At 61.7% G+C, this 115,343-nt stretch carries 44 protein-coding genes and 1 pseudogene (2 of these 45 only partly in view); 27 read left to right on the top strand and 18 right to left on the bottom strand.

Annotated elements, in window-relative coordinates; all coding sequences use genetic code 11:
• The 6 genes and pseudogenes from LOY70_RS15855 to LOY70_RS15835 all read left to right on the top strand — a co-directional run.
• On the top strand, positions 1–25,924 hold the 3' portion of the coding sequence (locus tag LOY70_RS15855; protein WP_265028374.1) for a non-ribosomal peptide synthase/polyketide synthase. The gene continues 3,107 nt to the left of window position 1, outside the view; only the last 25,924 of its 29,031 coding nucleotides appear in the window; its start codon lies off the left edge, out of view; its stop codon occupies positions 25,922–25,924.
• Complete coding sequence (locus LOY70_RS15850; RefSeq protein WP_265028373.1) at positions 25,921–39,096, top strand: non-ribosomal peptide synthetase; 13,176 nt, start codon at positions 25,921–25,923, stop codon at positions 39,094–39,096. Before LOY70_RS15855 ends, LOY70_RS15850 begins: the two co-directional genes overlap by 4 nt.
• A gap of 331 nt (positions 39,097–39,427) precedes the next feature.
• Positions 39,428–55,777: pseudogene (locus LOY70_RS30185) on the top strand (amino acid adenylation domain-containing protein); the annotation flags it as partial.
• Positions 55,754–70,363 carry a non-ribosomal peptide synthase/polyketide synthase gene (locus tag LOY70_RS30180; RefSeq protein ID WP_413776652.1) on the top strand — a complete coding sequence of 4,870 codons (14,610 nt, stop codon included), beginning with the start codon at positions 55,754–55,756 and terminating at the stop codon, positions 70,361–70,363. The pseudogene LOY70_RS30185 and the gene LOY70_RS30180, both read left to right, overlap by 24 nt.
• 78 nt (positions 70,364–70,441) lie before the next feature.
• On the top strand, positions 70,442–71,593 hold the full coding sequence (macA, locus tag LOY70_RS15840; RefSeq protein WP_123344316.1) for a macrolide transporter subunit MacA: 1,152 nt from the start codon (positions 70,442–70,444) through the stop codon (positions 71,591–71,593).
• A 2-nt stretch (positions 71,594–71,595) separates the two neighbouring features.
• Positions 71,596–73,554 (top strand): MacB family efflux pump subunit, encoded by a 1,959-nt coding sequence (locus LOY70_RS15835; RefSeq protein WP_265028371.1) that lies wholly within the window; start codon positions 71,596–71,598, stop codon positions 73,552–73,554.
• A 68-nt stretch (positions 73,555–73,622) separates the two neighbouring features.
• Here the strand turns inward: LOY70_RS15835 and LOY70_RS15830 are convergent, their stop codons facing one another.
• On the bottom strand, positions 73,623–74,963 hold the full coding sequence (locus tag LOY70_RS15830) for a diaminobutyrate--2-oxoglutarate transaminase family protein (RefSeq protein ID WP_265028370.1): 1,341 nt from the start codon (positions 74,961–74,963) through the stop codon (positions 73,623–73,625).
• 291 nt (positions 74,964–75,254) lie between these two features.
• On the opposite strand from LOY70_RS15830, the gene LOY70_RS15825 reads away from it, so the two are divergent.
• From LOY70_RS15825 to LOY70_RS15815, 3 genes are read left to right on the top strand one after another with little or no spacing between them, the layout of a single operon-like run.
• On the top strand, positions 75,255–76,682 hold the full coding sequence (locus LOY70_RS15825; RefSeq protein WP_265028369.1) for an efflux transporter outer membrane subunit: 1,428 nt from the start codon (positions 75,255–75,257) through the stop codon (positions 76,680–76,682).
• Entirely contained in the window at positions 76,679–77,782 is a 1,104-nt protein-coding gene (locus LOY70_RS15820; protein WP_413776606.1) for an efflux RND transporter periplasmic adaptor subunit, read from the top strand. Before LOY70_RS15825 ends, LOY70_RS15820 begins: the two co-directional genes overlap by 4 nt.
• On the top strand, positions 77,779–80,865 hold the full coding sequence (locus LOY70_RS15815) for an efflux RND transporter permease subunit (protein WP_265028368.1): 3,087 nt from the start codon (positions 77,779–77,781) through the stop codon (positions 80,863–80,865). The genes LOY70_RS15820 and LOY70_RS15815 overlap by 4 nt, the downstream gene beginning before the upstream one ends.
• A 62-nt stretch (positions 80,866–80,927) precedes the next feature.
• On the opposite strand, the gene LOY70_RS15810 is transcribed toward LOY70_RS15815, so the two are convergent.
• Together LOY70_RS15810 and LOY70_RS15805 are read right to left on the bottom strand one after the other, a co-directional pair.
• The gene (locus LOY70_RS15810; RefSeq protein WP_265028367.1) at positions 80,928–81,791 is read right to left on the bottom strand and encodes a helix-turn-helix domain-containing protein; all 864 of its coding nucleotides are present in this window, start codon (positions 81,789–81,791) and stop codon (positions 80,928–80,930) included.
• Positions 81,792–81,822: 31 nt separating this feature from the next.
• Positions 81,823–82,596, bottom strand: a complete 774-nt coding sequence (locus tag LOY70_RS15805) for an acyl-homoserine-lactone synthase (RefSeq protein WP_265028366.1) — start codon at positions 82,594–82,596, stop codon at positions 81,823–81,825.
• Positions 82,597–83,195: 599 nt separating this feature from the next.
• Here LOY70_RS15805 and LOY70_RS15800 point away from each other — a divergent pair.
• Positions 83,196–83,795, top strand: a complete 600-nt coding sequence (locus LOY70_RS15800; RefSeq protein ID WP_265028365.1) for a LysE family translocator — start codon at positions 83,196–83,198, stop codon at positions 83,793–83,795.
• A 105-nt stretch (positions 83,796–83,900) separates the two neighbouring features.
• On the opposite strand, the gene LOY70_RS15795 is transcribed toward LOY70_RS15800, so the two are convergent.
• The 3 genes from LOY70_RS15795 to LOY70_RS15785 all read right to left on the bottom strand — a co-directional run bounded on the left by LOY70_RS15795 (position 83,901) and on the right by LOY70_RS15785 (position 87,669).
• Positions 83,901–84,020, bottom strand: coding sequence for a LuxR C-terminal-related transcriptional regulator (locus tag LOY70_RS15795; protein WP_413776605.1), 120 nt, complete (start codon positions 84,018–84,020; stop codon positions 83,901–83,903).
• A 10-nt stretch (positions 84,021–84,030) separates the two neighbouring features.
• Positions 84,031–84,630: an autoinducer binding domain-containing protein gene (locus LOY70_RS15790; RefSeq protein ID WP_265028363.1), complete on the bottom strand. Its 600-nt coding sequence runs from the start codon at positions 84,628–84,630 to the stop codon at positions 84,031–84,033.
• A gap of 387 nt (positions 84,631–85,017) precedes the next feature.
• Entirely contained in the window at positions 85,018–87,669 is a 2,652-nt protein-coding gene (locus tag LOY70_RS15785; RefSeq protein WP_265028362.1) for an excinuclease ABC subunit UvrA, read from the bottom strand.
• 193 nt (positions 87,670–87,862) lie between these two features.
• Between LOY70_RS15785 and LOY70_RS15780 the strand changes: the two genes are divergently transcribed.
• Positions 87,863–89,347 (top strand): hypothetical protein, encoded by a 1,485-nt coding sequence (locus LOY70_RS15780; RefSeq protein ID WP_265028361.1) that lies wholly within the window; start codon positions 87,863–87,865, stop codon positions 89,345–89,347.
• On the opposite strand, the gene LOY70_RS15775 is transcribed toward LOY70_RS15780, so the two are convergent.
• The 4 genes from LOY70_RS15775 to LOY70_RS15760 all read right to left on the bottom strand — a co-directional run bounded on the left by LOY70_RS15775 (position 89,332) and on the right by LOY70_RS15760 (position 93,004).
• The gene (locus LOY70_RS15775; protein ID WP_265028360.1) at positions 89,332–90,288 is read right to left on the bottom strand and encodes a phosphoribosyltransferase; all 957 of its coding nucleotides are present in this window, start codon (positions 90,286–90,288) and stop codon (positions 89,332–89,334) included. The genes LOY70_RS15780 and LOY70_RS15775 overlap by 16 nt on opposite strands.
• Positions 90,289–90,433: 145 nt before the next feature.
• Positions 90,434–91,498: a hypothetical protein gene (locus tag LOY70_RS15770; protein WP_265028359.1), complete on the bottom strand. Its 1,065-nt coding sequence runs from the start codon at positions 91,496–91,498 to the stop codon at positions 90,434–90,436.
• 403 nt (positions 91,499–91,901) lie between these two features.
• On the bottom strand, positions 91,902–92,678 hold the full coding sequence (locus LOY70_RS15765) for an SDR family oxidoreductase (protein WP_265028358.1): 777 nt from the start codon (positions 92,676–92,678) through the stop codon (positions 91,902–91,904).
• On the bottom strand, positions 92,675–93,004 hold the full coding sequence (locus tag LOY70_RS15760) for a nuclear transport factor 2 family protein (RefSeq protein ID WP_265028357.1): 330 nt from the start codon (positions 93,002–93,004) through the stop codon (positions 92,675–92,677). Before LOY70_RS15760 ends, LOY70_RS15765 begins: the two co-directional genes overlap by 4 nt.
• An 83-nt stretch (positions 93,005–93,087) precedes the next feature.
• Between LOY70_RS15760 and LOY70_RS15755 the strand changes: the two genes are divergently transcribed.
• Positions 93,088–94,044, top strand: a complete 957-nt coding sequence (locus tag LOY70_RS15755; RefSeq protein ID WP_265028356.1) for a LysR substrate-binding domain-containing protein — start codon at positions 93,088–93,090, stop codon at positions 94,042–94,044.
• 194 nt (positions 94,045–94,238) lie between these two features.
• Here the strand turns inward: LOY70_RS15755 and LOY70_RS15750 are convergent, their stop codons facing one another.
• The 3 genes from LOY70_RS15750 to LOY70_RS15740 form a co-directional block, all read right to left on the bottom strand.
• Positions 94,239–94,664: a DoxX family protein gene (locus tag LOY70_RS15750; protein ID WP_265028355.1), complete on the bottom strand. Its 426-nt coding sequence runs from the start codon at positions 94,662–94,664 to the stop codon at positions 94,239–94,241.
• A gap of 144 nt (positions 94,665–94,808) precedes the next feature.
• Positions 94,809–96,368, bottom strand: coding sequence for a GMC family oxidoreductase (locus LOY70_RS15745; RefSeq protein ID WP_265028354.1), 1,560 nt, complete (start codon positions 96,366–96,368; stop codon positions 94,809–94,811).
• Positions 96,369–96,738: 370 nt separating this feature from the next.
• On the bottom strand, positions 96,739–97,500 hold the full coding sequence (locus tag LOY70_RS15740) for an alpha/beta hydrolase (RefSeq protein WP_123417496.1): 762 nt from the start codon (positions 97,498–97,500) through the stop codon (positions 96,739–96,741).
• Between the two features lie 114 nt (positions 97,501–97,614).
• On the opposite strand from LOY70_RS15740, the gene LOY70_RS15735 reads away from it, so the two are divergent.
• The 3 genes from LOY70_RS15735 to LOY70_RS15725 all read left to right on the top strand — a co-directional run bounded on the left by LOY70_RS15735 (position 97,615) and on the right by LOY70_RS15725 (position 100,599).
• Positions 97,615–99,048, top strand: a complete 1,434-nt coding sequence (locus tag LOY70_RS15735) for an HD domain-containing phosphohydrolase (protein ID WP_265028353.1) — start codon at positions 97,615–97,617, stop codon at positions 99,046–99,048.
• Between the two features lie 335 nt (positions 99,049–99,383).
• Positions 99,384–99,935 carry a helix-turn-helix transcriptional regulator gene (locus LOY70_RS15730; RefSeq protein ID WP_265028352.1) on the top strand — a complete coding sequence of 184 codons (552 nt, stop codon included), beginning with the start codon at positions 99,384–99,386 and terminating at the stop codon, positions 99,933–99,935.
• Between the two features lie 199 nt (positions 99,936–100,134).
• Positions 100,135–100,599 (top strand): transketolase, encoded by a 465-nt coding sequence (locus LOY70_RS15725; protein ID WP_265028351.1) that lies wholly within the window; start codon positions 100,135–100,137, stop codon positions 100,597–100,599.
• A gap of 93 nt (positions 100,600–100,692) precedes the next feature.
• Here LOY70_RS15725 and LOY70_RS15720 read toward each other — a convergent pair whose 3' ends face one another.
• Together LOY70_RS15720 and LOY70_RS15715 are read right to left on the bottom strand one after the other, a co-directional pair.
• The gene (locus tag LOY70_RS15720) at positions 100,693–102,558 is read right to left on the bottom strand and encodes a hypothetical protein (RefSeq protein ID WP_265028350.1); all 1,866 of its coding nucleotides are present in this window, start codon (positions 102,556–102,558) and stop codon (positions 100,693–100,695) included.
• Positions 102,559–102,743: 185 nt separating this feature from the next.
• On the bottom strand, positions 102,744–103,187 hold the full coding sequence (locus tag LOY70_RS15715; RefSeq protein WP_265028349.1) for a CesT family type III secretion system chaperone: 444 nt from the start codon (positions 103,185–103,187) through the stop codon (positions 102,744–102,746).
• 597 nt (positions 103,188–103,784) lie between these two features.
• Here LOY70_RS15715 and LOY70_RS15710 point away from each other — a divergent pair.
• The 12 genes from LOY70_RS15710 (at position 103,785) to LOY70_RS15655 (ending at position 111,802) form a co-directional block, all read left to right on the top strand.
• Positions 103,785–104,762 (top strand): sigma 54-interacting transcriptional regulator, encoded by a 978-nt coding sequence (locus LOY70_RS15710; RefSeq protein ID WP_265028348.1) that lies wholly within the window; start codon positions 103,785–103,787, stop codon positions 104,760–104,762.
• A 31-nt stretch (positions 104,763–104,793) separates the two neighbouring features.
• The gene (locus tag LOY70_RS15705) at positions 104,794–105,147 is read left to right on the top strand and encodes a hypothetical protein (protein ID WP_265028347.1); all 354 of its coding nucleotides are present in this window, start codon (positions 104,794–104,796) and stop codon (positions 105,145–105,147) included.
• Positions 105,148–105,206: 59 nt separating this feature from the next.
• Positions 105,207–106,091, top strand: coding sequence for a harpin HrpZ family protein (locus LOY70_RS15700; protein ID WP_265028346.1), 885 nt, complete (start codon positions 105,207–105,209; stop codon positions 106,089–106,091).
• A 52-nt stretch (positions 106,092–106,143) separates the two neighbouring features.
• Complete coding sequence (gene sctI, locus LOY70_RS15695; RefSeq protein WP_265028345.1) at positions 106,144–106,500, top strand: type III secretion system inner rod subunit SctI; 357 nt, start codon at positions 106,144–106,146, stop codon at positions 106,498–106,500.
• Positions 106,501–106,507: 7 nt separating this feature from the next.
• Positions 106,508–107,311, top strand: coding sequence for a type III secretion system inner membrane ring lipoprotein SctJ (gene sctJ / locus LOY70_RS15690; protein ID WP_265028344.1), 804 nt, complete (start codon positions 106,508–106,510; stop codon positions 107,309–107,311).
• Positions 107,308–107,829, top strand: coding sequence for a type III secretion protein (locus tag LOY70_RS15685; protein WP_265028343.1), 522 nt, complete (start codon positions 107,308–107,310; stop codon positions 107,827–107,829). The genes sctJ and LOY70_RS15685 overlap by 4 nt, the downstream gene beginning before the upstream one ends.
• Positions 107,830–107,854: 25 nt before the next feature.
• Positions 107,855–108,430, top strand: coding sequence for a type III secretion system stator protein SctL (sctL, locus tag LOY70_RS15680; RefSeq protein ID WP_265028342.1), 576 nt, complete (start codon positions 107,855–107,857; stop codon positions 108,428–108,430).
• A 102-nt stretch (positions 108,431–108,532) separates the two neighbouring features.
• A complete protein-coding gene (locus LOY70_RS15675; RefSeq protein WP_025213878.1) occupies positions 108,533–108,757 on the top strand; it encodes a type III secretion protein in 225 nt (74 codons plus the stop codon).
• Complete coding sequence (locus LOY70_RS15670) at positions 108,744–109,169, top strand: type III secretion protein (RefSeq protein WP_265028341.1); 426 nt, start codon at positions 108,744–108,746, stop codon at positions 109,167–109,169. The genes LOY70_RS15675 and LOY70_RS15670 overlap by 14 nt, the downstream gene beginning before the upstream one ends.
• Before the next feature lies 1 nt (position 109,170).
• The gene (sctC, locus tag LOY70_RS15665) at positions 109,171–111,243 is read left to right on the top strand and encodes a type III secretion system outer membrane ring subunit SctC (protein ID WP_265028340.1); all 2,073 of its coding nucleotides are present in this window, start codon (positions 109,171–109,173) and stop codon (positions 111,241–111,243) included.
• Positions 111,240–111,449 (top strand): HrpT family type III secretion system protein, encoded by a 210-nt coding sequence (gene hrpT, locus LOY70_RS15660; RefSeq protein WP_185067229.1) that lies wholly within the window; start codon positions 111,240–111,242, stop codon positions 111,447–111,449. The genes sctC and hrpT overlap by 4 nt, the downstream gene beginning before the upstream one ends.
• 5 nt (positions 111,450–111,454) lie before the next feature.
• Positions 111,455–111,802 (top strand): type III secretion protein HrpV, encoded by a 348-nt coding sequence (locus LOY70_RS15655; RefSeq protein ID WP_123417480.1) that lies wholly within the window; start codon positions 111,455–111,457, stop codon positions 111,800–111,802.
• Between the two features lie 93 nt (positions 111,803–111,895).
• Here LOY70_RS15655 and LOY70_RS15650 read toward each other — a convergent pair whose 3' ends face one another.
• The 3 genes from LOY70_RS15650 to sctU all read right to left on the bottom strand — a co-directional run.
• On the bottom strand, positions 111,896–113,317 hold the full coding sequence (locus LOY70_RS15650; RefSeq protein ID WP_265028339.1) for a hypothetical protein: 1,422 nt from the start codon (positions 113,315–113,317) through the stop codon (positions 111,896–111,898).
• Entirely contained in the window at positions 113,305–114,183 is an 879-nt protein-coding gene (locus tag LOY70_RS15645; RefSeq protein WP_265028338.1) for a CesT family type III secretion system chaperone, read from the bottom strand. Before LOY70_RS15645 ends, LOY70_RS15650 begins: the two co-directional genes overlap by 13 nt.
• A 142-nt stretch (positions 114,184–114,325) precedes the next feature.
• Positions 114,326–115,343 carry the 3' portion of a type III secretion system export apparatus subunit SctU gene (gene sctU, locus LOY70_RS15640; RefSeq protein ID WP_265028337.1) on the bottom strand. 59 nt of this gene lie beyond the right edge of the window, so the window shows 1,018 of its 1,077 coding nt (coding positions 60–1,077); its start codon lies beyond the right edge, outside the window; it ends in the stop codon at positions 114,326–114,328.

Genomic DNA, 115,343 nt, shown 5'->3' with positions numbered 1-115,343 from the left:
TGTGGGGATTCTCTTCGGCCAGCCGACGTTGGCCTCGCTGGCCGCCGCCACGGGTGCCAGCAATGGCATCGTGGTACCGGACAACATGATTGCCCACGGGGTCGAACGCATCACCCCGGACATGCTGCCACTGGCAACGCTGACCCAGGACGAGATCGATCGAGTGGTCGCGGCAGTGCCGGGCGGCGTGGGCAATGTCCAGGATATCTACGGGCTCGTGCCGTTGCAGGAAGGCATCCTGTATCACCACCTGGCGACCGAGGAAGGCGATCCGTACCTGTTGCAGATTCTGTTGCGCATCGACAGTCGCGAACAGCTCGATGCTATCGTGCAGGCTCTGCAAGTGGCGATTGAACGCCATGACATTCTGCGTACCTCGGTGGCGTGGGAAGGCTTGGGCGAGCCGGTCCAGGTGGTCTGGCGCCAGGCACGGCTGATGGTCGAAGAACTCGGCCTGGATGCGGCTGAAGGCGATATCGCTGGCCAAATGCAGCGCCGTTTCGATCCGCGTCACACCCGCTTCGATCTGCGCCAGGCGCCAATGATGCGCCTTCATTTCACCGAAGATGTCGCCCACGGCACCTGGGTCGCGGTGTTGTTGTTCCATCACCTGATCGACGACGCCACCTCCTTGGGGATGCTGGGCAAGGAGATCGAGGCGCATCTGGAGGGCCGTTCGGCCGAACTGCCGGTATCGGTGCCTTACCGCAACTATGTGGCGCAGGTACGGCTGGCAGGCAATCACGAACACCATGAGGCGTTCTTCAGCGAGATGCTGGGGGACATAGACGAGCCGACATTACCATTCGGTCTGCGGGATGTGCAGGGCGACGGTGTCGGTGTCGAAGAGACGGTGTTGCCGCTGGCCGCCGATCTGGCCCAGCGGTTGCGTACCCAGGCACGGCGCCTGGGAGTGAGTACGGCCAGCCTGCATCACTTGGCCTGGGGTCAGGTGGTGGGGCGTTTGTCCGGTCGCCAGGAGGTGGTGTTCGGCACGGTACTGATGGGCCGCCTGCACAGTGGGCAGGAAGCCGGCCATGCCCTGGGCATGTTCGTCAACACACTGCCCTTGCGCGTCGAAGCGGGAGGCCAGGGGGTATTGGCCGCGCTGAAAGCGACCCACGCACGGTTGGCGACCTTGCTGAGGCATGAACACGCGCCATTGTCCTTGGCGCAGCGTTGCAGCGGCGTCGCCGCGCCGACCCCCTTGTTCAGCGCGCTGATGAATTACCGGCAGACAGCCGTGGCGGCGCAGGAGCCCAAGGCGGTCGGTGAAGGGCGGCGCTGGGCCGGAGCGCAAATTCTGAGTGGCGAGGAGCGCACCAACTATCCGCTGACGCTGTCCGTGGACGATCTCGGCGATGGCTTCAGCCTGACCGTTCAAGCGGTGGTCGAAATCGGCGCGCGGCGGATCGGCGCCTATATGGAGGCGGCGTTGACGAGCCTGGCGGCGGCGTTGGAGCGTGCGGTGGAATCGCCACTGGCGGATTTGACGATTTTGCCGGCCTTGGAGCGTGAACAACTGCTGGTGACATTCAACGCCACCGAGGCCGACTATCCGCAACAGCAGACGATTCATGGGTTGTTCGAAGAACAGGTCCAGCGTACGCCGGATGCCGTGGCGGTGATCCGTGGCGAGCAGCGCCTGAGCTACCGCGAGTTGAACGAGCGGGCTAACCGCCTGGCCCATTACTTGCGCAAGCAGGGGGTGAAGCCCGATTCGCGGGTGGCGATCTGCGTCGAACGCGGTATCGACATGGTCGTGGGGTTGCTGGCGATTCTCAAGGCCGGCGGCGGTTATGTACCGCTGGATCCGGCGTATCCGCTGGATCGCATCGCCTACATGCTGGAAGACAGTGCGCCGGCGGCGGTGTTGGCGCAGGACGCTACAGTCGGCTTGTTGAGCGATGCCTCGATGGCAGTGATCAATCTCGACAGCGGCTTGTGGCAGGGCGAATCCGTCCAGAATCCCGAGGTGGCTGAGCTGACGTCTTCGCACCTGGCCTATGTCATTTACACCTCGGGTTCGACCGGTCTGCCCAAAGGCGTGATGATCGAACACCGCAACACGGTGAACTTCCTGACCTGGGCCCATCGTTCGTTCGATTCGCAGACCTTGGCTAAAACCCTGTTCTCGACTTCGCTGAACTTCGACCTGGCGGTCTACGAGTGCTTCGCCCCGTTGACCTCGGGTGGCAGCATCGAAGTGGTCACTAATGTGCTGGAACTGAAGGAAGGCGAGCACGACATCACCTTGATCAACACCGTGCCGTCGGCGCTCAAGGCCTTGCTGGAATCCGGCGGATTGGGCGAGGGCGTCGATACGGTCAACGTCGCCGGTGAAGCCTTGAAGCGCAGCCTGGTGGAAACCTTGTTCGAACAGACCCAGGTCAAGCGCCTGTGCAACCTCTACGGTCCTTCGGAAACCACGACTTACTCAAGCTGGATATCGATGGCCCGCGAAGACGGGTTTGCCGCGCACATCGGCAAACCGGTGGCCAACACCCAGTTCTATCTGTTGGATGAACACGGGCAACCGGTGCCACTGGGCGTGCCGGGTGAAATCTACATCGGTGGTGCTGGGGTCGCTCGTGGTTATCTCAATCGCGATGACCTGACGGCTGAACGCTTCCTCAAGGACCCGTTCAGTACCTCTGTAAACGCCCGCATGTATCGCACGGGCGACTTGGGCCGCTACCTGCCGGACGGCAACATCGAATACCTGGGCCGCAATGACGACCAGGTCAAGATCCGTGGTTTCCGCATCGAACTGGGGGAGATCGAAGCCAAACTCGCCCAGGCGCCAAATATCAAGGAAACCGTAGTCCTGGCCCGTGAAGACGTGCCGGGGGACAAGCGCCTGGTGGCCTATTTCACCCAACATTCGCCGGACGAAGCAGTAGAGATCGAAACCCTGCGCACGCACCTGCAAGCGCAGCTGCCGGCCTACATGGTGCCCGTCGCCTACGTGCGCCTGGATGTCTTGCCACTGACCCCCAACGGTAAACTCGACCGCAAGGCCCTGCCGGCGCCGGACCTCGATGCGCTGGTGACTCGTGGCTACGAAGCCCCGCAAGGCGAGGTCGAAACCACCCTGGCGCAGATCTGGCAAGATTTGCTCAAGGTCGAACGCGTGGGCCGTCATGACCATTTCTTCGAACTGGGCGGGCACTCGCTACTGGCCGTCAGCCTGATCGAGCGCATGCGCCAGGCCGGCTTGAGCGCCGATGTGCGCATATTGTTCAATCAACCGACCTTGGCCGCGCTGGCCGCCGCAGTGGGCACCGGCAACGAGGTGACTGTCCCGGCAAACCTGATTCCTTTGGCTTGCGAACACATCACCCCAGCCATGCTGCCGCTGGCGAAGTTGAGTCAGGAGGCCATCGATCGCATCGTATCGACGGTGCCGGGCGGTGCGCGCAACGTGCAGGACATCTATCCGCTGGCGCCGCTGCAGGAAGGCATTCTTTACCATCACCTCGCCGCCGAACAAGGCGACCCTTACGTGCTGCAAGCGCAGTTCACCTTCGACAGCCGCGAACGCCTGGACGATTTCACCCAGGCCTTGCAGGGAGTAATCGACCGCCATGACATCTTGAGGTCATCCATGGCCTGGGAAGGGCTGGACGAGTCGGTGCAAGTGGTCTGGCGCAAGGCGGTCCTGGGTGTTGAGCACGTCATCCCGCACCATGAGGAGGGTGACATTCTCGCTCAGTTGAAGGCGAGCTTCGACGTCAGTCACCAGCGCCTGGATATCCGCCAGGCGCCGTTGATGCGCGTTCGGTTCGCCCAGGACGCCGCCAACCAGCGTTGGTTGGCGACCCTGCTGGTCCATCACATGGCGCTCGACCACACGGCGCTGGAAGTGATGCGCCACGAGATCCAGATGCACTTGCAGGGCCACGCCGGTCAGTTGGGTGATGCGGTGCCTTACCGCAACTATGTGGCCCAGGTCTGCCTGGGCGTGAGTCGTGAAGAGCACGAAGGGTTTTTCCGCGCGATGCTCGGCGACATCGACGAACCGACGCTGCCGTTCGGCTTGCAGGATGTCCGTGGCGATGGCAGCAGTATCGAGGAAGCCCAGCAGGCCATCTCGACGGAGCTGAGCCGCCGTCTGCGTCTGCAGGCGCGCCAATTGGGCGTGAGTGCCGCGAGCCTGTATCACCTGGCCTGGGCCCAGGTGCTGGGTCGGGTTTCGGGGCGCGAGGACGTGGTGTTCGGCACGGTGCTGATGGGGCGGATGCAGGGCGGCGAAGGGGCCGACCGGGCCTTGGGAATGTTCATCAATACCTTGCCGATCAGTGTGCAAGTCGGTGCACAAAGTGTGCGCGACGGCGTGCTGGCAACTCACGCGCGGCTGAGCGGGCTGTTGGGCCATGAGCATGCTTCCCTGGCGCTGGCCCAACGTTGCAGTGGCGTGGTTGCACCGACGCCCTTGTTCAGTGCATTGCTCAACTATCGTCATTCGGTCGCCGAACCTGATGCGTTACAAGCGTCGTCGACCTGGGAAGGGATCGAGGAACTGGGCGGTGAAGAACGCACCAACTATCCACTGGTGCTGTCCGTGGATGATCTCGGCGAAGGCTTCAGCCTGACCGTTCAGGCGGTGGCCGAAATCGGCGCACGGCGGATCGGCGCCTATATGGAAGCGGCATTGACGAGCCTGGTCGTGGCGTTGGAGGGTGCGGCTGGAACGTCATTGTCTGATTTGACGATCTTGCCAGCGCAGGAGCGTGATCGGGTGTTGGTGGGGTTCAACGCCACCGAGGCGGATTATCCGCAGCAGCAGACGATTCATGGGTTGTTCGAGGACCAGGTCCAGCGTACGCCGGATGCCGTGGCGGTGATCCGTGGCGAGCAGCGCCTGACTTATCACGAGTTGAACGAACGGGCCAACCGCCTGGCCCATTACCTGCGCAAACAGGGCGTGCAGCCCGATTCGCGGGTGGCGATCTGTGTCGAGCGTGGCATCGACATGGTCGTGGGGCTGCTGGCGATTCTCAAGGCTGGCGGCGGTTATGTGCCGTTGGATCCGGCGTATCCGCTGGATCGCATCGCCTACATGCTGGACGACAGTGCGCCGGCGGCGGTGTTGGCGCAGGACGCTACAGTCGGCTTGTTGAGCGATGCCTCGATGGCAGTGATCAATCTCGACAGTGGCTTGTGGCAGGGCGAATCGCCGCTGAATCCTGAAGTCACTGGCCTGACGTCCTGGCACTTGGCTTATGTCATCTACACCTCGGGCTCGACCGGTCTGCCCAAGGGCGTGATGATCGAACACCGCAACACGGTGAACTTCCTGACCTGGGCCCATCGCTCGTTTGACGCTCAAACCCTGTCGAAAACCCTGTTCTCGACGTCGCTGAACTTCGACCTGGCGGTCTACGAGTGCTTCGCGCCGCTGACCTCGGGTGGCAGCATCGAAGTGGTCACTAATGTGCTGGAACTGCAACAGGGCGAGCACGACATCACCTTGATCAACACCGTGCCGTCGGCGCTCAAAGCGTTGCTGGAGTCTGGCGGTGTAGGCGAGGGCGTCGATACGGTCAACGTCGCCGGTGAAGCCTTGAAGCGCAGCCTGGTGGAGACGTTGTTCGCGCAAACCCAGGTCAAGCGTTTGTGCAACCTTTATGGCCCGTCGGAAACCACGACTTACTCGAGCTGGGTATCGATGGCCCGCGAGGACGGGTTTGCCGCGCACATCGGCAAACCGGTGGCGAACACCCAGTTCTATCTGTTGGATGAACATAAACAACCCGTGCCACTGGGCGTGCCGGGCGAAATCTACATCGGTGGTGCCGGGGTGGCTCGCGGTTATCTCAATCGTGATGACTTGACGGCCGAGCGTTTCCTGAAAGATCCGTTCAGCACGGCTCCGAACGCCCGCATGTATCGCACTGGCGACTTGGGCCGCTACCTGCCGGACGGCAACATCGAATACCTGGGCCGTAATGACGACCAGGTGAAGATCCGTGGTTTCCGCATCGAGCTGGGGGAGATCGAAGCCAAGCTCGCGCAACACGATGCCTTGAACGAAACCGTAGTCCTGGCCCGTGAGGACGTACCGGGCGACAAGCGCCTGGTCGCCTATTTCACCCAGCATGCGCCAGACGAGTCGGTAGACATCGAAGCCTTGCGCGCCTACCTGCAGGCATTGTTGCCGACCTACATGGTGCCGGTGGCCTACGTGCGCCTGGATGCCTTGCCCCTGACGCCGAACGGCAAGCTCGACCGCAAGGCCCTGCCGGCACCAGACCTCGATGCCGTCATCACCCGTGGCTACGAAGCCCCGCAAGGCGAGGCTGAAACCACCTTGGCGCAAATCTGGCAGGATTTGCTGGGCCTGCAACAGGTCGGTCGCCATGATCACTTCTTCGAGCTGGGCGGGCATTCCCTATTGGCGGTCACGCTGATCGAGCGCATGCGCCAGGCCGGCTTGAGCGCCGACGTGCGCATATTGTTCGGCCAGCCAACCCTCGCGGCGTTGGCGGCGGCAGTGGGAGGCAGCAACGAAATCGTGGTGCCAGCCAACCGGATCGCGCTCGACTGCGAGCGGATCACGCCTGACATGCTGACGCTGGCAAGTCTCGACCAGGATGCCATCGACCGCATCGTGTCCACCGTGCCGGGTGGTGCGCGCAACGTGCAGGACATCTATCCGTTGGCGCCCCTGCAGGAAGGCATTCTTTACCATCACCTCGCCGCCGAACAAGGCGACCCTTACGTGCTGCAAACGCAGTTCGCCTTCGACAACCGCGAACGCCTCGACGCGTTCACCCAGGCCCTGCAAAGCGTCATTGACCGCCACGACATCTTGAGGTCGTCCATGGCCTGGGAAGGGCTGGACGAGCCGGTGCAAGTGGTCTGGCGCAAGGCGGTACTGGGTGTTGAGCAGGTCATCCCGCACGATGAAGAGGGTGACATTCTCGCGCAGTTGAAGGCGAGCTTCGACGTCAGTCACCAGCGCCTGGATATCCGCCAGGCGCCGTTGATGTGCGTCCGCTTCGCAGAGGACGCCGTCAACCAGCGTTGGCTGGCGACCTTGCTGTTCCATCACATGGCGCTCGACCATACGGCGCTGGAAGTGGTGCGTCACGAGATGCAGGCGTACCTGGCGGGCCAAGCCGGTCAGTTGGGTGATGCGGTGCCTTACCGCAACTATGTGGCCCAGGTCTGCCTGGGCGTGAGTCGTGAAGAGCACGAAGGGTTTTTCCGCGCGATGCTCGGCGACATCGACGAACCGACGCTGCCGTTCGGCTTGCAGGATGTCCGAGGCGATGGCAGCGGTATCGAAGAAGCCCGACAGGCTATCGCGACCGACTTGAGTCGACGCCTGCGGACCCAGGCCCGTCGCTTGGGGGTGAGTGCGGCAGCCTTGCATCACCTGGCCTGGGCCCAGGTGCTGGGCCGGGTTTCGGGGCGCGAAGACGTGGTGTTCGGCACCGTGCTGATGGGGCGGATGCAGGGCGGCGAAGGCGCCGACCGCGCCTTGGGAATGTTCATCAACACCTTGCCGATTGGCGTGCAGGTCGGTGCGCAAAGCGTGCGCGACGCTGTACGGGCGACCCATACGCGGTTGAGCGGCTTGTTGGGCCATGAACATGCTTCCCTGGCGTTGGCCCAACGTTGCAGTGGCGTGGTTGCACCGACGCCCTTGTTCAGTGCTTTGCTCAACTACCGTCATTCGGTCGCCGAGCCCATCGCGCTGCAAACCTCGTCAGCCTGGCAGGGTATCGAGATACTGGAGAGCGAAGAACGCACCAATTATCCGTTGACGATGAGCGTCGATGACCTGGGTGAAGACTTCAGCCTGACGGTGCTGGTCGAGTCCCGGGTCGGTGCCCAGCGCATCTGTGGCTATATGCAGGTGGCGCTGGAAAATCTGGTCGATGCGTTGGAACATGCGCCGCAGACGCCGATGCACAGCCTGGCAGTATTGCCGCTGGCCGAACGTAAGCAACTCCTTGAAAGCTGGAATGCGACAGCGACGATCTATGCCCATGACCCGCTGATCCATCGGCAGTTCGAGGCCCAGGCCGCGGCACATCCGCAAGCGGTGGCAGTGGTGCATGCAGGCCAGAGCCTGACTTACTGTGAACTCAACGCCCGGGCGAACCAGGTTGCACATCGCCTGTTGGCCCTGGGCGTCTGCCCGGACGATCGGGTGGCGATCTGTGTCGAGCGCAGCCTGGAAATGATCGTCGGCCTGTTGGGCGTGCTGAAGGCCGGCGCGGGCTATGTCCCCGTGGACCCGGCCTATCCAACGGAACGTATTGCCTACCTGTTGCAGGACAGCGCACCGGTCGCGGTGTTGGCGCAGGCCGTCACCCTGGATTTGCTGGCCGTTGGCGCGGTGCCGGTCATCGAGCTCGATAGCGCCGATTGGCAGGGCGAGTCCGTCTCCAACCCCGAGGTGCCGGGGCTCGAAGCCCGTCACCTGGCGTACGTGATCTACACGTCCGGCTCGACCGGTCTACCCAAGGGCGTGATGGTCGAGCATCGCAACCTCAGCAACCTGGTGGGCTGGCATTGCCAGGCCTTCGATGTGAAACGCGGCAGCCGCACCTCCAGTGTCGCCGGTTTCGGTTTCGATGCGGCGGCCTGGGAGATCTGGCCTTCGTTGTGCGCGGGGGCGACGTTGCTGTTGCCACCGGCCCATGCGGGTAGCGAAGACGTCGGTGCACTGCTCGACTGGTGGCAGGCCCAGGCGCTGGACGTGTGCTTCCTGCCCACGCCCATTGCCGAATATGCGTTTGGCCGCAACCTGGGGCACGATCAACTGCGCACCTTGCTGATTGGTGGCGACCGCCTGCGCAAGCTACCGGCCGATCTGCCCTTCGAACTGATCAACAACTACGGCCCCACGGAAACGACGGTGGTGGCCACCTCGGGGCGGATCGATGCCTCGCAAACGGTGTTGCATATCGGTAAGCCGGTGGCCAACACCCAGGTCTACCTGCTCGATGCCCACCTGCAGCCGGTTCCGGTCGGCGTGGCGGGTGAGCTGTACATTGGTGGCGCCGGGGTTGCCCGGGGTTATTTGAACCGTGGGCAATTGACCGCCGAGCGCTTTGTGAAGGACCCGTTCAGCGCCACGCAGGACGCGCGGATGTACCGCACCGGCGACCTGGGGCGCTACTTGCCCGACGGCAACATCGACTACCTGGGGCGCAACGACAGCCAACTGAAGATCCGCGGCTTGCGCATCGAACTGGGTGAAATAGAAGCCAGGCTCGGCGCTTGCGCCGGTGTGCGGGAGGCCGTTGTCGTCGCGGTGGGAGAGGCCCCGGATGACCAGCGCCTGGTGGCGTATTACACGGCGCACGACACCCTGGATCAAGCGCTGACCGCCGATAGCCTGCGCGAACAATTGCAGGTGCACCTGCCCAGCCACATGGTGCCGGCAGCCTACATGTGCCTGGACGCCTTGCCTTTGACCCCGAACGGTAAACTCGACCATCGGGCCTTGCCTGTCCCGGACAGCGAGGCCTATTCGGGGCGCGGCTACGAAGCCCCGCAAGGCGAAGTCGAAACGGCATTGGCACGGATCTGGTCCGAGCTGCTCAAGGTCGAGCAGGTGGGTCGTTACGACAATTTCTTTGAGCTGGGCGGGCATTCGCTCATGGCCGTCAGCCTGATCGAGCGGATGCGCCAGGCCGGCTTGAGTGCCGACGTGCGCGTGCTGTTCAGTCAACCGACCCTGGCCGCGCTGGCCGCCGCCGTCGGCAGTGGCAGCGAGGTCAGGGTCCCGGCGAACTTGATTCCCTTGGACTGTGAACACATCACCCCGGCGATGCTGCCGCTGGTCGCTCTGGACCCACACGCCATCGAGCGCGTCGTGTCGACAGTCCCGGGTGGTGCGCGCAATGTGCAGGACATCTATCCGCTGGCCCCGCTGCAGGAAGGCATTCTCTACCATCACCTCTCGGCCGAGCAGGGCGATCCCTACCTGCTCCAGACGCTGTTCGCTTTCGAGACCCAGGATCGTCTGGAAGACTTCGCGCGCGCGTTGCAACAGGTCATCGATCGTCACGACATTCTCAGGACATCGATACGTTGGGAAGGATTCGAGCAACCCTTGCAGATCGTCTGGCGCAAAGCCCTGCTGAGACGGCAAGAGGTCCCACTGGACCCGGTCGACGGCGATGCCGCGGCGCAACTGTATGAGCGTTTCGATTCCAGGCATCACCGTCTGGATATTACCCAGGCACCCATGTTGCGTCTTGTGCATGCCCACGACACGGAGAATGACCGCTGGCTGGCGATGCTGCTGTTCCACCACATGACGCTGGACCACACCGCGCTGGACGTGATGCAACACGAAATACAGGCCTGTCTCTCGGGACAGGCGGCGCAGTTGGGCGCCGCGATGCCGTATCGCAACTATGTGGCCCAGGCCCGCCTGGGTGTGAGTGGCGAAGCCCACGAACGTTTTTTCCGCGACATGCTTGGCGACGTCGACGAGCCGACGCTACCGTTCGGCTTACAGGATGTGCAAGGCGATGGCAGCGGCATCGAGGAGGTGCGCCAGGAGGTCGCGGCCGACCTGAGTCGCCGGTTGCGGGTCCAGGCGCGTCAGCTCGGGGTGAGCGCGGCGAGCGTGTATCACCTGGTTTGGGCACAAGTCCTGGGCCAGGTGTCGGGCAAGGACGATGTGGTGTTCGGCACGGTGCTGATGGGCCGGATGCAGGGCGGCGAGGGCGCCGATCGGGCGCTGGGCATGTTCATCAATACGCTGCCCTTGCGGGTGAGCGTGGCGCAGGCCGGCGTCCGTGCCGGCATCAAGGCGACCCATGCAAGTCTGACCGCGTTGCTGGGCCATGAACACGCTTCCTTGGCGTTGGCGCAACGTTGCAGTGGCGTGCAAGCGCCAACACCCTTGTTCAGTGCCTTGCTCAACTACCGTCATACCGGGGCGACAACCGCGATCGAGCTATTGCCGGCCTGGAACGGCATCCAGATACTCAGTAGCGAGGAGCGGACCAACTACCCGATGACGTTGTCGGTGGATGATCAGGGCGAGGCGTTCAGCTTTACCGTCATGACCCCGGCGCGCATTGGTGCGCAGCGGCTGTGCGGTTATGTGCAGCACACGCTGGAAAACCTGGTCGGCATGCTCGAACAGGCGCCGGACCGGCCATTGCAGCACCTGTCGATCCTGCCGGCCTCGGAACGTGAGCAACTGCTGGTGACGTTCAACGCCACCGAGGCGGATTATCCGCAGCAGCAGACGGTTCACGGGTTGTTCGAAGAGCAAGTCCAGCGCACGCCGGATGCGGTGGCGGTGATCCGTGGCGAGCAGCGCCTGACTTATCACGAGTTGAACGAGCGGGCCAACCGCTTGGCCCATTACCTGCGCAAACAGGGCGTAGAGCCCGATTCGCGGGTGGCGATCTGTGTCGAGCGCGGTATCGACATGGTTGTGGGGTTGCTGGCGATTCTCAAGGCTGGCGGCGGTTATGTGCCGCTGGATCCGGCGTATCCGCTGGACCGCATCGCCTACATGCTGGACGACAGTGCACCAGCGGCGGTGTTGGCGCAGACGGCGACCCTTGAATTGCTGGCCGACGCATCGATGCCTGTGATCAATCTCGACGGCGGCGATTGGCAGGACGAGTCCGTCCAAAATCCGCAGGTGGCTGAGCTGACGTCTTCGCACCTGGCCTATGTCATCTACACCTCCGGTTCGACCGGTCTGCCTAAAGGCGTGATGATCGAACACCGCAACACGGTGAACTTCCTGACCTGGGCCCATCGTTCGTTCGATTCGCAGACCTTGGCTAAAACCCTGTTTTCGACTTCGCTGAACTTCGACCTGGCGGTCTACGAGTGCTTCGCGCCGTTGACCTCGGGTGGCAGCATCGAAGTGGTCACTAATGTGCTGGAACTGCAACAGGGCGAGCACGACATCACGCTGATCAACACCGTGCCGTCGGCGCTCAAGGCGTTGCTGGAGTCCGGCGGATTGGGCGAGGGCGTTGATACGGTGAACGTGGCCGGTGAAGCCTTGAAGCGCAGCCTGGTGGAGACGTTGTTCGCGCAAACCCAGGTCAAGCGTTTGTGCAACCTCTATGGCCCATCGGAAACCACGACCTATTCAAGTTGGGTATCGATGGCCCGTGAAGACGGGTTTGCCGCGCACATCGGAAAACCGGTGGCGAACACCCAGTTCTATCTGCTGGACGAGCACAAACAACCCGTGCCGCTGGGCGTGCCGGGTGAAATCTACATCGGTGGTGCCGGGGTCGCTCGTGGTTATCTGAACCGTGATGACCTGACGGCAGAGCGCTTCCTCAAGGACCCGTTCAGTACCTCTGTAAACGCCCGCATGTATCGCACGGGCGACTTGGGCCGCTACCTGCCGGACGGCAACATCGAATACCTGGGCCGCAATGACGACCAGGTCAAGATCCGTGGTTTCCGCATCGAACTGGGGGAGATCGAAGCCAAACTCGCCCAGGCGCCAAATATCAAGGAAACCGTAGTCCTGGCCCGTGAAGACGTGCCGGGGGACAAGCGCCTGGTGGCCTATTTCACCCAACATTCGCCGGACGAAGCAGTAGAGATCGAAACCCTGCGCACGCACCTGCAAGCGCAGCTGCCGGCCTACATGGTGCCCGTCGCCTACGTGCGCCTGGATGTCTTGCCACTGACCCCCAACGGTAAACTCGACCGCAAGGCCTTGCCGGCGCCGGACCTCGATGCGCTAGTGACGCGTGGCTACGAAGCCCCGCAAGGCGAGGTCGAAACCACCCTGGCGCAGATCTGGCAAGACTTGCTCAAGGTCGAACGCGTGGGCCGTCATGACCACTTCTTCGAACTGGGCGGGCATTCCCTGCTGGCCGTCAGCCTGATCGAGCGCATGCGCCAGGCCGGCTTGAGCGCCGACGTGCGCGTACTGTTCGGCCAGCCCACCCTGGCCGCGCTGGCGGCGGCAGTGGGGGGCGGCAGTGAAGTCGACGTGCCGGTCAACGGCATCCCGTTCGGCTGCGAGCGGATCACGCCCGACATGCTGACGCTGACCAGCCTCGACCAGGACGCCATCGACCGCATTGTGGCGACAGTGCCGGGTGGCGCGCGCAACGTGCAAGAGATCTACCCGGTGGCACCGCTGCAGGAAGGCATTCTTTACCATCACCTCGCCGCCGAGCAGGGCGATCCCTATGTCTTGCACGCGCAGTTTGCCTTTGACAGTCGCGAACGCCTCGACGCGTTCACCCAGGCCCTGCAAAGCGTCATTGACCGCCACGACATCTTGCGCACCGCTATCCTCTGGGAAGGTCTCGACGGGCCTCGACAAGTGGTCTGGCGCGAAGCGCGGCTGGGGCTTGAAGAACTGGTGCTGGACCCGCAGGCCGGAGCGATCGCCCAACAGCTGCAGCACCGTTTCGACGTCCGGCACTATGCCCTGGACATGACCCAGGCCCCGCTGATGCGCCTGGCCTTTGCCCAAGACAAGCCCAACCAGCGCTGGGTAGCGATGCTGTTGTTCCATCACATCGCCCTCGATCATGCGGCGCTGAAAGTCGTGCAGAGCGAGATGCAGGCCTACCTGCTGGGGCAGGCCGGTCAATTGGACGTCCCGGTACCGTATCGCAACTACGTGGCCCAGGCGTGCCTGGGTGTGGATCGTGAAGCGCAGGAAGGGTTCTTCCGTGACATGTTGGGTGATGTCGACGAACCCACGCTGCCGTTCGGTTTGCAGCAGGTGCAGGGTGATGGCCATGACATCGAGGATGCGAGCCTGGTGCTCGACGGCGACTTGAGTCGTCGGCTGCGGCGCCTGGCACGCCAGTCGGGCGTGGGCGTCGCCAGTTTGCATCACTTGGCCTGGGCGCAAGTGCTGGGGCAGGCGTCCGGCAAGCAGGACGTGGTGTTCGGTACCGTGCTGATGGGCCGGATGCAGGGCGGCCAGGGTGCTGACCGGGCGTTGGGCATGTTCATCAACACCTTGCCCCTTCGTGTGAGCGTGGGCGACCAGGCCGTCAAGGCCGGCGTCAAGGCGGTCCACGGACAATTGACCGCACTGTTGGGCCACGAGCACGCCTCGCTGGCAGTGGCCCAGCGTTGCAGCGGCGTGGCTGCGCCACTGCCGCTGTTCAGCGCCTTGCTGAACTACCGCAACTCCAGCGAACAGGCCGATACAGAAGCGGCGCTGCTGGCCTGGCAGGGCATTGAGACGCTGGGTGGCGAAGCACGTACCAACTACCCATTGACGCTGTGTATCGACGACTTGGGTGAAGATTTCGCCCTGACCGTGCTGGCCACGAGCGGTGTCGGTGCGCAGCGGGTCTGTGCCTACATGGCGACCGCGCTGCAAAGCCTGGCAACGGCGTTGGAATCCGCCCCGACATCACGCTTGCAAACGCTGGCGGTACTGCCGCAAGCCGAGCGTCATCAGGTACTGACCGGCTTCAACGCCACTGCCCGACGCTATCCCCAGGACAGGACCGTCCATGGTCTGTTCGAGGCGCAGGCCAACGAGCGTCCGCAAGCCATTGCCGCCGTGCACGACGCACACAGCCTGACCTACGCCGAATTGAACCAGCGAGCCAATCGCCTGGCCCGTCATCTGGTTGGCCTCGGTGTGCAACCGGGCGATCGGGTGGCGATTGCGCTGGAGCGTTCGCTCGAGCTGCTGGTCAGCCAACTGGCGATCTTCAAGTGCGCCGCGGTCTATGTCCCTCTGGATGTCAGCGCACCCCTGGAGCGCCAGCAGTTCATGGTGCAGGACAGCGGGGCACAGGTCGTGCTGACGTCGGGTGCGGCGGTAGCACCTGAAGCCTCGCAACGGGTGGATCTGGATACGCTGGCCTTCAATGAAGCCGCCGATAACCTCCACCTGACGCAAGACGGCGAGTCGGTGGCCTACATCATGTACACCTCCGGTTCCACCGGCACCCCGAAAGGCGTGCGGGTGCCGCACCGGGCGATCAACCGCTTGGTGATCAACAACGGCTACGCCGACTTCAATGCCCAGGACCGGGTCGCCTTTGCTTCCAATCCAGCCTTCGACGCCAGCACCCTCGACGTCTGGGCACCGTTGCTCAACGGCGGTTGCGTGGTGGTGGTCGAGCAGGATGTGCTGCTGTCCCAGGAGCGCTTTGCTGCACTGTTGCGCGAGCAATCGGTCAGCGTGCTGTGGATGACCGCGGGCCTGTTCCATCAATACGCCGCAGGGCTGATGTCGGTGTTCGCCCAATTGCGCTACCTGATCGTCGGTGGCGATGTGCTCGACCCAGCGGTGATCGGCCGCGTCCTGAAGGAAGGCGCGCCGCTGCACCTGCTCAACGGTTATGGTCCGACCGAAGCCACCACGTTTACCACCACCCACGAGATCACCCGCGTGGGCGAGGGCGGAATCCCGATTGGTCGGCCCATCGGCAACACCCGCGTCTATGTCTTGGACGTCAATCAGCAGCCAGTGCCTATCGGTGTGGCCGGCGAGTTGTACATCGGTGGCGACGGCGTGGCGAAGGGATATCTGAACCGTCCCGAGCTGAGCGCCGAGAAGTTTATCGCCGACCCGTTCAGTTCCGATCCCGGTGCCTTGCTCTACCGCACCGGCGACCTGGCGCGCTGGCGCACGGACGGCACGGTCGACTACCTGGGGCGCAATGACGACCAGGTAAAGATCCGTGGTTTCCGCATCGAACTGGGCGAGATCGAAGCCCGGTTAGGCCAGCATGACGAGGTCAAGGACGCGGTGGTGCTGGTGCGCGAAGACGCCCCGGGTGAGAAGCGCCTGGTGGCGTACTTCACGCCGCGGGACCTGGACGTTGCATCGCACATCGAGACCCTGCGTACTCATTTGCAGGGGCAATTGCCGGACTACATGATTCCGGTGGCCTACGTTCGCCTCCACACATTGCCGTTGACCGCCAACGGCAAGCTCGACCGCCGTGCACTGCCGGCGCCGGACAACGATGCTTATGTCAGCCGTGAATATGAAGCGCCGCAAGGCGAGGTCGAGCAGCTCTTGGCACAACTCTGGGCCGAGCTGCTCAGGGTTGAGCAAGTGGGTCGCCATGACAATTTCTTCGAACTGGGCGGCCATTCGCTGTTGGCCGTCACGCTGATCGAACGCATGCGCCAGGTCGGCTTGAGCGCCGACGTGCGGGTGTTGTTCAGCCAGCCGACCCTGGCCGCACTGGGCGCGGCGATTGGTAGCGGCAGGGAAGTCAGCGTTCCGGCGAACCTGATTCCTTTGCACTGCGAACACATCACCCCTGATCTGTTACCGCTGGTCAACCTGTCCCAGGCCGCCATCGACCGACTTGTCGCCACGGTGCCGGGTGGGGCGCGCAACGTGCAGGACATCTACCCGCTGGCGCCGCTGCAGGACGGCATTCTCTACCATCACCTGGCCGCCGAGCAGGGCGACCCCTATGTGCTGAAAACCGTGTTCGAACTGCAAAGCCGCGACCGCTTGGCGGCGTTTGTGGACGCGCTGCAATACGTCATCGATCGACACGACATCCTGCGCACCAGCGTGGTGTGGCAAGGCTTCGAAGCGCCGATCCAAGTGGTGTGGCGCGAAGCGAAGCTGCATCTGGAAGAGATCGCCCTGGACATTGCCCAGGGCGAGATCGCGGCGCAGTTGCAGGAGCGTTTCGACCCGCAACACTACCGGCTGGACATCACCCAGGCCCCGCTGATGCGTCTGGTCTTTGCCGAAGACGCGCTCAACCAGCGTTGGGTCGCGGTGTTGTTGTTCCACCATATGGCCCTCGACCACACGGCGTTGGAAGTGGTGCAGCAGGAGATGCAGGCGCACCTGCTGGGCCAAACCGACCAACTGCCCGTGGCGATGCCGTACCGCAACTATGTGGCGCAAGCGCGCCTGGGTGTGGGTCAACAAGAGCACGAAGGGTTCTTCCGCGAGATGCTCGCCGATGTCGACGAGCCGACCTTGCCGTTCGGCTTGCAGGACGTGAGCGGCGACGGACAGGCCATCGAGCAGGCTCGCCAGGTTGTCGAGGCAACGTTGAGCCAGCGTCTGCGGGCGCAAGCCCGGCAGTTGGGCGTGAGTGCCGCCAGCCTGGTCCACCTGGCCTGGGCCCAGGTACTGGGGCGTGTGTCGGGCAAGGACGATGTGGTGTTCGGTACGGTCCTGTTGGGCCGGATGCAGAGCGGCGATGGCGCCGACCGGGCGCTGGGCATGTTCATCAATACCTTGCCGCTGCGGATCGACGTGAGCGGCCAAGGCGTGCGCGACGGGGTGAAAGCCACTCACGCACGGCTGACCGGGTTGTTGGGCCATGAACACGCCTCGCTGGCCTTGGCCCAGCGTTGCAGTGGCGTGGTTGCGCCGCTGCCGCTGTTCAGCGCGCTGCTCAATTATCGGCACAGCGCCAGCGCAGCGGCCGAGGTCTCGAATGAAACCCAGGCCGCGTGGCAGGGCATCGAGTTCTTGAGCAACGAGGAGCGGACCAATTACCCACTGACCCTGTCGGTGGATGACTTGGGCGATGGCTTCATGCTGAGCGCCCTGGTAGTGCAGGGCATCGGTGCGGCGCGCATCTGCGCCTACATGCACACGGCCCTGGAAAGTCTGGTGCAGGCCCTCGAACACGCGCCCCAGACGCCACTCAACCGACTGGAGATCCTGCCGTCAGCCGAGCGTAACCAGCTACTGGAGGATTTCAACGCCACCCAGCGCGCCTATCCACATGAGCAAACCGTCCTGGCGCTGTTCGAGGCCCAGGCCGCGTACCTGCCGCAGGCGATTGCGGTGGTGCACGGGCAGCGGCAAGTGAGCTACGCGCAGCTGAACGAGCAGGCCAACCGCCTGGCCCATCACCTGATCGGCCTTGGCGTGCAACCGGACGACTGCGTGGCCATCCTGTTGCCACGCTCCATCGAGCTGCTGGCCAGTCAACTGGCGGTCCTCAAGTGCGCGGCGGCTTATGTGCCGTTGGACCGCAACGCCTCCCTGGAGCGCCAGGGCTTCATGCTCGACGACTGCCAGGCCAAGTGCCTGCTGACGTTCAGTACCGAGACCGTGCCTGAGGGCGCATCGCGCATCGACCTGGACACGCTGGACAGCCTAGGGGCGGCGCACAACCCGGCTTTGGCGCAGTCCAGCGAGTCGATCGCCTACATCATGTACACCTCCGGTTCCACCGGGCAGCCCAAGGGCGTGCTGGTGCCGCACCGGGCCATCAGCCGCCTGGTGATCAACAACGGTTACGCCGATTTCAATGCCCACGACCGCATCGCCTTCGCCTCTAACCCGGCGTTCGACGCCAGCACCATGGACGTCTGGGGCGCCTTGCTCAATGGCGGGCAGGTGGTGGTGATCGACCACGAAACCCTGCTTGAGCCGTCAAGGTTTGCCCAAGTGTTGGAGGACTCGGGCGTCACGGTGCTGTTCGTGACCACGGCGATCTTCAACCAATACGTGCAACTGATTCCCCAGGCCCTCGGCGGCCTGCGGATCCTGTTGTGCGGCGGCGAACGGGCCGATGTGTCCTCGTTCCGGCACTTGCTGGACCTGGCCCCCGGTTTGCGCCTGGTGCACTGCTATGGCCCGACCGAAACCACCACCTACGCCACCACCCTCGAGGTGAAGGCCGTGGCGGCGGATGCCGAGTGCGTGCCTATTGGCGGCCCTATTGGCAACACCCAAGTGTACGTGCTCGATGCACGCCAGCAATTGGCGCCGTTGGGTGTCGTCGGCGAGATGTACATCGGCGGCAAGGGCGTGGCCAAGGGTTATCTGAACCGACCGGACCTGACCGCGGAAAAATTCATCGCCGACCCGTTCAGCCATGAACCCGACGCGCTGCTGTACCGCACCGGTGACCTCGGTCGCTGGTTGCCGGCGGGCAGCCTGGAATGCCTGGGACGTAACGACGACCAGGTGAAGATCCGCGGTTTCCGCATCGAGCTGGGGGAGATCGAAGCCAAGCTGGCGGCCTGTGACGGCGTGAAGGACGCGGTGGTGCTGGTGCGAGCCGATGAAACCGGCGAGAAACGCCTGGTGGCCTATGTCATTGCCCAACCGCAAGTCACGCTGAGCGTGGCCGGGTTGCGCGAGCAACTGTCCGCGACCCTGTCCGAGTACATGGTGCCTGCGGCGTTCGTGATGTTGCCGGTGTTCCCGTTGACGCTCAACGGCAAGGTGGACCGCAAGGCGCTGCCGGCGCCGGACGCCGAGGCTTACGCCAGCCAGGCCTACGCGGCGCCCCAGGGCGAGATCGAACAGGTCTTGGCCGGTATGTGGGCCGAATTGTTGAAAGTGGAACGGATCGGTCGCCACGATCACTTCTTCGAGCTGGGTGGCCACTCGCTGCTGGCGGTGACACTGATCGAGCGCATGCGCCAGGCCGGCTTGAGCGCCGACGTGCGGGTGCTGTTCAGCCAGCCAACCCTGGCCGCACTGGCCGCGGCGATTGGCAGCGGCAGGGAAGTCAGCGTGCCGGCGAACCTGATTCCTTTGGATTGTGAGCACATCACCCCGGACTTGTTGCCCTTGATCAACCTGTCCCAGGACGCCATCGACCGCCTCGTCGCCACCGTTCCCGGTGGTGCGCGCAACGTGCAGGACATCTACCCGCTGGCGCCGTTGCAGGAAGGCATCCTCTATCACCACCTGGCCGCCGAGCAGGGCGACCCCTATGTGTTGCAATCGCAATTCGCCTTCGACAACCGTGAACGCCTCGATGCCTTCATCGGCGCACTGCAAGTGGTGATCGATCGCCACGACATCTTGCGCACCAGTGTGGTCTGGGAAGGCTTGGATGAGCCGGTGCAAGTGGTCTGGCGCCAGGTGCTGCTGGCGCCGCAATGCATCGTTCTCGATGCCACGGCCGGCGACATCGCCACGCAATTGGCCAGCCGTTTCGATGCGCGTCACAGTCGCCTGGATTTGGGCCGGGCACCGTTGTTGCACCTGGCTTACGCCCGGGACGAGGCCCAGGATCGCTGGGTCGCGATCCTGTTGTTCCATCACATGGCCCTGGACCACACCGCCCTGGACGTGATGCAGCATGAAATGCAAATGCACCTGCTGGGCCAGGACGAACACCTGGTCGCATCGGTGCCGTACCGCAACTACGTGGCCCAGGCCCGCCTGGGGACGAGCGAACAGGAGCACGAAGCGTTTTTCCGCGACATGCTTGGCGATATCGACGAGCCGACGCTGCCATTCGGACTGTCCCAGGTTCAAGGCGACGGGCACGGCATCGAAGAAACGAAGGTGTTTGTCGATGACGCCCTGAGCCAGCGCCTGCGCACGCAAGCCCGCCAGCTGGGTGTCAGTGCCGCCAGCCTGGTCCATTTGGCCTGGGCCCAGGTCCTGGCCGTGGCGTCGGGCCAGGAGAACGTGGTGTTCGGCACGGTCCTGCTGGGCCGGATGCAAGGCGGCGACGGCGCCGATCGGGCCCTGGGCATGTTCATCAACACCTTGCCGATCTGCGTGCCGGTGAATGAGCAAAGCGTGCGGGACGCGGTGAAGACCACCCACGCGCGGCTGACCGGGTTGCTGGGGCATGAGCATGCTTCCCTGGCCTTGGCCCAGCGTTGCAGTGAGGTGGCCTCGCCAGCGCCGCTGTTCAGTGCGCTGCTGAACTTCCGCCACAGTTCGCTGCAGGTGACGGATGAGGGTTTGTCGGCCTGGAACGGCATGCAAATGTTGTCCAGCGAGGAACGTACCAACTATCCGCTGACCTTGAACGTCGATGACCTGGGCGAAGGCTTCAGCCTGACGGTGCAGGTCGAGTCCCGGATCGGGGCGCAACGTATCTGTGACTATGTGCAGGTGGCCCTGCAGAGCCTGGTCGCTTCCTTGGAACACGCGCCGCAGACGGCGGTGCGCAACCTCGCGGTATTGCCATCGGCCGAACGCAAGCAACTGTTGGAAACCTGGAATGGGCCAGAGGCGATGTATGCCCACGACGCGCTGATCCATCGCCAGTTCGAGGCCCAGGTCGCGACGCAACCTGACGCGGTGGCGGTGGTGTTCGAGGATCAGGCCCTGACCTACGGCGAACTCAACGCCCAGGCCAACCAGCTCGCCCATCGCTTGTTGTCGCTGGGCATTCGCCCGGATGACCGGGTCGCGATCTGTGTCGACCGCGGCTTGGACATGCTCGTCGGCCTGTTGGGTATCTTGAAGTCGGGTGCCGGCTACGTACCGCTGGATCCGGCTTCCCCGGCGGAACGCATCGCCTACATGCTCGAGGACAGTGCCCCCGTGGCGATCGTGGTGCATGCCGCCACCCAGGCGCTGCTGGCCGAAGAGTCCGTACGGGTGATCGAACTCGATAGCCCGGCGTTGCGCAGCCAGTCCACTGCCAACCCGCAAGTACCGGGCCAGACCTCGTCGCAGTTGGCCTACGTGATCTACACTTCCGGCTCCACCGGGTTGCCCAAGGGCGTGATGGTCGAGCACCGCAATGTCACGCGGCTGTTCTCGGCGACCCAGTCTTGGTTCGAGTTCGGCCATCAGGACGTGTGGGCACTGTTCCATTCCTTTGCTTTCGATTTCTCGGTCTGGGAAATCTGGGGTGCGTTGATCCATGGCGGACGCCTGCTGGTGGTGCCACAGCTGGTCAGTCGCTCCCCGCAAGACTGCTACGCGCTGCTATGCGAGGCCGGTGTGACCGTGCTGAACCAGACCCCAAGCGCCTTCCGGCAACTGATCGTGGCCCAGGGCGAAAGCGATCTGCGCCACAGCCTGCGCCAGGTGATCTTTGGCGGCGAAGCACTGGAAACCGCGATGCTCAAGCCCTGGTACGCCCGTGTAGCCAATGCCGGGACGCAGTTGGTGAACATGTACGGCATTACCGAGACGACAGTGCACGTGACCTACCGTCCCCTCGAAGCGGCCGACGCGCAATTGACGGGCGTCAGCCCCATCGGCAAGCGCATTCCCGACCTGCAACTGTATGTGCTCGACGCCCGGCGCGAGCCGGTGCCGGTAGGTGTGGTGGGTGAGATGTACGTGGGGGGCGCGGGCGTGGCGCGGGGTTACCTGAACCGGCCCGAGTTGACCCGGGAACGTTTTATCGCCGACACCTTTAGCGGGTGTGAAGGGGCGCGCCTGTACAGGACCGGCGACCTCGGCCGCTGGCTGGCCGACGGCAGCATCGAATACCTGGGCCGCAACGACGACCAGGTGAAGATCCGTGGTTTCCGTATCGAGTTGGGCGAGATCGAAGCGACCTTGGCGGCCTGCGAGGGCATCAGCGAGGCGGTGGTCATTGCCCGTGAAGACACGCCGGGTGACAAGCGCCTGGTGGGCTACGTGATTGCCGCAGACGGCGTGCAACCGTCAGCCGCTGAGCTGCGTACACAATTGCTGGCTTCGCTCGCGGACTACATGGTGCCCAGCGCATTCGTGGTCCTCGAGGCGTTCCCGCTGACCACCAACGGCAAGCTCGACCGCAAGGCCTTGCCGGCGCCGGATCAGTCGGCGGTGGCGGCCCGCGAATACGAAGCGCCGCAAGGCGAGGCCGAGACGGTCATTGCCGCGATCTGGCAAGACCTGCTGGACCTTGAGCGGATCGGCCGTCACGACAACTTCTTCGAACTGGGCGGCCATTCGCTGCTGGCGGTGAAGCTGATCGAACGCATGCGCCATGTCGGCTTGAGCGCCGACGTGCGGGTGCTGTTCGGCCAACCGACGCTGGCGGCCCTGGCTGCCGCGGTGGGCGGGCACACGGAAGTCGTGGTGCCGGGCAACGCGATCCCGGACGGTTGCACGCGGATCACCCCGGACATGCTGCCCCTGGCCGAGCTGGACCAGGACGCCATCGACCGGATCGTGGCCATGGTGCCGGGCGGCGTGGCGAATGTGCAGGATATCTACGCCCTGGCGCCGTTGCAGGAAGGGATCCTGTATCACCACATCGCCGCCGCCCAAGGCGATCCCTACTTGCAGTACGTGATGTTCGCGTTCGACAGCTTCGCCCACGTGGAGCACTTCACCCAGGCGCTGCAAGCGGTCGTCTGCCGTCACGATATCCTGCGCACCGGGGTGCTCTGGGAAGGCCTGGCCGAGCCCATGCAGGTGGTCTGGCGTGAGGCGCGGCTGGTGGTCGAGGCGGTCGAGCTGGATCCGTCGGCTGGGGAGGTTGCCACGCAGCTGCATCAGCGTTTCGACCCTCGGCACTATCGCCTGGACATCCGCCAGGCGCCGCTGATGCGAGTCGCTTATGCGCAAGACCCGGCCAACCAGCGTTGGGTGGGCATGCTGTTGTTCCATCACTTGGTGGACGATGCCACCTCGCTGGCCGTGCTGTCGGCGGAGATCGAGGCGCACATGCTCGGCCAGGCACAACGCTTGCCGGCATCGGTGCCGTACCGCAACTACGTGGCCCAGGCTCGCTTGGGCGTGAGTCGCGAAGCCCATGAACGGTTCTTCCGCGACATGCTCGGCGATGTCGACGAGCCGACGTTGCCGTTCGATCTGCAGGATGTGCAAGGCGACGGCAGCGGCATCGAAGAGGTTCGCCAGGAGGTCGAGGCCGACCTCAGCCGTCGGCTGCGGGTCCAGGCACGTCAGCTCGGAGTGAGCGCGGCGAGCCTGTATCACCTGGTCTGGGCCCGGGTGCTGGGCACGGTGTCGGGCCGCGACGACGTGGTGTTCGGCACCGTGTTGGTAGGGCGGATGCAGGGCGGCGAGGGCGCCGACCGTGCACTGGGGATGTTCATCAATACCCTGCCGTTGCGGGTGAACCTGGGGCAGTCCGGTGCCCGTGCCGGTGTGAAAGCGACCCATGCGCGCCTGACCGCCTTGCTCGGCCATGAGCACGCCTCGCTGGTGCTGGCGCAACGTTGCAGCGGCGTGGAGGCGCCGACGCCGTTGTTCAGTGCCTTGCTCAACTACCGCCATACCGGCGCGGCGGCTTCCGCCGAAGCGCTGTCGGCCTGGGACGGCATCCGGGTGCTCAGTGGGGAAGAGCGGACCAACTACCCGCTGACGTTGTCGGTGGATGACCAGGGCGAGGCGTTCAGCTTCACCGTCATGACCCCGGCGCGCATCGGCGCCCAGCGGCTGTGCGGGTATGTACGGCAGGCGCTGGAAGGTCTGATCCAGATGCTTGAGCAGACGCCAGAGGCGCCGTTGCACCAACTGTCGATCCTGCCACCGAGCGAGCGCCTGAAACTGTTGGCCGAGTTCAATGCCGGTGGTGCCGAAGATCCGCAGGAGCAGACCGTTCTCGGGCTGTTCGAAGCCCAGGTCCAGCGTACGCCGGACAACGTGGCCGTCCAGCACGGCGAACACTCGTTGAGTTATCGCCAGGTGAACACGCGAGCCAACCAGTTGGCGCATTACCTGCGCAAGCAGGGCGTGCAACCGGATTCGCGCGTGGCGATCTGTGTCCAGCGCAGCGCCGAGATGGTGATCGGGCTGCTGGCGATTCTCAAGGCGGGTGGTGGTTATGTGCCATTGGACCCGGCTTATCCCGCCGAGCGGATTGCCTACATGCTGGCGGACAGTGAGCCGGCTGCGGTGCTGGCCCAGGCCGCGACCCGAGAACTCTTGTCGCGGGTTCAGGTGCCATTGATCGACCTGGACGCCGGCCCGTGGCAAGACGAGCCGGAGCATACCCCGCAGGTCACCGGCCTGACGCCGGCCCACCTGGCCTACGTGATCTACACCTCCGGTTCCACCGGCTTGCCCAAAGGGGTGATGGTCGAACATCGCGGCCTGCGCAACCTGCTGGACTGGTACCTCGAAGACCTGGCGTTCCACGCCGGCGACGCGGTGTTGCTGGCATCCTCCTACAACTTCGACCTGACCCAGAAGAACATCCTCGCACCGCTGATGGTCGGGGCCACCCTGCACCTGGCCGCCGAACCCTTCAACCCCGGCGCCATCGTCGCCCAGGTCGCCGAGGCCGGGATTACCCACCTCAATATGTCGCCCAGCGCTTTCCACGCGCTGGTGGACGCCGACCACGGGCAAGCCCTGGCCTGCCTGAAACGGGTGGTCCTGGGGGGCGAGCCGATCCAGGTCGCCATGCTGGAAAAACTCGCCCAGCCACGGCCGACGGTGATCAACAGCTACGGGCCGACCGAGTGCAGCGACGTGGTCGCCTGGTACACCGCCGACAGCGACCTTGAGACCTACCGGCACCAGTCAATCCCCATTGGCCGGCCGATCCGCAACCTGCAACTGCATGTGCTGGACGCCCACGGGCAACTACTGCCGGTGGGCGTGCCCGGTGAGATCCATATCGGTGGTATCGGTGTGGCCCGCGGTTACCTCAACCTGCCGCAACTCAGCGCCGAACGCTTCATCGCCGACCCGTTCTACGGCAAGGCCGACGCGCGCCTGTACAAGACCGGCGACCTCGGTCGCTGGTTGCCTGACGGCACCCTGCAGTACCTGGGACGCAATGACGATCAGGTGAAGATCCGTGGGTTCCGTATCGAACTGGGCGAGATCGAAGCCAAGCTCGCCCAGCACGACGCGGTGAAGGAGGCTGCGGTGCTGGTCCGTGAGGACGTACCGGGGGAACAACGCCTGGTGGCCTATTTCACCCAATACGCGCCGGGCGAAGCGGCGGACATCGACGCGCTGCGTACCTGGCTGCTGGCCCAACTACCGGCCTTCATGGTGCCGGTGGCCTATGTACGCCTCGACGCCATGCCGCTGACACCCAACGGCAAGCTCAACCGCAAGGTGCTGCCGGCACCGGACCTGGAGGCTTTCATCACCCGGGGCTACGAAGCCCCCATCGGCGAAACCGAAATCACACTGGCCCAGTTGTGGGCTGAAGTGCTCAACGTAGAGCGTGTTGGTCGTCACGATCACTTCTTTGAACTGGGCGGGCATTCCTTGCTTGCCGTCAGCCTGATGGAACGGATGCGCCAAGAGGGTCTGGAAGCGGATGTGCGGACGTTGTTCGAACAGCCCACGCTCTCGGAATACGCGGCAACGACAGAAAAAATGGAGATTGTCCTGTGAGTGTGATCGAACTGTTGGCGACACTAAAAGAAAAAGACGTACAGCTTTCAGTCAAGGGCGATCAGCTCGTGGTACGGGGCCGCAAACAGTCCCTGGGCGAGCCGGCGGTGCTGGCCTTGCTGCGCGAGCACAAAGCCGCGCTGATCGCGTTGATCCAGGCCGGGGAATACGATGACCGCAAGGCTGGCGAAATCGACATCCCAGCCAATGCCATCGCGCTCGGTTGCAGGCATATCACGCCGCAAATGCTGCCACTGGTGACCCTCGACCAGCCGGCCATCGACCGCATCGTGGCCACCGTGCCGGGCGGTGCGGCCAATGTGCAGGACATCTACCCGCTGGCGCCGTTGCAGGAGGGGATTCTTTATCACCACCTGACCGCCACCCAGGGCGATCCCTACTTATTGCAGGCGCACTTCAGCATCTCCCGGCAGGAGCGCCTGACGGATTTTGTCGACGCCTTGCAAAGCGTGATCGACCGCCACGATATCCTGCGCACTGCCATCGTCCGCGAGGGGTTGCAAGAAGCGGTGCAGGTGGTCTGGCGCGAGGCCCGGCTGGGCGTCAAGGACATCAGTGCCGACCTCGCCGAGGGTGATGTCATGGCGCAATTGCAGGCGCGCTTCGATCCTCGACACTATCGCCTGGACGTCAGCCAGGCGCCGCTGTTGCTGCTGGTGGTCGCCGAGGACCCAGCCAACCAGCGCTGGGCCGCCATGCTACTGTTCCATCACATGGCCCTCGACCACGCTGCCCTGGCGGTCGTGCAGAGTGAAATGCAAGCCTACCTGATGGGGCAGGCCGGGCAATTGCAGCCGGCCGCTCCTTACCGCGACTACGTCGTTCGGACCCGACAGGCCGGTCAGCGCCAGGCTGACGAGACGTTCTTCCGCCAGATGCTGGGCGACGTCGAGGAGCCGACCTTACCCTTTGGCCAGCAGGATGTGCTGGGCGACGGCAGTGCCATCGAAGAAAGCCATCTGGCACTGGCCCCAGACCTCAGTCGCCGCCTGCGCACGCAGGCACGTCAGCTTGGCGTGAGCGCGGCGAGCATTTTTCACCTGGCCTGGGCGCAGGTGCTCGGCGGTGTATCGGGCCGTGAGGACGTGGTGTTCGGCACGGTGATGCTCGGTCGCATGCAGGCCGGTGAAAGCATGACCCGGGCCCTGGGCATGTTTATCAATACCTTGCCGTTGCGCGTGGGTGTAGGTGCACAGAGCGTGCGCGATGGGGTGAAAAGCACCCATGCCGGGTTGAGCAGCCTGCTCAGTCACGAATACGCCTCCCTGGCCCTGGCGCAACGTTGCAGCGGCGTGGCGGCGCCGGCGCCGCTGTTCAGCGCGCTGCTGAACTACCGTCACAGCGCCAGCGCGGCGCATGCCCCCGCGGCTGAAGTCAGCCTGGCCTGGGACGGGATGGAGGCCCTGGGCGCGGAAGAACGCACCAACTACCCACTGATCCTCTCGGTGGACGATTTCTCCGATGACTTCGCCTTGTCGGTGCAAGCCACTGCGCTGATCGGCGCGCAACGCATCGGCGACTACATGCAGGTTGCCGTTGAAAACCTGGTCAGCGCCTTGGAGTCTGCGCCCGGAGCGATGCTCAACAGCCTGTCGTTCCTGCCAGAATCGGAGCGTGAACGGGTGCTGCTGTCGTTCAACGACACCGACCTTGATTATCCACGGGAACAACCGATTCATGCCTTGTTCGAGGCCCAGGCCGAGGCGCGTCCGGACGCGCCGGCAGCGGTGCAGGGTGGGCAAGTCCTGACTTACCGCGAACTGGACAGTAAAGCCGGGCGTCTGGCCAGGCATCTGCTCGACCTTGGCCTGCAAGCGGGTCAAACCGTGGCGATCCTGCTGCCGCGCTCGCTCGATCTACTGGTCAGCCAGTTGGCCGTCCTCAAGTGCGCGGCGGTGTATTTGCCGCTGGACATCAACGCGCCCGCCGAGCGCCAGCAGTTCATGATCGAGGACAGTCACGCCGTACTGGCCTTGACCCACAGCCACGAAGCCTTGGCGGCGGGCGTGCGTCGGGTGGACCTGGACAGGGTCGACCTTCCCGAGCCGGCGGCCCGTTACGGCCAGCAACTTGCATCGAGCGAAGCGCCGGCCTACATCATGTACACCTCAGGTTCCACGGGGACGCCCAAGGGCGTGCTGGTGCCACATCGGGCCATCAGCCGGCTGGTGATCAATAACGGTTATGCCGACTTCAACCCGCAGGACCGGGTGGCCTTCGCCTCCAATCCGGCCTTCGACGCCAGCACACTGGAAGTCTGGGCACCGTTGCTCAACGGCGGTTGCGTCGTTGTGGTCGACCAGGACGTGCTGTTGTCCCAGGAACGCTTGCACAGGCTGTTGCTCGAGCAAGCGGTGAATGTGTTGTGGATGACGGCGGGGCTGTTTCACCAATATGCCGACCACCTGATGGACGTGTTCGCCCAATTGCGCTACCTGATTGTCGGCGGCGATGTGCTGGACCCGGCGGTGATCGCCCGCGTCCTGAAGGACGGCGCGCCGGCCCATCTGCTCAACGGCTACGGCCCGACGGAAGCGACGACGTTCTCGACCACCTACGAAATCCAGGCCATTGGCGACGGCAGCGTCCCGATTGGCCGTCCCGTGGGCAATACCCGGGTCTACATCCTCGATGCGCAGCAGCGACCCATGCCCCAAGGCGTGGCCGGCGAGCTGTACATCGGCGGCCTGGGGGTCGCCAACGGCTATTTGAACCGGCCGGACCTGACCGCCGAGAAATTCCTTCTCGACCCGTTCAGCCACAACGCCCAGGCCCTGATGTACCGCACCGGCGACCTCGGACGCTTCCGGGAGGACGGCAATATCGAGTACCTGGGCCGCAACGACGGCCAGGTGAAGATCCGCGGCTTTCGCATCGAACCGGGGGAGATCGAAGCCCGCCTGGGGCAACACGCTGCGGTGAAGGAGGCGACGGTGCTGGTGCGTGAAGACGTTCCCGGCGAAAAACGCCTGGTGGCTTATTTCACCTTGCAGGCAACGGATGACAGCGCGGACATCGAAGCCCTGCGCGCGCACCTGCAAAGCCGCTTGCCGGACTATATGGTGCCGGCCGCCTACGTGCGGCTCGATGCCCTGCCGCTGACCCCCAACGGCAAGCTCGACCGCAAGGCCCTGCCGGTGCCAGACCAGGCGTCAATCATTACCCGGGGCTACGAAGCCCCGCTGGGCGACACCGAAATCACCCTGGCTCGCCTGTGGCAGCAAGTGCTTAACGTCGAGCGGGTGGGACGCCACGATCACTTCTTCGAACTGGGCGGCCATTCCTTGCTCGCTGTCAATCTGATCGAGCAGATGCGCCAGGTCGGCTTGAGTGCCGATGTCCGTGTGCTGTTCGGCCAGCCGACCCTCGCGGCATTGGCCGCAGCGGTGGGGGGCGGCAATGAGGTCGAGGTGCCGGCCAACGGCATCACTCCCGATTGTGAGCGGATCACCCCGCCGATGCTGCCGCTGGCGACATTGACCCAGGAGGCGATCGACCGGATCGTTGCCGCGGTGCCGGGTGGTGTGTCCAACGTGCAGGACATCTACCCGCTGGCCCCGTTGCAGGAAGGTATTCTCTATCACCATGTCTCGGCGCAGCAGGGCGATCCCTACGTGTTGCAGGCACTGTTCGCCTTCCAGGACGAGGCTCGCCTCGAGGCCTTCGCCCAGGCGTTGCAAGGTGTCATCGACCGGCACGACATCCTGCGCACCTCGATCATGTGGGAGGGGTTGGAGCAGCCGATACAGGTGGTCTGGCGCAAGGCGCTGTTGAGCGTGGAGCAACTGCAGCTGGACGCGTCGGACGCCGATGCCGTGACCCAACTGCATGCACGTTACGATTCCCGTCATCATCGCCTGGACATTCGCCAGGCCCCGCTGATGTGCCTGCGTTATGCCCATGACCCGGCCAACCAGCGCTGGGTGGCGATGTTGCTGTTCCACCACATTGCCCTGGACCATACCGCGCTGGAGGTGGTGCAGCAGGAAATGCAGGCGCACCTGTTGGGCCAGGCCGGTCAATTGGCCGCCGCGCTGCCGTACCGCAACTATGTGGCCCAGGCGCGCCTGGGTGTCAGCGAGGCAGAGCACGAGGCGTTTTTCCGCGAGATGCTCGGTGATGTCGACGAGCCGACCCTGCCGTTGGGATTGCAACAGGTGCAGGGTGACGGTCGCGGCATCGAGGAGGCCAAGCTGCAAGTGGATACCGCTTTGAGCCGCCGCTTGCGGGCGCAGGCGCGGCAGCTTGGAGTGAGTGCGGCGAGCCTGCACCATTTGGCTTGGGCGCAGGTACTGGGGCGTCTGTCCGCACGGGAGGACGTGGTGTTCGGCACGGTCCTGATGGGACGGATGCAGGCCGGCGAGGGCGCCGACCGGGTCCTTGGCATGTACATCAACACCTTGCCGCTGCGGGTCAACCTGGATGAGCAGGGCGCCCGCGCCGGGGTCAAGACCACCCATGGGCGACTGACCGCATTGCTCGGTCACGAACATGCTTCGCTGGCCCTGGCGCAACGTTGCAGCCGCGTCGCCGCACCGGCCCCGCTGTTCAGCGCGCTGCTGAACTACCGGCACAGCGCGACCGGTTCGGCTTCAGCCGAGGCCATGAGCGCCTGGCAGGGCATGGAAATCCTGAGTAACGAAGAGCGGACCAATTACCCACTGACCCTGTCGGTGGATGACCTGGGCGATGGCTTCATGCTGAGCGCCCTGGTAGTGCAGGGCATCGGTGCGGCACGCATCTGCGCCTACATGCACACGGCCCTGGAAAGTCTGGTGCAGGCCCTCGAACACGCGCCCCAGACGCCACTCAACCGACTGGAGATTCTGCCGTCAGCCGAGCGTAACCAGTTGCTGGTGGATTTCAACGCCACCCAGCGCGCCTATCCACATGAGCAAACCGTCCTGGCGCTGTTCGAGGCACAAGTCGCGTACTTGCCGCAGGCGATTGCGGTGGTGCACGGGCAGCGGCAAGTGAGCTACGCGCAGCTGAACGAGCAGGCCAACCGCCTGGCCCATCACCTGATTGGTCTTGGCGTGCAACCGGACGACTGCGTGGCCATCCTGCTGCCACGTTCCATCGAACTGCTGGCCAGTCAACTGGCGATCCTCAAGTGCGCGGCGGCTTATGTGCCGTTGGACCGCAACGCCTCCCTGGAACGCCAGGGTTTCATGCTCGACGACTGCCAAGCCCGGTACCTGCTGACGTTCAGTACCGAGACCGTGCCCGATGGCGCATCGCGCATCGACCTGGACATGCTGGACAGCCAGGACACGGCACACAACCCGGCTTTGGCGCAGTCCAGCGAGTCGATCGCCTACATCATGTACACCTCGGGCTCCACTGGCACCCCGAAAGGCGTGCTGGTGCCGCACCGGGCCATCAGCCGCCTGGTGATCAACAACGGTTACGCCGATTTCAACGCGCAGGACCGCATCGCCTTTGCCTCTAACCCGGCGTTCGACGCCAGCACCATGGACGTCTGGGGCGCCTTGCTCAATGGCGGTCAAGTGGTGGTGATCGACCACGAAACCCTGCTTGAGCCGTCAAGGTTTGCCCAAGTGTTGGAGGACTCGGGCGTCACGGTGCTGTTCGTGACCACGGCGATCTTCAACCAGTACGTGCAACTGATTCCCCGGGCCCTCGGCGGCCTGCGGATCCTGTTGTGCGGCGGCGAACGGGCCGATGTGGCGTCGTTCCGGCGCTTGTTGGCGCTGGCCCCGAAGCTGCGTCTGGTGCACTGCTATGGCCCGACCGAAACCACCACCTACGCCACCACCCTCGAGGTGAAGGCCGTGGCGGCGGATGCCGAGTGCGTGCCCATCGGCGGACCGATCGGCAATACCCAGGTGTACGTGCTCGATGCGCGCCAGCAATTGGCGCCGTTGGGTGTCGTCGGCGAGATGTACATCGGCGGCCAGGGCGTGGCCAAGGGGTATCTGAATCGACCAGACCTGACCGCTGAGAAATTCATCGCCGACCCGTTCAGCCATGAACCCGACGCGCTGCTGTACCGCACCGGTGACCTCGGCCGCTGGTTGCCGGAGGGCAGCCTGGAATGCCTGGGGCGTAACGACGACCAAGTGAAGATTCGCGGTTTCCGCATCGAGCTGGGCGAGATCGAAGCCAAGCTGGCGGCCTGTGACGGCGTGAAGGACGCGGTGGTGCTGGTGCGGGCCGATGAAACCGGCGAGAAACGCCTGGTGGCCTATGTCATTGCCCAACCGCAAGTCACGCTGAGCGTGGCCGGGTTGCGCGAGCAATTGTCCGCGACCTTGTCCGAGTACATGGTGCCTGCGGCGTTCGTGATGTTGCCGGCGTTCCCGTTGACGCTCAACGGCAAGGTGGACCGCAAGGCGCTGCCGGCGCCGGACGCCGAGGCTTACGCCAGCCAGGCCTACGCGGCGCCCCAGGGCGAGATCGAACAGGTCTTGGCCGGTATGTGGGCCGAGTTGCTGAAAGTGGAGCGAGTCGGTCGCCACGACAATTTCTTCGAACTGGGCGGGCATTCGTTGCTGGCGATGAGGCTGATCGAGCGCATGCGCCAGGTCGAGCTGTCGGTGGATGTGCGTGTGCTGTTCAGCCAGCCAACGCTGCAGGCGCTGGCCGCTGCGGTGGGCGGGCACCGCGAAGTGGAGGTGCCGGCCTGCGCCATCGTCGAGGGCTGTGAACGCATCACGCCGGCCATGTTGCCGCTGGCTGCATTGAGCCAGGAGGCCATTGATCGGATCGTGGCGAGCGTGCCGGGAGGGGCGCGCAACGTGCAAGAGATCTATCCGCTGGCGCCGTTGCAGGAAGGCATCCTGTATCACCATTTGACGGCGAAAATGGGTGATCCGTACGTGCTGCAGACGCTGTTCGGGTTTGACAGCCGGGCCCGCCTGGATGACTTTGCCCAGGCATTGCAGGGGGTGGTCGACCGGCACGACATTCTCAGGACCTCGATGGTCTGGGAAAACCTCGACGAACCGATGCAGGTGGTGTGGCGGCAGGCTCGGCTCAGCGTTGACGAGTTGGACGCGGACTCGGGGACCGGCGATGCCGTTGCCCGGCTGTATGAGCGCTTCGATGCCCGGCATTACCGGTTGGACGTGCGTCAGGCCCCGATGTTGCGCCTGGCCATCGCCGAGGATGTCGCCAACCAGCGTTGGGTCGCCATGCTGCTGTTCCACCACATGGTCCTGGACCATACCGGCCTGGAAGTGCTGGAGCGTGAAATGCAGGCCCAGTTGCTGGGCAAGGTGCATGAACTGGGCGAATCGGTGCCTTATCGCAACTATGTGGCCCAGGCGCGCCTGGGTGTCGATCAACAGGCACATGAAGCGTTTTTCCGCGACATGCTTGGCGACATCGACGAGCCAACGCTGCCGTTCGGCCTGCGGGACGTGCAAGGCGATGGCAATGGCGTGGAAGAGGTGAAGTTGGCCGTGGAGGCGGGCCTGTGCCGTCGTCTTCGCGCCCAGGCCCGTCAGTTGGGCATCAGCGCGGCCAGCCTGATGCACTTGGCATGGGCGCAAGTCCTGGGCCGTGTCAGCGGTCGCGATGACGTGGTCTTCGGCACCGTGCTGTTGGGGCGCCTGCAGGCCGGCGATGGGGCTGATCGGGCCCTGGGCATGTTCATCAACACCCTGCCATTGCGGGTGAGCCTGGCAGGTCAAAGTGTATACGCAGCGGTGAAGGCGACCCACAAGCGACTCACCGGCCTGCTGGGCCATGAGCATGCTCCGTTGGCACTGGCCCAGCGTTGCAGTGGCGTGGTTGCGCCAACGCCGTTGTTCAGTTCGATGCTCAACTATCGTCATTGCGGGGTCGAGGTGACCGCGCAGGCGCTGACGGCGTGGCAAGGCATCGAGTCGATTGGCGGTGAAGAACGTACCAATTACCCCTTGGCGCTGGCCGTGGATGATGAAGGCGAGGGTTTCAGCCTGGTGGTGCAGGCGCTGGTCGGGACCGGTGCGCGGCGTATCGGCGAATATGTGCAGACCACGCTCGAAAGCCTGGTCACTGCCCTGGAGCAGGCGCCGGATACGCCATTGCAGGTACTCACCAGCCTGCCGGCAGCCGAACGTCAGCACCTGTTGGAAGCGTTCAATGCCACTGCGGTCGACTACCCGCAGGGCCTGACCTTGCACAGCCTGTTCGAGGCGCGGGTCGCGGCCTGCCCGGACGCTGTAGCCGTGGTGTCCGACGAAGCTCAACTGAGCTACGCGCAACTGAATCGTCGCGCCAATCAGATTGCCCATCGCCTGCTGGAACTGGGCATTCGCCCGGATGACCGCGTGGCGATCTGTGCCGATCGCAGCCTGGAGATGGTCGCGGGCCTGCTGGGCATCCTCAAGTCCGGCGCGGCGTATGTGCCGCTGGACCCGGATTATCCCCACGAGCGTCTGGCCTACATGTTGGAAAACAGCGCGCCAATGGTGGTGCTGACCCAGCGTGCGTTGCAGGCCAGCCTGCCGGCGACGCAGGCGCGAACCCTGCTGCTGGATGAGGCGCAAGGGTTCTCGACGCAGCCAACCGACAATCCCCAGGTCGAAGGCCTGCATGCCCATCACCTGGCCTATGTCATCTACACCTCGGGCTCCACCGGTCTGCCCAAGGGCGTGATGAACGAGCATGGCGCGGTGGTCAACCGCCTGCTGTGGATGCAGGACGAATACGGTTTGAGCGCCGCCGACGCGGTGCTGCAAAAGACCCCGTTCAGCTTCGACGTGTCGGTGTGGGAATTCTTCTGGCCGCTGTTCAGCGGTGCGCGGTTGGTGATGGCCCGTCCTGGTGGGCATCGCGACCCGGCGTACCTGCGCGAAGTGATCCAGGCCCAGGGCATCACCACGCTGCACTTCGTGCCGTCGATGCTCGATGTGTTCCTGGCCCATGGCGAGGCAAGTCAATGCGCAGGTCTGGTGCGGGTGATGTGCAGCGGCGAGGCGTTGCCGGGGCATCTGGTGCGGCGCTTCAAGGCGCAATTACCGCAGACGGGGCTGTACAACCTGTACGGGCCGACCGAAGCGGCGGTGGACGTGACCGCGTGGGACTGCACGGGCGCCGAAACGCCGGACAGCACGCCCATCGGCAAGCCGATTGCCAATACCCGGATCTACCTGCTCGATGCCCATCGACAACCGGTGCCCATGGGCGTGGCCGGGGAGATTTACATTGGCGGTGTGCAGGTGGCGCGGGGTTACTTGCACCGTCCGGAATTGACCGTCGAGCGCTTCCTGCGGGATCCGTTCAGCCGTGCGGCGAATGCCCGGATGTACCGCACCGGCGACCTGGGTCGCTACCTGCCGGATGGCAACATCGAGTACCTGGGGCGCAACGATGACCAGGTGAAGATCCGTGGTTTCCGCATCGAGTTGGGCGAGATCGAAGCGCGGCTGGCGCAACACGAGGCGGTGAAGGAAGCCGTGGTGTTGGCCCGTGAAGATGCGCCGGGCGAGAAACGCCTGGTGGCTTATTTCACCACGCATTCAGTGGATGGAATGGCGGATATCGAGGCCCTGCGCACTCATCTGCAAGGACAATTGCCGGAATACATGGTGCCGAGTGCTTATGTGCGACTCGACGCTTTGCCTCTGACGCCAAACGGCAAGCTTGACCGCAAGGCCTTGCCGGCACCGGATCATTCAGCGGTGATCGCCCGTGAGTACGAGGCCCCACAAGGCGAAGTGGAAGCCCGCATTGCCCGGATCTGGGAAGACTTGCTCAAGCTTGAACAAGTCGGTCGTCACGACAATTTCTTTGAGTTGGGCGGGCACTCGCTGCTGGCGGTGAAAATGATCGAGCGCATGCGCCAGGTCGACCTGAGCGTCGATGTACGGGTCTTGTTCGGTCAGCCCACCTTGGCCGCATTGGCCGCCGCCGTCGGTGGCTACCGGGAAGTCGTGGTGCCGGCCAATGGTATCCCGGCCGGTTGCACACGCATCACACCGGACATGCTGCCGCTGGCTGATCTGTCTCAAGAGGAGATCGAGCGAATTGTCGCGGCGGTGCCGGGCGGCGTGGCCAATGTCCAGGACATCTATGCCCTGGCCCCGCTGCAGGAAGGGATTCTGTATCACCACCTCACCGCCGCCGAAGGTGACCCCTATCTGCAGCAAGTGATATTCGGTTTCGACAATTTCACCCGCCTGGAAGATTTCGCCCACGCGTTGCAAGCCGTCATTACCCGACACGATATCCTGCGCACCGGCGTGCTCTGGGAGGGGCTGTCCGAGCCCATGCAGGTGGTCTGGCGTGACGCGCCATTGAGTTTCGAGTCGGTTGCGCTGGATCCGGCCCAGGGCGATATCGCCACGCAGTTGCACCAGCGTTTCGACCCCAGGTTCTACCGCCTGGACATTCGCCAGGCGCCGATGATGCGGATTGTCTACGCGCAAGACCCGGCGAACCAACGCTGGGTGGGCATGCTGTTGTTTCACCATCTGGTGGACGACGTCACGTCACTGGCGGTGCTGTCCGCGGAAATCGAGGCGCACATGCTCGGCCAGGCGCAGCGGCTGTCGGCGTCGGTGCCGTACCGCAATTACGTGGCCCAGGCCCGCTTGGGCGTAAGCCGTGAGGAGCACGAAACTTTCTTCCGCGACATGCTCGGCGATATCGACGAGCCGACGTTGCCGTTCGATTTGCAGGATGTGCAAGGCGATGGCAGCGGCCTCGAGGAGGTGCGCCAGGAGGTCGAGGCCGACCTGAGTCGCCGGTTGCGGGCCCAGGCGCGTCAGCTCGGGGTGAGCGCGGCGAGTTTGTATCACCTGGTTTGGGCGCAAGTCCTGGGCCAGGTGTCGGGCAAGGACGATGTGGTGTTCGGCACGGTACTGGTGGGCCGGATGCAGGGCGGCGAGGGGGCCGACCGCGCGCTGGGGATGTTCATCAATACCTTACCGTTGAGGGTAGGCCTGGGGGCGCAAGGTGTGCTCGTAGGGGTCAAGGCGACCCATGCCCGCCTGACCGCGTTGCTGGGCCATGAGCATGCCTCCTTGGCGTTGGCACAGCGTTGCAGTGGCGTGCAAGCGCCGACGCCGTTGTTCAGTGCCTTGCTCAATTACCGTCACACCGCCACGGCAGTGTCGAGCGAGGCATTGTCGGCCTGGAACGGTATTCAGGTGCTGGGTGGCGAAGAACGCACCAACTACCCGCTGATGTTGTCGGTGGACGACCAGGGCGAGGCGTTCAGCTTTACCGTCATGACCCCGGCGCGCATTGGTGCGCAGCGGCTGTGTGGTTATGTGCAGCACACGCTGGAAAACCTGGTCGACATGCTCGAACAGCAGCCAGACATGCCCTTGCAGCGTTTGTCGATCCTGCCGGCCTCGGAACGTGAGCAACTGCTGGTGACGTTCAACGCCACCGAGGCGGATTATCCGCAGCAGCAGACGATCCACGGGTTGTTCGAGGCGCAGGTCCGGCGCACGCCGGATGCCGTGTCGGTGATCCGGGGCGAGCAGCGCCTGAGCTATGGGGAACTGAACGAGCGGGCCAACCGTTTGGCCCATTACCTGCGCAAGCAGGGTGTACAGCCCGATTCGCGGGTGGCGATCTGCGTCGAACGCAGTATCGACATGGTCGTGGGGCTGCTGGCGATCCTCAAGGCTGGCGGCGGTTATGTGCCGCTGGATCCGGCGTATCCGCTGGATCGCATCGCCTACATGCTGGACGACAGTGCGCCAGCGGCGGTGTTGGCGCAGACGGCGACCCTTGAACTGCTGGCAGCAGCCTCGATGCCTGTGATCGATTTCGATAGCGGCGATTGGCAGAACGAATCGCCGCTGAATCCTGAAGTCACTGAGCTGACGTCCTCACACCTGGCCTATGTCATCTACACCTCCGGTTCGACCGGTCTGCCCAAGGGCGTGATGATCGAACACCGCAATACAGTGAACTTCCTGACCTGGGCTCATCGTTCGTTCGATGACGCCACGTTGTCGAAAACTCTGTTTTCGACTTCGCTGAACTTCGACCTGGCCGTCTACGAGTGCTTCGCCCCGTTGACCTCGGGCGGCAGCATCGAAGTGGTCACTAATGTGCTGGAACTGCAACAGGGCGAGCACGACATCACCCTGATCAACACCGTGCCCTCGGCGCTCAAGGCCTTGCTGGAATCGGGTGGGCTGGGCGAGGGCGTCGACACGGTCAACGTCGCCGGTGAAGCCTTGAAGCGCAGCCTGGTGGAAACCTTGTTCGAACAGACCCAGGTCAAACGCCTGTGCAACCTCTATGGCCCATCGGAAACCACGACTTACTCAAGCTGGGTATCGATGGCCCGCGAAGACGGGTTTGCCGCGCACATCGGCAAACCCGTGGCGAACACTCAGTTCTATCTGTTGGATGAACACGGGCAACCGGTGCCGCTGGGCGTGCCGGGTGAAATCTACATTGGTGGTGCCGGGGTGGCTCGCGGTTATCTCAATCGTGATGACCTGACAGCCGAACGTTTCCTGAAAGATCCATTCAGTAATGTTCCCAACGCCCGCATGTACAAGACCGGCGACTTGGGCCGCTACCTGCCGGACGGCAACATCGAATACCTGGGTCGTAACGATGACCAGGTGAAGATCCGTGGTTTCCGCATCGAACTGGGGGAGATCGAAGCCAAACTCGCCCAGGCGCCAAATATCAAGGAAACCGTAGTCCTGGCCCGTGAAGACGTGCCGGGGGACAAGCGCCTGGTGGCCTATTTCACCCAACATTCGCCGGACGAAGCAGTAGAGATCGAAACCCTGCGCATGCACCTGCAAGCGCAGCTGCCGGCCTACATGGTGCCCGCCGTCTACGTGCGCCTGGATGCCTTGCCCCTGACGCCGAACGGCAAGCTCGACCGCAAGGCGCTACCGGCCCCCGACAGCAATGCGTACACCACGCGTCTGTATGAAGCCCCCGTGGGTGACATGGAGATCAAGCTTGCAGCGTTGTGGGCGGAGTTGCTCAAGGTCGAACGGGTAGGACGGCATGACCACTTCTTCGAGCTGGGTGGTCACTCGTTGCTCGCCGTGACGCTGATCGAGCGCATGCGCAAGGACGACATGGAGGCCGATATCCGTGTGCTGTTCGGCCAGCCGACGCTGGCCCTGGTGGCTGCCGCCGTGGGCGAGGTACGGCATATCGATGTGCCGATGACGAAAATTCCCGCGCTGACACGCAGGCGCAGCATCTGAGTCGGCAACTTCCAACCGAAGGGTGAATGCCCTGTCCCGGGCTTTCCGGGCAGGGCGCTCGCCCTGAGTCCTGCGCTTCCGTATGCCCTGTCTGGCCGCCGTTGGGGCTTGTCCCTGCTTCCCATGACAGACATCACCTACCGAATGCTCTAATTTTTTTTGGCCTGTAAGGCAGCGGTTCGCAAACCGCCACCTTCGGTTGAACGTGACGATTATCCATCGCTTTGGCTCATGCGCCGAGGTCGGCCCAACCGCCGTCCAGGCGCTGCGCCGTACCTGAAAAACACATTTTTATCGTCAACCACTCCGAATTAGAAAAGCAGGTTCTTCGATGCAATTCAGCGAATTGATGGCAGCTCTTTCCCAGCATCCGATCCGTCTGCAGCAAGACGGCGACAACCTCGTGATCCTAGGCGACGACGAAAGAATGGACCACGCGCTATGGGAGAGCCTTACCGTCCATAAGCAGGAACTGCTCGACCTGGTGGAGAGAAATGGTGGCGACTGGCTGAGCCCGGCATTCCGGATCACGCCGGACATGCTGCCCCTGGCTGACCTGACGCAGGAAGAGATCGACCGGATTGTCGATACGGTGCCCGGCGGCGCGGGCAATGTGCAGGACATCTACCCGCTGGCACCGTTGCAGGAAGGCATTCTTTACCATCACCTGGCGGCGGAGCAGGGCGACCCCTATGTGCTGCAGTCCTTGTTCGGTGCCGATCGCAGGGCACGCCTGGACGACTTTGCCCAGGCGTTGCAGGGCGTCATCGATCGCCATGACATTCTGCGTACCTCAGTGGTTTGGGAGGGACTGGACGAGCCGGTGCAAGTGGTCTGGCACGAGGCCACGCTGGCGTTGGAGGAAATCGTGCTCGACCCGGCCGCCGGTGACGCCGTGTGGCAACTGCAACAGCGTTTCGACACCCGCCATCATCGTCTGGATGTGGGGCAGGCGCCGCTGATGCGACTGATTTGCGCGCAGGATCGTGACAACGACCGTTGGGTGGCGATCCTGCTGTTCCACCACATGGCGATAGACCATACGGCACTGGAGCTGGTGCAGGATGAAATGCAAGCGTTCCTGCTTGGGCAGGCCCACCAATTGCCCGACCCCGTGCCTTATCGCAACTACGTGGCGCAGGTCCGCCTGGGTGTGGGCGGTGATTCCCATGAAGCGTTTTTCCGCGAAATGCTGGCCGATGTCGATGAGCCGACCTTGCCACTGGGTTTTGCCGAGGTGCCTGAAGGCCAGTCGGTGATCGAAGAAGCCCACTTGCCGATCGACGCCTCGTTGAGCCGTCGCTTGCGGGCACAGGCCCGCCAATTGGGTGTCAGCGCCGCCAGCCTGCATCACTTGGCCTGGGCGCGGGTGGTGGGCGGTCTCTCGGGCAAACAGGACGTGGTGTTCGGCACGGTACTGATGGGGCGGATGCAGGGCGGCGACGGCGCCGACCGCGCCCTGGGCATGTTCATCAACACGCTGCCGCTGCGCGTGAAACTGGCCGGGCACGGTGCGCGCGAAGGCGTAAAAAATACCCATGCAAGCCTGACGGCGTTGCTCGGTCACGAGCATGCCTCGTTGGCCTTGGCCCAGCGTTGCAGCGGCGTGGCTGCACCCGCTCCGCTGTTCGGTGCCTTGCTCAACTATCGGCATAGCAACACGGCCCAAGCACTTTCGACCCAGACCCTTGAAGCATGGGAAGGTTTGCATGCGCTGGGAGGCGCAGAGGGCACGAACTATCCGTTGACCTTGTCGGTGGATGATCTGGGCGAAGGCTTCAGTCTCAGCGTATTGGCCCTGGCCGGAATGGGCGCTCAGCGCATTGCTGGGTACATGCGTCAGGCATTGGAGAATCTGGTCTGGATGCTCGAACAGGCGCCGGACCGGCCATTGCAGCACCTGTCGATCCTGCCGGCCTCGGAACGTGAGCAACTGCTGGTGACGTTCAACGCCACCGAGGCGGATTATCCGCAGCAGCAAACGATTCATGGGTTGTTCGAGGATCAAGTCCAGCGTACGCCGGAGGCGGTGGCGGTGATCCGTGGCGAACAGCGTCTGACTTATCACGAGTTGAACGAGCGGGCTAACCGCCTGGCCCATTACCTGCGCAAGCAGGGGGTGAAGCCCGATTCGCGAGTGGCGATCTGTGTAGAGCGTGGCATCGACATGGTGGTGGGGCTGCTGGCGATCCTCAAGGCCGGTGGCGGTTATGTGCCGTTGGATCCGGCGTATCCGCTTGATCGCATCACCTACATGCTGGAAGACAGTGCGCCGGCGGCGGTGTTGGCGCAGGACGCTACAGTCGGCTTGTTGAGCGATGCCTCGATGGCAGTGATCAATCTCGACAGCGGCTTGTGGCAGGGCGAATCCGTCCAGAATCCCGAGGTGGCCGAGCTGACGTCTTCGCACCTGGCCTATGTCATTTACACCTCGGGTTCGACCGGTCTGCCCAAAGGCGTGATGATCGAACACCGCAACACGGTGAACTTCCTGACCTGGGCCCATCGTTCGTTCGATGACGCCACATTGTCGAAAACCCTGTTCTCGACTTCGTTGAACTTCGACCTGGCGGTCTATGAATGCTTCGCGCCGCTGACCTCGGGTGGCAGCATCGAAGTGGTCACTAATGTGCTGGAACTGCAGCAAGGCGAGCACGACATCACGCTGATCAATACCGTGCCGTCGGCGCTCAAGGCCTTGCTGGAGTCCGGCGGATTGGGCGAGGGCGTCGATACGGTCAACGTCGCTGGCGAAGCTTTGAAGCGCAGCCTGGTGGAAACCCTGTTCGAACAGACCCAGGTCAAACGCCTGTGTAACCTCTACGGTCCTTCGGAAACCACGACCTATTCAAGCTGGGTATCGATGGCCCGGGAAGACGGGTTTGCCGCACACATCGGCAAACCCGTGGCGAACACCCAGTTCTACCTGTTGGATGAACACAAACAACCCGTCCCACTGGGCGTGCCGGGCGAAATCTACATCGGTGGTGCCGGGGTCGCTCGCGGTTATCTCAATCGTGATGACCTGACAGCCGAGCGTTTCCTGAAAGATCCGTTCAGCGCCGTTCCAAACGCTCGCATGTACAGGACCGGCGACTTGGGCCGCTACCTGCCAGATGGCAACATCGAATACCTGGGCCGCAATGACGACCAGGTGAAGATCCGTGGTTTCCGCATCGAACTGGGGGAGATCGAAGCCAAACTCGCCCAGGCTCCAAGCATCAAGGAAGCCGTGGTCGTGGCCCGTGAAGACGTACCGGGCGACAAACGCCTGGTCGCCTATTTCACCCAACACTCGCCGGACGAAACAATAGAGATCGAAGCCCTGCGCACGTACCTGCAAGCGCAGTTGCCGGCCTACATGGTGCCCGTCGCCTACGTGCGCCTGGATGCCTTGCCACTGACCCCCAACGGTAAACTCGACCGCAAGGCCCTGCCGGCACCGGACCTCGACGCGCTGATCACCCGTGGCTACGAAGCCCCGCAAGGCGAAGTCGAAACCACCCTGGCGCAGATCTGGCAAGACTTGCTCAAGGTCGAACGCGTCGGCCGTCATGACCATTTCTTCGAACTGGGCGGGCATTCCCTGCTGGCGGTCACGCTGATCGAGCGCATGCGCCAGGCCGGCTTGAGCGCCGACGTGCGCGTACTGTTCGGCCAGCCCACCCTGGCCGCGCTGGCGGCCGCTGTCGGCAGCGGGAAGGAGATCAGCGTTCCGGCGAACCTGATTGCGCTGGACTGCGAACGCATCACCCCCGAACTGCTGCCGCTGGCCAACCTGTCCCAGACGACCATCGACCGTCTCGTGGCGACAGTGCCGGGCGGTGTGCGCAACGTGCAGGACATCTACCCGCTGGCGCCGCTGCAGGAAGGCATTCTTTACCATCACCTGGCCGCCGAGCAGGGTGACCCGTATCTGCTCCAGTCGCAGTTTGCCTTCGACAGCCAGGAACGCCTCGATGGGTTCGCCCGGGCGTTGCAGGTCGTCATTGACCGTCACGATATCTTGCGCACCAGTATTGTGTGGGAAGGTCTGGATGAACCCATGCAAGTGGTCCGTCGTGAGGCCAGGCTGCACCTCGAAACCCTCGATCTCGATCCGGTCGCTGGCGATGTCGCTGAGCAACTGCGCCAGCGTTTCGACTCGCGGCATTACCGCCTGGACATCGCTCAGGCACCGCTGATGCGCTTGGCTTATGGAAGGGACGAGGCTAATCATCGCCTGGTCGCGACACTGTTGTTCCATCACCTCGCCCTGGACCATACGGCGCTGGAAGTGGTGCAACACGAAATGCAAACGTACCTGCTGGGTGAAGCCGAGCAACTGGCCGAAGCGGTGCCTTACCGCAATTACGTGGCCCAGGCACGCTTGGGCGTGAGTCGCGAAGAGCATGAGGCGTTCTTTCACGACATGCTCGGCGATATCGACGAGCCGACGCTGCCATTCAACCTGCAGGATGTACAGGGCGGCGGACGTGACATCGAAGAGACCAGCCAGGCGGTTGATTCCGACCTGGACCAGCGCCTGCGGGCCCAGGCCCGTCAATTGGGAGTGAGTGCCGCCAGCCTGGTGCACTTGGCGTGGGCGCAAGTGCTGGCCAAGGTATCCGGCAAGCAGGAGGTGGTGTTCGGTACGGTACTGATGGGCCGGATGCAGGGCGGGGAGGGTGCTGACCGTGCACTGGGGATGTTCATCAATACCCTGCCGCTTCGCGTGAGCCTGGGCGAGCAAGGCGTCAAGGCTGGGGTCAAGGCTGTCCATGGGCAACTGACTGCCCTGCTGGGGCACGAACATGCCTCGCTGGCGCTGGCTCAACGTTGCAGTGGCGTGGCGGCACCGTTGCCGTTGTTCAGTGCCTTGCTCAATTACCGCCATGGCGCCACGACGGCGTCGAACGAAGCATCGTCGGCCTGGAACGGTATGCAGGCACTGGGCGGTGAAGAACGGACCAACTACCCGCTGACATTGAACGTCGATGACCTGGGGACCGGTTTCAACCTGACGGTGCTGGTCGGACAGCAGATTGGCGCCCAACGGATTTGCGCTTATATGCACGCGGCATTGCAAACGCTCGTGCAGGCACTGGAACAGACGCCACAGGCGGCGCTGCATCGTCTGTCGATCTTGCCCGCAGCGGAACTGGAGCAGTTGCTGGTGACGTTCAACGCCACCGAGGTTGACTATCCGCAGCAGCAGACGATTCATGGTCTGTTCGAAGCCCAGGTCCAGCGTACGCCGGAGGCGGTGGCGGTGATCCGTGGCGAGCAGCGCCTGAGCTACCGCGAGTTGAACGAGCGGGCCAACCGCTTGGCCCATTACCTGCGCAAGCAGGGGGTGAAGCCCGATTCGCGGGTGGCGATCTGTGTCGAGCGCGGTATCGACATGGTTGTGGGGTTGCTGGCGATTCTCAAGGCTGGCGGCGGTTATGTGCCGTTGGATCCGGCGTATCCGCTGGACCGCATCGCCTACATGCTGGAAGACAGTGCGCCGGCGGCGGTGTTGGCGCAGACGGCGACCCTTGGATTGCTGGCAGAAGCATCGATGCCAGTGATCAATCTCGACAGCGACGACTGGCAGGACGAATCCGTCTTGAATCCCGAGGTCGCCGAGCTGACGTCTTCGCACCTGGCCTATGTCATCTACACCTCCGGTTCGACCGGTCTGCCCAAGGGCGTGATGATCGAACACCGCAATACAGTGAACTTCCTGACCTGGGCCCATCGTTCATTTGACGCTCAAACCCTGTCGAAAACCCTGTTCTCGACTTCGTTGAACTTCGACCTGGCCGTCTACGAGTGCTTCGCGCCGTTGACCTCGGGCGGCAGCATCGAAGTGGTCACTAATGTGCTGGAACTGCAAGAGGGCGAGCACGACATTACCCTGATCAACACCGTGCCGTCGGCGCTCAAGGCGTTGCTGGAATCTGGCGGTGTAGGCGAGGACGTCGATACGGTCAACGTCGCTGGCGAAGCTTTGAAGCGCAGCCTGGTGGAAACCCTGTTCGAACAGACCCAGGTCAAGCGCCTGTGCAACCTCTACGGTCCTTCGGAAACCACGACCTATTCAAGCTGGGTATCGATGGCCCGCGAGGATGGGTTTGCCGCGCATATCGGCAAACCGGTGGCGAACACTCAGTTCTATTTGTTGGATGAACACAACCAACCGGTGCCGCTGGGCGTGCCGGGTGAAATCTACATCGGTGGTGCTGGGGTGGCGCGGGGTTATCTGAACCGCAACGACCTGACGGCTGAACGCTTCCTCAAGGACCCGTTCAGCAAAGCTTCAAATGCCCGCATGTATCGCACTGGCGACTTGGGCCGCTACCTGGCGGACGGCAACATCGAATACCTGGGTCGTAACGATGACCAGGTGAAGATCCGTGGTTTCCGCATCGAGCTGGGGGAGATCGAAGCCAAGCTCGCCCAGGCTCCAAACATCAAGGAAACCGTGGTCCTGGCCCGTGAAGACGTACCGGGCGACAAACGCCTAGTGGCTTATTTCACCCAACATTCGCCGGACGAAACAGTAGACATCGAAGCCCTGCGCACGCACTTGCAAGCGCAGCTGCCGGCCTACATGGTGCCTGCTGCCTACGTGCGCCTGGATGCCTTGCCACTGACCCCCAACGGTAAGCTCGACCGCAAGGCCCTGCCGGCACCGGATCTGGGTGCCGTCATCACCCGTGGCTACGAAGCCCCGCAAGGCGAGGTCGAAACCACCCTGGCGCAGATCTGGCAAGACTTGCTCAAGGTCGAACGCGTGGGCCGTCATGACCATTTCTTCGAACTGGGCGGGCACTCGCTACTGGCCGTCAGCCTGATTGGCCGGATGCGCCAGCTCGGCTTGTCGGCGGACGTGCGGGTGCTGTTCAGCCAGCCAACGCTCGCGGCGCTGGCCTCCGCAGTCGGCAGTGGCGGCGAGGTCGTGGTGCCGGACAACGGCATTCTGCTGGGGTGCACCCGGATCACGCCGTCGATGCTGCCCCTGGTGGCGTTGGACCAGCTGGACATCGATCGTCTTGTGGAGACGGTGCCCGGTGGTGCGCGCAACGTGCAGGACATCTACCCGTTGGCACCGTTGCAGGAAGGCATTCTCTATCACCACATCGCCGCACACACGGGGGATCCCTATGTGTTGCAGGCCACGTTCACCGTCGCGGATCGCGAGCGGCTGGAGGCGTTTGCCCAGGCCCTGCAGGGCGTCATCGATCGCCACGACATCCTGCGTACTTCGGTGGTATGGGAAGGTTTGGACGAGCCGGTGCAGGTGGTCTGGCGCAAAGCGCAACTGGCGGTGGAAGAGCTTGTGCTGAGTGCGGAGGCGGGCGATATCGCCGGGCAGTTGCGCGAGCGCTTCGACACGCTGCATTACCGTCTGGACATGCAGCAGGCGCCGTTGATGCGCATCGCATTTGCCCACGACCCGGCCAATCAACGCTGGGTGGCGATGTTGCTGTTCCATCACATGGTCCTCGACCACACGGCGCTGGAAGTGGTGCAACACGAGATGCAGGCGCACCTGCTGGGCCAGGCCGACCAGTTGGGCGAAGCGGTGCCATTCCGCAATTACGTGGCCCAGGCCCGCTTGGGCGTGAGCCGTGAGGAGCACGAAGGGTTCTTCCGCGACATGTTGAGTGATGTCGACGAACCGACATTGCCGTTCGGCTTGCTGGACGTACGTGGCGATGGCAGCGATATCGAAGAGGCCGGACTGCGCCTGCCTGCCGACCTGAGCCGCCGTCTGCGGGCCCAGGCCCGTCAATTGGGCGTGAGCGCCGCGAGCCTGCATCACCTGGCCTGGGCGCAAGTGCTGGGGCAGGTGTCCGGCAAGCAGGACGTTGTGTTCGGCACGGTGCTGATGGGGCGGATGCAGGGCGGCGACGGCGCTGACCATGCACTGGGCATGTTCATCAATACCTTGCCATTGCGGGTGGGTGTCGGAGCCCAAGGTGTACGTGACGGCGTAAAAGCCACCCACGCTCGCCTGACCGGCCTGCTGGGGCACGAACACGCCTCGCTGGCATTGGCCCAGCGTTGCAGCGGCGTGGTCGCACCGATGCCGCTGTTCAATGCCTTGCTCAATTATCGGCACAGTGCCCCAGGCGTTGCCTCAAGCGACGCCTTGGTGGCCTGGGACGGTATTCAACTGCTGAGCAACGAAGAGCGTACCAACTATCCGCTGACCTTGTCGGTGGATGACCTGGGCGAAGACTTCCACTTGTCGGCGCTGGCGGTGCCGCAGGTCGGCGCGCAGCGGATATGTGTCTACATGAACATGGCCCTGGAGCATCTGGTCGAAGCGCTGGAGCAGGCTCCGCAGACGCCGTTGCACAGCCTGTCGGTCCTGCCGCCGGCCGAGCGTCGGCAATTGCTGGTGGACTTCAACGCCACGACCCGCAGCTATCCCCAGGACAGGACCGTCCATGGCCTGTTCGAGGCACGGGCCAAGGAGCTTCCGGAGGCAACCGCGGTTGTGCACAACGGCCACAGCCTGACGTACGCCGAGTTGAACCGCCGGGCCAATTGCCTGACCCGTCATTTGATCGGCCTGGGGGTGCAACCGGGTGATCGCGTGGCGATTATGCTGGAACGCTCGATCGAGCTGCTGGTCAGCCAACTGGCGATCATCAAGTGTGCCGCGGTCTACGTGCCGCTGGACGTCAGCGCACCGCTCGAACGGCAGGATTTCATGGTGCGTGACAGCGGTGTCCGGACACTCCTGACCCTGAGCGCGATGGCGGTGCCTGAGGGGATTGCCCGTGTGGATCTGGATAGCGTGGTCCTGGAGACCGAGGCGGACCATGACCTGAGGCTGATACAAAGCAGCGAGTCGGTGGCCTACATCATGTACACCTCCGGTTCTACCGGCACCCCGAAAGGCGTGCGGGTGCCGCATCGGGCGATCAACCGCTTGGTGATCAATAACGGCTACGCCGACTTCAACGCCCAGGACCGGGTGGCCTTTGCTTCCAATCCAGCCTTCGACGCCAGCACCCTCGACGTCTGGGCGCCGTTGCTCAATGGCGGTTGCGTGGTAGTGGTCGACCAGGATGTGCTGTTGTCCCAGGCGGATTTCCACGCGCTGCTGCTCGAACAATCGGTCAGCGTGTTGTGGATGACGGCCGGTCTATTCCATCAGTACGCCGCGGGGCTGATGACGGCGTTCGCCCAATTGCGCTACCTGATCGTCGGTGGCGATGTACTCGACCCAGCGGTGATTGGCCGCGTCCTGAAAGAAGGCGCGCCGGCGCATCTGCTCAACGGCTACGGCCCGACCGAGGCCACCACCTTCACCACCACCCACGAGATCAAAACCGTGGGCGAGGGCGGTATCCCGATTGGTCGTCCGATTGGCAACACCCGCGTCTACGTGCTGGACGCCAATCGTCAGCCAGTGCCCATCGGCGTGGCCGGCGAGCTGTACATCGGTGGCGACGGCGTGGCGAAAGGGTATTTGAATCGCCCAGAGCTGAGCGCCGAGAAATTCGTCGCCGACCCGTTCAATGCTGATCCGGAGGCCTTGCTCTACCGCACCGGCGACCTGGCGCGCTGGCGCGCGGACGGCACGGTGGATTACCTGGGGCGTAACGACGACCAGGTGAAGATCCGTGGTTTCCGTATCGAGTTGGGCGAGATTGAGGCGCGATTGGGCCAATGCCCAGGCGTGAAAGATGCGGTCGTGCTGGCGCGGCAAGACGATGCCGGTCCCAAGCGCCTGGTGGGCTACGTGATCCCTGAACTGGGCGTGACCTTGTCGGTACACGACTTGCGGGAACAATTGTCGAGCGTGTTGGCCGATTACATGCTGCCCAGCGCGTTCGTGGTACTGCCAGCCTTCCCGCTGACCGCCAACGGCAAGCTGGACCGCCGTGAACTCCCGGCGCCGGATGCCGAGGCCTATGCGTCTCGTGAATATGAAGCGCCGCAGGGCGAGGTGGAACAGACCCTGGCGCGCATCTGGGCGGACGTGCTCAAGGTCGAACAGGTGGGGCGCCACGATCACTTCTTCGAACTGGGCGGCCACTCGCTGCTGGCGGTCACGCTGATCGAACGCATGCGCCAGGCCGGCTTGAGCGCCGACGTGCGCGTGCTGTTCAGCCAGCCAACCCTGGCCGCACTGGCCGCGGCGATTGGCAGCGGCAGGGAAGTCAGCGTTCCGCCGAACCTGATTCCTCTGCACTGCGCGCACATCACCCCTGATCTATTGCCGCTGGTCAACCTGTCCCAGGACACCATAGACCGACTTGTCGCCACGGTGCCGGGTGGGGCGCGCAACGTGCAGGACATCTACCCGCTGGCGCCGTTGCAGGAGGGGATTCTTTATCACCACTTGGCCGCCGAACAGGGCGACCCCTATGTGCTTCAGTCGCAGTTCGCTTTCGATAACCGTGAACGCCTGGATGCCTTCATCGGGGCGCTGCAAGTGGTGATCGATCGCCACGACATCCTGCGCACCAGTGTGGTCTGGGAAGGGCTGGATGAGCCGGTGCAGGTGGTTTGGCGCCAGGTGCTGCTTGAACCACAGTGCATTGTGCCGGACGCCACCGCTGGCGACATTGCCACGCAACTGGCCAACCGCTTCGATGCGCGGCACTACCGCCTGGACCTGGGCCGGGCACCGTTGTTGCACCTGGCTTATGCGCGGGACGAGGCCCAGGACCGCTGGGTCGCGATCCTGTTGTTCCATCACATGGCCCTGGACCACACCGCCCTGGATGTGATGCAACATGAAATGCAAATGCATTTGCTGGGGCAGGGCGAGCAGTTGGGCGAAGCGATGCCCTACCGCAACTACGTGGCCCAGGCCCGCCTGGGCACGAGCGAACAAGAGCACGAAACGTTTTTCCGCGAGATGCTCGGCGATATCGATGAGCCGACGTTGCCTTTTGGCTTGCAGGACGTGCAGGGGGAGGGGCATGACATCGATGAAGACCGCCAGCCTGTCGATCTTGCGCTGTCCAGGCGCCTGCGGGTACAGGCACGCCATCTGGGGGTGAGTGCCGCCAGCCTGGTGCACCTGGCCTGGGCGCAGGTGCTGGGCAAGGTATCGGGCAAGCAGGAGGTGGTGTTCGGTACGGTCCTGTTGGGCCGGATGCAGGGCGGTGACGGGGCTGACCGGGCCCTGGGGATGTTCATCAACACCTTGCCGTTGCGGGTGGATGTGGGCACCCAGGACGTGCGCAGCGGCGTCAAGGCCACTCACGGGCGCTTGACCGCCTTGCTGGGCCATGAACATGCCTCGTTGGCACTGGCGCAACGGTGCAGTGGCGTGATCGCGCCGACGCCGCTGTTCAGCGCCTTGCTCAACTACCGCCACAGCGCGGTCCAGGTGACCCAGGACGCCCTGTCGGCCTGGAGTGGGATCAACGCACTGGGCGGTGATGAGCGGACCAATTATCCATTGACCCTCAACGTGGATGACCTGGGTGACGGATTCTTTCTCACGGCGATGGTCGATACGGCCATCGGTGCGCAGCGTATTTGCGGTTATATGCAGGTGGCCCTGGAAAACCTGGTCATGGCCCTGGAACAGGCACCGCAAACCCCGCTCCACACCTTGGCGATCCTGCCACCGGCCGAGCGCCGGCAATTGCTCGAAACCTGGAACACGACCGACGTCACGTATGCCGACGATGCCCTGATCCATCGACAATTCGAGGGCTGGGCCGCGTCCCAACCCGACACCGTGGCCGTCGTGCATGAAGAGCAGGCACTGACCTACGGTGAGCTCAATGCCCGCGCCAACCAACTGGCCCACAGCCTCATGGCCCTGGGGGTTCGTCCGGATGATCGGGTCGCCATCTGTGTCGAGCGCGGCCTGGACATGATCATTGGCCTGCTGGGCATCCTGAAAGCCGGCGCGGGGTATGTACCGCTGGACCCGACTTATCCACCCGAGCGCATCGCCTACATGCTGCATGACAGCAGCCCCGTGGCGGTGGTGACCCAATCGCAGTGGCGCGACAGCCTGCCGGTATTGCCGGTGCCCACCCTGGTGCTCGACCCGGCCGACGCCGGCGAAATGAGCCAGCAACCGCGGCACAATCCCGATGTGGCGGACCTGAATGCCAGCCACCTGGCCTACGTGATCTACACCTCTGGCTCCACCGGCCTGCCCAAGGGCGTGATGGTCGAGCATCGCAACGTCGCCCGGCTGTTTTCGGCGACCCAGCCCTGGTTCGAATTTGGCCCGCAAGATGTGTGGGCGCTGTTCCATTCCTTCGCCTTCGATTTCTCGGTCTGGGAGATCTGGGGCGCCTTGACCCATGGCGGCCGTTTGCTGGTGGTGCCGCAATTGGTCAGCCGTTCACCGCAGTACTGCTATGCACTGTTGTGCGAAGCCGGTGTGACCATCCTCAACCAGACGCCGAGTGCCTTCCGCCAGTTGATCGCGGCCCAGGGTGAAAGCGACCTGGAACACCACCTGCGGCAAGTGATCTTCGGTGGCGAGGCATTGGAAACCGGGATCCTCAAACCGTGGTATGCCCGTCAGGCCAACGCCGGGACGCAACTGGTCAACATGTACGGCATCACTGAAACAACGGTGCACGTAACGTATCGTGCGCTGGAAGCGGCTGACGCGCAGTTGACGGGTGTCAGCCCGATCGGCAAGCGCATTCCCGACCTGCAACTGTACGTGCTCGATGCCCAGCACGAGCCGGTGCCGGTAGGGGTGATAGGTGAGATGTATGTGGGCGGCGGCGGGGTCAGTCGTGGTTATTTGAACCGTGACGAACTGACCGCCGAGCGTTTCCTCGACAACCCGTTCAGCCCCGATCCGAACGCGCGGATGTACAAGACCGGCGACCTGGGTCGCTGGCTGGCGGACGGCAGCATCGAGTACCTGGGCCGCAACGACGACCAAGTGAAGATCCGCGGTTTCCGTATCGAATTGGGCGAGATCGAAGCCAAGCTGGCCGCGTGCAATGGTGTGCGGGAGGCCGTGGTGGTGGCGCGCCAGGATACGCCGGGCGATCAGCGCCTGGTGGCCTATGTGATTGCCGAGGAAGGCGAGCCGCCATCGGCTGCCGAGCTACGCGATGAGCTGCTGGGTTCGCTGGCCGAATACATGGTGCCCAGCGCATTCGTGATGTTGACGGTGTTCCCGTTGACCACCAACGGCAAGCTGGACCGCAAGGCATTGCCGGTGCCGGACCAGTCGTCGGTGGTGACCCGTGAATACGAGGCCCCTCAAGGCGAGGTCGAGATCGCCATTGCCAGGATCTGGCAAGACCTGCTGCATGTCGAGCGGGTTGGCCGCCACGACCACTTCTTTGAAATGGGCGGCCATTCGTTGCTGGCGGTAAAGTTGGTCGAGCGCATGCGCCAGATCGACCTGGCGGCCGATGTCCGCGTGCTGTTCGGCCAGCCGACGTTGGCGGCGTTGGCGGCTGCGGTGGGCGGTTGCCAGGAAGTCCAGGTGCCGGCCAACCTCATCCCGGACGACTGTTCGCGGATCACACCGGACATGTTGCCGCTGGCCACGTTGAGCCAGGACGAGATCGACCGCGTCGTGGCGACGGTGCCTGGTGGCGTGGGCAATGTGCAGGACATTTATGCCTTGACGCCGCTGCAGGAGGGCATTCTGTATCACCACGTCGCGGCGGCCAAAGGTGATCCTTACCTGCAATACATCCTGTTCGCTTTTGACAGCCGCGCCCACCTGGATCTTTTCGCCAAGGCACTGCAACGCGCGGTATCCAGGCATGACATCCTGCGCACCGGCGTGGTCTGGGAAGGCATTGACGAACCGGTTCAAGTGGTCTGGCGCGAGGCGCGGCTGGGGTTCGATGAGATCGTGTTGGACGCTGCGGCGGGGGATATCGCCCGGCAACTGCGCGAACACCTGGATCCGCGCCACTATCGCCTGGATATTCGCCAGGCGCCGATGATGCGCATTGGTTACGCGCAAGACGTGGCGAACAACCGCTGGGTGGGCATGCTGTTGTTCCACCACATGGTCGATGATGCGACCTCGCTGGCCATGCTCGCTGCGGAAATCGGCGTGCACATGTCCGGGGGCGAACAGGCACTGGCGGCCTCGGTGCCGTATCGCAACTTCGTGGCTCAGGCGCGGCTCGGCGTCAGCCGCGAGGAACATGAAGCATTTTTCCGTGACATGCTGGGTGATGTGGCTGAACCGACGCTGCCCTTCGGTTTGCAGGATGTGCAGGGTGACGGGCACGATATCGAGGAGGTCCGCCAGAGAGTCGATGCCCAGCTTGGCCAGCGTCTGCGGGTGCAGGCGCGTCAGCTTGGCGTGAGCGCGGCAAGCTTGTATCACCTGGCCTGGGCGCAGGTGCTGGGCAAAGTGTCGGGCAAGGAAGACGTGGTCTTTGGCACCGTGCTGCTGGGGCGCATGCAGGGCGGTGAAGGCGCCGACCGTGCGTTGGGCATGTTCATCAACACCTTGCCGTTGCGGGTGAGCCTGGGCGCGCAAGGTGTGCGTGCCGCCGTCAAGTCGACCCATGCACGCCTGACGGCGCTGCTGGGGCACGAGCATGCCTCGCTGGTCCTGGCGCAACGCTGCAGTGGCGTGGCTGCACCGGCGCCGTTGTTCAGCGCGCTGCTCAACTATCGCCATCTCGGTGCGCAGGCGCCTTCCAGCGAAGTCATTGCGGCCTGGGAGGGTATCCAGACGCTGGAAGGCGAAGAGCGCACCAACTATCCGTTGACGTTGTCGGTGGATGACTTGGGCGAGGGCTTCAACCTGACCGTCATGGCCCAGGCACCCATTGGTGCCGAGCGTATTTGCAATTATGTGCAATGCGTTGTGGAAAACCTGGTGCAGGCGCTGGAACAATCGCCGCTGGCTCCCTTGAGCGGGTTGAAGATCCTGCCGCCGGCCGAGCGTCGGCAGTTGCTCGAGAGTTGGAATGGCACGGGCAGCGCATTTGCCCAGGACGCGCTCATCCATGCTCAGTTTGAAGTCTGGGCCGCGGCACAGCCCGAGGCCATGGCGGTGATGTTCGAAGAACGGACGCTGACCTACGGCGAGCTCAATGCCCGGGCCAACCAGGTCGCTCATCGCCTGCTGGCGCTGGGTATTCGCCCGGATGACCGGGTCGCGATCTGTGTCGAGCGTGGCCTGGACATGATCGTCGGCTTGCTGGGGATCCTGAAGGCCGGCGCCGGTTATATGCCGGTGGACCCGGCCTACCCGACGGAACGCATTGCTTACATGCTGCGTGACAGCATGCCGGTTGCGCTGTTGGCCCAAGCCGCCACGCATCGTCTGTTGGCGGGTGTCTCGATACCGGTGCTGCAACTCGATGACGGCAGTTGGCAGGACGAATCCGTCGCCAACCCGCAAGTGCCGGGCCTGGATTCCAGCCACCTGGCCTATGTGATCTACACCTCGGGTTCCACCGGCCTGCCCAAGGGCGTGATGGTCGAGCACCGCAACGTCGCGCGGCTGTTTTCGGCGACCCAACCCTGGTTCGATTTTGGTCCGCAGGACGTGTGGGCGCTGTTCCATTCCTTCGCCTTCGATTTCTCGGTCTGGGAAATCTGGGGCGCGTTGACCCAAGGTGGCCGCTTGCTGGTGGTGCCGCAACTGGTCAGTCGTTCTCCGCAAGACTGCTACGCGCTGCTGTGCGAGGCCGGTGTGACCGTGCTGAACCAGACGCCAAGCGCTTTCCGCCAACTGATCGTGGCCCAGGGTGACAGCGACCGGCGCCACAGCCTGCGCCAGGTGATCTTTGGCGGTGAAGCGCTGGAAACCAGCATGCTCAAGCCGTGGTATGCCCGTGCGACCAACGCCGGGACGCAGTTGGTGAACATGTACGGCATCACCGAAACGACGGTGCATGTGACGTACCGTGCGCTTGAAGCGGCCGACGCGCAGTTGACTGGCGTCAGCCCCATCGGCAAGCGCATTCCCGACCTGCAGTTGTACGTGCTCGACGCCCAGCGGGAGCCGGCGCCGGTGGGTGTGGTGGGTGAGATGTACGTGGGTGGCGCGGGTGTCAGCCGTGGTTATTTGAACCGCGACGAACTGACCGCCGAGCGCTTCCTCGACAACCCGTTCAGCCCCGAGCCGAATGCGCGGATGTACCGGACTGGCGACCTGGGTCGCTGGCTGGCGGACGGCAGCATCGAGTACCTGGGCCGCAATGACGACCAGGTGAAGATCCGCGGTTTCCGTATCGAGCTGGGCGAGATCGAAGCGACGTTGGCGGCCTGCGAGGGTATCAGCGAGGCAGTGGTCATCGCTCGCGAGGACGAGCCGGGCGACAAACGCCTGGTGGCTTATGTGATTGCCGCGCAAGGTGCGCAACCGTCAGCGGTCGACCTGCGTACACAGTTGTTGCGGTCGCTGGCGGAGCACATGGTTCCCAGCGCCTTCGTGATCCTTGAAGCGTTCCCGTTGACCACTAACGGCAAGCTCGATCGCAAGGCCTTGCCGGCGCCGGATCAGTCGGCAGTGATCAGCCGTGAATACGAAGCCCCGCAAGGCGAGGTCGAGACGACCATCGCGCGGATCTGGCAGGACTTGCTCAAGCTTGAACGGGTCGGTCGTCACGACAATTTCTTCGAGCTGGGCGGCCATTCGCTGTTGGCCGTGAAACTGATCGAACGCATGCGCCAGGTCGACCTGGCCGCCGATGTGCGGGTGCTGTTCGGCCAGCCGACGCTGGCCGCGTTGGCCGCCGCGGTGGGCGGTGTCAGGGAGGTCGTGGTACCGGGCAATGCGATTGCGGACGGTTGCACGCGGATCACCCCGGACATGTTGCCCCTGGCTGATCTGGACCAGGACGCCATCGACCGAATCGTGGCCACGGTGCCGGGTGGCGTGACGAACGTGCAGGATATCTACGCCCTGGCGCCATTGCAGGAGGGGATTCTCTACCACCACCTTGCCGCGGAGCAGGGCGATCCCTACGTGTTGCAGGTGCTGTTCGGCTTTGACAACCGCGAACGGTTGCAAGCCTTTGCCCAGGCCTTGCAGAGCGTGGTGTCGCGTAATGACATCTTGCGCACCAGCATGGTCTGGCAAGGTCTGGAAGCACCGGTGCAAGTGGTATGGCGCCATGCGACCCTGGGCCTTGAAGAGATCGAGGTGGATCCGGCGGGGGGCGAGGTGGTGCAGCAACTGCACGGGCGTTTCGATCCGCGTCATTACCGTCTCGACATCGCCCAGGCACCGCTGATGCACTTTGCCTTTGCCCAGGATGTGGCGAATCAGCGCTGGGTCGGCATGCTGTTGTTCCATCACATGGCGTTGGACCACACGGCGCTTGAGGTCGTGGTGCACGAGATGCAGGCCAGTCTCTTGGGCCAGGCGCACTTGCTTTCGCCCGCGGTGCCGTATCGCAATCATGTGGCCCAGGCGCGACTGGGGGTCAGTCGTGAGCAGCACGAAGCGTTTTTCCGTGAGATGCTCGGCGATATCGATGAGCCAACGTTGCCGTTCGGCTTGCAGGATGTGCAGGGTGATGGCAGCGGTATCGAAGAAGCACATCAGGACGTGGACGCTGCGCTGGCGCAGCGCCTGCGGGCCCAGGCCCGTCAGCTCGGTGTGAGCGCGGCAAGTCTGGTTCACTTGGCCTGGGGGCATGTGGTCGGGCGGGTTTCGGGCCGTGAAGAGGTGGTGTTCGGCACCGTGCTGATGGGGCGGATGCAGGGCGGCGACGGGGCCGATCGGGCCCTGGGCATGTTCATCAATACCTTGCCATTGCGCGTCAGTGTCGGCGCTCAAGGCGCCCGGGCCGGAGTCAAGGCGACCCATGGCCGGTTGTCGGCCTTGCTGGGGCACGAGCACGCCTCGTTGTCCCTGGCGCAGCGTTGCAGTGGCGTACCGACCTCGCTGCCATTGTTCAGCACCTTGCTCAATTATCGACACAGCGCGGCTGAAGCGGTGTCCGACCAGGCCATCTCGGCCTGGCAGGGGATGCAAACCCTGCACATGGAAGAACGCACCAACTATCCTTTGTGCCTGAACGTGGACGACCTGGGCGAAGGCTTCCGGTTCACCGCTCAAGCAGTGGTCGAAGTGGGTGCCCAACGTGTCTGCGGTTACATGCATACAGCGCTGGAAAGCCTGGTGGCAGCATTGGAACGGACGCCTGAACGGGCGTTGCGTGAATTGCCGATTGTGCCGGCAGCAGAGCGCGAGCAGTTGCTGGTGGACTTCAATGCCACCCACGCTGACTATCCGCAAGAGCAGACCATCCATGGCCTGTTCGAGGCCCAGGTACTGCGCACGCCGGATGCCGTGGCGGTGCGCCATGGCCAGCGTCAGCTCAATTATCGTGAACTCAATGGACTCTCCAACCGCTTGGCCCATTACCTGCGCAAACAGGGCGTGGAGCCCGATTCGCGGGTGGCGATCTGCGTTGAGCGTGGCATCGACATGGTCGTGGGCTTGCTGGCGATCCTCAAGGCTGGCGGCGGTTATGTGCCGCTGGATCCGGCGTATCCGCTGGACCGCATTGCCTATATGCTCGAAGACAGCGCCCCGGCGGCGATCCTGGTTCAAGGGGCTACACGTCGCTTGTTGGGCGAGACGGCGGTGCCGGTGATTGACCTCGACAGAGGCGTCTGGCAGGACGAGTCAGGGCCCAACCCGCAGGTGCCTGGCCTGACCTCGTCGCACCTGGCCTATGTCATCTACACCTCCGGTTCGACCGGTCTGCCCAAGGGCGTGATGATCGAGCACCGTAACACGGTGAACTTCCTCACCTGGGCACACCGTTCGTTTGATGCCGAAACGCTTTCGAAAACCCTGTTCTCCACCTCATTGAACTTCGACCTGGCGGTCTATGAGTGCTTCGCGCCGTTGACCTCGGGTGGCAGCATCGAAGTGGTCACTAATGTGCTGGAACTGCAACAGGGCGAGCACGACATCACCCTGATCAACACCGTGCCGTCGGCGCTCAAGGCGTTGCTGGAATCCGGCGGATTGGGCGAGGGCGTCGATACGGTCAACGTGGCCGGTGAAGCGCTCAAGCGCAGCCTGGTTGAAACCTTGTTCGAACAGACCCAGGTCAAACGCCTGTGCAACCTCTACGGCCCGTCGGAAACCACGACCTATTCAAGCTGGGTATCGATGGCCCGCGAAGACGGGTTTGCCGCGCACATCGGCAAACCGGTGGCGAACACTCAGTTCTATCTGCTGGATGAACACAAACAGCCCGTCCCACTGGGCGTACCGGGCGAAATCTACATCGGTGGTGCCGGGGTGGCGCGCGGTTATCTCAATCGTGATGACCTGACGGCTGAACGCTTCCTCAAGGATCCGTTCAGTACCTCTGTAAACGCTCGCATGTATCGCACCGGCGACCTGGGCCGCTACCTGCCGGACGGCAACATCGAATACCTGGGCCGCAATGACGACCAGGTGAAGATCCGTGGTTTCCGTATCGAATTGGGCGAGATCGAAGCCAAACTCGCTCGACACGATGCGCTGAAAGAAGCCGTGGTCGTGGCCCGGGAAGACGTACCGGGCGACAAACGCCTGGTCGCCTATTTCACCCAGCATTCGCCAATAGACATCGAAACCCTGCGCGCGCACCTGCTAGCACAGCTGCCGGCCTATATGGTGCCCGCCGTCTACGTGCGCCTGGATGCGTTGCCACTGACGCCGAACGGCAAGCTTGACCGCAAGGCCCTGCCGGCGCCGGATCTCGATGCCGTCATTTCCCGTGGCTACGAAGCGCCGCAAGGCGAGGTCGAAACCACCCTGGCGCAGATCTGGCAGGACTTGCTGGGCCTGCAACAGGTCGGTCGTCATGACCAGTTCTTCGAACTGGGGGGCCACTCGTTGCTGGCGATTCAATTGATTTCCCAGGTACGTCTGCGCCTGGGTGTGGAGTTGGGCCTGACCGAACTGTTCGCCCAGCCCCAGCTCATGGGGTTGGCGCAGGCAGTGGCCGTTGCCGGGCGCAGCACGTTTCCGGAGATCGTCCGGGTTTCTCGAAAGGACGACTTGCCCTTGTCGTTCGCCCAACAGCGCCTATGGTTCCTGGCACAGATGGAAGGGGCGAGCGCGGCCTACCACATACCCGCCGGGCTGCGCCTACGCGGTGTGCTGGACCGAACCGCCTTGCAGCGGGCGCTGGACCGTATCGTCGCCCGTCACGAGGCCCTGCGTACCACCTTTGTGCAGGAGCAAGGCCAGGAGGCTCGGCAGTGCATTGCGTCCGCCGATGTCGGGTTCGCGTTGCTGCACCATGACTTCTGCGGCCAAGCCGACGCCGAGGAACAACTGCACGCGCTGGCGGCACAGGAAGCCACCGACACCTTTAGCCTGGAACATGGCCCATTGATCCGCGGCCGGCTGATCCGTCTCGGCAGCGAGGACCATGTCTTGCTGCTGACCATGCACCACATCGTCTCGGACGGCTGGTCCATTGGTGTGTTGATCAAGGAATTGACGGCGCTTTATGAAGCGTTCCGTCATGACCTGGACGACCCACTGCCGGCACTGGCGGTGCAGTACAGCGACTACGCTGTCTGGCAACGTCGCTGGTTGAGCGGCGAGGTGTTGCAAACCCAAAGCGATTACTGGCGACAGGCCCTGGCCGATGCGCCAGCCTTGTTGATGCTGCCCACCGACCGTGCGCGTCCTGCGCAACAGGACTATGCCGGGGCGACATTGCCGGTGGTCTTCGACGCCGATTTGACCGCGAGCCTCAAGGCCCTGAGCCAGCGCCACGGCGTCACCTTGTACATGACCATGATGGCGGCCTGGGGGGCGTTGTTGAGCCGGCTTTCGGGCCAGGATGAAGTGGTGATCGGCTCGCCGGTGGCCAACCGCACGCGGTCGGAAGTCGAAGGATTGATTGGCTTCTTCGTCAACACCTTGGCCGTGCGCATCGATCTCTCGGGGGCGCCGACGGTAGAAACCTTGCTGGCCCGGGTCAAGGCCCAGGCCCTTGGCGCCCAGGCGCATCAGGACCTGCCGTTCGAACAAGTGGTGGAGGTGCTCAAACCGGTGCGCAGCCTGGCCCACAGTCCGCTGTTCCAGGCCATGCTGTCGTGGCAGACCCATGACAACACCGAACTGGTGCTGGGGGACTTGAAACTCGAAGGCCTGGGTGCGGCAAGCAACGTTGCCAAATTCGACGTGTCCCTGGAACTGAGCGAGATCCAAGGGCAGATGTTTGGTGCCCTTGAATACGCCACGGCGTTGTTCGACGAGGGCACGGCGCAGCGTTACCTCGGCTACTTCCAACGCCTGCTGCGGGCCATGGTCGCCAGTGACCAGACCCGGATCGAACGGATCGCGCTGCTGGACAACGCCGAACGTGAGCATTTGCTGGCAGGCCTCAACGCGACCCAGGCCGCATACCCACGTGAACAGACCATCCACCAGTTGTTCGAAGCCCAGGTCGAGGCTCGACCGGACGCCATCGCTGTCGCGTTCGGTGATGAGCGACTGAGTTACGCCGAACTGAACCGCCAGGCTAACCAGATGGCTCATCACCTGATCGGCCTGGGCATCCGCCCGGATGATCGGGTGGCGATCTGCGTTGAACGCGGTGCCGACATGCTCATCGGCCTGTTGGCCATTCTCAAGGCCGGTGCCGGTTACGTACCGCTTGACCCGGCGTTTCCAGCCGAACGCTTGGCCTACATGCTCGCCGACAGTGCCCCGGTGGCGCTGCTGAGCCAAGGTGAGTTGCTAGATCGTCTGCCCGCGTTGTCGGTGCCGGTGGTGCTGCTCGACCGCGCCGAGCGGGTGCGTTGCGGCATTGCCGCCGGTCGCGACGACAATCCGCTCGTTGCGTCCCTGGGCGTGCGTCACCTGGCCTACGTCATCTACACCTCGGGCTCCACCGGCAACCCCAAAGGGGTGATGATCGAACACCGGGGCCTGGTCAACTACTGCGTCGATGCGGTCCGCTTGTTTGGCCTGACACCGGACGATACGGTGTTGCAGCAGAACACCTTGAACTTCGACCTGTCGGTGGAAGAGATCTTCCCGGCGCTGCTGGCCGGTGCCACCCTGGCGCCGACCCGACAGCTGTTTGGCAGTGCCGAGTTGCAACAAAACGGCGATATTCGCCCGACCTTCCTGCACCTGACAGCGGCCCATTGGCATACCCTCGCGGCCGAATGGCACAACTCGCCGGCCCAGGCTCGGGACTATTTGCGCGACGTGCGGTTGATCAACGTCACCGGTGACGCCTTGTCGACGCAGAAACTGCAGATGTGGGACGCGGTTCGTCCGGCGCATACCCGGTTGATCAACACCTATGGCCCGACCGAGGCCACGGTGTCCTGCACGGCCGCCTACATGGAGCATGACGCGGTCGATGGCATCCTCGGCAATGCCAGCATCGGCAGGCCGATGGCCAACACCCGTATCTACCTGCTCGATGCGCACCGCCAGCCGGTGCCGTTCGGGGTCGCGGGGGAAATCTTCATCGGGGGCGACGGTGTGGCCCGCGGTTACCTGAACCTTGACGCCATCAACGCCGAACGCTTCCTGGCCGACCCGTTCAGCGACCAGCCCGATGCGCGCCTGTACAAGACCGGCGACCTGGCCCGTTATCGTCCGGACGGACGCCTCGAATACCTGGGGCGCAACGACTTCCAGGTCAAGGTCCGTGGCTTCCGTATCGAACTGGGCGAGATCGAGGCCCGGCTGGGTGACTGTGCCGGGGTCAAGGAAGCGGCGGTGATCGTGCGTGAAGACACGCCGGGCGACAAACGCCTGGTGGCCTATGTGGTGCCGCAGGCTGGAGTGAACCTGAACGCGGCGAGCCTGCGCGCGCAGTTGTCGGTGCAACTGGCCGAGTACATGCTGCCAGGTGCGTTCGTCAGCCTGGCCGCGCTGCCGCTGACGCCGAACCGCAAGCTCGACCGCCAGGCGTTGCCGGCACCCGATGCCGAGGCGTACGCCAGCCGCACCCATGAAGCGCCCCAGGGCAACACGGAAATCGTTCTGGCGCAGATCTGGCAAACTCTGCTCAAGGTCGAGTCGGTGGGCCGCCACGATCACTTCTTCGAACTGGGTGGGCATTCCTTGCTGGTGATGCGCTTGATCGCCCAGGTGCGCGAACAATTGGGCGTGGAGCTGAACCTGAGGGATGTCTTTGCCCAACCGCAATTGAGTGCGCTGGCCCAGGTGCTCTCCCAGGCGGCGCACAGCACCCGACCCGGTATCGTGCCGGTGTCCCGCGAACAGGCGTTGCCGTTGTCTTTCGCCCAGCAGCGCCTCTGGTTCCTGGCGCAATTGGATGGGACCAGTGCGGCGTATCACATCCCCACGGGGCTACGCCTGCGAGGCGCGCTGGATACTTCGGCACTCACGCGTGCACTGGACCGTATCGTGGCCCGCCACGAGGCCTTGCGGACCACTTTTGTGCAGGCGCAGGGGCAGGAAGTGGAACAGCGCATTGCCCCGGTCGATGTCGGCTTCGCGTTGCGGTTGCAGGCCCTGGCAGGGCGAGCGGACGCCGAAACCGAACTGATGGCCCTGGCCGAGGAAGAGGCTCGCCAGGCTTTCGACCTGGCCCACGGCCCGTTGGTACGTGGCCGACTGGTGCGGATGGCGGACGATGATCACGTGCTGTTGGTGACCCTGCACCATATCGTCTCGGATGGTTGGTCCGCCGATCTGCTGACCCATGAGTTGGGCGTGCTGTATGAGGCGTTCCGTCAGGGGCAGGACGATCCATTGCCGGCGTTGCCGATTCAGTACGCGGACTATGCCCTCTGGCAGCGGCGCTGGCTCACCGGGGAGGTCTTGGACCAACAGGAACGTTTCTGGCGGCAAACCCTGGCCGACGCACCGGCCCTGTTGACGTTGCCCACCGATCGGCCACGGCCTGCGCAGCAGGATCACGCCGGCGCTGCGGTGGGGATTGTCCTCGACGAAACCCTGACCCAAGGCCTCAAGGCGTTGAGCCAGCGCCATGGCGCCACCTTGTTCATGACGGTCATGGCCGCCTGGGCCGCGGTGCTCAGTCGCCTCTCCGGCCAGCACGACGTTGTCATCGGCACGCCGGTGGCGAACCGCATGCAGGCGGAAGTCGAGGGTTTGATCGGCCTGTTCGTCAACACGCTGGCGTTGCGCGTCGATGTGGCGGATGAACTGACGGTGCAAGCCTTGTTGCAACAAGTGAAGGTTCGGACCCTGGATGCCCAGGCGCACCAGGACCTGCCTTTCGAACAGGTGGTGGAGGTGGTCCGGCCATTGCGCAGCCTGTCCCATAGCCCGGTGTTCCAGGCCATGCTGTCATGGCAGAACAACGAAGCCACGGGATTGGAACTGGGCGATATGTCGCTGCAAGGGCTGGGTGTGACCAGCCGCACTGCGAAGTTCGACGTGTTGCTGGACATGGCCCTGATCGAGGGGCGCCTGTTCGGGGCGCTGGAGTACGCCACGGCGCTCTTCGATCAGACCACGATGGAACGCTACCTCGGGTACCTGGAGTGCGTGCTGCGCGCCATGGTCGCTGACGAGCAGGCCCTCGTGGCGCAGATCCCGTTGCTGGGTGACAGCGAGCGCCAGTCTCTGCAGGACGGGTTCAACGCCACGGCGGTCGATTACCCGCAAGGCCTGACCTTGCACGGCCTGTTCGAGGTACGCGTTGATATGTGCCCGGACGCTGTAGCCGTGGTGTCCGACGAAGCTCAACTGAGCTACGCGCAACTGAATCGTCGCGCCAACCAGATTGCCCATCGCCTGATCGCCTTGGGCATCCGCCCGGACGACCGCGTGGCAATCTGCGTGGAGCGCGGCGTGGACATGGTCGCGGGCCTGCTGGGGATTCTCAAGGCCGGCGCGGCGTATGTGCCGCTGGACCCGGATTATCCCCACGAGCGCCTGGCCTACATGCTGGAAAACAGTGCGCCAACGGTGGTGCTGACCCAACGTGCCTTGCAGGCCAGCCTGCCGAGCACCACTGCCCAAGTCATGCTGTTAGACGCGGCCGACGAGGAAGGTTTCTCGATCCAGCCAACCCACAATCCCCAGGTCGAAGGCCTGCATGCCCATCACCTGGCCTATGTCATCTACACCTCGGGCTCCACCGGTCTGCCCAAGGGCGTGATGAACGAGCATGGCGCGGTGGTCAACCGCCTGCTGTGGATGCAGGACGAATACGGTTTGAGCGCCGCCGATGCGGTGCTGCAAAAGACCCCGTTCAGCTTCGACGTGTCGGTGTGGGAGTTCTTCTGGCCGCTGTTCAGCGGTGCGCGGCTGGTGATGGCCCGTCCTGGTGGGCATCGCGACCCGGCGTACCTGCGCGAAGTGATCCAGGCCCAGGGCATCACCACGCTGCACTTCGTGCCGTCGATGCTCGATGTGTTCCTGGCCCATGGCGAGGCAAGTCAATGCGCAGGTCTGGTGCGGGTGATGTGCAGCGGCGAGGCGTTGCCGGGTCATCTGGTGCGGCGCTTCAAGGCGCAACTACCGCAGACGGGGCTGTACAACCTGTACGGGCCGACCGAAGCGGCGGTGGACGTGACCGCGTGGGACTGCACGGGCGCCGAAACGCCGGACAGCACGCCCATCGGCAAGCCGATTGCCAATACCCGGATCTACCTGCTCGATGCCCATCGACAACCGGTGCCCATGGGCGTGGCCGGGGAGATTTACATCGGCGGGGTGCAGGTGGCGCGGGGTTACCTGAACCGTCCGGAACTGACCGTCGAGCGTTTCCTGCGGGATCCGTTCAGCCGTGCGGCGAATGCGCGGATGTACCGCACCGGCGACCTGGGTCGCTACCTGCCGGATGGCAACATCGAGTACCTGGGGCGCAACGATGACCAGGTGAAGATCCGTGGTTTCCGCATCGAGTTGGGCGAGATCGAAGCGCGGCTGGCGCAACACGAGGCGGTGAAGGAAGCCGTGGTGCTGGCCCGTGAAGACGTACCGGGCGAGAAACGCCTGGTGGCTTATTTCACGACGCATTCTGCCGATGAGACTGCCGACATCGAAACCTTGCGGGCACACTTGCAAGGACAACTGCCGGAATACATGGTACCGACAGCCTATGTGCGGCTCGATACGCTGCCGCTGACCCCCAACGGCAAGCTTGACCGCAAGGCGCTGCCGGCACCGGACCTGGACGCGGTGATCACCCGTGAATACGAGGCCCCGCAGGGCACCGTCGAAACCACGCTGGCGCAGCTATGGGCCGATTTGCTCCAGGTCGAGCGGGTGGGGCGTCACGACCACTTCTTCGAACTGGGTGGGCATTCCCTGCTGGCGGTCACGTTGATCGAGCGCATGCGCCAGGTGGGCCTGAGCGCCGATGTGCGCGTGCTGTTCGGCCAGCCGACGTTGGCGGCACTGGCGGCGGCTGTAGGCAGCGCAACGGAGATTGTGGTGCCGGTAAACGCTATCCCGGCCGGTTGCACACGCATCACGCCGGACATGCTGCCGCTGGCTGATCTGTCGCAAGGGGAGATCGAGCGAATTGTCGCGGCGGTGCCGGGCGGCGTGGCCAATGTCCAGGACATCTATGCCCTGGCGCCGCTGCAGGAAGGCATCCTCTATCACCACCTGGCTTCGCCGCAGGGCGATCTCTATGTGCAGCAGGCCTCCTTCAACTTCAAGGACCGTGCCCGGCTGGATGCCTTTGTCAACGCACTGCAAGGCGTCATCGACCGGCACGACATCTTGCGCACCGCTGTACTTTGGGAAGGCTTGCGCGAGCCCGTGCAGGTGGTCGTTCGCCAGGCACAACTGATTCTGGACGAGTGTGTTTTCGAACCAGGCCACGACGTCACCGCGCAACTGCTGGCGCGTTTTGACCGGCAACATGTGCGCCTCGATGTACGCCAGGCACCGCTGATGCGCTTGGCGTTCACTCATGACGTCGCCAACCAGCGTTGGATCGCCACGCTGCTGTTCCACCACATGGCCCTCGACCACACGGCGCTGGAGGTGGTGCAACACGAAATGCAGGCGCACCTGTTGGGTCACGCTGACCAGTTGGGCGCAGCGGTGCCGTTCCGCAACTACGTGGCCCAGGCCCGCTTGGGCGTGAGCCGTGAGGCGCATGAAGGGTTCTTCCGCGACATGCTCGGCGATGTCGACGAACCCACGCTGCCGTTCGGCTTGCTGGATGTGCGCGGCGACGGCAGCGATATCGAAGCCGCCGGACTCAACCTCGCTGCCGACCTGAGCCGCCGTCTGCGGGCCCAGGCCCGTCAGTTGGGCGTGAGTGCCGCAAGCCTGCATCACTTGGCGTGGGCGCAGGTCCTGAGCAAAGTGTCCGGCAGGCAGGATGTGGTCTTTGGCACCGTATTGATGGGACGGATGCAGGGCGGCGATGGCGCCGACCGGGCACTGGGCATGTTCATCAATACCTTGCCGTTGCGGGTGGATGTCGGTGCCCAAGGCGTACGTGATGGGGTGAAAGCCACCCACGCTCGCTTGACCGATCTGCTGGGGCACGAGCACGCGTCGCTGGCCTTGGCCCAGCGTTGCAGCGCCGTCGCCGCGCCAATGCCGCTGTTCAGCGCCTTGCTCAATTACCGGCACAGCACAATGGGCACCGCTTCGAGCGAAGCGTTCGCCGCCTGGGAAGGCATCGAGGCCCTGGGCAGTGAGGAACGCACCAATTATCCGCTGACCTTGTCGGTGGATGATCTGGGCGAAGGTTTCAGCGTGTCGGTGCTGGCGGTGCCGCAGATCGGTGCGCAGCGGATGTGCATCTACATGAACATTGCCCTGGAGCGGTTGGTGGAGGCGTTGGAGCAAGCGCCGCACACACCTTTGAACAGCGTCTCGATATTGCCGTCGGCCGAGCGTCGGCAATTGCTGGTGGATTTCAACCGTACGGATGTGAATTACCCCGATCCCGTGACGATCCATCAACGATTCGAAGCGCAAGCAGCCATGCATCCCAAGACAGTGGCGGTGGTGTATGGCGCGCAACAGTTGACCTACGGCGAGCTGAACCGCCGTTCCAATCGCTTGGCGCACCACTTGCTGGCGCTTGGCGTACAACCTGAAGACCGTATTGCCATCTGCCTGCAACGCAGTCTCGAGACGCTGATCGGCCTGGTGGCGATCCTGAAGTCCGGGGCCTGCTACGTGCCGATGGATCCTTCCTATCCCGTGGATCGCCTGGCCTACCTGCTCAAGGACAGTGCCCCGGTGGCGCTGCTGACCCAACAGGCCCTGCAAGGGCGGTTGCCGATCTCGAATGTGCCGGTGCTGTTGCTCGACACCGATCTGCCTCAGGTAAGCGCCTGTTCAGAAGACAACCCGGTGCTCGCGGCGCTGACGCCACAATGTCTGGCCTACATCATCTATACCTCGGGCTCCACCGGAGAGCCCAAAGGTGTGATGGTCGAACATCGTAACCTCGACAATCTGGTGAACTGGCATTGTCAGGCCTTCGACCTGAAGCACGGCAGCCGTACTTCAAGCGTGGCCGGTTTCGGTTTCGATGCGGCGGCCTGGGAAATTTGGCCTGCGCTGAGTTGCGGCGCCACGCTGTTGTTGCCACCGGCCCATGCGGGCAGTGAGGACGTCGATGCGCTGCTCGATTGGTGGCAGGCCCAGGCGTTGGATGTGAGTTTCCTGCCTACGCCCATTGCCGAGTACGCGTTTGGCCGCAACCTGGGGCACGATCAATTGCGCACGCTTTTGATTGGTGGTGACCGCCTGGGCAAGCGGCCTGTCGAGTTGCCCTTCAATCTGATCAACAATTACGGCCCTACGGAAACCACCGTGGTCGCCACTTCGGGACTGATCGAGGCCTCGCAGACGGTGTTGCATATCGGTAAACCGGTGGCCAACACCCGGGTTTACTTGCTCGATGAGCAATTGCAACCGGTTCCGCTTGGCGTGGCAGGTGAGCTTTATATCGCCGGGGCCGGGGTTGCGCGGGGCTATCTGAACCGTGCGCAGTTGACCGCCGAGCGCTTCGTGAAAGACCCGTTCAGCCTGGTAAAAGACGCCAGGATGTACCGCAGCGGTGACCTGGGGCGTTATTTGCCGGACGGCAATATCGATTATCTGGGGCGCAACGATGCTCAGGTAAAGATCCGCGGTCTGCGTATCGAGTTGGGTGAAATCGAAGCCAAACTGGCTCGACACGAAGCGGTAAGAGAGACCGTGGTGCTGGCCCGTGAGGATGTACCGGGCGAGAAACGCCTGGTGGCTTACTTCACGTTGCATGCTGCGTACGCGACCACCCGGATCGAGGACCTGCGTGGACATCTGCACGCACAGTTGCCCGACTACATGGTACCGGCGGCGTACGTGCGACTCGATGCACTGCCGCTGACCGCCAACGGCAAGCTCGATCGCAGGGCGTTGCCGGCACCGGACCAGGATGCCGTCGTCAGCCGTGTCTACGAAGCCCCTCAAGGCGAAGTCGAAACCGTGTTGACGCAGATCTGGCAAGCCGTGCTGGGCCTGCAACAGGTCGGTCGCCACGACAATTTCTTCGAATTGGGTGGGCACTCGCTGCTGGCGATTCGTTTGCTGGGGCTGATGGCCCAAGCCAACTTGACGATGTCGCTGGCCGAGTTGTTCCAGCACGAAAGCGTCGCATCCATGGCGTTGTTGCTGCAGACCCGCGGCACCGAAGTCCAGGCACAGGAAGCTTTTGTACCGGTACGCACCACCGGCCAGCAGAACCCGCTGTTCCTGGTGCATGAGTTCAGCGGCCTGGATCTTTACTTCCCGGCACTGGGCAAACACATCGACCCGGATGTTCCGGTCTATGGCCTACCGGCCATCCCATGGGGCGAGCCACAGTTGCAGACGATGGAATGCCTGGCCTCGCGGCTGGTGGGCATCATCCGTTCGGTCCAGCCCCATGGTCCCTATCGGCTGGCCGGCTGGTCGTTTGGTGGCGTGCTGGCTTACGAAACCGCGATCCAGCTCATTGGCGTGGACGAAGAGGTCGAGTTCGTCGGCCTGATCGACAGCTATCTGCCGCGGTTGGTGGACCAGGGTAGAGAGCGCTGGTCACCGGACGAGGCCCACAAACGGCATTTGCTGGATCGTTGCGAGGTGTTCTGGAAGGCTTCGACAATCGGTGAGGCGGACCTCGCGGCGGTCCTCGCCAACCTGACTCATCTGCTGACTCAACTGGGCCACTTCGAGTTTGAAGGCCTGGTGCAGCGGTGCAGTGAAGAAGGTCTGTTGCCTGCTGAACTGGCGGGCTACAGCGCGGCCCAGCTCTGGCAGTACCTGGACCGGGAGGTCGCCCACGGTCATGCGCTGGCCCATTACTCGGTGTATCCGATCTCTGTGCCGGTGCACCTGCTGGTCGCCGAGGAACGCAAGGACGATGCGCCCGAGCATTCCGGCTATCTGGGTTGGGACGCCGTCCTACCGAAGGCCCAGATGCATTGCATCAAGGTTCCGGGCAACCACCAGACGATGATGCAGGCCCCCCAGGTCAAGGCCTTGGGCCAGGCCATCGATGATGCACTGCGTACCGTCGCATCGCGTCCGGTGAAGTTGCCAAGGAGTGGTTACCAGCCGCTGTTGACTATCCAGGGCGGGCGCGCCGACCGGGCTCCGATCTTTTGTGTGCCTGGGGCGGGCGACAGCGTGACCGGTTTTATCGGGCTGACCGACGCCTTCGGTCCGGACTGGCCAATCCATGGGCTGCAACCCCGTGGTCTGGACGGCAGCACAGAGCCTTTCAGCCTCGTGGAAACCGCCGCCCAGGCGTACCTCGAAGCGATCGACAGGGTGCAACCGGAGGGGCCGGTGCATCTGCTCGGCCATTCCTTCGGCGGCTGGATCGTGTTCGAAATGGCGGCCCGCCTGCATGCCCGGGGGCGCAAGGTGGCGTCGTTGACGCTGATCGACAGTGAGTCGCCGGGCGGCAACGGCGTGGTGGGCAAGCCCTATACCGCGACGGGGGTGCTGAATCGACTGATCGAGGCGATGCAGTTGGCTTCCGGCAAGTCGTTGGGGATCGATGCCACGGTCTTCGGTACCCAGGACGATACCGCGCAGATGCGCTTGCTGCATGCGGGCATGGTACGGGCCGGCATGCTGCCGCAGCGTTCGGCGGTGGATTCGATGCGCGGTCCGGCGCGGGCCTTCGGTACGGCCCTGCGCACGGTTTATCAACCGCAACATCGCTACACCGGGCCGGTGCGGTTGGTGCTGGCCGATGATCCAACCCTGGACACAGCCGGTAACAAACGCGAACAGGAACAAATGATCGAAGGATGGCGCAAGCATATCCCCGACCTCAGTATCTGGTACGGTCCGGGCAACCACTTCACGATCCTCAAGGCCCCTCACGTACACAACTTGGCAGCCTGGTGGCAGGACGGCCTTCCCATGCTCGACGAGGAGGCCGCCAGTGATTGCGTCTAGCCGTCCTTCCTTGACGCGCATCCATGGAACCCGGCGCCACGTTGGCCGGGCTTGAAATCAACGCACTCATGGTTATTTATGGAAAAGTCGAAGTTTCGCAAAATCGCTATCGTGCTCGTACTGGTCGTGGTGGCCGGTCTGATTTTCTACAGCGCGCAATCGCCGGGCAAACCGCCGGATTATCTGACCGCTGTGGTCGAGCGCACGGATATCGAGAACGCGGTGCTGGCGTCCGGGACGCTGCAGGGTATCAAGCAGGTCGACGTCGGTGCCCAGGTGTCGGGTCAACTGAAATCCCTCAAGGTGAAATTGGGCGACAAGGTCAAGAAGGGCCAGTGGCTGGCGGAAATCGACCCGATGCTGGCCCAGAACTCACTGCGCCAGACCCTGGTCAACGAGGAGAACCTGGTGGCCAAGCGGCAGGCGACGGCGGCGCAACTCAAGGACGCCAAGGCCACCTATGATCGCTACAAAAAGCTGCAACCGGACGACGCGATTTCCAAGCAGGAGTACGAGACCGCCGAGTCGAACTACAAGGTGGAAGCGGCCAATCTGCTTTCCCTCGATGCGCAGATCAAGGACGCCCGTATCCAGGTGGAAACCGCGCGGGTCAACCTGGCCTACACCCACATCGTCGCGCCGATCGACGGCTATGTGGTGGGGATCGTCACGCAGGAAGGCCAGACCGTGATCGCCGAGCAACTGGCGCCGGTGCTGCTCAAGCTCGCCGACCTCGACACCATGACGGTCAAGGCGCAGGTGTCGGAAGCCGACGTGATTCACATCGTGCCTGGCCAAGAGGTGTACTTCACCATCCTCGGCGAATCGGAAAAGCGTTATTACGCCAAGCTGCGCGGCACTGAACCGGCGCCACAGAACTTCCTCGAAACCCAGACCGGAGGGACGCCGAAGCAAAATACCGCAGTGTTCTACAACAGCCTTTTCGACGTGCCGAACCCCGATCATCGCCTGCGCATTTCCATGACGGCCCAGGTCCGCATCGTCCTGGACAAGGCCAAGGATGTGTTGACGGTTCCCGTCGCCGCCCTGGGGTCGAAAAACCAGGATGGCAGCTACGTGGTCCGGGTGCTGGATGCCGAAGGCAAGGCCCAGCCGCGTAACGTGCGCATGGGCATCAACAACAACGTCAGGGTCGAGATCAAGGATGGCCTGGCCGAGGGTGACAAGGTCGTCATCGGCGAGCCGATCCCTGCCGTGGCGGGAGCCTGACCATGACCCAACCATTGCTGGAACTCAAGGGCATCACCCGCAGCTTCATCGCGGGCGAAAAGGCGTTCATCGCCCTCAAGGACATCAACCTGACGATCAATGCCGGCGAGGTGGTTGCGATTACCGGGGCGTCCGGCTCCGGCAAGTCGACCCTGATGAACGTGCTCGGCTGCCTCGACCATCCGAGCGCCGGGAGCTACAAGGTGGATGGGCGCGAAACCGGTTCGATGAACGACCGGGAACTGGCGGTGTTGCGGCGTGATCACTTTGGTTTCATTTTCCAGCGCTACCATTTGTTGCCGCACCTGAGTGCCTTGCACAACGTCGAGATGCCGGCGATTTATGCCGGCGCCGCCGAGTCGCAACGGCACAGCCGTGCCGGGGAACTGCTGACGCGCCTGGGGTTGATGGGGCACTTGAGCAATCGGCCCAACCAGCTCTCGGGTGGTCAGCAGCAGCGGGTGAGTATCGCCAGGGCGCTGATGAACGGCGGCGATATCATTCTGGCGGACGAACCCACCGGTGCGCTGGACACCACCAGTGGCAAGGAGGTGATGAAGATCCTGCTGGAGCTCAACAAGGCGGGACACACGGTCATCATCGTGACCCACGATGAGAAAGTCGCGGCCCACGCCCAGCGCATCATCGAGATCCGCGACGGCGAGATCGTCAGTGATCGAGCCAATCCGCAGCGGCCGTTGGAGGATCAGTCGCCACAAGGCACACGTCCGGCCAAGGTCAAGGCCGAGAACGGCCTGCGCGCCAGCTTCGGCTTGTTCAGCGAAGCGTTCAACATGGCTTGGGTGGCGCTGATTTCCCATCGAATGCGCACCCTGCTGACCATGTTGGGCATCATTATCGGTATCACCTCGGTGGTCTCGATCGTGGCCATCGGCGAAGGGGTCAAGGAATATGTCCTGAAGGACATCCAGGCGATTGGCAGCAATACGATCGAGATCATGCCCGGGGCTGACTGGGGAGACAGTCGCTCGACCGCTATCGAAACCCTGGTGTTGTCCGACGTTACGGCCCTGAGCGACCAGTATTACATCGACAGCGCGACGCCCAACGTTGGCCGCAATCTGCTATTGCGGTTTGAAAACATCGACGTCAACGCGACCATCAACGGTGTCAGCGAGAGCTATTTTCAGGTTCGCGGGATCAAGATCGGCTCCGGCGTCGCGTTCAGCAAGGACGATGCCCGGCGTCAGTCACAAGTGGTGGTGATCGACCATAACACCCGTCAGCGACTGTTCCCGAACAGCGATCCGTTGGGCAAGGTGATTCTCATCGACAACCTGCCTTGCACGATCATCGGCGTGACCGAAGACCGCAAAAGCGTGTTCAACACCAACAAGAACCTGAACGTATGGATGCCCTATGAGACGGCGGCCGGCCGATTGCTGGGCCAGCGCTTCCTGGACAGCGTTACGGTGCGGATAAAGGACGGTCAACCGAGCAAAGTCGTGGAAGACAACGTCGTCAAGCTCCTGACCCAGCGCCATGGCATCAAGGACTTTTTCACCTACAACCTCGACAGCGTGCTGCAGACGGTGCAGAAGACCAGTCAGTCCCTGGCGCTGTTGCTCTCGTTGATTGCGATCATCTCGCTGGTGGTCGGTGGCATCGGTGTGATGAACATCATGCTCGTCTCGGTGACCGAACGTACCCGCGAGATTGGCATCCGCATGGCCGTCGGTGCACGCCAGTCCGACATCCGCCAGCAGTTCCTGGTGGAGGCGGTGATGGTGTGCCTGATAGGCGGGATGATTGGCATCGCCTTGTCGTTTGGAATCGGCTATGTCTTTTCGATCTTCGTCAAGGAATGGCAGATGGTGTTCTCGATGGGATCGATCGTCGCGGCTGTCGTCTGCTCGACCCTGATTGGGGTCGTGTTCGGCTTCGTGCCCGCTCGCAATGCCGCGCGGCTCGATCCGATCAATGCCTTGGCGCGTGATTGACCTGGGCTGCCAGGCACAGAACCTGTGGCGAGGGAGCAAGCTCCCTCGCCACCTAGGTGTCTGATCCTTTATACCGCTACGCGCGCCGTATGCGAGCGTGTCTCGCCGACCTTCCCGAGCGCGTGTTCGAAGCGTTCCAACACCATGCCGACCTCGGTCTCGGTGATGGTCAGGGGCGGCAGGAACCTGAGCACCGCGCCATGGCGTCCGCCGGTTTCCATCATCAATCCGTTGTCGAAGCAGTTGAGCTTGATGGCGTGTGCCCGCGCTCCGTCGGCCTGGCCGGCGCGCTGGTTGGCCGCCGGCTGGGTGATTTCCACACCGATCATCAATCCGCGACCGCGGATGTCGCCGATGAATGAAAAACGTTGCGCGATGTCCTTCAGGCCACTCTCCAATTGCTTGCCCATCCGGGCGGCATGGGCAACGAGATTGTCTTTCCTGATTTGCTGCATGGTTGCTGCTCCGGCAACCATCGCCATCTGATTGCCTCGGAAGGTGCCCGCATGCATGCCAGGTTCCCAGGTGTCCAGATGCTCGGCGTACACGATCACTGCTAGCGGGTAGCCGCCTCCAATGGCTTTTGACAGCACCAGGATGTCGGGCACGATGCCCGCGTGCTCAATGGCGAACGTGCTGCCGGTGCGGCCCAGTCCGGTCTGGACTTCATCGACGATCAGCAAGATGTCCTGTTCGAGGGTGATTTCCCGCAGGGCCCTCAACCAGTTGGCCGAGGCGGGGATACAACCGCCTTCGCCTTGCACCACCTCGACGATCACCGCCGCCGGTTTGGCAACGCCGCCTTCGGGGTCCGAGAGGACGGTGCGGATGTAGTCGATGGACAGTTGATCGGTGTGCTCGCCGTCGGTGCCGAACGGGCATCGAAATCGGTAGGGGAACGGCAGAAAGTGCGTGCCTTGGGCAATCATGCCGTCACCGGTCTTGGGGGACAGTTTGCCCATCGCCGACAGTGCTCCGGCCGTCATGCCGTGATAGCCGCCGTGGAAGGCCATCAACGGCGAGCGCTTGGTGTAGTGACGCGCCAGTTTGATGGCCGCCTCGACGGCATCCGAGCCACTGGGGCCGCAGAAAAGAATCTTGCTGGTGGCGCGCATTTTTGCCGGCAACATCGAGAACAGCTCCTGCACGAACGCATGTTTGGCCGGCGTGGCCAGGTCCAGTGCCTGCTGTAGATGATCGCTGCCGAGAAACTGCATCACGGCGTCGCGGACTTGCGGCGGGTTGTGCCCGAGAGCCAGGGTTCCGGCGTTCGACAAACAGTCGAGGAACTCCTGGCCGCTGGCGTCCTTGATCCGCATGCCCTTGCCGCTGACGAACAGTCGCTGGAAAGTCTGCGCATAGGTTCGTGCGTTCGACTCGACGTTTTCGAGGTAAGTGAGTGCTTCCATATTCGATCATCCATTGGCTATGGAACGTGAGCCGAGCGCGGGTTTATCCATGCCCGATAGCAGGTGCAGCCGTTACTTGGCAGGTCCAGGTCATTTCAACAGGCCCCCGTATTTATCGCGAGTTTTCTTGCCGGTAGCTGTCCCAGTTTTCCACGCCAGACATCAAATCCGGCCCGGGGTTAAATAACTGCCACACGAGCTTCATCAAGCCGTCGTCAATAACAGCCACCTCCCTGAGTTGTGCCGGGTGCCTTGCTGTTTTTCACCTTTGTCACCCCCCTAGAGAAGCCTATGCATGCCTTCAAGCCCCCAGGGATATTGCTGGTGACACTGTGTGCGGTGGCCCTGAGTGGCTGCGTATTGGGCCCGGATTATCGGGTGCCAGACGTCCCGATCGCCGCCAAATGGCAAGCGCCATTGCCTCACGGCGCGTCCGTGGTGGCATTGGCCGACTGGTGGCAGCAGTTCGATGACCCGGCGTTGGCCGAGCTGTTGCGCCTGTCCGAAACCGATAGCCCATCCATGGATGAGGCCTGGGCCAATATCTCGCTGGCCCGGGCAACCGCCGCCAGTGATGCCGCGGATGCCTTGCCCAAGATCGACGGCACGTTGTCCGGTGGCCGGGGTGGACAACAGACCGGTGCTCAACGCCTGGGTGGGTCTGGTTCTTCGGCCACGATGGATGCGGCCTGGGAGCTCGATATGTTCGGCAAGTTACGGCGCAACAACGAAGCGGCGCAGTCCCGTGTCGAGGCACGGGTGGATGACTGGCATGACGCGCGGGTTTCCCTGGCGGCCCAGGTGGGCGATTACTATGTGCAATACCGCGGTTGTCAGAAGCTGGTGTTGGCCTACGCGGATCAGGCCCAGTCCCAACAAGACACTGCCCGCATCACTCGCCAGTCGTTCGGGGCCGGCTTCACTTCTTCCGCCGACGCAGCCCTGGCCGATGCCAGTGCCGCCAGCAGCGCCGCGACCCTGGTTCGGCAACAGAGTGAATGCCAGGTGCTGCTCAAAAGCCTGGTTGCACTGACGGGCAGTGATGAAGGGCGGCTGCTGGAAGTGCTCGGGCAGACCCCGGCGCAACTGCCCCAGCCGGCCGAACTCCAGGTGCGGCAGATTCCAGCCGACCTGTTGCGTCAGCGTCCGGACGTCGCCTCCAGCGAGCGAGAGCTGGCAGCGGCGAATGCCGAGATCGGCGTGGCCCAGGCTGAACGGCTGCCAAGCCTGAGTCTTTCCGGGACCTTTTCCGTGGGCACCATGGTGGGCCAGCGTAACCGCTCCTGGTCGCTGGGCCCGGTGCTGTCGATTCCGCTGTTCGATGGGGGCAAGCGCCGCGCGGCGGCGGACGGTGCCGAGGCGTCTTATGAAGCCGCCCTGGCGGTCTATCGCCAGACGCTGCGCACCAGCGTGATGGAAGTGGAACAGGCCCTCGTGCGTCTCGATGCGGCACGTCGCCGGGAGTCGGATGTGGCGCGTTCCACCGCCGGTTTTCGTGAGTCTTTCGAGGCCATTGATCGCAACTGGCAAGCCGGTAACGTCAGCCTGCTGGACCGTGAAACCGCGCGCCGCCAGGCGCTGACGGCCGAGATCGAATTGATCACCTTGCAGCAGGACCAAGTGCGCTACTGGATCGCCTTGTACAAGGCATTGGGCGGCGGCTGGCAAGCCAGTCAACCCCTGGTGCGGAATCAGGCAACGCGTGGAGAAGGTGCGTGAGGGCGAGGTCAGGTAAATTTGCGCTGGCACTCGTCGTGATCGCCGTGGTGGTGGCGTTGATCTATTGGCGCCGTGGCACCGAACCGGCCGTGGCCGCTCCCAATGTCAGTAGCTTGAGCGTGGAGGTGGTCCAGGCGCGGCGCCAGGTCTGGCCGCAATTGTTGTTCGCCAATGGCGCGCTCGCGCCCTGGCAGGAAGCAGTCATCAATGCCGAGACCAGCAGCCTGCGCATTGCCAGCATCGAGGCCGATGTGGGCAGCCGGGTAAAGAAAGGTCAATTGCTGGCCACGCTGGCCTCTGAAACAGTCGTCGCCGAAGAAAGCAAACAGAAGGCGCTCGTTGCCCAGGCGGAAGCCAATCTGGAGCAGGCCCGATCCAATGACCGTCGCGCCAAAGTCGTCGGACAGGGCGGGGCGTTGTCGGAACAGCAGCGCGAAGATTATCGAATCAAAGTAGCCCTCGCCGAAGCTGACCTCGCCGGCGCCCGCGCCGAATTGCAGAGCACTCGGATCCGGCTCAAGCAGACGCGCATCGTGGCGGTGGACGACGGCATCATTTCTGCGCGTACGGCGTTGCTCGGCAAGGTGCTCTCCGCCGGCGACGAGCTGTTTCGCCTGGTGCGCGACAGCCGCATCGAATGGCAGGCCGAGCTGGATGCCCGCCAGTTGGCCCAAGTGCAGGCCGGCCAGGTCGCCCGTATGACATTACCCGACGGGCGGAGCCTGGAAGGGCGGGTGCGGCTGGTGTCCCCGACATTGAATAACAAGACCAGCCGGGCACTGGTCTACATCTCCCTGCCAACCGACAGCGCCGCCCAGGCCGGCATGTATGCCAGCGGCCAGATCGAGCTGGCGCCCCGCGAGGCGCTCACGGTGCCGGACACTGCCGTTATCCTGCGTGACGGCCGCTCTTATGTGTTCACACTCAATGATGACATGCATGTCGTCCAGCGGCCGGTGGTGGTCGGCAGGCGCCTGCACCAGGCCGTGGAAATCCTCAGCGGCCTCGACGAGCCTGCCCGGATCGTGCGCGCCGGCGGTGCGTTTCTCAATGACGGCGCAAGTGTGACCCTCGTTCAAGCCCAGGTCGCGCTGCCATGAATATTTCCGCGCTGTCGATCCGCTATCCGGTGCCGGCCGTGATGCTGTTCATTTTGCTGACGCTCTTCGGCCTGTCGGGTTTTGGCAAACTCGCCATCCAGGATTTTCCGGACATGGACCTGCCGGTGGTGGTGATCAGTGCCTCATTGGAAGGCGCGGCGCCCGAGCAGCTGGAAACGGAAGTGGCGCGCAAGATCGAGGACAAACTGACCTCCCTGCGCTTGCTCAAGCACGTGACGACGACCATCACCGATGGCGCCGTCAACATCAGTGTCAGCTTTGACATCGACAAGGATGGCAACGAGGCTCTGAACGAAGTGCGTAACGCGGTGGACAGCGCGATGCCGCAGCTGCCGGCGAGCCTGGATACACCATCGGTTTCGCGGATGACCACCAGCGTCTCGGCGTTGCTCACCTATGTCATCGACTCTGACCATCTGGATGAAGAAGGCTTGTCCTGGTTCGTCGACAATGAACTGAGCAAACAGCTGCTGGCGGTGCCCGGGGTCGCAATGATCGCGCGCGTGGGCGGTGTCGACCGGGAAGTCCAGGTCAATCTCAACCCGGCCCTGATGGCGGGGCTGGGCATTCGGGTGACGGACGTGGCCAGCCAGTTGCGGGCCATGCAGAAGGACAACTCCGGTGGCCAGGGCAACCTGGGCAGTGGCCAGCAAGCCATGCGGACCTTGGGGGCCATTGACGATCCGGCGGCGCTCGGTGCCATCGATATTCCCAGCGGCGACGGTCGTCTGCTGGCATTGAGTCAGTTGGCCGATATTCGCGACACCCACGCTGAACGCAGCACCCGGGCGTTTCGCGATGGCAGGCCGGTGATCGGCTTCCAGGTCACCCGTTCCCTGGGGTTCTCCGATGTCGGCGTGGCCAACGATGTGCGCAAGGCCATGACCACGTTTGCGGAGCAGCATCCCAACGTGCAGATCGTGGAGGCCAACGACACGGTCAAGGCCGTGCTCGCCAATTATCACGACTCGATGAACCTGCTGTACGAAGGCATGCTGCTGGCGGTGTTGGTGGTCTGGTGGTTTTTGCGGGACTGGCGCGCCACGCTCATCGTCGCCACGGCACTGCCGCTGTCGATCATCCCCACCTTTGGCGTGATGTACCTGGCCGGGTTTACGCTCAACGCCGTTTCCCTGCTGGCCCTGGCGTTGGTCATCGGCGTGCTGGTGGACGACGCCATCGTCGAAATCGAGAACATCGCCCGGCATTTGCGCATGGGCAAGACCCCGCTTCAAGCCGCCACTGAGGCTGCGGATGAAATCGGCCTGGCGGTGCTCGCCACGACCGTCACCCTGGTTGCGGTGTTCCTGCCCACGGCGTTCATGGGCGGTATCGCCGGGAAACTGTTCCGTCAGTTCGGCGTGACGGCTTCGGTTGCGCTGTTGTTTTCCCTGCTGGTGGCGCGGGTGTTGACACCCATGATGGCGGCCTATTTCCTCAAGGCAAAAGATGAAACCGCCCACGACGGCCCGTTGATGACCCGTTACCTGGGCTGGATTCACACCAGTCTGACCCGGCGCAAGACGACGATGTGCCTGGCCAGCCTGTGCTTTGTCGGGGCCTTGGCACTGATTCCGTTGCTGCCCACCAGTTTCCTGCCGGCGCAGGACACTGGGCGCAGTAAAATAAACTTGGAGCTGCCGCCCGGCACGACGTTGGAGCAAACCACCGCCACGGCATTGCAAGCCAGCGAAAGGCTACGCGACATGCCAGACGTCAAACACACCTTTGTCTCGGTAGGGACCGCCAGCAGTTCGGGCTCTGGGCCTGCCGGTATCACCGGCGCCAGCGATGCGGTCCTGACGGTGGAACTGGTCGCCCGGGACGCGCGTGATCGCAAGCAGGTGGAGGTGGAAGCGCAAATGCGTCAAGTGCTGCGTTCACTGCCGGGGGTACGTATCAACGTTGGCGGTGATGGCAGCGGAGAGAAGCTCAATATCGTGCTCGCCAGTGACGATGGTGATCTGCTGGAACGCACGGCAAGCACCCTTGAACCGCAACTGCGTGAATTGCGCGGGATCGGAAATGTGTCGTCGAGCAGCGCCCTGCAGCGTCCTGAAATCCAGATGCGCCCGAATTACGCCCGCGCAGCGGAACTGGGCATTACCAGCCAGGAAATAGCCGATACCTTGCGCATGGCGACCTACGGCGAATATTCCTCGCAACTGGGCAAAATCAATCTGTCCCAACGCCAAGTCGATGTACGGGTGCGTATGGATTCGCTGTTACGCGACGACCTGCAGGCCATCAACCAGTTGCGGGTGACCGGTCGAGACGGCCAGGTCGCCATGTCTTCGTTGGGGGACATCAGCATGGGCAGTGGACCAGCGCAAATCAGTCGGATGGACCGTCTGCGCAATATCACCCTGTCTATCGAGCTCAACGGTCGCAATCTGGGCGAGGTCATGGCCGAAGCCAGCCAATTGCCGGGGATGCGCAATCTCCCAGCCGAAGTGAAGCAGGTGGAGCTGGGCGAACTGCAGCTGATGACCGAATTGTTCGGAAGTTTCAGTCTGGCCATGGCCATCGGTGTGTTTTGTATCTATTCGGTCCTGGTGCTGCTGTTTCATGACTTCTTGCAACCGGCGACGATTCTTTCGGCGCTACCGCTCTCGCTGGGTGGCGCGCTGCTGGCCTTGTTGGTGTGCAACTTCAGTTTTTCCCTGCCATCCGTCATCGGTTTGCTGATGTTGATGGGGATTGTGACCAAGAACTCCATCCTGTTGGTGGAGTACGCGATCATGGCCCGCCGCGATTATGGCCTGAATCGATACGATGCATTGGTGGATGCCTGTCACAAGCGCGCCCGGCCGATCCTGATGACCACCGTAGCCATGGGCGCCGGGATGTTGCCGACCGCGATGGGGATGGGGGAAGACCCGAGTTTCAGGCAGCCGATGGCGGTGGTGGTGATGGGCGGTTTGCTGACGTCGACGCTGTTGAGTCTATTGGTCGTGCCGGTGATTTTCACTTATGTGGACGATGCGCTGGAGTGGTTGAAGCGTCGCACTCGCAGGCCAATGGAAAAAGGCGTGACAGGGGAAGGAAGTGCAGGGGGGTGAACAACAATCCCCCAACAAATACTCGATTCATATAGTGATCGAGCAATCGTTGGGGGTAAGTTTCATACGGCTTGTTGAATCACACTATTGCCGCTCCATTCGAGGTGAGTGGGTGTGGCATCTATCGAGTGCATCCATCGGATAAGCGAACGGCGTCCGCCAATCCCCATTTTGATGGCGGCACGTTTCAGATAGCTTTCGACCGTGTTGACTTTCAGGTTCAGTTGTTCGGCAAGTTCAGGTGCGGTGCGTCCGGCCAGCAGACCCACGCACACTTCTGTTTCGCGAGAAGACAAACTCAATCCTGACAACTGCAGTCGATCGGCGAATCTTTGGCGTAGCGCTTCCATGCCTCCGCTTTCCGAATCCAGGGGCAGGCAAGGGTCCTGCCGAACGGATTCCGACGGAACCAGGGCGGCAACGTGTTCCTCGACCATAGGTAATAAAAGGCAGGAGAAGTCTTTCAACAGTGCATGTTCCTGCGGGGAAAATCCTTTGGAAAAAGGTGATCGATATACGGACAGTACATAACGACGACCATTTTTCCGGGTGGTCAGGTGCAGTTGGGTGGTTGTGTTGTAGGAAAGCGCTTTATCCGGACGCTCGCGTGGGAGCAGACATCGGGAGAAATTGGCTACTTTTTGTGGAGCAGCATCTTCAAAAAAAATATCGTCGGCCAGGAAAAAAGGCTTTGCTGTATGAGCGTCCATGATGGCGTCGATGCATGTATTGTCCATGCCGACGCATCCTATACTGGAGGTGCTCGGTTCGGAAATATTACTTGTGCCTATCCTTTGCTCGGTAATATGGGTTGCGTCTACGGGTATTTCCGTGAGTATCAGGTCGTGCAGCATGCGAGGAAAGTTGCGGCTGCCTGTGCTGGCAATAACTTTGCCAACGTGCGGGAATAATCGTTGTAGGTTCATCCTTTCTCCAAACTCATACCAAGTATTTGATTTATAGCTGCAGCTCAGTGTGCATGGATCTCTTTGCTGGAATGTTTCGATTAGGGAGTGTCTGGCCGATATCCAAGGATTTATGGAGTGTGCCTGACGAGCGGCATGTCTGGTGGGAATGGTTATAGGCGAGGGTTCTATTGATAGCGTTCTTGTTAAGGACCTCCTCATAAGTTTTATCGGTACAAGGCAATGTGCCGTAGATGATCTTTTCACCCTTCGAGCCTAGTGCCGTATTGCGTCTGTCAACTGTCCATCCGGAACGTTTAAGGATTTTTTCCATCATGGTGTCAACGACAATTTCATAGAGCTGTATATTTTGTTGTTGGGCGAACTTAATCATTGACAGGAAAAGTGCCGCTGTGCGAATGTCTACATTAGCTTGAGTGAGTTCTCCTGTGGCGAAACTGTCAGTCGAAAGTGCGAATCGAGTGGCCTCCCAGCAATAGAGTGAGCAGGGTCTGGGTTGGTCGATTGGAAGAATGAAACTCAAGGAGCCACTCATAAGTGTCGGTTTGTTGGAGGGGCGCAATCGAACACAACCGGTCACCCGGTCGTGGACATGGGCATAGATATAAAACGCATCAGGGTCGTCGTATTCATCCCACTCGTAAGCACTGCCCTGATAACTTTCAATGTCCCATTTTTTTCTGTCGATGAAGGCTAGTTTGCGAATGGATAATATTTGTTCCAGGGTGTTGAGTGGGATTTGCGAGTAGCTTGCGACGCTGGTAGATACGCCAGAAAATTGATAGGTGCGGGGGGAGTAGTTCATGGGCGCGAATTCATGGCTGCGGGTGAAGCTACTGTTAACTTTGCACTAACGCATTTCAACTGTACTAAAGTACAGTCTTTGGTTTATAGAGTGGATAGCCTAATTAGTGGGCGAATTTCAGCGCTGCCTTATAATCATTAGCAAGGGCATTAGTTGGCGGATTCGTATCGCTGTGAATCCAAGAAAGTATAGGCGGCAGTGGTGGCGAATTGGGGTTATTCAAGTACGGATGACCCGCGCTGAAGATGGAGTATGGGTATCATTTTTTTGACGATTGGTAGAGATCGAAGCTAACTGGTTGATATCAATTGGTTTGAAAAATTGACGCATTCCGAGTTTAACTTGCTGCGTGTAATCAACGGGTAATACAGATGTGGGAGCGTTGCTTTCGTGGACGGACCTTTCTCTTGCCTGCGAATGCAACGACTGCAACCTGCGAGTTTGAAACGATGAGTGGCACATTGATGTTGGTCTAGTGTGATTGCTCTATTAGTGGATTGGTCTGACCTCATATGACTTGGGCGTGATGTCGTATGGAAAATAATGGATTGATCTGACCCTGAAGAATGAGTCGCGAGGCTCCTGCAATGGATAATGCTATGAACTATATTGCGCTTACGCTGATGACAGTATTGTTGGTTCCGGGACCGACGAACTCATTGTTGCTGCAAACTGGCATAAACAGGGGCTTCAATACCCGCTCAATGAAGTTCGTTGGCGCAGAGTGGCTGGCCTACATTATTCAGATGACAATGTGGGGGGTGTTCATTGATCTGCTGATTACCGACCATTCGTGGGTAGTGGTCGCAACCAAGATTTTTGCCGTTTGCTTCTTGTTTTATATTTCCTTGAAACTGTGGTTCTCGGTAAAAGACCATGAAACAGGCGCTCCCGCAGGTATTACAGTGCCTGATCTGTTCGTGGCAACGCTGACAAATCCCAAAGGGCTGTTCTTTGTTTCATTCGTTGCGCCTGCAGGCACTTTTTTGTCGCTGGATAGTTACCTGTCATTCATGTTGTTATTTTCGGTGACTATTTTCCCAGTGGGGCTTATCTGGATCGCGGCGGGCGCCTTTTGTGGTCGTAAATTGCATGCGATTGTATCGGGGAGATTTTTAAGTCGAGCGATTTCCTTGGTCATTGGATTATTCGCATGTGGCATGCTTTTCAATATCGCGTCACAGGTGGGGTTTGCTTGAGTGTACGACGCTCATTAAAGCTGGACGTGGCGTCGGATCCGGGCAGTTGGATCGGCGCGAAAATGGACGAGGAAGTGCGGGCTGGGTGGATAATGGCAGGGTGATTTAAACGAGGTTCAATTGGACGGCTTTAAACATCGCTTGCTTGACATTGGTGCAGTCCAGTTTTTCAGTCATCTGCCTGGCATGAAATTTCACCGTGCGTTCGGTGATATTCATGATCAAGCCTATTTCCTTATAGTTTTTTTCCCAGTGCGAGCCAGCGCAGGAATTCAATTTCCCTGGGTGAAAGTTTTAGATTGCTTTCAATGCTGGCTTCCACGGGGCGGTGCTGGTTGGCGATGATGCTGAGGGTTTGTATGATCACCAGGTTCGACCGGACAATAATGGGGAAATCCGGATCATTTTCTTCGGAAGATAAATGAATGGAGCCGAAGGATCTGCCGGGTTCATGAATCGGAACGGTGTACCCTTGCTGGATGCCGTAGGAGGCTGACTGATCGAATATTTCGGGATTATTGTCTACTTCTTGTGGGATTTCATCCCAGAAGAACGGGTTGGCAGTAATGGCGGCGTTGGCCATGACCGGGTCTGATTTATAGAGTGAGTTCTTGCGATAGGTTTCAACCCACTCGGCGGGGTAATTACTGTGGATGGAGATTTTCGAGTTGTTGAAAGGTGTGGGTTCCAAGTGAACATAGGCAAATTTGTTGATGCCCAGTTTTGCGAATATCCACCCGAGTATTTCGGTGTACTCGTTTTTGTTGACACCCGGCAGGTTGTTTTCCACCTCTTGAATTAAACTTAAAAGGTGGCTTGAGATGGGATTGAGCATAATAGACACGCTCGAAAAAATTCGATGTAAACCATGGCGTAGCCAGGCGCTTTGCCTTATGGCACGCCAAGCGGAATTCGAAGTTGTATAGCGTTGGTGTCAACAACCACAGGCGAGTTTTATAGCCCTGGTCAGCGCTCCGAAGAGGCGCGGCTTATCGGGTGTTGTCCCGTTCATCGGGGATCGCGTCAGGGAGCGATAAGGGTGTCTCGTCCCTCCGTGAAACTCTATTTCTCTCAACAAGGTTGATGTCATTGCGCCTCCTGGCATGTATAGCCTCACGCTTTTTGAACCGTGAGGCCGCAGTTAAGTTCGACTACTGAAACGATTAACTGGGAGGTAGTATAGACAACTTTTCCGAGACGGTGAGAAACATTCACAAAAGCGTTAATTTTCAAGCTGTAGAGCTCTTTTGAGGAACGCTGCCGTTCGACTGTCCCCGCATCCAGCCACCGTCTGCGGACTTCCGCAGACCACAACTTTTCCGCCTTGGGTTCCAGCCCCCGGGCCGACATCGATGACCCAGTCACTTTGGGCCACCACCCGCATGTCATGTTCCACTACAACCACCGTATGACCGTCCTCCACCAGTCGATTCAATTGCACCAGCAGACGATCGACGTCTTGGGGATGCAGCCCGTTAGTCGGCTCATCCAGCACATACAAAGTCGCTCCTCGGGCCTTGCGCTGCAGCTCCGTCGCCAGCTTGATCCGCTGTGCCTCGCCGCCGGACAGTTCCGTGGCCGGTTGGCCCAGGCGCAGATAGCCTAAGCCGATGTCCTGCAGCACTTGCAGCGAACGCCTTGCCGCCGCTTGCTCGGAAAACACCTCGAGTGCCTGGTTCACGGTCAATTGCAGCACCTGGGAAATGTTCAACCCCTGCCAGTTCACTTCCAGGGTCTGCGGGTTGTAGCGTGCCCCGTGGCAGGTAGGGCAGGGCGCGTACACGCTGGGCATGAACAACAATTCGACGCTGACGAAGCCCTCACCCTCACAGGTCTCGCAACGGCCCTTGGCGACGTTGAAGGAAAACCGTCCGGCATCGAATCCCAGTTCTCGAGCCTGCTCCGTCGCAGCGAACAGTTTACGAACGTGATCGAACAGCCCGGTGTAGGTGGCGAGGTTGGAGCGCGGGGTGCGCCCGATGGGTTTCTGGTCCACTTGGACCAGGCGCTTGATTGCGTCGAGGCCAGCACTGACGCGACCGCCGCTGGTTTGCACCGGTTCATCCTCAAGGCTTTGTTCATCGGCGTCGGCGGTCGGGCTGGCCTGACCCAGGTGAGCGCCCACCAGATCCAAGAGGGCCTGGCTGACGAGGCTGGACTTACCCGAGCCGGAGATGCCGGTCACTGCCGTGAAGCAGCCCAAAGGAAAGGCTGCGCTCAGGTTGTCGAGGTTATTGCGAGTGATGCCTTCCAGGCGCAGCCAGTCTTTGGGTGCTCGGGGGCTGCGTGCAGCGGCGTGATCTTCGGCAAAGAGGTAGGCGCGGGTTCGTGACTCAGGCACCTGTTCAAGGCCTGCGGGTGGACCGCTATAGAGGACTTTCCCGCCTTGCTCACCGGCATCCGGCCCCACGTCGATGAGCCAGTCCGCACGGCGCATGGTGTCCAGGTCGTGCTCGACCACAAACACCGAATTGCCCGCAGCCTTGAGGCGTTGCAGGGCATCGAACAATGCTTCGCTGTCGGCCGGGTGCAGGCCGGCGGAGGGTTCGTCCAGTACGTAGATCACCCCGAATAGCTGGGAGTTGAGTTGGGTCGCCAGGCGCAGGCGTTGCAACTCGCCGGAGGACAGTGTCGGTGTACTGCGCTCCAGGGCCAGGTAGCCAAGACCGAGGTCGATGAGGGTGACGATCCGCTCCAGCAGTTCAGCGGCGATGCGCTGGGCAGCGAGGCGCTTTTCCAGGGAAAGGTTGGGGGTATGGCGAGCGTCCGGTCCTCCGGCGTGAGGGTTGTCGCCCCGGGCGGCACGTTGCTCACGAGCCTCTCGGGTTTGCCGATGAGTAAGGACTTCCCCTGGTTCTTCGGCTTGCTCCAGATAAACCGGTGCCACGACCTCTTTGAGCACCTGGGCAAGTTCCAGCAAAGGCAGGTGGGACAGTTCGGCGATGTCCAGGCCGGCGAAGGTGACCGTCAATGCCTCGCGTTTGAGGCGTTTGCCTTCACACAGGGGGCAGGGGCTGGCGCGCATGTATTGCGCCACGCGTTTACGCATCTGGGCACTTTGGGAGTGCATGAAGGTGTGCAGCAAGTAACGTCGGGCGCCGCTGAACGTGCCCTGGTAACTGGGTTCGAGCTTGCGTTTGAGGGCCGCCCGAGTCTGGGCCGGGGTAAGCCCGGCGTACACGGGAACGGTGGGTGTTTCTTCGGTGAAAAGAATCCAGTCGCGCTGCTTTTTTGGCAGGTCGCGCCAGGGAATATCGACGTCATAACCCAGGGTCACCAGGATGTCCCGCAGGTTCTGGCCTTGCCAGGCCATGGGCCAGGCCGCCACCGCGCGCTCGCGGATGGTCAGTGCCGGATCGGGCACCATGGACGCCTCAGTCACTTCGTAGACGCGTCCCAGGCCGTGGCATTCCTGGCAGGCTCCTTGCGGCGTATTGGGCGAGAAATCCTCGGCGTAGAGCATCGGTTGGTCGGCCGGGTAGCTGCCGGCGCGGGAGTAGAGCATGCGAATCAGGCTCGACAGGGTGGTGACGCTGCCCACTGACGATCGAGCGCTGGGGGTGCCGCGCTGTTGCTGCAACGCCACCGCCGGCGGCAGGCCCTCGATGCTGTCTACATCCGGCACGCCCACCTGGTCGATCAGGCGTCGCGCATAGGGCGCGACGGATTCGAAATAGCGGCGCTGGGCCTCGGCGTAGAGCGTGGAGAAGGCCAGCGACGACTTGCCGGAGCCCGACACACCGGTGAACACCACCAGGGCATTGCGGGGGATGTCCACGTCGACATTCTTGAGATTGTGTTCGCGGGCGCCACGTACCCGGACGAAACCGGTGTCTTCAGGCAATGGGGTGGTGGGAACGGAGCGTGGGGGCATGGAGCGATCCTTGTTTGCGTCTGCTCAACGCGTTGAGGCTTTTCTGGCGAAACGGTGTCACTCGGAGAATGGAACCTGAGTCACAGCATTGATATTTATGCGACCGGGTTCGTCGATTCTCGTGCAATAAAAATTTACTCCGAAGCGAAGAGATGAGAAAAGCTTCGCAATTGTCATGGAAACGGACCCCCTGATGCCTCGATCAAAGCTGTTCACTACTCTGTTTGTCGCGCTGCTGGGCGGCGCTGCGCTGTGGTACATGTGGATGATAACCAGCGCCAAGCTGGAGTGGGGCGGTGACAGTCCTGACCAGCAGCAAGTGGGCGCCGTGAAGGATACCCGGTTGCGGGCGATGACCCAGTATTGCACGGGCGTGGTCGTGACCAAGCAGGGCACCTGGCTGGTCGGGCGGCTGGAAGGCGACGCCAGACAGCTGGAGCCTTCTGCCGACGTGGTGGACCTGGATGCCGTGGTCTATGGCAAGCCGGTCGAGGACAAGGATAAAGAGGCGCAGGAGCCTGGGGCCTTTTCCAGTTTTCTCTCCCGTGGTGACGACGAAACCTCATTCATTTCTCGCCTGGATGCCCAGGGTCAATTTCAACTGGTGGCGCATGTCAGCGCGGCAGCCTGCCTGGTGGCCAGTCCGGATGGGGGCAGTGTGTTCCTGCTCACGGGCCTTGATCGGCCCGAAGCCCCAACCGCTGACGGCATCAACCAGACCGTGGTCTTTCGCAGCGACGATCAAGGCAAGCGCTGGACCTGGTTGGCGAAAGGCTGGTTTGCCGACGCCGATCAGTTGGCCTGGAACCTGGAACCGTATTTCCATGGAACGGATGAGGTCTGGGCCTGGGGGCGGCCGAGCGGCGCCGACGATGACAATGGCGCGGAGACGACGGAGGCCATCTCCACGGGGATTTTTTATTCGGCTGATCGCGGTGCGACCAGTACCCCGATATTCTCCACCGAGCCGTTGCTGGTGTCCGCCGAGTACCTGCTGGACAAACGACCGGAGATTACCGAATGGCGCACGAGCGAAGGCGCTTATGGCGAAGTCCGGACGAATGTCCTCCAGTTGGATGCCCAGCACGCGTTTATCTGGGTGTCACAACAATTTTGGGGGAGCAATCCCGATGGCGTAAGCGACAGTATCGCCTTCAACGTCACGACACGGGCTCGACTGCTGCGCAAGGCCGAGCAGTGGCAGGTGGTGGATGTCCAGCGTGACGACGACCTGTTCATCAATGCATTGGTGCAAAACGATGCTGGGCGGGTGATGGGCCTGATCGACCAGGGCGAGCGCGGGCAAGACGTCGTCGCCGAACTGGATACAGCCGCGTTGGCTTGGCGTCCCATGGGCGAACTGCCCAGCGTGTTCGATCCGCTGGCTTCGGACACTCGGCTGCGCGGCGGGAATTTCTGGGTGGGGCACAACAGCCTGTTGATCAATACCACCAGCGAACACAGTCCGTCGCGCTGGCTCTACGGGTGGTCGGATGCGAGCATTTCCGCCGATGGGGTGTTTTATTCCAAGGATTGGGGACGTTCCTGGCACCGCCTCGCCATCGACGGCTACCTGGGCATCGTCGGCTTTCAAGCAGAGCAGGATCGGGTGATCTGGGCCAAGGGCAATTGGTTCGACAACAATGACCTGGGGATTTACTCCTATGGTTTGCGCTGAATATTAAGCAGTGAACCTGGCGCCCCTGGGGCGCCGTGTTTCCAGTCTGCCGCGCCGATCAATCTTCCTCGACCGCACCCGGCGTCCCACCAGATTACCCGCAGCAAAGGCGCTTGCTGCGCGATCAGGATCGCTTGTGTCGGGTCGCTTTCAACGAAGTGCGTGCATCCCAACTGTACGCATGCCCGGGCTTTGTAGAGGGCAACCTGTTCCGGGCTGTCGTTGCACGAGCGCGTATCTCTCATGATCAGCGGTGTCCCGTCATGGCCGTGCTGGCTTAGCCAGGCTTGTGTACGAAGGCGATCCATCTCCGGGCGCCCGGTGATAATCGCCTTCACTCGCCCCAGGGGCGGCAGCTGCTTGAAGGGCTCGAGGCGGTCGCGCTCGTCAAGCGCCGCGCTCAAGTCAGTCGCATAACGTTGGAGCGGGATATCCGGAAGCAGTATTCCGTCGAGGTCGATGGCGTACACGTCGTAATCATGGTCATGGGCCATCCTGCCGGTGCATCCACCACCGGTGGCGTTCCAGCGATCGCGATAAGCGCGGGTAACGGCTTGGCGCTCCCAAGGGAACTGCAAGAAATATCCTCGCCCGTCCAGCCCGTAATCGGGGCGAATGCCGCTTAGATCGTCGAAGCCGACAGTGAAGATCCTGACGTTCAAACCCCGCTGCTGCAAAAACGCCACGCAGTCCTTCAGGGTATGCCCGGTGCCGGCGATGTCCTCACAGAGCAGCACCTTGCTGCCTGGCGGAGGGAGCGGGACCGATGAGTCCCAGGTCACGCTTCGATCCGCCCGGTAGTAGCGCAAAAAGGCCAGTTCTACGCCAGTGGCGTGCGAGACCATCAACGCCAAGGGGGCGCCGCCTCGCAATATGCCGATGATGCTGCTGAAGGCTTCTTCGAGAAGCGTCGGTTGTATCGAGGCGACCCAGCGATCCATTTGCTCATATGTGACAGGCAGTACGGGTTTATTCAAGGGCGCTTGCTCGACAGGCACTGTTTTATCCGGTGATGAAGCGACTCGGTTGGCGGGTGCCTGTTGCTCTTGACGGCGCTGCGGAGCCATTGCGCAGGACGATGGGTGGCTACAAGATTACTGGCTCACCACCGTCGGTGGCCACGAAGGAAAGTCGGGAGGACAGCTCGCGAAACTCGTTGAGGGAATGTCGTGCTTCTTTAGAAAGGTCTGGCAATGCGGCTTCTCCATGGTTTTCGATAAGCTCTAAAATCGCATCTAGCGCCGCACGTTTCTCTGAGGAGAGTGCTTGATAAGCCTCGGCGCCGGCCTTGATCGTCAAATCATCCGGGGCATCGGGCTCGACGCGACTCGGTCTTGTGGATAGCCTGTTGTCTGGCCCCAGTGATACATCACTAAGAGCCAGCGACTCCAGGCTATCTCGCTTCGGACGCGACGCGATGACCCCTTTGTTTCTTTCACTAGGTAATGAGTCAAGTCTGCGTTTTTCTTCTTGTTCCTTCTTGTCGACGTTTACTTGTTTGGATGCAAAGGCTTTGCGTGCAATACCGATAGGGACGTGGAGGACACTCAATGCCGCCCTTGCTTTCGCTTCCAGAGGACCTCTCCCCTCACGAAGTGACATGCGATGGCGGGCAGAGAGGCCAGAGCGCTTTAAAAGTGCCGCCCCAGTTATTGCGCTTTTCCACATTTCTTCTTCTGTTTTTCTTTGTGCAGGAGGCAGTTGCCGGTTTTCCTGTTCAAGCTTTTGATAGCGCTGACGAACGTCTTCTTTATCCACCTTCTCGCCGACGAATTGAGCATCTCTTTTCTGAATCTGCTCTCGAGCATACTCGCTCAGCCTGGGAAGATTCTGTTTGTGAAAACCGGCGCCCAGCTTCGACAGCAAGGAGTTTATTTTTTCCGATTTTTCCATCGCCTCTTGTTGAGGGGTAGCCGAACGGACGGCTTCATGCGACCGCTCCATGAGCACGACGGTTTCGGTGGGGCCCGATGCATAGGATTTATGTTTGAGTTCAAAAATGTCGTAGCGCTGTTGCTCATTCTTTCTTGCATGCACGAGCAATTCGCCCGGGCTGGTATTTCCTTGACTTAGCAATAGCTTGAATGTTGCCTCGTTGTGCTCAGTTGAGTAGAGATTCAGCGTTCCATCTGCAATGGCGTCGGCAGCCATATGGGTAATGGCCGACTGTATCTTGTCGGGGAGGTCTCTTTAAAAGCATCAAGGGTCTTTTTACTCAAATGTGCGGGTGAAAGTTTAGCGACGTGCTCGGATTGAGCCGAAGTCTTGGCAGGCTCGATGGCTTGCTCCTGCCGCAAGTGACCACGGAACACGTAAGAGTTACTTGCAACCGGTATCATTTGATTCTCTCCTCATGCGCTTGTGCAAATTGGTTCGATCAGATGAGTGGTCAATAGTGTTATGCCGGTTCCCACGTCAGCCCGATGAATTTGCGCCATATAAGTCGGCGAGGATTTACTGCCTTCGTCCGAGCTCCCGAGCGATTTGGTTCCGCAAGCCTCGGGAATCTGCTCCTGAAGGTCAGGGGCGGACCGTCGAGGCCGCCCCACACTTCTTATGACGTCGTCGGAATGGTGCCGCCATCGATGACAAATTCGCTTCCCGTGATAGATGCCGCGCGAGACGAGGCCAGGAAGACGATGAGGTTAGCCACTTCGGCAGGTTTCGAGGGGCGGCCGAGAGGAATGCCGCCTAGTGCGTCCATGATCATCTGCTTGCCGCCTTCATAGTCGGTACCTGCTTCCTTTGCCAGGCGCTCAGCCAATGCGACCGACGCCTCGGTTTCAATCCACCCCGGCGAAACCCGGACGACACGCACGCCTTTGGGCGAAACCTCCTTCGACAGGCTTTTGCTGTAAGTCGAGAGCGCAGCCTTGGCAGCCGCGTAAGCGGTCGTTGCTTCAGGCAGCGGCAGCCGGTTTTGAATGGAAGTCACATGGATGATGACGCCCTCGTTTCGTTCGAGCATGTCCGGCAGCAAGGCACGATCAATACGCACGGCGGGAAACAGGTTCAGATCCAGCTCGCGTTGCCAGTGCTCCTCATCCAGTGCCGCAAAACCGCCACCCGGCGCCGATGAGCCACCCAATACGTGGATGATGATGTCGACGTTTCCCAATATCCGCCTGGTCGCGGTCACCAGCGTCGCGCAACCCTCGCGGGTCGACAGGTCAGCCGGAACGCACATGTCTGGCGGTATCTCGGGGGTCGCCTGGCGTGCCGAGGTCAGCACTTTTGCGCCTTCTTCGAGCAGCAACTCGACGACTGCTTTGCCGACGCCCTTGGTGCCGCCGGTGACTAAAACGCGCTTGTCTTTCAAACCAAGATTCATGGGGTAATCTCCAGCGCGCGGATCCGGCCATCCGCTAGCGTGAACAGGTGGTTCAACTGGACTGGGCTGCCTGGGAAATCACCGGTCACCCGAGCTGTGACGTTCAACGTGCCCGAACCCTGGATAACCTCGATTGGCTCGACTTGGAACGCGAAGGCTTGTTGCGTTTCGCGCCGCCAGGCCTCGATCGCATCGATCCCCGTGTGTGTCCGGTTTTCGTCAAGCACGGTGGCGTCTGCGCTGAAACACGTCGCCAGGCGTGACGCGTCGCCGCCATTGCTGATGTCGAAGTACTGCTCGACGACGCTGGGAAGTCTGAATTTCATAAGCGGCTCCTTTCTGTCGGGAATTGATTACACCCAGCGATCTTGCGGCCTACGGGATAGTTTGCTCAACTGGCATAAATGTAATGACCAATCCCGATAAACAGGATAATCAGATGGCGGATCTTCGTGTCGGGCTCAATGAGTTGGAAGCGGTAACGGCCGTGGCGCGGCGGGCGTCGTTTCGACAAGCCGCTATCGACCTGAGTGTTTCCACCACGGCATTGAGCAATACCATCGCCAAGGTCGAGTCAAACCTTGAAACGCGGCTGTTCAATCGCACGACACGTAGCGTGTCGCTCACCGAGGCCGGCAGGATGTACATGGAGCAAGTCGGGCCGGCGCTTCAAGACGTCCGCGCGGCGCTCGAGGCGGTGCGCTCGCACAATGTCGGACCTTCGGGAGTCTTGCGCATCAATGCGTTTGCAAGTGCCGCTCGAACGACCCTGATGCCGCTGTTGCTGGAGTTTTCGCAGCGCTACCCAAAGGTGCATATCGATCTGGTTACCGAAGGGCGCCTGGTGGATATCGTTGCTGACGGCTTCGACCTTGGCGTGCGGTCTGCCAATCTGGTACCCAGCGACATGATCGTCATCCCCCTAGGCCGCCCGCAACGTTACGCCATCGTGGGCTCGCCAGCGTACTTCGAGGTGCACGGCCGACCTCGGACTCCCGCCGATCTTCTTACGCATCACTGCTTACGGATCCGCCTACCCAACGGTGCTATTTACCCGTGGCACCTGGAACGTGACGGGGAGGTCATCAGACTGGATGTGCACGGGCAGTTCACTCTGGATGAGTCTGGCCTCGCCAAAGCTGTAGTCGGGACAGGCGTGGCCCTCGGTTTTTTCATGGAGCAGGATGTCCAGGCTGAAATCGAGAGCGGAGAGTTTGAGCGGATCCTGGAGGACTGGACGCCGGCGCGAGACAACTTATGCCTGTATTACCCGAACCGGCGTAACCCTTCTGCAGCGCTCAAGGCGTTTACCGACATAGCCCGGGCCAACCTGGCCGGCAATGAGAGACTGGCGCGACGGACCTGAGCAGGCTTTCTATGCGGCGTCATGCTTCTGGTCGGAAACCGTGGGTGATGGCACCGAAAAAAACGCGCCCCGAAGGAGCGCGTAAAAAATTGGCTGGATGCGGCCAACCAAAGGAGCTCATGACTGGACTTGCGCGGCTGTTTGATCGGCGGGGTCAATGCAATCGCACGCGTGTGTCCATCAATCTCTGATACTCAGAAACGTGATTTCCGCCCTTTGCTTTCAACCAACGGCAGCAGGGAACGGACGGCATTGCTGCGCAGGTAAAGCGAAGCCCAGGCCGCAATGCCCAACAGCGCACTGATGAGCTGCGAGGCAGAGCCGAATTCTCCCAGGCGCAAATGGGTGCAAATGGCACCACCCAGGAATCCGGTCACCAGTATTGCACCCAACACGGCGGTTCTCGGAATCACGTAGAGCACCGTGCAAACCAGGATGATGCTGCCAATGACAGAGGAGAGGTGATCGGGGAATCCGGTCAGCTCCATGTTTTTTGCGAGGACTTGAGGAGCGAAAAGATTCACACCGGCGTCGGCAAGTAATGCCAACACCACCAGAGCGCCCAGGACTCTGCCCGTCCAGTGCGCGACGCTGGGTTTTTTATGCATATCTGAAATCATGATTAGGACCGTGGTAAAACTCATTGGGTGGGTTGACGCACACGCATTCAATTCAAGCAAGGCCTGGTTCTCGCGCTGAATTCGGCTCGAAGCAGCCCTCGGCGGGTGGCTGGTTCGAACCGAGTCGCCGGTGCCTGCTGATGCTCAAATGTCGTAAGTGGACCGTATAGCTTCCACGGCCCGCTCACCGATCACGACGCACGGGGCCATCGTATTGCCGCTCGTGACATGCGGCATGATGGAGGCATCGGCAATGCGCAGGCCCTGGACGCCGTAGACGCGCAGTTGACTATCGACCACGGACATCGCGTCCTGGCCCATTTTTGCCGTACCGCATTGGTGCCAGTAAGTAACGGCAGCGTTGCGCGCGTAATGTTCGAGCGATTGGGTGTTGAGTTTTCCAGGCAGGCTTTCACGTTTGACCAAGCCCTTGAAGGGCGCCTGTGCGCCCAGTTCCTGGACAAAACGGATGTTTTCCAGCGCGTTGCGCCGATCGGTGGGATGCGACAGCGTGTTGGGCTGAATGATCGGGGCATCGGTCACATTCGGGCCGCTGAGCTTGACCCTGCCGCGGCTTTCCGGATGGGCAAGGCCTGCGAACATTGTCCAGCCATGTGCGGGAACGCCGAGTGAGGCGGTCTCTGCGCTGGGCACTGGAAATTCAACTTGGCAGTGGAACATGTCGGGGAGATGCAAAGCGCTTTCGCTGCTCCAGTAGAGCGTTGCCTCCGAGCCGCCATAACCCACCGGTTGTGGAGCCGCGTATTCGAAAATAACCGCAAAGGAAACGTGGTCCTGATGATTGGCACCAACGCCGGGCAGATGCTGGACGAGCGGAATGCCATGGCGCTGCAATTCCTCCTCCGCCCCCACGCCTGATTGCATCAGGACCTTGGGTGTGTTGACCGCCCCCAGCGAAAGAATCACTTCGTGATCGGCGTAAAAGCACTCGGCCTGTCCATTGTGTATGGTTTGCACGCCGATGGCGCGTTGGTCCCTGAACAGCACGCGGCTGACAAGCGTATCGGTCAGAACGGTGAGGTTGGGCTGGCCACAGCGTGGAGCGACGTAGGCGCGGTAGATGGAATTACGCCGGCCGTCCTTGACGATGAGATCATTCAGGGCCGCACCTCCGCGGCCTTCCATCATGGCGCCGTTCGGGTTCTCGAAAGCCGGTATGCCCATGCCGGCAGCCGCACTGATCATGGCGTTGGCAATCGGTTGGGCGTCTCGCACAGGCGCGACATGAACCGGTCCGCCCTTGCCGCGACGCACCGGATCGCAGGTACCCCGATAGTCCTCCACGCGTTGATAAATTTTCAGGACCGACGCGTAGTTCCACGCCGGGTCGCCACTGAGTTCGGCGAAGTCTTCCCAGTCGTTTTTGTGACCGCGGGCCCACAACATGACATTGACGCTGGACCCACCCCCCAAGCCGCGGCCCATATTCAGCGGGATTTTCCGGTCATTGAGATGAGGGTTCGCGGCGCCCACGAAGTTCCAGTCGCGCTCGGTGCCCAGGTTCAGCGGCCAGTTTCCCGGTTCCTGCACGTGGGGATGGTCATCGCTGCCTCCTGCCTCGATGAGCAACACCTGCACCTCGGGATTCTCGGCCAGCCGTCCGGCCACGACGGAGCCAGCGGTTCCCGCGCCACAGACGATAAAATCGAAATGATGCTTTTTCAGCTCGGGATTCATAGGCATGAGCGAGGTTCCTTGGTCGGTGTGGTATCGCTCGCCAGATTCAAGCGTCGATCGAGGGGCAAAATCATTGCTGGGGAGAACATGCGGTGAATCTCACTAGGGTATTGATGGGTGAAGCCGGGCACGGTGACGGGTCAATCGACTGCCGTTTTGTTTGTTGGGCAATGAGTGACGGCAGGCGGGCAAAAGGTTCCAACGGATGTTTGCCGTCGGCTGGGCAGCAGGAGGCGAAGCTCAATCTCGCCGGATGCGACGAGCGTTGCGAGGGAAGTGCATTGCGTCCGAGCTTGCGGCCACCCTGTCCTGAAACCGGTGGCAATCCATCCAGACGCAGCACTTCCCTCGATCCCGGCGCTGAAGAGGCCCGAAATTACTGGCCCTTCTGAACGGCCTGGATGATGACTTTTGCGACATCAGCTGGACGCGATTGTTGTGGCACGTGGCTGGCGTCGATTTCGGTGACCTTGGCGCCGATTTTCTTGGCGAAGGCCCGCTGCAGATCCGGCTGGATCATCCGGTCTTCCTTGGCCACGACGTACCAGGTCGGCTTGCCTTTCCAGGCGGCGGCGCTGGTCTTGTCATCGAATGCCGAGGCGCGGATCGGCCCTTGCGTCGCGGCCATCACCGCGGTTTGCTCGGCAGAAAGATCCTGGGCAAAGCCGGTGGCCATCCCCTCGGCGGTCATGTACAGGAAACCGTTCTTGTCGGCAGCGATGTCTTTCACGCCGGACGGAGCGGGGTAATCCTTGCCCAGGTCTTTGCTGGCTTGACCGGCGTCTGGAGCAAACGCGGCGACGTATACCAGGCTGCGCACTTTCTTGTCGGTGCCGGCTTCACTGATGACGGTGCCGCCCCAGGAGTGGCCGACCAACACGACGTCGTTCTCCTGGTTGTTCAGCACACGCTGCGTGGCGGCGACATCGTCAGCCAGCGAGGTCAGCGGGTTTTGTACCACGGTGACCTTGATGCCTTCCGCCTGCAGCAGGGGAACGACCTTGCCCCAGTCGGAGCCGTCGGCGAAAGCGCCATGGACGATGACGACAGAAGGTTGCTGCGTCGCGGCATGGACCGCGCCGCCGAGCAATGAACAGGTCATGGCGAGTGTGAGGGCAAGGGCCTTGGGTTTGAACATGATGCGATCTCCTGTATGGGGTGAGCGCAGTTTCAGCGATACTCGCCGGCTGAGGTATCGGTCATTTATCCGAGGCCATCAACCATGTTCAATCGGATGTTCGGAGGGAACGACATGTCGGCAGGTGATTGCATCGAATCGGAAGACGCCATCCTGGCGTTGTCCATGGTGGGCGATTTGAGCATGGGCCAGCCATTCGATCAGTCGCGCCGCACCGCCCGCCTGGTGCAGATGCTCGCGCAGGCGTGCAACGGCGCTGGCGAGCACGCCGAGATCGGACGCCAGGTGGCCTTGCTGCGCTGGTCAGGGTGCACCGCCAATGCAGAGGGTTTTACCCGACTGCTGGGCGATGACGTCGAGGGCCGCAACGCAATGCTGACGCACACCCTCAGCGCGGCGGGCCAGCGAGCGATGCGCAGGTCCACGCCGTTGGCGCAGATTCATTGCGAGGTATCCGGTGATATTGCTCATACATTGGGCTTGAGCGCCGAAGTCGAACATGGGCTACGTCATGTGTTCGAACAATACGACGGCGAGGGAAGACCATCCGGCCTGCGTCATCCGCAGGTGCCGGAGGTGGTTTATCAGGTGTTGCTGGCAGGCGATCTGGAGATCCTCTCCCGCAGGCACGGTCTGGAGGCGGCCTTGCAGTGGATCGCGAGCAAAAGCGATCGACGCTATCCAGCCGCGCTCGCCGCCGAAATGCTGCAGCACGCCGAAGATTGGCTCGCACAACTGCGCGTGCCCCAGGTTGCCGCTTCGCGGCAAAGCGCACCATCGGTGCCGTTGACCCTGGTCGGCGATGTGATCGATCTCAAGCTGCCGTGGCTGTCTGGGTATTCGCGACGCTCTTCGGAGCTGGTTCAACAGGCCGCCAGACTTTCCGGACTATCAGAGGCATCGGTAGACCATCTCGGCCAAGCGGCGTTGGTCCATGGCCTTGGCCGCGCCGCGGTGCCCAATCGGGTCTGGAACACCCCGGGTGCGTTATTGGAAGGTGATCTTGAGCAGGTGCGGCTGGTGCCTTACTGGACGTCGCGGGCCTGTAGCCAGATACCAGCGCTGGCGGTGTCGGGCCAGATAGCGGCTCACGCCTACGAGCGACTGGACGGCAGTGGTTACTTCCGCAGTCTCAACGCTGACGCGCTGCAAAGTGAACATCGCTTGCTCGCCGCGGCCCTGGCCTGGCAAGCGTTGCTGAGCGAGCGACCGTGGCGGCCGGCCTTCAGTCAGGACGCCGCCACCCGCTTGTTGCTGGACGAGGCGGACCAAGGACGCTTTGAGCCTCGAGCCTGTCAGGCGGTTATCGCGGCGGCGCGCGGGGATGCGACGATGACGGCCTACAGGCCGAGCGGTGGTTTGCTTTCCGAGCGGGAAACGGAAATCCTGCGGCGCATCAGCGCGGGGGGAAGCAACAAGGAAGTGGCGCGCCAATTGGGCATCAGTCCGAGTACGGTCCGCACCCATGTGGAAAGTGTGTTCCGTAAGCTTCAATGCACCACTCGGGCGGCTGCGACGCTCAAAGCCCTGACGCTAGGGTTGATTTGAGGCCGAGCAACATTGGCTAAGATGTCCTGCCGGCAACGCGCCCTGAAGTAGGTTGAAGCGTCGGGAAATTAATCTTTTGATTCAATTGCTTGAGCGTATTTTCGGTCTCGGCAGGTGCGCTTGCTCGGAGTCGGAAAAATGCCTGGGTAAGCGGGTCATTACTTTTATTGCGTTCAGATCAGTTTACTTGCAATAAAAATAGTTTCTTTGATTATCGGGGGAATATTGTTTCGTATTTGGCAGAAAAGATGCAACACGCTTTCTGATAAATATACTTAAGATTAAGCAGCGGACCTGTCGACCCAGCGTGAATAATAAATAATCAGGAGCTGAGCATGATGAACCTGAACGGTTTTAGTTGCCTGTCAAGCGATGCCGAGAGCCATGCCATGGCGGCTCATCATGTCTGGCTCATCCCCGGGGCGCTTCCAGACGACGGTAGGGTGCCTCATTGGACCGTCGGTGCCTGCGGCCAGCCCGATGGACGTTCGTTGGCAGCCCAGGCATTGGTCCAGTCTTATGATCGGCTCGATGGCCGCGGCTATATCCGCGGCTTCGAAGGCGATTCAGGGCTGATTCGCTATCGACTGCAAGTTGCAACATTGACTTTGGAGGCATTGCGCAGCCAGCAACCGCGGCAACCCGACTTGAGCGCCGAAGACAATCGCGCCATGGCGCAATCCAGAACACACAGCAGCCCGCTCTCCGAGCGTGAAGCACAGATATTGCGCTGCATCAGCGAGGGCGGCAGTAACAAGGAAGTGGCGCGTCAGCTTGGAATCAGCCCGAGCACGGTGCGCACTCACGTTGAAAACATGTTCCGCAAGCTGCAATGCACCACACGCGCAGCGGCCACGCTCAAAGCGCTGAGCCTGGGGTTGATCTGATTCAGGGCGCAATATGCGGCTGGATGCAGCGGGTTTTAATATCGGTTCCGGCCAAGCTGGGAAACAGCCATGGGGGGCAAGGACAGCGGCAAGCCTGTTCCGTAACGGTTGAAAGAGTATTGGCGCGGGAAAGATCAGAGGGCGAGTCTGGCGACAGGTTTGCTGTGCAAATAAGTACAGATTAATGGGAGTGGGTGCGATGGATGTGATGTCACAAGCAGCAGCCTGGATCAAGGAGCCTTCGGCGGATGTCGGGGTGGTTATTGTCATCAGCGCGTCGTTACCCAAATACATCATTGATCAGGTGCACGTCGCCTTGGACGATTGGGACCAGGTTGCGTATCTGGCAGTCCAGCGTCCAGCGGAATTGATGCTCGACTGGCTGCAGACAGGGGCGAAGCCGACGCAGTCGGGGACGCCTTCTCGCGGTCAGGCGAAGCAGCTGCTAGGTCCTGTGTGTCCAAATTGCTTTTTGTTGGATGTTGAAGTCGAAGCGATCCCAAGCCTCGCCTGGCTGGGGTCGGTCTGTGGTCACAAGCTACGAGTCCTTGAACTGAGCCTCGATGGGCTGTCCAATGTGGAAATGGACCAACAGGTCGAGCGGATTCTGTCGGCTGCCCGGACCCTGGCCCGGTGCCTGCTGCAAGAGCGGTGCGCGCTCTAGCGTAGGACACGTCGATAAAACTTCAACCGGCACCACTGGGGTGATGTGTCTGCCGGCTGAAGTGTCCAGTTATCCGGAGGCTATCGAGCCGCGTCACTTTTGCGGAAAAGCTCCGGGTGGTTGTGGGTCCGCCACGTCATCAGAGCCCTCACCCAAGTGTGCGGCAACTTTCTTGATGGCAAGCTCGGTGAGTTCCGTCGGAACCTGGGACGCGACTTGCAATCCCCCTCGGACACGATGGTAAGTATTTTCTGCAGCTCTGCCCCATGTTCCCGGCATGGACCCGTGCGGTAAATCGGCCCGGTCGGGCGACCGGATGTTCTGCATTGCCGTTTGTGTGCGTGGGAAGTTGGACGCCGGTACTTGAGCGGGGGCGCCTGGCCCGGGCAACTCTTGCGTTTTTCGCTCCTTTTCAAGCGCCGCCTGATGGGCGTCGGTTTCCGCGCCCGCCTGAAAGCTTGCATAGGCCGGAATAAGTAGCGCCGGCGAGCCCAACGCAGCCAGGAGTACCTGACCGAACTGCTGCGTCGGCGTGTCTGAGCCAAAGGCCCGTGCCGCTGAGCTGACGGCCATGGCACTGCCCAACCCGACGAGTGAACCGTAGGTTTTACTGAACAGGCTTTGACGGACCCCGGGATTGCTCGGGTCGCTGGCCAGCACCGCGTCCGAAGCCGCTTTCGCCAAGCGATTCGCCAAAGGTTTGTCGACGCCCTTGAAGGTGTGGGTCGGCAGCTCGCGCCCGCGCCGATCAGGAACGCTGCTGCGTAGCTGTGCACCCGATTGCACACCTCCCATGAACAGGCCGCCCGCCATGGAGGCCAGCGTACGCGGCCCAAATTGATCTACTGGAATATGCGGCTTGGCTAGCCCTATGCCTTTGCGGATAGCTTGTGCCAGGCCAAACGCGCCGAAGGCTTCAGCCTCGCCAATGCCGGTTCCATTCTTGTTGGCTTGCTGGGCGTTGAGATGGCGGCTGCGCAGTTGTTCAACCTCCTGCATGGCGGCGTCTTTTTGTTCTGCGGGCAGGGGCTTGAGCTCGCCATCGACAATAACCCGTGGGTTAGGGTTTGGAATCACCTCTGACGCACTCACTGGTTTAAGCGACCAACCGCCCATCATCTCTTGACTCATGGGTTTGAGCAGGTTGGCCCCGATTTCATGTGCCGCCGCCATCACGGGTGCGGTGGCGAATGCCTGGGCCTTGAGGTTGGGAACCGCTGACTCCACGACCGCCCGCGCGAAGCCGAACGCCAGGCCCGACGCGAGCATTTGTGGCACGGCGCCCGCGACGACCGCCTTGGCAGTCGCTCCCCAGCCGTCGTTGTGTTGATGGAGCTGCTCAAGCCTGGCAGGCAGCTTGGCGTTATCCAGGGCATCTTTGAACTCGCCATCGACTGATGTGTGCTCGACCAATTCACCGAGCATCTGGCTGATGTTTTCCCAGTCCTCTGACGGTTGTTTCAATTGCTTCAGCGCGCTGACCGTTGCGTCCGCTTTGGTCAAGGCCGTTTTTAAAGCGCCTGGGATCGAGTTCACAGTCTGTTGGGCATGAAGCGAGAAGGCGTTTTCGCTACGTTCTATGTGTTGTCGGTCGGCGGCCGATAGATGTGGATCGGTCAAAATCTGGTCGTACAGTGCGACATGTGCGCCCAGTAAATCAGTTTGCGCGCGCACAGCCTCTGTCAGCACGTTGCGGTAAGTCTCCAGGTCCGGTGGTTGTTGTGGATCCTCGGTCAGCTGTTCCAACTCGCGGATCAGCGTCTGTTGTGCCTCCTTGGCGTCGACCAACAAGCGTCCGGTCATGGATTCGGGCGCTTTTCCTTTGGCTTTTGCAAATAGCTTGTCATTTATGTCGGCGTAGGGAGTACCGGGGTGCTCCTGCAGATATTTACCTTCCAGGACCATGCGCTGCTTGGCTACCGCGACGTCAAAGCCGGACCGCCCCAGTCGGGGCGCCAACTGCGCAGCCTCCCTGGCAAGCGCGGGGGAGGGCTGTCCTGGTTTTGGCGACTGATGAGCTTGGGGGAGTGGGTTGTTGACGGGCGCACGAGGGCCCATGGGCGTCAATGCGATATCTGTCCGCGGTGTGGACTGTGACCGTGTTGGGGTGAAGGGAAAAAAATTTCCTGCCGGTAGCGTCGGACCTAGCATAACCCCCCCAGACTCGTGCGCGTTGAAGGCTCGCGTTTTGCGCCTTCATCGAGAAAGTAGCTGTGCTGCCATGATTGTGCATACTCAGCGATATGCCCCAGTAACTGCACGAACTGAGGTGCGCCGATCTGGGACAGCTCGACGGTGCAACTGAACTGTACTTGGCCCGTGTCGTCGTTGTGTGAAAAGCAACAGGGACCGTCTGCGCTGAATAAATGAAAATTGACATTCATAAGCTGAAGTAGCACGGCATCTCTGCGTCGATCCGGTAGCGGGCCGAAGTCTGCGTGAATCATGACGGTATCGGCTAAGTTGGCAAAGCTGAAGGCAATGCCTTTCACGTTTAGCTGAACCAGATCGAAGTCAACCGCAGTCACAGGGATTTGAGAGAGCTGACAGATATCAGTAACCCAACGGTGGTAGCGCTCATTACTCATTTTTTATTCTCTGAGCTGTTTGAAGGTGAAACAGTTGTTCTTTTTTATTACGTCGAACTGTCTCAAGTACTGAGTGGTGCATAGCGTCGACCAGGTTCCATATTTTTTTAAAGAATAACGCCAAGCGTAAAATGTTTATCGAACTTTCTCGATGGCTTCGGTCAAACCGCGTTGTATCCGAACTGTGAAGTAACCATTAAAATGACCGTCGGCGATTGACAGGCTTTGGGTGAGCGGTATTCTTTGCCGCCCTAAAGCACCAGTTGTTGAATGGCTTTCAAGAAGAAGCACTGACAGTGATCAGAGAAAAACTGGTCGGTACGATAGTGCCAAGTGGCCATTCAAATTGTTTCAAAAAATATCATCTACACTCGATGGAATAACTGGTCGCAGCGCGCGTCACACACGCACTTTTGGATCTGCCGTGGCATTTGATCAATAAATTGACTGTAAGCGCAGTGCGCGTGCAGCCGTCAGGCTTGGTGTTGCGGGTCTGTCCGACCTGCGATCATAACTAATGATCGCGCAGCTTATGGCCATGCTTCGCCTCGTGCTTGCAACGGGGCCGTATGAAGTAGTGCCGATCACGGGGTTTATATGGGTGTGTGCGATTACTTTTACTGCGGACCTGACAACATAACCGAAGCGCCTGATATCAAGGTCATCGCCCAAAGCACTTCACTGCTTGGTGTCGATCTGTTGCTTTCCGGGGAGACGGGGACTGGCAAGGATACTTTGGCTCAGCGTATTCACTCAATGTCTGGGCGCAAGGGGGCCTTTGTCGCGATGAACTGTGCGGCAATCCCGGAGTCGCTGGCCGAAAGTGAATTGTTTGGTGTGGTCAACGGTGCGTTCACCGGGGCTAATCGCTCGCGAAAGGGCTACATCGAGGCTGCGCAGGGCGGGACTTTATACCTCGATGAAATTGATAGCATGCCGCTCAGTTTGCAGGCCAAGTTGCTGCGTGTCCTTGAGGTGCGAGCGATTGAGCGCTTGGGCTCTACCACGGTCATTCCGTTGGATATTTGTGTGATTGCATCCGCTCAGCGGCCCTTGGCCGAGTTGGTGGATCGGGGCGAGTTCAGGCGCGATCTGTATTTCCGGCTCAACGTGCTGACGATCCAATTACCAGCGCTACGTGACCGTCGCGAAGACATCGTTCCGCTGTTTTCCCAGTTCGTGGCCGCGGCTGCGCAAGACCTGGGGTGTGCGCCTCGGGCTATATCGCCCGAACTCATGCAAGCGCTCTTGGGTCATCCGTGGCCGGGGAATATCCGCGAGTTGAAATCAGCGGCCAAGCGATTTGTTCTGGGGCTGCCGTCGTTAACCCTTGGCTCAAGCGCGGAGATCGAGGGGCGCACGCTCAAGGCGCAAATGCGGGCTATCGAACGCATCCTTATTCAAGAAGCCCTCAAGCGTCACGGGCACTCGATTGATGCGGTGAGTGTGGAATTGGGTATACCTCGTAGAACACTCTATCATCGCATCAAATCGTTAGACGTATTTGGCAAGGCCTCAACGCTTGAAAAAAAATTGGAACCTGATTTAGAGAACTTCCCACCTATTATTACCTAGCAATTTCGCTAGCGTATGAGGAGTCTTTATCATGCCAATCTCGACTAATCCATTTTCCAGCATTACCAATACCGTCGGTAGTGCGGCAAATGCGGGCATCAATGCATTTCAGGGCGCCAAACAAGAGGCGAATAATACTAAAGGGAACGCCGCGCAGCAGTCTCAGGCGACGCATATGTCTGGAGGCGGCGATGCCGCGTCTGCACAAATGGCGGCGATGGAAAGTATGGACAAGAAACAGGCTCAAATGATTGCGCTGCAGAACAAGGCGGCTGAGCAGAACTTGATGCAGAATACCTTGGCTTCTATCGCTGGCGCTCAAGCCGATACGGCGAACAAATCTATTTCCAACGTTGCTCAGACGATGAAAGGCATTAGCTATTAAGAGCCTCCACCCGACCGTTTGTAGTGGGTAAGGGTTTCATATCAGTGAGAGTCTAGAAAATGCTGAATCCTATTATCAGTTTGGTAGCCCCCGCTCTCGGCGGGCCGGATGCTTCTAGTGTTTCTTCTTCTAAAAACACCGGTTCATCCAATGCCTCACCTTCCTTGTCAGGTGTCATTACGGAGTTAGCCAACTCCATGATGTCCGGCGGGAAAGCGGATTTTAATAGTCCCTTGGGAAAGATGGTACATGACAAACTTTCCCAAGGTGGTGGACTGGGTCTTATGAACTTGGCTGCAAACCCTCAAGAGACCCTGAAAAATGCCCTGATGGACATTGTTAAAGACAAGATGGGGAGCAACTTTATCGCCAATGCTGGAAGCAGGGACAGTAAGGACCTCATGGCTGAGGTGGCGAGTGGGTTGGGCCAATCCGCGCTGAACAACGCACTGCAGCCCAAAGGCGACGGCACGACTTTCTCCAAGGCTGACAAACCGTTGCTTCAGCAAGTGGCTGACTATATGGATAAAAACAGGGCCACCTTCGGAGCGCCCGATTCCGGGTCATGGAGTAAAGAACTGGACGAAGACAATTATCTGTCTGAGGGCGAAACCGCTAAATTTAAGCAGGCACTCGAGCAGGTCTCTCAACATATGGCGGGCGGGCCCAATAAAACCGATTATCCGGATAATGAAAAAATGATGGGAGGCGGGCAAGGTGGTTTCGGCAGCAGTCCCGCGCCATCGAGTGGCACGAGTGAGATAGACCAATTGCGCCAGATGTTAAATAGCAACGCAGGCATGGAGGCTTTTCAACAAGGGTTGCAGTTGGGGTTGGGAATCGCTTCCGGTGCGCCGTCTGGCATTGCGATGAGTCAAGGCGAGCATACGGCTTCTCAGGCTGCTCGGAACGTCGTTGACGTAATGCGCGCCAGCATAGCGTAGTCCTGAAAAGCCAGTTCCTAGTCCATCGTCTACGTTCTACAGGAGAAACCCGGTGACCATTTCCAACGTGAATTCATTCAGGAACGCCGCACCTGACCATGAGCTGGAGATGGTTTCCGCTCCCCCTCAAGCTGATGTCGATCTGTTTGACAGTGCCCTGCGCGACAACCACGAGCCTGCTGGCCTGGCAAGTGGCCTGATGAGCGCGATTTCGGATCGTCTCACTGGCCAAGTCGAACTGTCGCATCAGGCTGAGCGCGCGATGAAGTCCGCATCCGTTTCAATGGATCCGATGGATATATTGAAAATGAGTGGAACCCTTTCCCAGTACTCATTACAAACGGCGCTCACCACCAAGGTCGTGAGTAAAGGCGCACAAGTGCTCGATAAACTGACCAATCTGCAATAGGTTCTTCGTGAAAGTACCCGGCTTATTAACGGTTCTGGCTTTCCTGGCGCTCGCCGGATGCAGCGACGACACCGTATTGTTCAGCGGCATGACCGAGCAGCATTCCAACTCAGTAATCGCCAAGTTGGCTCAGGAACATATAGCGGCCCGTAAGCAGATGGAAAAAGCCGGCGTTACCGTAATCGTCGCCAATCGTGATGTGAACCGTGCGGTGAGGGTGCTTGATGCGGCCGGTCTACCGAATCAGACACGGGCGAGTCTTGGCGAGATATTTAAAAAGGAAGGGGTCATCTCCACACCGCTGGAAGAACGGGCTCGCTACATCTATGCGCTGTCGCAGGAATTGGAGTCAACGCTGTCCCAGATTGACGGGGTCATCGTGGCTCGTGTGCATGTCGTCTTGCCGGAGCGCATCGCACCGGGCGAGCCGGTTCAGCCGGCTTCCGCCTCGGTATTCATCAAGTATGCAGCGTCTACGCTGGATCCGGACAGTGTCCGCGGGCGTATTCAACAGATGGTTGCCAGCAGCATTCCAGGGATGAGTCAGGACAGCAGCGCCACAAAGAAATTTTCGATTGTATTCGTGCCATCGGTGGAGTTTCAGGACCCGGAGCATCTCGTGCCTTTCGGACCGTTTCTGATTGACAGCGAGGATGCCGGCTTCTGGTGGGTGATGGTCATTGCCTTGCCGCTGTGCCTGGTGTCCATGGCGGGGGGCGCAGTCCTGATGCTGCGTCCAGACTGGCGCCAGGCCTTGTTGGCACGCTTGCGCGCCAGGCGTAGGCCAACCGGCTTGCCCGCACAGCTATGACCGATGAGCAGTGGGTCGGATGGTGGTGCTGTACGTGGCGCTGGATGCACCCGAAGTGGAAGTCCAGCGTGGGGGAGCAATGGGGGATTGATTTTGATGTTTGCATGGGCGTCTGGCGCAGCCGACACGACGCGTTGCTGACCTTGCTGGGCATCCCCCCCTCGGCGCCGCCCGAGCCAGAGCCCAACGTAATCGAATGGCTGTCTTTGACAGAAGCACAAAGGTTGCAGGCTTTGGCTCTGGTGCGCGCGATCTGTCTTGCCGCGCCAAATGATCAATTGCCCGATGAACAGTGGTCTTGGTGTCGTGGCGTAGCCAAGGCTCTACGCCCAGGGCTCTGGTTGAATGAGAACGTCACTGACCCCCGCGCGATACTGGCCGGCTGGCTGGGCGAGCGGTGCTGGTCGCGCCTGCGCCTTTTATGGCCCCCCGAGGAGGCACCAGAGCCCGCTTTTAACGTTCCCGCCCGCAAACTCGATGCGCTGTGGCGGTCTGTGTTGTGGAGGGTTCGGGCATGACAGACATGCAGGTTGAACGTCAAACATGTTGATTCGACGAAATTTATCCTTGGGCGATCGCGAGGTGGGGGGCGAGCTGGTCGTCCGTCACGAGCAGTTCGCTGACTACCGGACAGCCGTTGATGTGATGTCGCAGGCGCGAGCCGAAGCGGATGCGTTGCTGCTGGAGGCAGAAAAACTGCGGCAGGATTATCTGGATCGAGCGCTGGCTCAGTTCTGGGACCAAGCCAGTAGTTTGTTGGAGGCGCTGGAGGCCGAGCGCCAACAATGCAGGAGCCGTGTGGTCGACGTTTGCCGGGATTTGTTGAATGTCGTCATCGGCCGACTGTTTGATGAATGCCAGCCCGCAGAGCGTGCCAGGATCTTGCTGGAACATCTGGCGGCTTCCCAGGCATACCCGATGGGCAGCGCCACGTTGAGGTGTCATCCCGAGCTTTTAGTCGAGGTGCAAGCTTGGCTGCAGGCCAACAGCTCTTCGGCTCTGTGGCAGTTGAGAGAAGACACCACGATCCCGGTCCAGTCTATTCGCCTGAGCACCGACACCGGCGAGTACGACATTGATTGGACCGGTCTACAACGCTCATTTCAGGCCGCAACATAACACTTCGGCAATCCCATCATGTTTTGAAGTCGCCCATTCTTTTGGAACCACCAAGAGAGGCGCCGCCACTCATATTGCGTAAATTCTCAAGGAGATGTCTGCATGATCAACTTTAAATCGGTCCAGAACCAGTTGGAGAAGAATTTCTCCAACGCTCACGAAACGGCAAATGATGCCGCACTGGCCGCTGCTGAGAGCGGCAACATTGAAGACATCAGGGCTTTCGCTCAAGCGAGCCAATCGGTGGCCACCGCGACCGTTGTCATGGGCGAGGGCATGCGCGCCCATCACGGCATGACCAAAGCGATCATCGATGGAATTCAGTGATTTCAGCGCGCGACTGAACCGGTGGCTCGATGACTGTTCGGTCGCCCCTTTGGATTGCTGGGTTGACGATGCGAATGTGCAGCTTGCCTGGGTCGAAGGAGGAATCCGCTGCAGCATCGACGTGCTGGATCCGTTTGATGCCAGCGCTCCTGATCGATTGATGAGCATCCTGGGGCAGGGGGGAGCGAGCGTTGCGTGCCGTTGTCCGGGGGCACTGGGTACCGATCCGCAAAGCCAGTGTCTGGTGCTGGTGCACTGGATGGCCCCGTCGAATTCGGTCGAGGCCTTGCTGGAGGTCTTGCAGACCCTGGCCAATCAGCGCGCAGCCATGCTCAGCCTGATGCATAAAACCTTATTTGATTCGCCTTCGGCCGAGTCCCGTCTAGCAACTAATTGGCACACTGGAGTGTGATATGCGTAAGGCCTACCGGTGGTTACCGTGGCTGTTATTGGGACTGAGTGCCCCGGCGTTCGCGGCGATACCGCCAGCGTGGAAACAAACGGCCTATGCGTTCGACGCGCAACAGACCGAGCTTTCAAGCGTTCTTGAAGCATTTGCCCGAGAGTTTGGCGTCAACCTTGAGATGGACCCCATTGAAGGCATCGTTGAGGGGCGTATCCGCGCGGACAGCCCGCAGGCGTTTCTTGATCGATTGAGCCAGCAGCATCAGTTCCAATGGTTCGTCTACAACAACACCCTGTACGTCAGCCCGGCCCGTGACCAGATAACCGAGCGAATCGAGGTATCCCCGGACGCCGTTGACGACCTCAAGGGCGCATTGACTGAACTCGGTTTGCTCGATTCACGATTTGGCTGGGGAGTCCTGCCGGATGAGGGCGTGGTGTTGGTCAGCGGACCTGCGCGGTATGTTCAGTTCATTCGAGACTACAGCAGCAACGTCGACAAGCCTGAGGAAAAGCAAGACGTCGTGGTGTTACCGTTGCGTTACGCGAACGCAGCCGATCGCACCATCAGTTACCGTGATGAACAACTGACCGTTTCAGGAGTAGCCACGATCCTCAAGGAGCTGCTGGATAGCCGCTCGCAAGGCGGGTCAGGTAGCGTCTTTAACGTGTTGCAAGGCGCGGGACTGGGAGCTGGCGCAAGCAGCTTCGCGGGCACGCCAAGTTTGCTTGGCGGCTTGGCTGATGATCAGTTGCAGCAAACCCTGGATCGCGTGATTGCCGGCGCCAGCGGCGGCGCTCAGAACAAGGGCGGCTCCGCTGGCAGGTCGCGGATACGGGTCGCAGCCGACGTACGCAACAATGCGGTGCTGATCTACGACTCACCCAAGCGCAGAGCCTTGTACGAGAACCTGGTCAGGCAGCTTGATGTGCCGCGCAACCTGATCGAAATCGACGCGGTGATCTACGACATCGACCGCGACGAGCTGAACGAGTTGTCCAGCAACTGGAATGTCTGGGCCGGAGGGACCAACGTCAGAGGGTCCTTGCTTGAATCAGGCAGCTCGACGCTGTCGGCCGAAAACGCCGGGCGATTCGCCCTGGCGGTCCGCACGCTGGAAGCCAAGGGGGCGGCGACGGTGATCAGCAATCCTTCGATCCTCACCCTGGAGAACCAGCCCGCTGTCATCGATTTCAGCCGGACCGAGTTCCTCACCGCGACGGGAGAGCGTGTTGCCGATATCCAGCCGATTACTGCCGGTACCAGCCTGCAGGTGGTCCCGCGCTCGATGCAGCACAATGGCAAGACGCAGGTGCAGTTGATCCTCGATATCGAGGACGGACAAATCGAAGCATCGTTGCTTGATGGCACCAAACCCAGCGTGCGTAATGGCAGTGTCAGCACTCAGGCGGTCATCGCCGAGCGTGGATCGTTGGTCGTCGGTGGTTTTCATTCTCTGCAGTCGAGCGACAAGGTAAGCAAAATCCCGTGGCTCAGTGACATTCCGCTCATTGGCAAATTGCTGTTCACGTCCAGTAGCCGCAGCACCAACAAGATAGAACGCTTGTTCATTCTTACGCCGCGGCTGGTGGGCAACCAGATTGACCCGGCACGTTATGTCGAAAGCGGCAACCCGGAAGATATCGATTCCGCCGCCCAGCGGATCGACGGGCGTCATGGCGATGGGCAACCCACTCGCGTTGATATTCAGCGCGCCTTCACTCAGTTGTTGAGTGATGTGCAACCGACGGGTTTTACCCCGAGTAACGAGCCTTTATTCACGCCGGCCACTTTGTGCGCGCCGCAACAGGGCCTGGTCATCGATGCCAATCGCAGCCAATGGTATCGGCGCAACGCCTGGAGCATTGGCGTGGTGGTCGCGCGCAATACGGGTGATAAACCGCTGCGTATTGATGAAAGCAGTTGTGGCGGGCGCTGGGTGCTGGGTGTCAGTGCATGGCCTCGCGCTTGGCTGCAGCCTGGGGAACAAAGCGAAGTTTATGTTGCGGTGCGTAATCCCCAGTCGCTCAAGAGCAACGCGACCCTTCGTGACTCATTACTCAAGGAGGCAACCCGATGACCAAGATGAACTGGGCTGCGTTCGGCCTTCTGTGTGTGATGCTCTCCGGTTGCTCGACGACCTCGGGCGGCTGTTCTGGACAGTCCTGCGACCGTCCCGACTCCAATAACCGAGAGCTGGTGATCTGGTGGCCAGCGGACATGCGTACTGGCCTGGAAAATCCGCAGGACACCGCGGACTACACTATCGTGCCACTGCGGGATTGAGCACCATGATACAAGTCTCGGGGAAAGCGGAGTTCTACGAACGGGTGGCTGCTGGGCAAACAGCGGTATGGCCGGTAGCAACGGGTGTTTCTTTCGTGAGTCGCCATGAGCACCATGATTGGGGTATAGCGTTGCACATCGACAGTCGCGCGCTGCAGCCCCAGCAATTGCGTGAGGCGCTGGAGCGGCGCTTCACCCAATCCTACCTGTTCCCTGACTATTTTCTGTTTCTCGATGCTCACCGCGACTTCGTCGTCTGGCATGCGGTGCCGTCATCCTCCCATGGTCGCGCGGTGCTCGATAATATCTGCCAGCATCAATTGCTGTTGGCAGGCTTGAGCCCCTTGGAATGACCGTCCATCCACTGCGCCAGTAGCGATTGCTGGCGCAGTTTCCCTTCCTTTTGCGACGCTTGAACTGTCGGCCGCGCGGCGCGGCATTGCGGTTCAAGCTTGCTGTTGCCCGGCAGCAGCCGTCGCCGCTTGTTTGTCGACAGCCTTGCGCACACTTGCGTGGGACTGGAACGTTTGGTTGACGGTGCGATAGGCCAAACCCATCGCCGCTGCGGTCCCCATATTCCCCAGAAAGCCGGAGAGGGCGGGCGGAACCTTGCCGCGCAGTGCTTCGCCGGTGGCCATGTTGATTGCGCCAGCCAGGCTGGCCCAGGCGACTCGGGCGGGGGATTGGTCCAGGACCCGGCCATAATCCTTGAGCGGCAGGTTCGGCTTCAACTCCTGGTTGGTACCCACCTGGCGCGTATCGAAATGCCGCTGCAGATGGTTGTCGAGGGTCGCGACAACGGTGTTGAATGCAGCGCGCGTGCCGGCGAGGGATTGAATGGAAGAGGCCAGTGCTTCGCCCAGCAGCGGCTGCTGGTCCGGCCCGAGCAGTGCCGGACTCGTCAACGTCTGGCCCGGTGGCAAGACCTGTTCACTGATGGAGTCGAGCATGAAACCCATGCTCAAGGTCATGGCACCGTAGGCCCAGCCGAGCGTCGGCATATTATCCTCGTCGACCCCGTAGGTCTTGGTGTTGTCCTGGGGGGCGGTCATGCTGAAAGTGGCCTGCATGGTTTCGCGAGAAAGGGCATAGATCACGTCGCGAAGCTGAGTGGCCAAAACCCTCGCACTCAGCGCACCGTCACCACGCGCGGCGCCCATGGCGCCCATGCCCAGATAAAGCGCCTCGGCGACGACCTGGTTGCGTGTGATGTTGCGCGAATCGCGCTTCATCTGCAGGCGCAGTGTGTCTTGCTTATCGGGCGGCAGAGCGTTCCATTTCGCTTCGCTGAGGGCGAAGTGCCCGCGTACCGCATCGCTGGAATCGGCGGCGAGACGATCCAGGCGCGGTTGGCGTACGTAGAGCTGGGTGGCAATGGTCGTCAGTGAGACAGCGGCCTGCAAAGCCAGCATTGCCCCCGGGCTTTTTTTCGCGAGCCCCTCGTTGAGTGCACTGTAGGCATGCATGAACGCCAACTCGCGAAGATAGGTAGGCGCACCGCAGTTGACCATCTGTTGGACCGTATGGCCCGCAGCGGCAAGCGTTGTGCGGCCGGAAGGCAAATTGGCCATGCTGTCGCTCAACGCGAGCTTTGCTCCGCGTCCGACCTTGTTGCCCAGGGCCACGCCGTGTTCCCTGGCGCTTTCCCAGAGGGCGCCCGTGGCTCTGCCTGCCGGCGCCAGATAGTCGCGATGGAAGGCCTGGCTCAGGCCTGTCACATGTGCGCGGGCGCGCGAAGTGAAATCAGGCAGGTGAGCGGGGGCCTCGCCGCGCTCCAAAGCATTGATATCAGCGGTGGGATGTCGATGCCGCAGCTCGATTTGCGGTGCTGGCAGGATACGTCCCAGGTTTGGGGCTATCGGGTCCATGGGATGTTCCTTGCTGGGCGAATGGCCGAGGTCTGCATGAAACTCTCGGCCAGTTGACCGAAATCCAGCAGCCATTCGGCAAGTGCCTGACCGTCCAGCCCCGTGCTGTTCCAGCGCGCCTGTAACGCGCTGCCGTGTGGCGCGAGGACCACGGCAGCTTGGGTCAGCATCATCAGGTGCAGGTTGGCCATTAGCGCGCGTTCGCGTTGCGTCGCCGTGTTCAGCGAAGTCGGTAGCGGCGTACTGATCAGCAGATGTTGGCGATCACTGTCGGCGATCACTTCATAGGCACGACCGTTGGCCTGGATCACGCCGACAGTCAATATCTGCTCGAAGGGCGGGGCGGCGATGTCCAAGTGCCGCAGCGCAGCGATCAGCAATGGACGATGCCATTCCCGATTCATCGCCGCCTGCGCCTGTTGCCCCGCGCGCTCATCTTGCCTCGGTGTCGTGGTGACCGGCCGAGGTGCGCCGCCTTGGTTACCTTGAAGTGCGGTGGCGCCCGCCACGAGGCTTTCGGCGACGGACAAGAGATGGCTCAGTTCATCGACAAGCATTTCACGCTGATGTTGCGGCTGCGAGATCAGGCGCAGCACGAGCACGGCATCACCGCTATCGTTCAGGCTCACGCTGCTACTGCTCATTGCCGATATGACGCAATTGGACCGCAGCAGCAACTCGCTCCAGACCTCAACCGGCAAACCGTTGGGGCGTGGCAGCAGAGCCAACACCACCCACTGCTGCACAGGCGACGTCTGCCAGAGCGACAGTTGCAAGGTCAGCCCCGGCAACGACAGTTGGGCGCTGCGGGAGAACGCTCGTGCCTGCGCAGGAGGAATGCCGAGCCGCTCAGCGGCCTCCAACAACCACGTGTTCGTTTGCTCTGAGAGCGGGATTGATCCCGGAGACTGGGCGCGCGAGCTCGACGAATGCATGGGGTAGACTTCCAGAAGTTTTGACTACCATTAAAGCGCGCAGGTATTAAAGTTTTATGACTGGGGTGGTGGGTCAGTGGGTTTCGAGCTGGATGATTTCCTCGGTGACTTCATCAAGCTGGCGAATGACCTGATAGATGTGGGCAACGTCCAGCAGCGTTTCGCGCGGTATATGGCGACCCGTGCGAACGGTGTACAACGCACGCGCCAGCCAAACACACTGGACCACCGGAATCTTGGCGTCCTGGGCGCGCTTGATCAGGGCCAGCGCATCATCGTCTTGTCCTTTGCAATGAATCAGTGGCAAAGGTGTCTGGCCTGGTCGATAGAACAGTGCCACCGCGTAGTGGGTCGGATTGACCAATAGCAGGTCGGCATCCTCGACCGGCCGGGGGGCGGTGCTGGGTTCGGAGTTGAGCAGTTCGTGCGCCAGCTGACGACGATGGCCTTTGACGTGCGGATCGCCTTCGGATTGCTTGTATTCCTGCTTGATGTCTTCGTGGCTCATGCGCAATTTCTTGGCGTGAAAATATTTCTGCAGGGCAAAGTCGACCATGCCGATCACCAGCAACAGGCCCAAGGTGTTGCGCAAGATGTTCTGAAACACCTCCAGCAACGAGCGCCAGTAGGTGACGAGATCGGTGTCGGCCAACAGTACCAGCTTGCCCAGGATGGGCATGATCGAGATATACAGAATGACCGCAATGGCCAGCGCTTTGAGGACGCTCAACAGCAGGTTCATCAGATTCTGTTTAGAGAACATCTGCTTGATCTGGCCGATTGGATTGAGCTTGCCGAGATCGACCTTCAGGGCCTTGGGCGCAAAGAGAAATCCGATCTGCATCCAGGTGCCGGCCAGGCGTATCAGAATCGCCACGCCGACGCTGGCCACGATGAAGGAAACAAGTGTCCACAGCGCTGTGCCGCTGAGCTCGATGGCAGTACTGGCGAAGGGTTCGTTCAGTCGTCGCAGGGGTAATTCGGTGAGGTGCTGGAGGCGCGTCATGCTTTCCTCGGCCATGCCCAGACAGACTTCGCTGACCACCATCAGCACCAGCAGTTTGGCCAGGTCCTGGCTCTGCCCAACCTGG

Source organism: Pseudomonas sp. B21-054 (assembly GCF_026016345.1).
In the GTDB taxonomy this organism is placed as follows: Bacteria; Pseudomonadota; Gammaproteobacteria; order Pseudomonadales; family Pseudomonadaceae; genus Aquipseudomonas.
Note: the sequence above shows the minus strand (reverse complement) of the source record. Positions and strands in the feature narration are given on the sequence as shown.

Bases quoted from the DNA above. Each gene is read 5' to 3' on its own strand.
- sctC (WP_265028340.1), top strand. From the start codon at position 109,171: ATGCGTAAGGCCTACCGGTGGTTACCGTGGCTGTTATTGGGACTGAGT.
- LOY70_RS15790 (WP_265028363.1), bottom strand. From the start codon at position 84,630: ATGCTCAATCCCATCTCAAGCCACCTTTTAAGTTTAATTCAAGAGGTG.
- hrpT (WP_185067229.1), top strand. From the start codon at position 111,240: ATGACCAAGATGAACTGGGCTGCGTTCGGCCTTCTGTGTGTGATGCTC.
- LOY70_RS15800 (WP_265028365.1), top strand. From the start codon at position 83,196: ATGAACTATATTGCGCTTACGCTGATGACAGTATTGTTGGTTCCGGGA.
- LOY70_RS15755 (WP_265028356.1), top strand. From the start codon at position 93,088: ATGACCAATCCCGATAAACAGGATAATCAGATGGCGGATCTTCGTGTC.
- LOY70_RS15765 (WP_265028358.1), bottom strand. From the start codon at position 92,678: ATGAATCTTGGTTTGAAAGACAAGCGCGTTTTAGTCACCGGCGGCACC.
- LOY70_RS15785 (WP_265028362.1), bottom strand. From the start codon at position 87,669: ATGCCCCCACGCTCCGTTCCCACCACCCCATTGCCTGAAGACACCGGT.
- LOY70_RS15650 (WP_265028339.1), bottom strand. From the start codon at position 113,317: ATGGACCCGATAGCCCCAAACCTGGGACGTATCCTGCCAGCACCGCAA.
- sctL (WP_265028342.1), top strand. From the start codon at position 107,855: ATGTTGATTCGACGAAATTTATCCTTGGGCGATCGCGAGGTGGGGGGC.
- LOY70_RS15700 (WP_265028346.1), top strand. From the start codon at position 105,207: ATGCTGAATCCTATTATCAGTTTGGTAGCCCCCGCTCTCGGCGGGCCG.
- LOY70_RS15815 (WP_265028368.1), top strand. From the start codon at position 77,779: ATGAATATTTCCGCGCTGTCGATCCGCTATCCGGTGCCGGCCGTGATG.
- LOY70_RS15705 (WP_265028347.1), top strand. From the start codon at position 104,794: ATGCCAATCTCGACTAATCCATTTTCCAGCATTACCAATACCGTCGGT.
- LOY70_RS15740 (WP_123417496.1), bottom strand. From the start codon at position 97,500: ATGTTCAAACCCAAGGCCCTTGCCCTCACACTCGCCATGACCTGTTCA.
- LOY70_RS15655 (WP_123417480.1), top strand. From the start codon at position 111,455: ATGATACAAGTCTCGGGGAAAGCGGAGTTCTACGAACGGGTGGCTGCT.
- LOY70_RS15675 (WP_025213878.1), top strand. From the start codon at position 108,533: ATGATCAACTTTAAATCGGTCCAGAACCAGTTGGAGAAGAATTTCTCC.
- LOY70_RS15835 (WP_265028371.1), top strand. From the start codon at position 71,596: ATGACCCAACCATTGCTGGAACTCAAGGGCATCACCCGCAGCTTCATC.
- LOY70_RS15810 (WP_265028367.1), bottom strand. From the start codon at position 81,791: ATGAACCTACAACGATTATTCCCGCACGTTGGCAAAGTTATTGCCAGC.
- LOY70_RS15685 (WP_265028343.1), top strand. From the start codon at position 107,308: ATGACCGATGAGCAGTGGGTCGGATGGTGGTGCTGTACGTGGCGCTGG.
- LOY70_RS15735 (WP_265028353.1), top strand. From the start codon at position 97,615: ATGTCGGCAGGTGATTGCATCGAATCGGAAGACGCCATCCTGGCGTTG.
- LOY70_RS15730 (WP_265028352.1), top strand. From the start codon at position 99,384: ATGATGAACCTGAACGGTTTTAGTTGCCTGTCAAGCGATGCCGAGAGC.
- macA (WP_123344316.1), top strand. From the start codon at position 70,442: ATGGAAAAGTCGAAGTTTCGCAAAATCGCTATCGTGCTCGTACTGGTC.
- LOY70_RS15830 (WP_265028370.1), bottom strand. From the start codon at position 74,963: ATGGAAGCACTCACTTACCTCGAAAACGTCGAGTCGAACGCACGAACC.
- LOY70_RS15775 (WP_265028360.1), bottom strand. From the start codon at position 90,288: ATGGATCGCTGGGTCGCCTCGATACAACCGACGCTTCTCGAAGAAGCC.
- LOY70_RS15825 (WP_265028369.1), top strand. From the start codon at position 75,255: ATGCATGCCTTCAAGCCCCCAGGGATATTGCTGGTGACACTGTGTGCG.
- LOY70_RS15725 (WP_265028351.1), top strand. From the start codon at position 100,135: ATGGATGTGATGTCACAAGCAGCAGCCTGGATCAAGGAGCCTTCGGCG.
- LOY70_RS15760 (WP_265028357.1), bottom strand. From the start codon at position 93,004: ATGAAATTCAGACTTCCCAGCGTCGTCGAGCAGTACTTCGACATCAGC.
- LOY70_RS15710 (WP_265028348.1), top strand. From the start codon at position 103,785: ATGGGTGTGTGCGATTACTTTTACTGCGGACCTGACAACATAACCGAA.
- LOY70_RS15780 (WP_265028361.1), top strand. From the start codon at position 87,863: ATGCCTCGATCAAAGCTGTTCACTACTCTGTTTGTCGCGCTGCTGGGC.
- LOY70_RS15770 (WP_265028359.1), bottom strand. From the start codon at position 91,498: ATGGCTGCCGACGCCATTGCAGATGGAACGCTGAATCTCTACTCAACT.
- LOY70_RS15715 (WP_265028349.1), bottom strand. From the start codon at position 103,187: ATGAGTAATGAGCGCTACCACCGTTGGGTTACTGATATCTGTCAGCTC.
- LOY70_RS15805 (WP_265028366.1), bottom strand. From the start codon at position 82,596: ATGAACTACTCCCCCCGCACCTATCAATTTTCTGGCGTATCTACCAGC.
- LOY70_RS15750 (WP_265028355.1), bottom strand. From the start codon at position 94,664: ATGATTTCAGATATGCATAAAAAACCCAGCGTCGCGCACTGGACGGGC.
- LOY70_RS15745 (WP_265028354.1), bottom strand. From the start codon at position 96,368: ATGCCTATGAATCCCGAGCTGAAAAAGCATCATTTCGATTTTATCGTC.
- LOY70_RS15670 (WP_265028341.1), top strand. From the start codon at position 108,744: ATGGAATTCAGTGATTTCAGCGCGCGACTGAACCGGTGGCTCGATGAC.